The following is a 114,518-nucleotide window of genomic DNA, read 5'->3' as shown; positions in this document are numbered from 1 at the left end:
GCATCGCGATCCCGGCCGCGCTGTGCGCGCTCATCCGGGACCCCCACGACGGAACGGCGGTTCCTTCAATTGTCGCAAGACGTTAGCGCTCGTTATGGTCCGGCATGACACCTCATGTCGCCGGGACCGCACGTTTTGGAGAACCGCCATGCTGAAACGCTCATTCGCTCTGGGCCTTGCCGCCGCATTGGTCGCGCTCGCGCCGCAACCCGGTTTCGCGCAGGACAAAAGCATCACCGTCTTCGCCGCAGCCTCGATGAAGAACGCGCTCGACGACGTAAACGCCGCCTATACCAAGGCGACCGGCGTCAAGGTGGTGGCGAGTTATGCGGCCAGCTCCGCGCTGGCCAAGCAGATCGAGGAAGGCGCGCCTGCGGATGTGTTCGTATCCGCCGATCTCAAATGGATGGACTACCTGATCGACAAGAAGGCGATCAACGCCGGCACCCGTGTCAATCTGCTTGGCAACAAGCTGGTGCTGATCACGTCGAAGGATTCGAAGATCGGCGACGTCAAGCCCGGTCAGGGTTTCGATCTCGCGAGGCTTGCCGGCGACAGCCGTATCGCTATCGGCGAGGTAACCTCAGTTCCGGCCGGTCGCTATGCCAAGGCGGCGATGGAAACGCTCGGCATGTGGGCCACGGCGCAGCCGAAGCTGGCAATGGCCGACAATGTGCGCGCGGCGCTGCTTCTGGTCTCGCGCGGCGAGGCCGCGCTCGGCATCGTCTATGCGACCGACGCCAGGGTCGACCCCGGCGTCAGGATCATCGGTACCTTCCCGGACGGCTCGCATCCGCCGGTCACCTATCCGGTCGCTGCGACCACGAACGCGAAGCCGGAGGTGGCGGGTTATCTCGCGTTCCTGCGCGGGAAGACCGCCAGAGACATGTTCGAGAAATACGGCTTCACAATGCTCGCGGTCAGGCCGTCGACCTGACGCGCACGCACCGTTGCGAGTCGTCGCGTGTTCGAACTGACGCCTGAAGAATGGACGGCGATCCGGCTCTCGCTCCGGATCGCCACGGTTGCGACCATTGTCGCGCTGCCGCTCGGAATTGCGGTGGCATGGGTGCTCGCGCGCAAAAGCTTTCCCGGCAAGGCGCTGCTTGACGGACTGATCGTGCTGCCGCTGGTGCTGCCGCCGGTCGTCACCGGCTATCTGTTGCTGATCTCGTTCGGCAGGCGCGGACCGGTCGGGAGCTTCCTGTACGAGACCTTCGGCATCGTGTTGTCGTTTCGCTGGACTGGCGCCGCCCTGGCCTGCGGCATCATGGCGTTTCCACTGCTGGTGCGGCCGATCCGGATTTCGTTTGAGGCGATCGACCGCAGGCTCGAAGATGCGGCCGCGACGCTCGGCGCCAATGCGTTCTGGTGCATCGCGACGGTGACGCTGCCGCTTGCGATGCCCGGGATCATCGCCGGCACGCTCTTGTGTTTCGCCAAGGCGCTGGGCGAGTTCGGCGCCACCATCACGTTCGTGTCCAATATCCCGGGCGAAACCCAGACGATATCGGCGGCGATCTACACCTACACGCAGATTCCCGGCGGCGACGTGGCCGCTTTCCGCCTGGTGATCGTCTCCATCGTCATCGCCATGGCGGCGCTGCTGGCCTCCGAATTTTTTGCGCAACGCGCGGTGCGCCGGTTGCACGGAGAATGACATTGCTCAGCGTCGATCTCCGGAAGCATATCGGCGACCTCGACTTGCACGTCACCTTCGACAGCGGCGGGCCGGTGACCGGATTGTTCGGCCCGTCCGGTGCCGGCAAGACCACGCTGGTGAGCATGATCGCGGGGCTGATCCGCCCGGATCGGGGGCGGCTGTCCCTGGGCGAAGAGACGCTGTTCGATTTTGACAGACGAATCGACGTCCCGGCGCATCGGCGGCGCATCGGCTATGTGTTTCAGGAAGGGCGCCTGTTTCCGCATATGACCGTCGCCGGGAATCTTGATTACGGGCGCTGGATGGCCGGGCTGGCGCACGACCCGCAGGAATTTGCAAGAATCATCGCGATGCTCGATATCGAGCCGCTGCTTCAGCGGCGTCCCGGCAAGCTGTCCGGTGGCGAGCGTCAGCGAGTCGCCATCGGCCGTGCATTGATGCTGAAACCGCGATTGCTGCTGCTCGACGAACCACTCGCTTCGCTCGATCCCGCCCGCAAGAGCGAGATCATGCCTTACCTGCTGCGGCTTCGCGACGAGGTCGGCATCCCGATGGTCTATGTCAGCCACTATGCCCGTGAGCTGAAGCGCATCGCCAATGTCGTGGTGCGGCTGGAAGCAGGGCGCGTCGTCGCTATGGGCGGTCCGGATATCCTGAGCAGAGCGGACGAGATCGCATTCACATGATACAATTTTGCGATGCATCCGCCCGCCCGCATCGTGTGCCTCACCGAAGAGACCGTTGAGACGCTGTATCTCCTCGGTGAGGAGCGTCGCATCGTCGGCGTGTCCGGCTATGCGGTACGCCCCGCACGGGTGCGCAGGGAGAAGCCGCGGGTCTCGGCGTTCATCAGCGCGGATGTACCGAAAATTCTCGCGCTCCAACCGGATCTGGTGCTGACATTCTCCGACTTGCAGGCGGACATCGTCGCGCAGCTGGTCCGGGCCGGGATCGAAGTGCATGCCTTCAACCAGCGCGACATTGCCGGCATATTCGCGATGATCCGCACCCTCGGCGCGCTTGTCGGCGCGCACGACAAGGCGGAGTCGCTGGCGGCGTCGCTGCAAGCGAAGCTGAGTGCCGCTCAGGCGCAAGCGGAAAAGCTGCCGCGAAAGCCCCGCGTCTATTTCGAGGAATGGGACGAGCCGATGATATCGGGCATCCGCTGGGTATCGGAGCTGGTCGAGATCGCGGGCGGCAGTGACGTGTTTGCCGAATTGTCGCGGATGAAGTCGGCGCGGGAGCGCATCGTCACGGCCGAAGCCGTGATCACAGCCGCACCTGACATCATTGTCGGATCGTGGTGCGGCAAGAAATTCGTGCCGGCCAGGGTCGCGGTGCGGCCGGGCTTCGACATCATTCCGGCGGTGAAGTCCGGCTGGCTGCGCGAAATCAAGTCGCCACTGATCCTGCAACCCGGTCCCGCCGCGCTCACCGACGGACTCGACGCGCTCGCAGCGATCGTGCGTGCCTGGTGCGCCGCTCAGCGCGCGGGCAGCCGTGCCATCTCCGCGGCCATGTAATCGAACGCTGCGACCAGCGCCGGCCCGCCGCACATGGTGTAGCGCGTCGGCAGCGCCACGCGCCGCTCCGGCGGATAGAGGTCGCGCAGCGCCGGATGCACGAGGAACATCGCGCCCTGATCGGTTGCGGCGTTCGGCGGATCCTTCAGAAAAACCAAATCGGGCTGCAGCACCAGAAATTTCTCTAGCGGAATGAACCCGCCATAGCCGGCGGGCGCGCCGGACGGCGGCTTGAGGCCGGCTTGCGCGAGCAAGGTCGCAGCCAGGCTGGCCGGCCCCTGGGTGTAGCCGCCGCGCTCAACCACCAGGGCGGTGCGCTCGCCTTTCGACGCGGTGGATGCGAGACGCAGGCGGGCGCGCTCAAGCTCCGCGATCAGCGTTTCGCCGCGTTCGGGGTGGCCGAGCAGAGCCGCCACCTCACGGATTTGCTTCCGCGCCGACTCAAGATCGCTGACAAAACCGGTCTCGACCACCCGCAGACCCTGCGAGGCCAGCATGCGCCGCGTCACCGAGCGATCGTTCGGCCCGATCAGGACCAGGTCGGGCTCCAGCAGAAGCGTCGATTCCGCCTGCCAGTCGGCCTTGCGGAACCCACGCGCCTTGTCGGCCACCACCGACAACGCCGGATCGGTCGCATAGGGCGACAACCCGGCGATCTGCTCCCGATCGGCGAGCGCAACCACGAGCTGATCGGCACACAGATTGAACGACACCACGCGGCGCGGCGGGTCGGCGGCCTGTGCGCCGGCCGCCCACAGGATCATGCACGCCGCCAGCCGCAGCACTGTTCCGGGAAGGCGTGTCATGCGACGATACGATTCCGGGGCCCCGCCATCCATGCAAGCGTTATCGAAATCCGTCTGGCGGCTCAATGCTGCACTTGCCGTGCTGGTGCTCGCCTTGACGATCGCCTCCCTGGCGGTCGGTCCGGCCGGCCTGTCCGCCCGCACGGCGCTGGAAGCATTATGGAGCGGCGACGGCGTCGCGGGCGTGATCGTGCGAGAAATCCGGCTGCCGCGGACGCTGCTCGCCGCGCTGATCGGAGCCACGCTGGGATTCTCCGGCGCCGCCCTGCAGGGCCTGTTCCGCAATCCGCTGGCCGAACCCGCCCTGTTCGGAGCGCCGCAAGCAGCAGCAGCAGCAGCATCCTTCGTGATCGCCTTCGGCTTCCTGCCGGCGACCTCGCTGTTCGTTCCGATAGCCGGCATTCTCGGCGCACTGGTCTCGGTCGGCGCGCTGGTGCTGATCGCAGGACCGCGCACCAGTCTGACCGTGATCCTGCTCGCCGGACTCGCGCTTGCGAGCTTTGCCGGCGCGATGACCGCCCTCGTGCTCAATCTCGCGCCCAATCCCTTCATCGCGCTGGAAGTCGCGTTCTGGCTGCTCGGCTCGCTGGAAGACCGCTCGCGCGATCATCTGATGATCGCCGCCCCCTTCATGATCGCGGGCTGGATCATGCTGCTCGCCAATGCGCGTGCGTTCCGCGCGCTCACACTGGGCGAGGATGCCGCGATGTCGCTTGGCGTCGACCTGCAGCGCACACGGTTCGCCGTGGTGCTCGGCACCGCCTTCGGGGTGGGTGCCGCGACGGCAGTGGCGGGCGCGATCGGCTTCGTCGGGCTGGTGGCGCCGCATCTGGTGCGCCGCCACGTCAACGCGGACCCGACCCGCATCATGGTGCCGGCCGCGCTCGCAGGCGCTGCATTGCTGCTCGCGGCCGATATCGCGGTGCGGGTCGTGCCCTCCGCGATCGAACTCAAGGTGGGCGTGGTGACGGCCCTGATCGGCGTGCCGTTCTTTCTTTACATGATCTTCAGCGAGCGCCGCTGGCTCGAGGGCGAACCGACATGACCGCGCCACTCCTTTCAGCGAGGGATATCTCGGTCCGGCTTGGCGGACGCACCATCGTCGACAATGCGAGCGTGACGCTGTCAGCGGGCGAGTTCGTGGCCCTGGTTGGCCCGAACGGCGCCGGCAAGACGACGCTTCTCAAGTCGCTGGCCGGGCTTGTTCCCACCTTCGGAACGGTTGAATTCGAAGGTCAGGCAACGGCCAGTTTCAAGCCGCGCGACCGCGCCCGTCACCTCGCCTACCTGCCGCAGGGCCACAGCTTCTCGTGGCCGCTGCCGGCGGCGGAGATCGTGGCGCTCGGTCGCTATCCGCATGCCGATCCGTTCTCGCCGGTGTCGGACAAGGACCGCGCCGCCGTGGCCCATGCGCTGGACGTCACCGGCACAAAAGACTTTGCCGATCGCATCGTCACCACCCTGTCCGGCGGCGAACGCGCGCGAGTGGCGCTGGCGCGGGTGCTGGCGACGCAGGCCAGGGTCGTGCTCGCGGACGAGCCGATCATGTCGCTCGATCCCCGCCATCAATTCGTGGTCATGGATGTGCTGCGGCACGCCGCACGCGCGGGTAATGCGGTGCTCGCGGTCATTCATGACCTGGCGCTGGCGTCACGCTATGCGACCCGCGTGCTGGTACTCGAAAGGGGCCGGATCGTCGCCGACGACGAGCCCGCGACCGCACTCAATGCGGAGCGCATCGCCGAAATCTTCGGAGTCGAAGTGGACATGATCCGGATCGGGGATGCACAGGTCCCGCTGGTGACGAAGCCGTTGTGACGCGCAAATTCGTGCGGATCTATCCGTAGTCCGCTCATTCCCGCGGAAGCGGAATCCCGCGTTCCTGGCTCTGGGTCCGCACCTTCGCGGGGACGAGCGGCCTCAATATGGTGCGCCCCGCCGCGCCTCTTCCTCGCGCAGCTTGTAGCGCTGCACCTTGCCCGTCGCCGTGCGCGGCAGATCGCTGCGCAGTTCGATCCAGCGCGGATATTTCCAGGTGCCGGCACGCGCCTTCACATGCTCTTTCAGAGCGTGCAGCAGGGCCTCGTCATTGGCGTGGCCGTTCTTCAGCACCACGAACGCCTTCGGCTTAATCAGACCGTCGGAATCCTCCTTCGGAATCACCGCGGCTTCCAGCACCGCCTCGTGCGAGGCCAAGGCCGCCTCGACATCGAAAGGCGACACCCACATGCCGGACACCTTGAACATGTCGTCGGTGCGTCCGCAGTAGAAATAATAGCCATCCGCGTCGCGGTAGAATTTGTCGCCGGTGAAAGTCCACTCCCCGGCGAAGGTGATGCGGCTCTTGCGCCGCTGGTTCCAGTAACCTTCCCCGGCCGACGGTCCGCGCACGATCAGTTCGCCGATCTCGCCGGGCGGAACCTCGGCGCCGGTCTCGTCGACGATTTTCAGCTCATAGCCCGGCACTGCCTTGCCGGTGGAACCGTAGCGCACGTCGCCCGGCCGGTTCGACAGAAAGGTCTGCAGCATTTCGGTCGAGCCGATGCCGTCCAGCACGTCGACGCCCGCAACTTCACGCCAGCGCTCCCCGAGATGCGCCGGCAACGCTTCACCCGCCGAAACGCAGAGCCGCAGCCGGTAGGAGCCGGCACCGGAGCCCATCGCGTCATGCGCCAGCATCGCTGCATAGAGAGAGGGCACCGCGTAGAAGATGGTGGGACGGTGCTGCCGCATCAGCGCGAACATCGCCTCCGGCGTCGGACGCTCCGGCCACAGGATGGAGGTCGCGCCGACCGCCATCGGAAATGTCATTGCATTGCCGAGACCGTAGGCGAAGAACAGTTTCGCCGCCGACAGCACGACATCGTCCGGCCCGATGCCGAGAATGCCTTGCCCCATGAGCATGGCCGTCGCCATCAGGCTCGAATGCACATGCTTGACGCCCTTCGGCTCGCCGGTCGAGCCGGATGTATAGAGCCAGAACGCGACTTCATCCGAGAGCGTCGGCGCGACGAATGCCGTTGCGCTCCCCATGCAGCACACCGACTCGAATGCGATCGCGTCGCGGCCCGCAAGCGCGGGTTGCGGATGACCGCCCGTGCCGGCGAGAATGACGGTGCGAACCTGTGCGGCGGCATGGAGCGCCTGCGTCAATTGTGGTGCCAGCGAAACATCCGCGATCACCGCACAGACCCGGCTGTCGGCGAGGATATAGGTATATTGCTCGGCGGCGAGCCAGGTGTTGAGCGGGATCACCACGATGCCGGCGCGGATCGCGCCAAAGAACGCCACCGGATAATCCACAATATCGGGCATCAGCAGCGCGACGCGGTCTTCCGGTCTCAGCCCTAGCGCCAGCAGGCCCGACGCGAAGCGGCAACTCCGTTCCTGCAATTCGCCATAGGTCAGCGCACGCCGCGGATCGATGAAAGCGGGCTTGTCCGCAAGCCCGCGCGCGACATTGGCATCGACGAAATCCGTGGCCGCGTTATACGGCCGCCGTTCCGAGAACACGTCTGACACTGGACGCTCCCTCTGCCGGTTTTTGGTTTCTTCTTGGGCCGCTTCGGGCCTGTATGCCGTTCGGCTTCGAACGGAGTTTCGTTTCGTTCGCTAGTGCAGCGCGTAAGCCTTCGCCTGAAGCGCCGCGAGCAAGTTCATCGAACCCTGCACCGCGAGCCGCTGGTGATAGAGCCGCAGCCCGTGCAGCCCGCCCAGTTCCTCGCCATTGCCGGCGCGCCCCGGACCGCCGTGATGGCATTGCGGCATCACGATGCCATGTCCCGTATGCGCATCGGCGATCGAGGGCTCGACCATGAGCAGGCGTCCATGCGAGGGGCCGAGCGCCGCGACGGCACGCGCGAAGAAGGCATGGTCGTCGCCATAGACCGAGGCGACCAGCGAGCCGCCGCCGCGGGTGATCAGCGCAAAGGCCTCGTCTTCCGACTGGTAAGGTACGATCGTCGCGGCCGGGCCGAACACTTCGGTGTCATGCACCGCATCGGCACCGGCGCCATCCGCAACCCGCATCAGCGTCGGCGCAACGAAGGCGGACTTCGTCGGATCGATACCGTCGATTGACGGCGCGGTCGCGCCGCCGGTCAGCACCTGCGCGTTGTTTGCGATCTTGCCGATGCCATCGAACGCCGCTGCCTGCTGCGCGCGCGTTACCAGCGGGCCCATGCGCACCGACTCGTCACGCGGGTCGCCGAGCGTGGTCTTCTTCAGCCGGGCGAGCAGCGCTTCGGCGACCACACCGGCGCGATCGGCCGGCGCGAACACGCGGCGGATGGCGGTACATTTCTGCCCGGCCTTCACCGTCATCTCGCGGCCGACCTCCTTGACGAAGGCATCGAATGCAGCATCGCTCGCGCCGGGCGCCAGCAAAGCGGCGTTGACGCTGTCGGCCTCGATGTTCACATGGACGCCCCGCGCCAGAATGTTCGGATGCTTCAGGATGCGAGCGGCGGTTTCGGAGGAGCCGGTAAACGCAATCACGTCTTCCGCAGTCACGCCATCGAGCAGATTGCCGGCGCCGCCGCACAACAGACCGATCGCGCCTTCCGGCAGTACCTTGGCGGCGATGACATCGCGCACCATGGCGTGCGTGAGCAGCGCGGTTGAGGAAGCGGGCTTGGCCAGTACCGGCACGCCCGCGAGCAGCGCGACCGCCGCCTTCTCCCACAGGCCCCAGCTCGGGAAATTGAAGGCGTTGATACACACCGCCACGCCGTGCCGCGGCGCCAGCAGATGGATCGCCTGGAAATTTTCCGCCTTGGCGAGCCGCACCGGCTTCTCGTCGAGCAGGAAGGTCGCGCCGCCGAGCGATCCGCCGAGCCGCGCATAGTATTTCAGGGTGCCGATGCCGCCGTCGATATCGATCGCGGCGTCGATTTTGGTGTTACCGGAATTGGCCACCGCAATCGCTTCATACTTGGCGCGGTTGGCGATCAGCACATCGGCCACCGCACCGATCAGCTTTGCGCGTTCCGCGAAAGACAGCGCGCGCAGAGCCGGGCCGCCATGCTTTCGCGCAGAATCGAGCGCGGCTTTCAGATCGAGTCCGCGCGCACTCGCGGTGGCAAGAACGGTGCCGTGCACAGGGTCGACCAGTTCGGTCTCGACACCCTCGCCGCGCCGCCATGCGCCATTCAGATAGCTTTCAAGTATTTCCGGCGCGTCGCTCATGGTCCCGGGCCTCCATCGAGTTCGCAGATGCATGATGCATCTGATGCGTCAGGGTGCCAGACCCCGCTGCGGGATTCGGCTGTCACAAAATTGGGCGCGAGGCGGGCAGCGTGTCGACGCGAACCGCCGTCCCGCTAGGGAATGAGCAGGATCTTGCCGAAATGCCGGTTGGCGCGCATATGCGCGTGGGCCTCCCGCGCCTCAGCGAGCGGAAAGGTGCGGTCGACCGGGACACGAATGTGGCCAGCCGCGACATCCTCCCACAGATCGTTCCGCATCCGGACCAGCACGTCGTGGACTTCCTCGATGCTTCGGGTCCGGAAGGTCACGCCGACATAGTCGATGCGCAGTCGCGCATGCGCATCGAAATCGAACGCCGCCGTCATTCCGGCGAGCCGTCCGATATTGACGATCCGGCCGCGGATCGCAGTGCAGCGCATGGTCTGGTTGACGGTCGGGCCCGACAGCATGTCGACGGTGAGATCGAGCCCCTTGCCGCGCGTGGCGTCCAGCAGTTGTTCCGGCCATGTGGCATCCGCGATATCGAGCGCGAGGTCCGCACCGAATTCGCGCAGCCGTGCGCGACGGCCGGCATCCGTCGAGGTCCCCGCCACGAAGCCGGCACCCAGAAGCCTGGCCATCTGCAGACCGATGATGCCGACCCCGGAACTCGCGCCCTGGATCAGCACGTACTCGCCCGCCGTGAGGCGGCCGGCGGTGACCAGCGCGTTATGCAGCGTGTTGAGCCCGACCGGCAGAGTCGCCGCCGCCTCGAAGCCCATGCCGTCGGGTATCTTCACGGCGCGGCGATAGTCGCACAGCGCAAACTCCGCATGACTGCCCGATGCATGACACATCACGCGGTCGCCTGTGCTGAAGCCGCGGACGTCACTGCCGACGGACAGCACTTCGCCGGCAAACTCGATGCCGATGGGCTTGCCGGCGCCCTTTCCCGGCTCTGCCCTGGCGGCGCCGAGATCGGCGCGATTCAATGCAGCAGCCCGGACCCTGACGAGGAGATCGGCGGGGCCCGGTTTCGGCTCCGGCACCTCCCGGACCACAAGCCCTTCCGGCGACGCGACGCCGGCCTTCATGCAGGCTCCGACGTGGCTCGCTCGCGGGATGCCGCGCGCGCCCCGTCCGGAATTCGTCTGGGCGCCGTGTTCAGCGCGTCGATGGCGAATCCTGCGGCAGCCTTGTAGCCCGCCATGAACCGCGCGCGCTCCTCCGCCGGAATGACGTCGTCGATGTTATCGAAGGTGCCGCCGCAGCGCTCGTCGACCAGGTTCAGCAGCCCGAACGGTCCGGCACCGCGATTGCGCAGGATGAGTTGCGAGATCGGCCCGCACAGCGCTTCATCGTAATGCGCAAGCGCATCCGGCGTGACACCATGTTCGACCATCGCGGCACCGAGCACGCGCGCGTCGACAATCGCCTGGCTCCCGCCATTGGAGCCGGTCGGATACATGGCGTGCGCGGCATCGCCCAGCAGCAGCACTGGCCCGTCCCGCCAGGTATCGACGGGATCGCGATCGATCATCGGATTTTCGAACACGCTGTCCGCATTCCGGATCAGCGCAGGCACGTCGAGCCAATCCCAGATCCAGTCCTCAAAATGGTGAACGAAATCTTCCGTGCCCACCTGCCGGAACCAGCCGAGCTCCTTCCAGCCGTCGCTGTTGTCCATGGTGACTTCCGCGATCCAGTTGATCAGCGCAAGTCCGGTCTGCGGGTCTGTGTGGGAGATCGGATAGAAGACCACACGCTGGCGATGCGTGCCGAGGCCGACGAAGGAGGAGCCGGTCCGGATCGGCTTTGCGAGCGTGGTGCCGCGCCACATCACGGCGCCGCCCCAATGGATCGGAGGCTGAGCCGGGTGCATCTGCGCCCGGATCGACGAGTGGATGCCGTCGCAACCGATGAGCAGCGCGCCGGTCTCCTCGAATGTCGAGCCGTCGGCGCGTTCACCAAGCAGGCTTACGCTGCCATCCGGATTCTTGCGGTAGCCGGTCGCCCGGCTGCCGGGCCTGACCGCCTGCGGACCGATCCGCTCCACCACCTTGTCATGCAGGAGAAGATGGAAATGGCCGCGGTGCACCGCATATTGCGGCCAGTGATAGCCGGCCTGCAGACCGCGCTTCTCGGAATACACGTCGTTGCCGTTGAGGCCGACCAGCGCCCATTCCAGTGCCGGCACGCCAACGCGGTCGAGTTCAGCCGGCGTGATGCCGAGATCGTAGAGTTCGCGCACGGCGTTCGGCTGCAGATTGATGCCGACGCCGAGAGGACGCAAATCGCGAACCGCCTCGAAGACGACACAGGGCACGCCGATCTGATGCAGGGTCAGGGCGGTCGCGAGCCCGCCGATGCCGCCGCCGGCAATTATCACACGATCATGGGTCACGCGCGGGTCCGATCTGCAGTCTGCTGGCTGGCTGGTCTCGATGCGAGACGCATCGAGACGGCGTGGGGCGGGATCAATCTGCCCTGAGATCAGCCGCGGGACAACGCCGTCAATAGGTAATCGTGATGCTGGTATTCCTCATGCCGTGACGGCCGACCAGCCCGAACAGCGCTCTGGCGTTCTGGGGGCTGAGCCGGATGCAGCCATGCGATGCCGGCCGCCCGAGCCTGCGAACCTCCGACGTCCCGTGGATCGCGTAGCCGTGATAGAAGAAGATCGAATGCGGCATCGGCGTCATGTTGTAACGCCTCGAATAATGCATCCGGTTCATCGATTGCGGCCGATAGGTGCCGGCGGGCGTTCCGTATCCCTGCTTGCCGGTCGAGATCGCCCAGGTGGCGTAATGGGAGCCGTCGACATTCACATTCATGCTTTGCCGGGACAGGCTGATCCGCACCTGTACGGACGCCGATGCCGCGCTGACGGCCGCGTCCCCGAGAAGCAGCAGCAAGCCGAAAACACCAATCCATACACGCATCGAACTGTCACCCCTGATTCGAGGCCCGGAGAAAGGCCGGCCGCAACATGAGGCTGAGCATAAGCGGTCGACCCGGCCGCCGAAAGCGACACGTGCGCGCATCGTGAACGCTGCCTTGCGGGACCGCCGGTTTCGGCCGCGGTGTCCTTCCTCAGAGCAGGGTGGCAGCGACCCCTGTCTCCGGCATGAACCATGACACGTGTCCGGGCGGGACACATGTCACCCATGTCTTGGGTACGGTCTGATACCGATGTGTCCGGGCTGGACCCCACGCGAGGATGGTGCCGGCGGAGGGATTTGAACCCCCGACCACCCGCTTACGAAGCGGATGCTCTACCACTGAGCTACGCCGGCTCACTGCAATGCGGTAAGGCGCCTCTGATAGCGGCCCGAACCCTACTTTTCAAGCTGCGGCCGAAACAGGCTAGAAAACGAACAGGCGCTTCCAGCCCGGCGAGGACGACGCGGAGTCCCGAAGCTGCTCGGGCTCGGGATCGGGGCCGGGATCGTCCGGCACATGCGCGATCGGAACGATGGATTCGGGAACCTCGCGCGCGCTGGCGACCACGCGCGGCGCAGTCGCAGGGGCCGCCGCAGGCGGCACCGCAGCGGGCTTGGCCTCGATCACCGGACGCGCCGGTTCTGCCGGCACGGCAGATTCCGCTGGCGCCGGCGCGGATGAAATCGCTGCAACAACCGGCGGCTTCCATTCGAAGGCGTCGATGCGGCCCGAGACCGGCGAGATCGGCAGCCACTGATCCGAGACATATCCGTCGGCGGTCCAGGCCGGATCGGGCGCGGCATGCACCGCGCGCGCGGTCCATTCCCGCGACCGCCCCTCATCGGCGAACTCGGCCTGTTCGAGATCGGCCATCAGCAGCGCCACCCGTTGCGAGGGCCGCGCGAGAAACGGCGTCATCGCCCGGCGCGCCTCGGCAAATTCTCGCGCATCGATCGCCGCGCGCGCCAGCGCCAGCGCACTTTCGACATGGTCGGGGGCGAGCGCGGCCAGCCTGCGCACGCGGGCGAGGCGGTCGCGCGCGGAATCGCCGAAGCGCAGATAGGCATAGGTCTCCGCGAGATCGGGATGCGGCGTGACTTCCCAGGCCCGCTCGATCATCCGGGTCGCCTTGCGCAGATCGCCGCCTTCGGCGAGGTAGCGCGACGCCAGTGCGACCGCCGGGACCAGGTCGGGCGCAAGCTTGACGGCCTCGATGACCAGCGCCTGCGACGTCGCGCGATCACTCTCCTCAAGCGCAAGGCTCTGTGCGGTCAACAGCACGGCGCGCTGTCGTCGATAGCTTCCGCGATCGAGCGCGCCGGACGCACGGTTTTTCTCCAGCATGTCGAGCGCGCCCGCCCAGTCGCCGCCGGCGCAGCGGATCTGCAAGACCGCGCTGCCGGCCCAGGGCAGCGAAGGCGCGATCTTCGCCGCCTCCTCGGCATAGGCGCGCGCGCTTGCGAGATCGTCACGGCGCTGGGCCTCGATGAACAGGCCGCGCAGACCGAGCAGCCTGGTCTGCTGATCGCCAGCCATCCGGCGGAAGGTCTTCTCCGCGCCGCCGCGATCACCGCCAAGCTGGGCAGCCTGCGCCGACAGCAGCAAGGCGAGCGGATCGCCCGGCGCGATCTTGCGCGCCTCGTCGGCATAGCGTTGGGCAGCGCGCGCATCGCCCGCCCCGACCGCGATCAGCCCGCGCATGATGGCGCGCTGGCCCCGCGAATCGCGCCGGTCTCGCAGCGCAGTGGCAACGCGAGCAGGCGACCGCCACAAGCCGCGCAGGATCGACCACACGAACAGACAGGCCGCAACCATCGCAAGGACGGCGGTCAACAGCACCATCAGCGAGGTTTCGATCCGCCAGCCAAGCCAGGTGACCGACACGTCGCCCGGGCGGTCGGCAAGCCACGTCACCGCAAGTGCGATCAGCCCGACAACGGCGAAAAACAGCGCAACCCGGATCATCGGTTCGGCATCCTCATGATCCGGGCTTGACGAGTGCGCCGAGCGCCGTCTGCGAGACACTGCGTGCCGCCGCAATCGCCGCCTGACGGGCCTGCGCCTTCCTGATCCAGGCTTCCGCCGGCGCGCGCGCATCCGGCGGAAGACTGGAGAGCTCGGCAATCGCGCCGCGGATATCTGCGCTGCCGGCACGGGTCTCGATCCGCGCCCTGATGCTCGCCGGATCGTCGCCGACCGCTTCGCCAGCGGGCCGGATGCGAACAATCTTCTCGGCATTGGCCTGCAGCTTTTCGAGGAAGCTGCCCGACTGCGACTCTTGCTTTCGCGCTGTCTTCCAGATGGCGGGCATCAAGCTCGCCAGTTCACGGCCAAGCGCCGCGGCGCTCGGCACGCCCGATGCGGCGAGCGGCTCGAGCGGCGCAAAAGCCGCCGCATCGCCTGACAGCGACTTCACTGCCGCAAGCTCCGCCGTATACGGCATGCCGTTGTCGACCGCGTCGCGCAGCGCAATGGCGGCGATGGCAAACCGGCCCTTCGCGTCGTCGGCGGACATGCGGCGCGCAAGCTCGGCCTGGCTGCTGCGCGCGGATTGCTCCAGCGCGGCGATCCGCGTTGTGAGCGCATCGAGATCGGCCCGCGCTTCGGGAGATGCGGTCTGCGCCTTCTGCGCGGCCTCGGCTGCGGACGCAGCACTCGATGCGCGGTCTCGTGCATCGCGCGCGAGCGCGGCGATATCATCGCTTCTTTTTTCACGCGACGCGGTCACGTCGGCAAAGGTCTTGACTGCGGCCTCGGCGGCGGCGATGCGCGCCAGCAATTGCTGATCGTTGGCGCGCGGCGCGCCAAGTTGTGCCTCCAGTTTGGCAAGGCGTGCCTGGAGTTGCGGGTCCTCCTTCGGCGCCGCGTTCAGCAACGATTCGAGCTTGTCGATGCGCGCCCGCAGCTGCGGGTCCTGTGTCGGGGGTGCTCCGATCTGCGTCTCCAGCCTGTCGAGGCGCGCCAGCAATTCCGGTGACGGGATCGCCGCGACCGGCGCGGGGACAGCGGCCGGCTGCGGCCTCGCGCCGCCTGACAGCCATTGCCCGGCACCCAGGCCGATTGCGAAGAACACGATGGCCGCGGCAGCGCCGATGCCGATCAGCGGCCAGGGCCAGTCCTTCGGTAATCTGTCATAGACCCCGCGCGCGGCGTGCCAAGGACGGCGGGAGGTGTCGCGCGGCGGCACATTGCCCGTGGCGGCTCCGTTATCAGGCGCCGCAGAGCCGGCAGCCTCGGGGCGCGCCGGAGGCGGGGACGAGGCCGCGGCCCCCGCCGGCTGTTCCGCCTTCCTTCCCGGTTCCGGTTTGATTTCGGTTGCCTTCAGGTCAATTGTGTTCGGCCGTTTCGCGCGGGATGCGGCCGCGGCGGCAGACTTTTTCGGGTCGTCTTTTTCATGTGCCATGGCGCGGTCTCCTCGGACGATGGGTGAGAACCGAACTCCTGAATGTCTCGATACTAGGGATGACGCATTGCGGCAACTTGACCCTTTGAGACCAGCGCCAGCATCGCCGCTTCGTCCGGACTTTGCGCGACACGAATGAATCCGGGGTTTATCGCTGACAGCGGTTCCGCCGCCCGCGCGGAGAGGCAGAAATGCGCCAGCCGCGCGGCAGCCGCTTCGGCTTGCGCGGCACGAACACAATCGATGAAAATGGCGGTGCTGCGCCGGGAATAATGCAGGACGCCGTCGAATTGTCCCGCCTTCAATGCAGCCACGATCGACGATTCGAAGTTGCGCGCAGCCCTGGCGCGATACACGACCACAATCTCAAGGCGCAATCCGTGTGGCGCCAGTTCCGCGGCCATGTCGCGGGCACGATCATCGCCGGCCAGATAGAGGAGCGGCGCAGACCTTCCGCGGAGCCGATCGCCGATCAGCCTTGCGAGATCACCGCCATCGCCGTTCGCGGAATACACATTGGCAAAGCCCGCGAGCCGGGCGGTGGCCGCGGTCTGCGAACCGACCGCAAAGCAATCGAGCGCAGCCAGCGCGGAGCGCGCTGGATGTTCGGCGATCGCGCGCGCGGCATTGCCACTTGTCATCAGCAGCGCTGCGAAGGGACCGGAACCGATTACGGCATCCCCGATATTTTCAATCTCGAGCACGGGCGCGAGCACCGGTTCATGCCCCATCGAACGCAGCGCGTCCGCGGTACGTTCCGCCTCGAATCGGGGGCGCGTCAGGAGAAGACGCATCATGCGCTCGCAAAGAAATCCGGTCCGCCCTTCGCCTTCAATTCGCGACCGGCATCATCACCGATCCGGACCGCATCGGTAGTCGCGCCTTCCCGTGTGGTTTCGAACACCTCGCTGCCGTCCGGTCGCAGGATCATGCCGCGAAATCGAAAGGTGCCGCCATCGACCGTGGCGAGGCCGGCAATCGGCGTCCGGCAGGAGCCATCGAGCGCAGCCAGAAACGCGCGCTCGACGTCGAGCGCGATCCCGGTGTCGCGATCGGCAATGGGCGCGAGCAGGTCACGCGTTCGCGTGTCGCTCTGGCGCGCCTCGATTCCGATCGCGCCCTGTCCGATCGCCGGTGGAAATTCATCGAGCGGCAGGATCGCGGTTGCCACCGCTTCCAGGCCAAGCCGCTTCAGGCCGGCCAGCGCAAGCAGGGTTGCATCGACCTCACCCGCATCCAGCTTGCGCAGCCGCGACTGAACGTTGCCGCGGAACACCTCCACGCGAAGATCCGGCCGCAATCGCTTGACCAGTGCCTGACGGCGCAGCGACGCACTTCCGACCGCGGCACCTTGCGGCAAATCGGAGATCGTCGTGGCCCTGGGGCTGATGAAGACGTCACGCACATCCTCGCGTTCCAGATACGCCACGAGCGCGAGTCCGTCAGGCAACGCCGTCGGCATGTCCTTGGAAGAATGCACCGCGATATCGATCTGGTCCGCGAGCAAGGCCTCTTCGATCTCCTTGGTGAACAGGCCTTTGCCGCCGGCTTCCGAGAGCGGCCGGTCGAGAATGCGGTCGCCACTGGTCTTGATGACATGAATGCCGATGTCGTCGGGCGCACAGCCGTGCGCCGAAGCCAGCCGGTCTCGTACGGTATGGGCCTGGGCCAGCGCCAGCGGAGAGCCGCGCGTGCCGATCCGCAACAGGTGCGCGGAAGAACCCGATTGCGTCATCAAACCTCGCAATGCTACCCCGGAATGCCGCCGGGGCCCTTTCGTGACGGCGCCATAGGGCCGCGTCCTGGTGCGGCGGATTTGACGTTCCTATCAGTTTGACCGCGAGTCCATCATAGCAACGTCAAATCCAAAGCCGCACTGGAATCAATTAGTTGCTGGCGTCCTTCGGTTCCGACGCTTGTAAGAGCTTCCGCTGCAAAAAGATACAAGCGTCGGAACCAGGACACTAGCAGGGAATGCAAGCCGATGATCGTACTGGGGATCGAAACGACCTGCGACGAGACCGCGGCCGCAATCGTCGAGCGCGATCACTCGGGCCATGGGCGAATCCTGTCGGACATCGTGCTGTCGCAGACCGACGAGCATGCTGCCTTCGGCGGCGTGGTGCCGGAAATTGCTGCGCGCGCTCACGTCGAGGTGCTGGACCTGCTGATCAGCCAGGCGATGGCCGAAGCGCAATGCGATTTCGCCTCGCTCGACGGGATCGCGGCGGCCGCGGGGCCCGGTCTGATCGGCGGCGTCATCGTGGGACTCACCACCGCCAAGGCAATCGCGCTGGTGCACTGCACCCCGCTGATCGCGGTCAATCACCTCGAGGCGCATGCGCTCACGGCGCGGCTGACCGACGGCGTCGACTTTCCCTATTGCCTGTTTCTCGCCTCGGGCGGCCATACCCAGCTTCTCGCCGTGCGCGGCGTCGGCGATTACGTCCTGCTCGGCAACACCATGGACGACGCGATCGGCGAAGCCTTCGACAAGACCGCGAAGCTGCTTGGCCTCGGCTATCCCGGCGGACCCGAAGTCGAGCGTCTCGCCTTGCGAGGCAATGCACACCGCTTCGCGTTGCCCCGGCCGATGCAGTACCGGCGCGAACCGGATTTCTCGCTGTCCGGGCTGAAGACCGCGCTGCGGCTGGAAGCGGAGCGGATTGCTCCACTCTCAGAGCAGGATATCGCTGACCTGTGCGCGTCGTTTCAGCAGGCCATCGTCGATACCATCCACGACCGTCTGCGCGCGGGCCTGCGCGTCTTCGCCGAACGGCACGGCGTGCCGAATGCGCTGGTCGCCGCGGGCGGCGTCGCCGCCAACCAAAGCATCCGGCAAATCCTGAAGCGGCTGGCGGATGATGCGCGCATCCCGTTGATCGTGCCGCCCCCCGATCTATGCACCGACAACGGCGCGATGATTGCCTGGGCCGGTGCCGAGCGGCTCGCGGCCGGCCTGACTGATACGCTCGATGTCGCCCCCCGCGCGCGCTGGCCGCTGGAAGAGGTGACGCATGCGGCGTCGCGAGACTGACCATGGGATATCAGCGGCTGTCGATCATCGGTGCGGGAAGCTGGGGCCTGGCTCTGGCGGGCGCCGCGCAGCGGGCCGGACGCGATGTGACCGTATGGACGCGCAGCCGCCAGGCCGCTGAGACTCTTCTGCAAACGCGGCAGAGTCCGCGGTTGCCCGGCGCTCGCATCGACGACCGCATCGCAATCACCTCGGCGCTGGAAGAGGCCGCGCGCTGCGATGCATTGCTGCTTGTCGTGCCGGCGCAGGCTCTGCGCGAGGTCGCCGTTGCGCTTGCTCCGCTGATCACCAACGGAATGCCGGTCGTCGCCTGTGCCAAGGGCATCGAGCGCGGTACACGCAAATTCATGACCGAGGTGATCGCGCAAGCCGCGCCCAATGCAGCGCCGGGTGTCCTTTCAGGGCCGAGCTTTGCTTCCGATGTCGTGCGCGGATTGCCGACCGCGGTCACGCTTGCTGCCGCGGAGGAGAAGGTGGCCGCGGACCTGTCGCGTGCACTCGGGTCCTCGACATTCCGGCCCTATCATTCGACCGATCTGCGCGGCGTCGAGATCGGCGGCGCCGCGAAGAATGTACTCGCAATCGCCGCTGGCGTGGTGTCGGGCCGCGGACTGGGCGCCAGCGCCGCGGCGGCCCTGACCACGCGCGGCTTTGCCGAACTGATGCGGTTCGGACGCGCCCTCGGCGCGCGTCCGGAAACGCTGACCGGCCTGTCCGGACTTGGCGATCTGATCCTGAGTTGCTCGACGCCGCAATCGCGCAACTTCTCGCTTGGACTGGCGCTCGGCCAGGGCCTCTCGCCGCTCGAGGCCCTGGATACCAGGAAGCTCGCCGAGGGCGTCTACACGGCCTCGGTCCTCAGCGAAATCGCGCGCGACGCAGAGGTCGAGATGCCGATCGTGGACGCCGTCGCCGACGTGGTCGAGGGCAAGGCGAGCGTGGATGACGCCATTGGACGCCTGCTGGCGCGTCCGGTTCGTTCGGAGGTTTGAGATGCAATACTGGCTCGTCAAAAGCGAACCGGATTCCTGGTCCTGGGACCAGCAGGTCAAGTCCGGCAAGAAGGGCGAGGCGTGGACCGGGGTCCGCAACCACACCGCAAAACAGAATCTCGAGAAGATGAAGAAGGGTGACCTCGCCTTCTTCTATCACTCCAATGTCGGCAAGGAAATCGTCGGTATCGTCGAGGTGGTGCGCGAGGCCTATCCCGATCCGAGCGCCAGGGCCGGCGAGCCGTGGGTGGTCGTCGACTTCGCCGCGCGCGAGCCTTTGAAGACACCGGTAACGCTCGATGCGATCAAGAAGGACGGCAAGCTGAAGGAGATGGCGCTGGTCAAATATTCGCGCCTCTCCGTGCAGCCGGTGACGGCCGCGGAATGGAAGCTGGTCTGCAAGACGGGCGGGATCTGATCTGGTATCGCGGCTCGCCCCAGATTAATGCCGCAGCGCCAGAACGGCCTCTAACGAAAGTGGCAGATGGGAAGCCCTTGTCGCTGCGGGAACGCATGTCGCATAATTGCGACAAATCAAGACAGGCGCTCGGGGAAGCCGATTTAACCTGCAGCGTTGCCGGGAGGAATTCATGTCGGACAAGATCTATGAGGTTGCGCCTGATTGGCAGAAGCGGGCGTTCATCGATCACGCCAAGTACAAGGCGATGTATGCGGCGTCGGTCGCCGACCCGAACACATTCTGGGGCGAGCAGGGCAAGCGCGTCGACTGGATCAAGCCCTATACCAAGGTCAAGAACACTTCCTACGACCCGCATAATGTCTCGATCAAATGGTTCGAGGATGGCACGCTCAACCTCGCCTATAACTGCATCGACCGCCACCTTGCCAAGCGCGGCGACCAGGTTGCGATCATCTGGGAAGGCGACGACCCGAAAGATTCGAAGACCGTCACCTACAGGCAACTGCATGAAGAGGTCTGCAAATTCGCCAATGTCCTGAAGGCGCAGGGCGTCAAGAAAGGCGACCGTGTCACCATCTATCTGCCGATGATCGTGGAGGCCGCTTACGCCATGCTCGCCTGCGCGCGCATCGGCGCCGTGCATTCGATTATCTTCGCAGGCTTCTCGCCCGATTCGATTGCGGGCCGCATCGAAGACTGCAAGTCCACCGTCATCATCACCGCGGATGAAGGTTTGCGCGGCGGCCGCAAGATTCCGTTGAAGAACAATATCGACGCGGCCTGCGACAAGGCCGGCGGCGTGACCTCGGTGATCGTGGTGAAGCGCACCGGCGCACCCGTCAACATGAAGACCGGCCGCGACGTCTATTACGATGAGGCGGCGAAGGGCGTGCTGGCGGATTGCCCCTGCGAGGAGATGAATGCGGAGGACCCGCTGTTCATCCTCTACACCTCGGGCTCGACCGGAAAACCGAAGGGCGTGCTGCACACCACCGGCGGCTATGCCGTCTACACCTCGATGACGCATCAATATGTGTTCGATTATCACGAGGGGGATATCTACTGGTGCACCGCCGACGTCGGCTGGGTGACCGGGCACAGCTACATCGTCTATGGCCCGCTGCAGAACGGCGCGATCACGCTGATGTTCGAGGGCGTGCCGAATTACCCGACCAATTCACGGTTCTGGGAGGTCATCGACAAGCACAAGGTCAACATCTTCTACACCGCGCCGACCGCGATCCGCGCGCTGATGCAGGCCGGTGACGATCCGGTGAAGAAAACCTCGCGCGCATCGCTGCGACTGCTCGGTTCGGTCGGCGAGCCGATCAATCCGGAAGCATGGGAATGGTATTACCGCGTGGTCGGCGACAGCCGCTGCCCGATCGTCGATACCTGGTGGCAGACCGAGACCGGCGGCATTCTCATCACGCCGCTGCCGGGCGCCATCGCGCAGAAGCCGGGATCTGCGACGCTGCCGTTCTTCGGCGTGCAGCCGGAAATCGTCGACGCCGAGGGCAAGGTGCTGACCGGCGCCACCACCGGCAATCTCTGCATCGCCGATTCGTGGCCCGGGCAGATGCGCACGGTCTATGGCGACCACCAGCGCTTCGTCGACACCTACTTCAAGACCTATCCGGGCAAATATTTCACCGGCGACGGCTGCCGGCGCGACGAGGACGGCTATTACTGGATCACCGGTCGGGTGGACGACGTGATCAACGTGTCGGGACACCGCATGGGCACCGCGGAAGTGGAATCGGCATTGGTCGCGCATCCGAAGGTTTCGGAGGCGGCCGTGGTCGGCTATCCGCATCACATCAAGGGGCAGGGCATCTATGCCTATGTCACCCTGATGGCAGGCGAGCAGCCGACCGACGACCTCAAGAAGGAACTGGTCGGCTGGGTCCGCAAGGAGATCGGCGCCATTGCCGCACCGGACCTGCTGCAATTCGCCCCCGGACTGCCCAAGACCCGCTCCGGCAAGATCATGCGCCGCATCCTGCGCAAGATCGCCGAGGACGATTTCTCCAATCTCGGGGATACGACCACCCTGGCCGACCCCGCCGTGGTCGACGACCTCGTCACCAACCGGCAGAACCGCGCAGGGGTTTGACCGGGGTTACGGCACGCGCCGGAACTGCGCCGTGCCACCGCCGTCCGGAAGCGGCAGCGACAGCCTGTCGCCGCTCATGCTTGAGCGCTCGAGCTGCGCCAGCGCGGCGGACAGGTCGAACGGCAGGGTTGGCGCGCCGGGCGCGCATCCCCGCTGCCCTTTCTGTACCCGCCCGAGCTGGTTCATATTGCCGCCAAAGCGGTTGCAGCCGTCGAAGCCGATGATGGTCGGTCCCGTGATCTGGAAATAGACCTCGCCCAAGGCGGACGGCACGGGTTGCCCGTTGATGGTTTCCAGGACCCAGCGGCCGCGCAGGTTGGCCATTTCCATGGGTTGAGCACTCGCGGCGGCCGCGCAGGCGAAGAAGCCGAGCAGCGCAAAGACCTGTCTGCGAATCATGACGCACCGCCGTTCACGCCGGCAAGTAAGGGCACTTGTCGGGATATACAACCTGAGATAGTATTTTATTATCACTACAATCAACGAGCGGGTGCCGCAATGAATATGGTCAAGATGGCTCAAGGGTCTCTTGGAAGTCTGGCAATGATCTGCCTGCTCTCGGACCCGGCATTCTCGAACGAAAACGTTGTCGGCCGGCCGGGGGCCGGTGCCGCCGCAATCACCGCGCAGGATGCCGCCGGCGCCCAGGTGATGACGCAGCGGATGCTCACCAATCCGGCGCAGCTGAGCGAAAAGATCCGGGCGGTGATGAATCTCAGGGTGCCGCCGCCGGGGGTCGGGAGGCTTGCGCTGCCGGCAGAGCCGCTGAATGGCCAGAGCCATCCGTTTACCACCAAGAATGCGAGCGCCGAAGGCGGCATCGGCCCGGTGGATCAGTTTCCCTGGCGGGCCACCGGGAAGATGTTCATGCGCTTCGGTCCGTCCACGTTCGTCTGCACCGGGTCGGTGATCGGCAGGAACCTGCTCGTGACCGCGGCGCATTGCGTGCACAATTACGGCGGCCGGGAGAAGGGCTTTGCCGACGCCGTTACCTTCGAGCCGGCGCGCCATGGCGATGGTCCGGGCTCCCGGCCGTTCGGCACCTGGACCGCAAAGGAATGGTGGATCCCGAAAGCCTATTTCGAAGGAGCCGACATCTGCTCGGTCAATGCCCCCGGCATCGTCTGTGAAAACGACATCGCCGTCGTCGTCCTGGAAAAAAGCGGCGATCGCTTCGTCGCGGACCGCACCGGCAAATTGGGCTTCAGGTCCGACGAATACGGCTATGGAAGCTTCTTCGGCAACAGGGCCGGGCAGATTACGCAGCTCGGCTATCCGTCGGACCGCTATGACGGCTTCCGGATGATCCGGACGGATTCGCTCGGCTATCACGATGCCCCGAACAATGTGATCATCGGCTCGGCACAGACCGGAGGATCGAGCGGCGGTCCGTGGATCATGAATTTCGGGATCAAGACCTCGTATCAGGGCGTGGCGCCGCTGGACGACGACGACAACCAGGTGGTTGCGACCACGAGCTGGGGCTACAATGACAACCGCTTCATGGTCCAGGGCGGGTCGCGGTTCGGCAAGAACTTCACCTATACGGTCAAGTCCAACATCCAGTCGCTGGTGGACACGGCCTGCGCCGCCAATCCCGGCTTCTGCTAGTCTTCTCCGGTCCGGGTTCCGGACAGCGCCGGCGGCGGGCAAGCCCGCTGCCGGGCCGTTTCGGACCGGGCGTTGCCGGATTTCAACACTGTTTAGATTGTTGCGCCGACGCACTTTTTCCCACGCCCCGATTGGTCTAATTTGCGGCCCAAATTGGGCGGAATGCCGCCCAGAGCGCAAACGGGAACTCGGAATCATGCGTCTGGCATTGGCATTTTCGCTCGCTGTTTCGGTCGTTGCCTCGTCCTTCGTGGCCACAAACCCGGCGGAAGCCCGGCAAACCGTGAATTTCCGCGAGGATTATTCGCCCGGAACCGTGGTGATCAAACACAGCCAGCGCCGGCTTTATTTCGTCGTCGGCGGCGGCAAGGCGATCGCCTATCCGGTCGGCGTCGGGCGCGCCGGCAAGTCCTGGTTCGGCACCCGCTACATCGACGGCAAGCGCATCAAGCCGGCCTGGGCGCCGCCGCGCGAGGTCAAGCGCGACAATCCGCGTCTGCCGAACGTCATCCCGGGCGGCGTACCGTCCAACCCGATGGGTGCGGCGGCCTTGACGCTGTCCGGCGGCGAATATGCCATTCACGGCACCAACGTGCCGGGCTCGGTCGGCGGCTTCGTGTCCTACGGCTGCATCCGCATGTACAATTCCGATATTCTCGACCTGTACAATCGCGTCGGCTTCGGCACGCGCGTGGTCGTGACGCGATAACTCCAGGCTCCGCTCATGCCCGCGAAAGCGGGAATCCGGAATTTCTTTACTCTGGGTCCCCGCCCTCGCGGGGACGAGCGGCCAGATTCTCGTTCGCTCCTCACTTCCCCGCCTCGTCCAATATCTCCGTCAGTTCGTCCGGCAGATCGAGCATGATGTCGTGCCCGCAGGGCAGCGCATGCGCGTCCCAGCCATTCGCCTTGGCCGCTTCGTAGAAGCGCTTGAACGGCGACTCGCGCGGCAGCACCGCGCCATGGACATAGACGCGCTTCTTCACACCGCGATACGCGCCGGTCAGCTTCACCTTCTCGATCATGGTGCCGATCGGCTGCGGCGCCGCGAGTTCGTCGACACGGGCGGCATCGCCGTCGTTGACGCCGAAATACGCCTTGGCCGGCGGCGGGGGAATCAGCAGGCCGCCATTGTCCCCGGCGCGCGTCAGAAACATCTGGGTGTTGGCCGGGATGTTGAGATCGAACAGCGACTGCCCGTCCTCCGGCACGAACGCGTCGAGATAGACCAGCGCGGCGATCTTCTCCGCGATCCTGTCCGCAACCTGGGTGATCACCATGCCGCCATAGGAATGGCCGAGCAGCACCACGCCGGACAGGTCCTCGTAGCGGATGACGTTGAGGACGTCGGTGACATGCGTGCTGAGATTGATCGCGCCGGAGAGCAGATGCGAGCGCTCGCCGGCGCCGGTCAGGGTCGGCGCGAATACGGAGTGGCCGCGCTTGCGCAGCAGCGAAGCGACGCGGGCGAATTTCCAGCCGCCGCCCCAGGCGCCGTGAACGAGGACGTAGGTGGTCATGGTGCGGGCGCTTCCTTTCTGATTTTTCGACGTTGCCGCCTTCTTATCTCTTCCCGACACGGTCGGTCTTCACCCTCCCCCTTGTGGGGAGGGTCGATCATCCGAGCATCGCGAGGATGATCGGGGTGGGGTCTTTCATCACGTTTGCGGCGGGTCGCCCTGAGGCAGCAGTCACCCCACCCCACCCCGCTCGCGATCGCTCGCGACCCTCCCCACAAGGGGGAGGGTGAAGAGTCAGTGTACTTGGAGAGAAACGGCAAAGCTCCGCCGTCCCTGATTTTTTAGCCGGCGCGGGCGCGCCCGTATTCCATCTCGCATTCCAGCCCTGAGAAAATCCCAAGGGCGCGCGGAACGCCGGGCTTTCAGCCAAGCCCATGGCCCCATGCGCGAGTGTGAAAGCGCATGAGCAATCGTCACCACGGACCGCCGATTGCGTCGGCGTTCCGCGCGCGGTGTGTGAAGGTCTGCTCCATCGTCCCCGGTGGACGTTCCTCCACCGAAACGTCGGGTGGCTAACCCGCCGGGACGCGGCTTGAACCTGCCGCTGCACGACGCACGTCCTGCGCCTTGCAACCGCCACCGCATCCCGCCCCGCGTCTCATGACGCTGATCAGACGCCCCTTGGACGGGACGGGATAGGCAAAAGTAGATCATGGCAAGATGGCGGAAATATGATTATATTCCTTTTTCAGATCAGATTGTAACGTATGGCGTTATGCGTTATAATCCTTGAATGATCGTCGGTTTTGGCGACGGCGAGACGGAAAAGATCTGGGCCGGCGAACGCAGCCGCAGATTGCCACCCGATATTCAGTCCCCGGCCCTTCGCAAGCTCCGTCTCATCAACGCCGCAAGAAGGGTCGACGATTTGCGCGTTCCTCCCGGCAACCGGCTCGAACGATTGCACGGAGACCGCGCCGGACAATGGAGCATCCGCATCAACGACCAGTGGCGGATCGTCTTCCGATGGAATGAAGGAGGCGCCGAAGATGTCTCGATCATCGACTATCACTGACCGGTTGCCCAATCCGCGTCCCGGCGAAATCCTGATGGAAGAATTCCTGCGGCCGATGGAATTGTCGCAGACCGCGCTGGCGCGCGCGATTGCGGTCCCGCCGCGACGCATCAACGAAATCGTGCTCGGAAAGCGCGCCATCACCGCCGACACGGACCTGCGGCTTGCGCGGTATTTCGGCGTCAGCGACGGCTTCTTCCTGCAATTGCAGACCGACTACGACCTGATGGAGCGGCGGCGCGAACTCGGGCCCAAACTCAAGGCGATCAAGCCGAGGCAGGCGGCGTAGAAGCGTAGCCCGCGTGTGCAAAGCGATATGCGGGGCGGGTGGTCCCGGATTTCGCTTCGCTCCATCCGGGCTACACTTGCTTGATCGAAAGTTGCAGGGTGCGAGCCAACACAGATCATCGTAGAATGGGTTGAGCGCAGCGAAACCCATCTCCTTCATGACCGGCTATCGGCGCAATTTCATTCAGGGCGGCCGTTATTTCTTCACGGTGAACCTGGGACTGGGCCGGCGATGGGGCAACCGGCACGTCCGGTTTCGGCGAAAGGTGATGGGTTTCGCTTCGCTCAACCCATCCTACAAGCTGACCGGTTGCCCAATCCGCGTCCCGGCGAAATCCTGATGGAAGAATTCCTGCGGCCGATGGAATTGTCGCAGACCGCGCTGGCGCGCGCGATTGCGGTCCCGCCGCGCCGCATCAACGAGATCGTGCTCGGAAAGCGCGCCATCACCGCCGACACGGACCTGCGGCTTGCGCGGTATTTCGGCGTCAGCGACGGCTTCTTCCTGCAATTGCAGACCGACTACGACCTGATGGAGCGGCGGCGCGAACTCGGGCCCAAACTCAAGGCGATCAAGCCGAGGCAGGCGGCGTAGAAGCGTAGCCCGCGTGTGCAAAGCGATATGCGGGGCGGGTGGTCCCGGATTTCGCTTCGCTCCATCCGGGCTACGCACCTCACCCCCCGCACCAGCTCTCCCTTCGCCCGCCATCATACGCGCGCACATATCCCGTCTTCAGCAGCGCATCGGAAAAATCCGGCGTCCCGCGCGTCGCGGCATTCGCAACAACCCGGCCGCCATACTTGTCGAAGTCGATGCGCCCGATGGTGACGCCGCCCTCGGCCAGCATCCGCGACAGCGCGTCGCGCGCGGCGGTCGCAAGCCTCGCTTCCTCCGCGCAGTTTGCGCGAAACTCCGCGGCGTCGATGCCGCGCAGGCGGACCTTGGTCGTCACCTGCATGCCCGGCCAGACATGGACCCGCGCCTCGAAGGTGTCGCCGTCATTGACCCGCAGCACCTCGGCCGGGTGCCCGCCGGCGGCGAGCCGCAGGTCCTGGAGCGACGGCGCGTAGGTGTTTTCGGCTGGCGCGGCACGTGCGGTCTGCTCCCTCCCCCTGAAAGGGGGAGAGTTGGGGAGGGGGTTCGTCTGCGACCGAGGATCGACCCCCACCCGGCGCCCTTCGGTCGCCGGCCTCCCCCGTTCAGAGGGAAGCGAGTCCGCAGCCTCCGGCGCCCGCGCCACAACCGCGGGTACACCGGCACGAAGCGCCGCGCCCGCCGCCATGCCGGCGACAAAGGCGAAGCCGATCATCATGATCGCTGGCGATCCGGACAATAATCGCGGCTGAAGGAACATGGTCCTATAGGATCATATGCCGCCACGATTCGCAACTGCAATCTAAGGTTGTGATATGAAATGCCTCCCTGATCGCCGTCCGGCGCCAGCGGCTCAGTGACGCGCGGTCTTGCAGGAACCTGAAGGGGTTCCCATCCTTTGTCGCGGCCGGGACCCGCCATTGCGGGCTTTCCCGGGCTGGAGGGAACGATGAACTATTTCAAGACAGCCATGCTGCTGGCGGGCCTGACGGCCCTGTTCATGGGTGTCGGCTATCTGATCGGCGGGGCCGGCGGCGCGACCATCGCGCTGGTGGTGGCGGCCGGCATGAACGTTTTCGCCTACTGGAATTCGGACCGGATGGTCCTGTCGATGGCCGGCGCGCAGGAAGTCGACGCGCGCACGGCGCCGGACCTCTACAACATGGTCGCCGAACTGGCGGCGCGCGCGCAGCTGCCGATGCCGAAAGTCTATCTGATGGACGAGGCGCAGCCGAACGCATTCGCGACCGGCCGCAACCCGCAAAACGCCGCCGTGGCGGTGACCGTCGGCCTTCTCGAGCGGCTGAACCGGGAGGAAGTCGCGGGCGTGGTGGCGCACGAACTCGCGCATATCAAGAACCACGACACCCTGATCATGACGATCACGGCGACCATCGCCGGCGCGATCGCGATGCTGGCGCAGTTCGGCATGTTCTTCGGCGGCAACCGCGACAGCAATTCCGGCGGCATGGGCATCATCGGCACGCTTGCCATGGTGATCCTGGCGCCGATCGCAGCGATGCTGGTGCAGATGGCGATCAGCCGCACCCGCGAATACTCCGCCGACAAGCTGGGCGCGCAGATTCTCGGAAAGCCGGAGGCGCTGGCCGGCGCGCTGGCCAAGATCGCCAATGCGGCGCATGCGATTCCGAACGAGCGCGCCGAACGCGATCCGGCGCTGGCGCACATGTTCATCATCAACCCGCTGTCGGGCCAGCGGATGGACAACCTGTTCTCCACGCATCCCGCGACCGAGAACCGGATTGCGGCGCTGCAGGAACTGGCGCGCCAGATGGGCCAGGGTGGATTCGGCGGGTTCGGCGGATCGGGCAGCGGCGACCGCTATGCCGGTGCCGAGACCCGCGCACGCGGCAGCGTGCCGGCGTCCGGCCCGTGGGCCGGCGGCGCGAGCCGCGGCGGAGCGCGGCCGGGCGGCCCCTGGGGGCGTTAACGGGCGCATTGCCTCCCTCACGCAGGGCTTCACCCTCCCCCTTGTGGGCAGGGTCGGCGAGCATCGAACAAAGTGAGATGCGAGCCGGGGTGGGGGTCGTAGCTGGGCTTACGCTTCTGCCTTTGCTCACTCACGACCACCCCCACCCCGATCTCCTTCGCTGACGCTCAGTCGAGCGACCCTCCCCACAAGGGGGAGGGTAAAGACCGAGAACAGCCGAAAAGCTCGCATCTTCAAATCGTTAACCAATAAGGCAGCGGCGGGCGCCTCGCGTCCGCCGCTTTTGTCATGCAGAAATGCAAGGCGCGGGGGACGCAAGAATCAGCCGGGTCGGATAGGGTTGCTTCCCGCCCTCATCCTGAGGAGGCTGCGAAGCAGCCGTCTCGAAGGACGAGGGCGGCCACATCCTTCGAGACGCGCCTTCGGCGCTCCTCAGGATGAGGCCGTTCGATATCCGCAGCACATGGTAAGCAGTCCGTTCGGTGCGGCACAAAGAAGGGGAATCGGGTTGGCGATGGCGGGGGTAACGGTCGGGGAGCGGACCAGGCTGTCCTTGATCCTGATGCGCCGCGGGCTGCGGCGCGCGAGCGGACGCGTCAACAATCTGCCGCTGATGCCGTGGCGGCTGATCCCGCGCAAGTCCGACCGCCTCCTTCTTGCGCCACAGGATCTGCGGACCGCCGACGGCACACGCGCGAGCGAAATCTATTCGGGCCGCTTTGCCTTCGCCGGCAAGGTGGTGATCTGCGACGGCCGCTCGGCATTCGAGCTCAATCCGCCGTCCGAGGAATGGGCCGCCGAGGTCTACGGCTTCGGCTGGCTTCGCCACCTGCGCGCCGCGGATTCCGCGATCACGCGCGCCAACGCGCGGGCGCTGGTCGACGAGTGGATCTCGCTGCAGGGCTCCTGGCATGTGCTCGCCTGGCGCTCCGATGTGCTGTCGCGCCGGGTAATATCATGGATCAGCCAGGCGCCGCTGATCTTGCAGGATGTCGATGCCGCCTTCTATCGCCGCTTCATGCGCAGCCTGACCCGTCAGGTCCGGTTTCTGCGCCACAATGCTTCCGAAGCCCGCGAAGGCGCGCCGCACCTTCAGGTCACCATCGCGCTGATGTATGCGACGTTGTGCATGGCGAGCCAGGAGCGGCATGTCCGCGGCGCGGCCAAGCGGCTGAGCGACGAACTCGATGCGCAGGTGCTTCCCGACGGCGGCCATATCAGCCGCAACCCCGGGGTGATCATCGAGCTGCTGCTGGATCTGCTGCCGCTCAAGCAGGCGTTTTCGAGCCGCAACATGCCGCCGCCACCGGCCTTGCTCAACGCCATCGACCGCATGATGCCGATGCTTCGCTTCTTCCGGCATGACGAGGGCAGTTTCGCGCTGTTCAACGGCATGGGGCCGACCGCCACCGACCTGATCGCGACCATCCTCGCCTATGACGATGTCCGCGGCGAACCGGTCTCGAACGCGCCGCATTCGGGCTATCAGCGGCTGCGGCTGAACAATCTGCTGGTGCTGATGGATACCGGCGCGCCGCCGCCGATGGCGGTGAGCCAGGAGGCCCATGCCGGATGCCTCGCCTTCGAATTCTGCGCGGGCGGCCAGCGCATCGTGGTCAATTGCGGGGTGCCGTCGATCAACAAGGAAAGCTGGCGGCAGGTGGCGCGTGCGACGCCCGCGCATTCCACCGTGACGTTCAACAATGCATCGTCCTGCATGTTTCGCGAGGAAGGCGCGTTTCGCGAGCTGATCGGGGTGCCGATCATCGACGGGCCCTCGCGGGTCGCGCTTTCGCGCAACGAGCACGGCGATTCTCTCGTGCTGCGGGCCTCGCATGACGGCTACGGGCGATTCGGCGTGATCCATCAGCGCGCGGTGATGCTGACCGCCGGCGGCAGCAAGCTGGAAGGCGAAGATGTGTTCATGCCGACCCATGGCGAAATGCTGCCGCTCGGCGCACTCGACGAGTTCGCCATCCGCTTCCATCTGCACCCGTCGGTGAAGGCGAGCCGCAGGTCCGACGGTCACGGCGCGATGCTGGTGCTGCCGAACAAGGACGTCTGGACCTTCGACAGCCACGAGGACCGCGTCGAGCTGGAGGAAAGCGTCTATCTCGGCGGCTCGGAAGGCCCGCGCCGGACGGTGCAGCTGGTGATCCACGGCCGCGCCCGTCAGGTGCCCCGGGTACACTGGACCTTCACGCATGCGCCGCGCCAGCCCACGCCGCGCAAGAGCGGCGACGGCGGCGGAAGGAAGAAGCAGAAGGACGAGCCGGAATTGCCGCTGTAAGAGCGCGACCCTGGATCGTCATGGCCGGGAAAAAGCCGTCGAAGACGGCGTCGTTGACGCCTTGTGTCCCGGCCATCCACGCCTTTTTATTCTGCAGGCGAGAAATCCGTGGATGCCCGGCACAAGGCCGGGCATGACGTGGAGAGATATCGTCAGGTAACAACCCATGACCTCTTCCACGCGCCGCATCGAACGCGCGCTGATTTCGGTGTCCGACAAGACCGGCCTGATGGACCTGGCGCGCGCGCTCAGCGCCGCCGGCGCCGAGATCGTCTCCACCGGCGGCACCGCGAAAGCGATCGCGGATGCCGGCATCGCGGTGGTCGACGTGTCGCAGCTCACCGGCTTTCCGGAGATGATGGACGGCCGGGTGAAGACGCTGCATCCCAAGGTGCATGGCGGGCTGCTGGCGATCCGCGATAATTCCGAGCACGCCAACGCGATGGCCGCGCATGGCATCAAGCCGATCGATCTCCTGGTGGTGAGCCTGTACCCGTTCGAGGCCACGGTGGCGAAGGGCGCGAACTTCGAAGACTGTATCGAGAATATCGACATCGGCGGGCCGGCCATGATCCGGGCTGCCGCGAAGAATCACGACGATGTCGCGGTGATCGTCGATGCGGAGGATTACCCGGGACTGCTCGATGCATTGAAGGCCGGCGGCACCACGCTGGATTTCCGGCGCAAACTCGCGGCCAAGGCCTATGCCCGCACCGCCGCCTATGATGCCGCGATCTCGAACTGGTTTGCGGAGCAGCTCGGCGATCCGGCGCCGGCCTGGCGTGCGTTCGGCGGCAAACTGGCGGAAGCACTGCGCTATGGCGAGAACCCGCATCAGAATGCGGCCTTCTACCGCTCGCCCGAACGGCGCTTTGGTGTCGCCACCGCGCGGCAGGTGCAGGGCAAGCAATTGTCCTACAACAACATCAACGACACCGACGCGGCCTATGAATGCGTCGCCGAGTTCGATCCGGCGCGCAGTGCGGCCTGCGTCATCGTCAAGCATGCCAATCCGTGCGGCGTGGCGGAGGGCGCGTCGCTGGAGCAAGCGTATTGCAAGGCGCTGGCCTGCGATTCCACCTCGGCCTTCGGCGGAATCGTCGCGCTGAACCGCACGCTCGACGCCGAGGCCGCGCGCATCATCACCGAAATCTTCACCGAGGTGATCGTGGCGCCGGACGCAACCGACGAAGCGATCGCGATCGTCGGCGCGAAGAAGAACCTGCGGCTGCTGCTGGCCGGCGGCCTGCCCGATCCGCGCGCGCCGGGCTTGCTGGTGAAATCGGTTGCCGGCGGCCTTCTGGTGCAGAGCCGCGACAACGCGGTCGCCGACGACATGACGATTCAACCTGTCACGAAGCGCGCGCCGACCGACGAGGAGATGCGCGATCTCGTCTTCGCCTTCCGGGTGGCCAAGCACGTCAAGTCCAACACCATCGTCTATGCGAAGGATCGTGCCACAATCGGCATCGGCGCCGGCCAGATGAGCCGCATCGATTCCGCGCGCATCGCCGCGCGCAAGGCGCAGGATGCGGCGAAGGAATTGGGGCTCGCCGAGCCGCTGACCAAAGGCTCGGTGGTGGCGTCGGATGCGTTCTTCCCGTTCGCCGACGGGCTGCTGGTCGCGATCGAGGCCGGCGCGACCGCGGTGATCCAGCCGGGCGGCTCGATGCGCGACGACGAGGTGATCAAGGCCGCCGATGACGCCGGCATCGCCATGGTTTTCACCGGCACGCGGCATTTCCGGCATTGAGGGACCTCTCCCCGCCGGAGCGGGGAGAGGAAGGACGCGATCCGCTTGCTATTGCGGCTTGATTCCCGCTTCGCGCATGACCTTCGGCCAGGTGTCGAGGTCGGATTGCAGCCGCTTCTGAAACGCCTGCGGGCCGCCGGCCGTCGGAAGCACGCCCTGGACGGCAAGCTTGGCCCGGACGGAAGGATCGCCCAGAATCTCGACAATCTGCTTGCTCAGCAGATCGACGATCGGCGCGGGCGTGCCGACCGGTGCGAGCAGGCCGAACCAGACATCGACCAGAAAGTCCTTCATGCCCGCTTCGCGACCGGTGCGAACCTCCGGAAGCCCCGCAACGCGCTCCGCGCTGGAGGTGATCAGCGGCACCAGGGTCCCGGCCCGGATATGTTCCAGCGTCGGCGGAACGCCCGTGAACAGCACATCGATCTGACCCGAGAGCAGGTCGGTGAGCGCCGGTGTCGCGCCCTTGTAGGGGATGTGGGTCATCTTGATGCCGTTGAGCTGCATCATCAATTCGGTGGCGAGATGGCCGCCGGTCCCGAAGCCGGCCGAACCGAAATTGATCTTTCCGGGATTCTGCTTGGCCTTGGCGACCAGGTCTTCGTAGCTCGTGATTCCGCTCTTCTTGTTGGTGACCAGGATCACCGGCACCGAGCCGACCAGGGTGACCGGCGTGAAGCTCTTGACCGGGTCGTATGGCAGCGACTTGAACATGCCGACATTCGAGGTGTGGTTGAGGCCGGTCAGCAGCATCGTGTAGCCGTCGGGAGCGGCATTTGCCGCCGCGATGGTGGCGGCGATGCCGGCGCCGCCGGGACGATTGTCGATGACGATGCCCTTGCCGAGCTTTTCGGAAAGGCGGTCGCCGAGCACGCGCGCCAGAACGTCGCCGCTCGAGCCCGCGGGATAGGGCACGATGAACGTCACCGGCCGCGTCGGATAATCCTGCGCGGTGACGACGGTGCTGAACCCAAGGAGAAGTGACGCGGCAACAAGCAGCAATCGTCCAATCATGAGAGCGTTTCCCTTTTTGTGTGTTTGTTCAACCCGCCCGGAATGGTTCACACTCCGCGTCCGGTTCAGGCGGTCTGGTCGGCGAACGGATCGCTGCCGTCGTCGGTCGGAATCTCGAATGCGTTGATCGACATGCAGATCAGCGTGTAATAGCCAAGCACCGCGACGAGATCGACGACGCCGACATCGCCCAGCAGCGTGATGGCCTGATCGTAGGTCGCCTTCGACACGCGATGCGCGGTGATCAGTTCGCGCGAGAAGCGATAGACGACATTCTCCTTGGGATCGGGCAGGTCCGGCTCGCGACCGGTGCGGATCGCCTCGACCGCCGCGGGATCAATACCGGCCTTGATCGCGATCGGCGCGTGGTGAAACCATTCGAAGCCGGCTTTCCAGTAGGCGCCCATCACGATGATCGCGAGTTCGGACAGATTCGGCGACAGGCTGCTCTTGAAGCGGCAGAATTCTCCCAGCGCCTGGGCGCGGTCGGCCATGGCCGGGCTGAGCAGCCAGACGCGATGCGGGCCGATCACCACGCCGCGCGGACTGGCCATGATGTTGTCGTAGACGCGGCGCTGATCCGCGGTCAGCTTCTCGGGGGCCAGTTCCGGCAAACGCATTTCGGTTCCTTCCGGCAAGGTGGTCTGGGCTCGCGGCGCGCCGCTTTGGGTGGGTCAGTGAAGCCTATTTGTTCGAATAAATATTGTCAATCGCGCCTGGATGCACAGCACGATTTCTCATATTTTGTTTGGCTTTTGCATCTCGGGCGCTTTCGCAGGCGTGAGGAATTCCGAGACGCCTGGCAACATCTTGACCGTATTCATTCGAATAAATAAGGTCTGCCTTCGTGCACCGGCATGGATATCCGTCCGCAGTGGTGCGCCACGCAATCACTGGGCTTTCAACGATCGGACGAGCGCATGTATTTTTTCGACAAGCCTGAAATCATTCAGGCCGAGACCTTCTTCAGACTGCCCGCGAGCTTCAGGAAGAAAGGACGCACCAGCTGGTCCGACCCGAATCGCCTCGGCGCGGAACTCGATTCGTTTCTCGAGGGACCGTCCTTCGACCGCGAGGGCAATCTGTTCTTCGTCGACATTCCGTTCGGGCGCATTTTCCGGCTGTCACCGAAGGGCGCCTGCGACCTCGTCGCACAATATGACGGCTGGCCGAATGGCCTGAAAATCCACAAGGACGGACGGCTGTTCGTCTGCTGCTACAAGAAGGGCCTGCTGGTGGTGGACCCCAAAAGCGGCAAGATCGACGTGCTGCTCGGCTCGCGGAACAGCGAAGCGTTCAAGGGTCTCAACGATCTGATCTTCGCCAGCAACGGCGACTGCTATTTCACCGATCAGGGCCAGACCGGCATGCACGATCCGACCGGCCGCGTGTACCGGCTGTCCGGCGATCAGCTCACCATGCTGCTTGGCAACGTGCCGAGCCCGAACGGCATCGTCCTCAACAACGCGGAGAACCGCGTGCTGGTCGCGGTGACCCGGCAGAACGCGGTGTGGCGCGCGCCGATGATGGCCGATGGCAGCGTGTCGAAGGTCGGCACCTTCATCCAGCTCTCCGGCGGACATGCCGGACCCGACGGCATGGCCATGGACGCGGAAGGCGGGCTCTATGTCTGCCACGTCAGCCTCGGCGTCTGGCGGTTCGACGATCACGGCCGCCCGACGCATTTCATCAAGAGCGCCGAGGGTCATCACATCACCAATATCGCCTTCGGAGGCGCCGACAACCGCACCGCCTACCTGACCGAGGCCGATACCGGAACCATCCAGACCGCGCGGGTGCCGTTCCCCGGCAAGGTGCTGTTCTCGCATCAATAGGCGTGAACAACCGGCCTAGTGCCCCGGGCGCTGGCAGGGCCGCACGGTCCGTTTTGCGGACTCGACACGCCAATGGCGAACGCGCATGAAGCTCCTGAGCCTGCCGGTCCGGCGACAGTCGAGGCCGGCAGCGTTCCGCTCTGTGCCGACGCGGTGAGGAATGAGGAACAGGTCGAGCGAGCGATCCGACCCGCAGCGAATCTCGATGGAGTTGCGCGGGCAAATCCTGCAAGGCGTGTTTCCGCTCGGCGCGCGGATGCCGACGGAAGACGAAATGTGCCGGCAGTTCGGCGCCAGCCGCTACTCCGTTCGGGAAGCGATGCGCGTGCTGACCGAAGAGGGGCTGGTCGCGCGACGGCCGCGGATCGGCACCATCGTGGCGGCAACCAAGCCGAGCGAGCATTTCGTGCAATCCGTGCCGTCGATGCAGAAGCTCCTGAACTATCCGGAAGGCACGGTCCGCAAGACCATCGGCACCGGTTATGTTGAAGCAAATGCCGAGCTTGCGGCGCTGCTGAAATGCCCGGTCGGCGAGCGGCGCTTCCGCATCCGGGCGTTGCGCTATGCGGTCGGTTCATCGGTGCCGCTGTGCTACACCGACATCTACATCCTTCCGCAATACGCCACCATCGTGAACCATCCGCATCACGAGTTCACACTGGTCTCCGACCAGATCAGGGAAGTATTCGGAGAGCGCGCGGAGAAGACGGTGATCGAAATCTCGTCGTCGAGCATCAAGCGCAACATCGCCAAGCTGCTCGATGTCAAGCCGGCGACACCGTCCCTGACGGTGACCCGTCGCTACGCGAATGCGAGGGGCGAGGAATTCGAGACCACCGTCGCCGTGCATCCGGCGTCCCGCTACACCTATTCGTTCGAGTTCAAGCGCCAGCCCTGAGCGGCGCCCGGCTCGGCTGCCTCGCGATCACCGCCCCGCGAGATCGCCCAGCAGACTCGCCGCCACCGCAAGCTTCGACAGCGTCAGTCCGGTATCGGCGATCTCGTGCATGGATTTGCGGATCCGTTCGACCTCGCCCGCGCGCGGCCTGACCCATTCGTCGACCGCCTCGGCACCGGCGCCGCCCTTGAGCACCTCGGCGGTGAGCTGGCGCGCCGCGCGGCCCAGAGAATCGCGCGCCCGGTCGAGCGCGAGACGGTCGAAATAATCCGTCGCCTCGATCTGGCGTGCCGCATCGACAACACGCTCCAGCCGGAAATAGCGCACCACCGCAAGGAAGGTGCGTGCCACGTCGGTCACGTCACGGCCGGTCTTGTCGGCGACCAGCACGATGTCGGGCGCCACCGTCAGCGCCGGAAGGCTTGCGATGCGTTTGGCAAGCCGCTCCGGCACGCCCGAGCGGGTCATTTCGTTGGCGCGGCCGTCGCGCGCCAGCGCAGCGTCATCGCCCGGCGCCGCCTCCAGCGCGCGCGCCACCGCCCGGATCCCGGCCTTGTAGTGGTCGACGATTCCCATCAGGCCCTGATCGAGATCGACATTGCGGATGAACCAGACCATGCGGTCGATCATCAGGCGCTTCACTGCCGCATACAGATCGAGCTGCAACGCGCCCGGAATCTTGTTGTCGAGCGCATCGATCTGGCCGTTCAGTTCGGTCATGCCATAGCTGTCCCGCACCGCGGCGAACGCACGGGCGATGCGATCGGCCGAAGCGCCGGTCTCGTCGGTCAGGCGCGCCACCAGCGACGGACCGCCGCGATTGATGATCGAATTGGTCAGCTGCGTGGCGATGATATCGCGCCGCAGGCGGTGGTTTTCGAGCGCGTCCGGATAACGCCGTGACAGCTCGGCCGGGAAATACCGGAACAATTCCTTGCCGAGATACGGATCGTCCGGCACCGAGGTCTCGTCCAGGTCGCTGCTCAGGGTGAGCTTGGCATAGGCCAGCAGCACCGCAAGCTCCGGCCGCGTCAGCGCCTGACCCCTGCGGCGGCGCTCGGCGATTTCGACATCGTCGGGAAGAAACTCGACGCCGCGGTCCAGCAAGCCCCGCGCTTCAAGCGTCTGCATCAGACGCTGGCGCGACGCCAGATCGTCCAGGCCGCTGCGCTCGGCAAGCGAGATCGCAAGGGTCTGCAGATAATTGTTGCGCAGCACCAGCGCCGCGACCTCGTCGGTCATGCCAAACAGCAGCGCATCGCGGTCAGGCAGTTTCAGCGCGCCGGTTTGCACCAGACCGCCAAGCGCGATCTTGATATTCACCTCGACGTCGGATGTGTTGACGCCTGCGGAATTGTCGATCGCATCGGTATTGAGCCGCACGCCGTTATGCGCCGCCTCGATGCGGCCGCGCTGGGTCATGCCGAGATTGGCGCCCTCGCCGATCACCTTGCAATTCAGGTCCGAGCCGACGACGCGGATCGCGTCGTTGGCGCGGTCGCCGACCTGCTCGTCGGTTTCGCCTGATGCGCGCACATAGGTGCCAATGCCGCCGAAGAACAGGAGGTCGGCGTCGGCCTTCAGGATCGCGCTCATCACCTGTGCCGGCGTCGCCTTGTCGGCGGTCAGGTTCAACAGCGTCTTCATTTCGGCGGAGAGCGGAATTTCCTTCAGCGAACGCGGGAACACGCCGCCGCCCTCGGAGACCAGCGCCTTGTCGTAATCCTGCCAGCTCGAACGCGGCAGGTCGAACAGCCGCTGTCGCTCGGCGAAGCTCTTCGCCGGATCGGGCTCGGGATCGATGAAGATATCGCGATGATCGAACGCCGCGACCAGCTTGATCGTGGTTTCGCGCAGCATGCCGTTGCCGAACACGTCGCCCGACATGTCGCCGACGCCGATCACGGTGAACGGCGTCACGCCGATATCGACGTCCATTTCGCGGAAATGCCGCTTCACCGCCTCCCAGGCGCCGCGGGCGGTGATGCCCATCTTCTTGTGGTCGTATCCCGCCGATCCGCCGGAGGCGAAGGCATCGCCCAGCCAGAAATTGCGCGAGATCGAGATGTCGTTGGCGGTGTCGGAGAAGGTGGCGGTGCCCTTGTCGGCGGCGACCACGAGATAGGGGTCGTCGGCATCGTGGCGCACCACATTGTCCGGCGGCACCACCGCTCCATCCGGCGACAGATTGTCGGTGACGTCGAGCAGCGAACCGATGAACAGCTTGTAGGCGGCGATGCCCTCCGCGGCGATGGCTTCGCGCGCGCCGCCGACCGGCAGATGCTTCGGCACGAAGCCGCCCTTGGCGCCGACCGGCACGATCACCGCATTCTTGACCTGCTGTGCCTTGACCAGCCCGAGCACTTCGGTGCGGAAATCCTGCGGCCGGTCGGACCAGCGGATGCCGCCGCGCGCCACCTTGCCGAACCGCAGATGCACGCCCTCGACCCGCGGCGAATAGACGAAGATCTCATAGAGAGGACGCGGCGCCGGCAGCGTGGTCAGCTTGCCGCTCTCGTACTTGATCGCGATCTGCTGTTTCGGACGGCCGTCGTCACCGATCTGGTAGAAATTCGTGCGGATCGCCGACTGCACGGCATTGACGAAATGGCGCAGGATGCGGTCCTCGTCGAGCGAGGGCACGTTTTCGAGCGCGGCCTCGATCTCGGCAACGATTTCGGTCTGCCGCACCTTGCGGGCGATGTCCGCTTCCGCGCGCGGATCGAAGCGCGCATGAAACAGTTCCACGATCTTCGAAGCGATCGCCGGATGAGCGCGCAGGGTCGCCCACATGTAGTCTTGCGAGAACGGCAGCCGCACCTGGCGCAGGAAGCGCGAGACCGAGCGGATCAGAACGATGTCGCGCCATTGCAGTCCGGCCTTCAGAACCAGCGCGTTATAGCCGTCATTCTCGGCGATGCCGCGCATCACCATCAGGAAGCAGCTCTCCAGGGATAATTGCAGCGCGCCGACATCGATCGGGGCGCGGTCCGCGCTTTCGAGCGTCATGTCGTGCATCCAGACATGGGTATCCGACGGCGTGCCCGGCCGGACCTCGTAGGTCCGTTCGGCGACCACCTTGAAGCCCATATTCTCCAGCATCGGCACCCGGCTGGAGAGCGGGATGGCGCCGCCATAGCTCCAGACCTTCAGCCCGATGACATGACTTTCGGTGCCGGGACGCAGATGGAAGTCGACGCTCAGCGGGCGGTCCGCCGACAGCCCTTCGATGGTGCGGATATTGTCGAGCGCGGTTTCCGGCGAAAAGCGGTCGCGGAAGCTGGCGCTGAACGCCTTGCGGTAGCGCTCGAAAAGCTTGCGCGCGCGGTCAGGATCATGGGCCTGTGCGAGCTGCTCACCGAGTGCGTCGACCCAGGTGCGCACGATTTCGGAGACACCGGCTTCCAGCTCGGATCGCTCGGGGTCGTCGATCGGCTCGGCGGAGCGGCCGATGATGAAATGCGCCCGCATCAGCGGTCCTTCCGGAAAGAACAGGCTCAGTCCGCTGACGTGACCCTTGTAGCGCGCGGCGAGCAGCTCTCCGACCGCCTCCACCACATCGTTCGAGGAACGGGCCCGCGGCAGATAGACCAGCACCGACATGAAGCGATCGAAGCGGTCGCGGCGCGCCAGCACGCGCACGCGCGGTCGCTCTCCGAGCTGCAGGATCAGCATCGCGAATTCGAACAGCAGATCGTCGTCGATGCGGAACAGGTCGTCGCGCGGATAGGTTTCGAGCGCGTTGACCAATGCCTTGCCGGAATGACCCGACGGGCTGAAGCGCGCGCGTTTCAGCAGCGCATCCACCTTCCTGCGCAGATACGGGATGGACCGGGTCGAGCGGGTATAGGCGGTGGAGGTGAACAGTCCGACGATGCGGAGTTCGCCGGACACATTGCCGTTGGCATCGAAGCGCTTGACGCTGACCATGTCCATGAACACGCGGCGATGCACGCGCGAGCGCAGGCTCGCCTTGGTGATCATCAGCGCGGTCGGCTCGGCGTAAAACGCGTGCAGGGCGCTGTTGATGACGTCCTGTCCGGCGCGCCCTTTCAGTTCCTGCGCATCCGCGCGGCGCAGTACGCCGAGCCCTGAATCCGGAACCAGGACAGGATCGCGGCCCGGCCCCGTGACCCGATATTCGCGAATGCCGAGAAACGTGAAATTGTCGGCGACCAGCCATTCCATGAACTCGACCGCCTCGGTCCGTTCGGCCTCCGGCAGCGGCGGCGGACTGGCCTTCATGCCGGCGATGAGATCGCCGACATGCGCCAGCATCGGCCGCCAGTCATGCACCGCAGCCGTCACATCCGAGAGAACCTGTTCGAGGCCGAGGATCAGTGTGTTCTGCGCGGCGACGTCATCGATGCGATCGAGATGGACATGCATGAAGCTTTCGCGCCGGACTTCATCGCGCGCGGGCTCCTCCGCCGATACCTGCTCGATGCGCCCGGCAGCGTCCCGGGCAACCGCGAAGATCGGGTGCACGATCAGCCGCACATGGGCGTGACGGGCCGTCAGTTCGCCCATCACCGAATCTACCAGAAACGGCATGTCGTCGTTGACGATTTCAAGCACCGAGACCGAACGGCTTTGCCCGCCCTCGGGCGCATCCTGCGGGACATAGATGCGAATGCTGGGCGCGCCCGGCCGGCGCTGCGCCAGAAAGGCATAGGCCTGCGCGGCAAAGCCCGCGATCTCTTCCGGCGTATAGACCGAGAGGTCTTCGGCCGACGCGTGACCGAACAGCCGCGCGGCAAAACCTTCCGGTACGCCGCTGCCGTCGGTGCGCAGGATCTGCGCGGCTCGCTCGACCAATTGTCCGATCAAGCGCTCAGGTGCGGTGACGGGCGGCTTCTGGATATTCATGGATTTGGCCTCTCGTCGCATGAGTGTCGCCCACCCGCGATCCTGCGTCGAGGTCGCGGACGGGCGGCGACCTGGTCATGCGTGCTGCGCCGCAACATGCAATCCTGGATGACGCCCGGTCGCGACGAACGATACGCTACGGGCTCGATTGCAGGGAGCAGCAGGCGTGGCGAGAACACGGAAAATACCCGACCGAAACAGCCCGCGGGCGGGCAATATACCCGTACGGGCCGCGCAGACCAAACCATCGCGCGATGACAAATCCAAGACGGCGTTCAAGGCGGCCCCGCTTTCCTCGGCCGCCGACGACGACACCGTGTTCGTGGCGCTGTCCCTTCCGCGGCCCCAGCTCAGCGAATCGATGCAGGCTTATTTCGACAAATGCATGGAGAAGCTTGGATTCATCCCGAATGTGCTGAAGGCCTATGCCTTCGACATGACAAAGCTCGAAGCCTTCGTCGCGATGTACAACGATCTGATGCTGGGGCCGTCGGCCCTGAGCAAGCTGGAACGCGAGATGATCGCGGTCGCGGTGTCGTCCCAGAACCGATGCTATTACTGTCTGGTCGCCCATGGCGCAGCCGTCCGCCAGCTCTCCGGCGACCCGCCACTTGGCGAGCTCATGGTCATGAATTACCGCGCCGCACGGCTCTCGAAGCGGCAACGCGCCATGCTCGATTTCGCGGTGAAACTGACCAATGAACCGTGGGCGGTCGAGGATCACGATCGCGAGGGGTTGCGGCGCGCGGGTTTCAGCGACCGGGCCATCTGGGATATTGCCGCAATTGCCGGGTTCTTCAACATGTCGAACCGGGTCGCGACCGCGACCGACATGCGACCGAACCGCATCTATCACGGGACAGCGCGGTAAAGTCTAGACTAGAGGGGCGCGTACAAGCGTGTGTTGACCAAATCACATCTGTTAACTATAGTTCACAGATGATCGAGGTGCGCCAGACGGCGGAGTTCGAAGCCTGGCTGAAATCTCTGGCCGACATTCGTGCGGCCAAGCGCATCGCTCAGAGAATCGTACGAATTCAAGCGGGCCTTCTGGGCGATGTAAGATTCTTTGAGGGCATCGGCGAGTTCCGGATCGACCATGGCCCCGGCTATCGCATCTATTTCGTCCGGCGCGGTGCAACCCTCGTCATTCTGCTTTGCGGCGGCGACAAGTCATCGCAGAAACGGGATATCAGGAAGGCCATCGAGATGGCCAGGGAGCTTTGACATGGCCATCAGGACGAAACCGTTCGATGCGGCGGAATATCTCGACGATGCGCAATCGCAGGCTGAATTGTTGTCCGATGCGTTCGACAGCGGAGATGCGGGATACATCAGGCAAGCGCTTGGTGTGGTCGCGCGCGCCAGAGGAATGACGGCGGTTGCGCGCGAGGCGGGTGTGACGCGTGAAGCGCTCTACAAAGCATTGAGCGAGGATGGCGATCCGAAACTGTCCACGCTGCTTGGGCTTACGAAGGCTCTTGGCGTCAAGCTCAAGGCCGCACCGGCGAAGGCACGCCCCCGTCAGCGGCAAGCTGCCACGCGTTGATCGAGCCAGGCCGACCGCTTTTCCTCTCCGCGACGTTGCGAGCGAAAAAACCATCAGTTCAGTACAATGATCCGAGTTCTTGCTTTCCTCATCGCCCTCTTCGCTTTCCCCGCGCTTGCGCAGGAAGGCCCGGTCCACGACAAGCCGCTGTCGGAAGCTCCGCGCGCACAGGCCGTCACCGCCAGAAACGGCATGGTGGTCGCGCAGGAGGCGGTGGCGGCGCAGATCGGTGTCGACATTCTGAAAGCCGGCGGCAACGCAATCGATGCAGCGGTCGCAACCGGCTTTGCGCTGGCGGTGACCTATCCGCGCGCCGGCAATATCGGCGGTGGCGGATTCATGGTGATCTGGCTCGCCAGGCCACGCAAGGCGATCACCATCGACTACCGCGAGATGGCGCCGGGCGCGATCCGCAAGGACAGCTTTCTCGACGCGGCCGGCAATGCCGATCCGCAGAAATCGCTGGCCTCGGGTCTGGGCATCGGCGTGCCGGGAACGGTGGCGGGACTGGCACTGGCGCACCGAAAATTCGGGTCGGGAAAATTCACGCTCGCGCAACTGCTCGCGCCGTCGATCAGGCTCGCGCGTGAGGGTTTCGTGGTGACGGGCGATCTCGCCGACACCATGGTCGCGGCGAAGCCATTGTTCGCGCGCTGGCCCTCCTCGGTGAAGGTGATGCTCAAGCCCGACGGCTCGTCCTATGGCGAAGGCGACCGGCTGGTGCAGACCGATCTTGCCAACACGCTGGAGATGATCGCGAAGGCCGGGCCGCATGCCTTTTACGACGGAGAAATCGCCGAAAAGATCGCGAGCGCCGTGCGCGAAGCCGGCGGCGTGATGACCGCGGCTGATTTCAGGAAATATCGCGTGAAGGAACGCCGGCCGGTCACCGGCACCTATCGCGGCTACGGCATCGTGTCGATGCCACCGCCCTCCTCCGGCGGCACCCATCTGATCGAGATGCTGAACATCCTCGAGCCCTATGACCTGAAGAACACCGGCCCAACCAGCGTCGAGACCGTGCATCTGATGATCGAGGCGATGCGGCGCGCCTATGCCGACCGGGCCGTCTATCTCGGCGATCCGGATTTCGTGCGCGTGCCGGTGCGCGGACTCACCTCAAAGCGCTATGCGCGCATCGTCAGCAAGAATATCGGCGAGCGCGCCACGCCATCGTCCGAGATCCGCAACGGCGACCCGGTGGCGGCCGAAGGCGACAACACCACGCATTTTTCCGTGGTCGACCGGTTCGGCAATGCGGTCGCCAACACCTACACGCTCAATCTGAGCTACGGCAACGGGCTGATCGCCGAAGGCACCGGCGTGCTGCTCAACAACGAGCTGGACGATTTCGCGGCGAAGCCCGGCGTGCCGAATGCCTTCGGTCTGGTCGGAGCGACCGCCAACGAACCGGCGCCGCGCAAGCGTCCGCTGTCGTCGATGACACCGACCATCGTGTTGAAGGACGGCAAGCCGTATCTGGTCACCGGCTCACCCGGCGGCAGCCGCATCATCACCACCGTGCTGCAGATCATCAGCAACGTGCTGGATCACGGAATGGATGTGGCGGAGGCCGTGTCCGCCCCGCGCATCCATCATCAATGGCTGCCGGACCAGGTGTTCGCCGAGAAGACCTATCCGGAGGAGACGCTGAAGGGACTGGAGGAACGCGGCCACACGATCGCGACGCGGGTGCCGAACACCTCGGCCAACTCGATCCTGATCACCAAGGACGGATTCGCCGGCGCGGCGGATACGCGGACAAGGGGCGCAGTGGCGGTGGGGTATTGAGCCTCTCGAATCGCCGGCACATTCACGCGAAGATCAAATCTCGATCAGCTTGTCGGGCAGTTCGTTGCGGTTGAGCGCACCGGGCGGAAAATGCTGCGCCAGCACCGCGCCGCAGCGTTCGACCGCGGCGACGAAACCGTCGGCGGGACGCCCGTCCGCAATTCCCGCAATCAGGACAGCCACCGCATCGTCCCAGACCTGCTGCGGCACCTTGGCGTCGACGCCTTCGTCGGCGATGACCTCGGCATAATGCTCCGCTTCCGACGCGAAGATCAGCACGCCGGTGCGATTTTCGGTCTTGTGCAGGCCCTGCGCCAGAAACTGCCGCACGGCTTCGGCGTGCGCCTGCTCCTGCATGCGCCGTCGCGGCACGATGTGGAAGCGGATGGCGGGGATCGACAGCAGGAGCGCCGCGACAACGAACAGCGCGAGCTGCGCGATATAGATCCAGTGCGCCGTCATGGTGGTGAGCAGGATCAGCGGAAACGGCAGCAGCAGCGCCGCAAACGCGGCCCATACGATCGGCACCAGCCGATAGTCGCCCGATTGGCGCGCGATCACGCAGAAGATTTCCCCGGCGGTTGTCCGCTCTGCCGCGGCGATGGTCGCCGAAATCCGCTTCTTGTCGTCATCGGAAATCAGCATCACCAGCTCCCCGACGAGCCGCCGCCGCCGAACGAACCGCCACCCCCGGAAAAGCCGCCGCCCCCGCTCCATGAGCCGCCGCCGCTCCAGCCGCCTCCGGACGAACGGCCTCCGCCGATGACCACCGGGCCGGCCCAGTCGCGGGTGCGGCGGACCTGGCCGGGCGCGATGCCGCCGCGCCGACCGCGCATGCTGGCGACCACATTGCTGATGATCATGAACGCGACGAATATCCAGAAAGCGAGAATCAGCAATTCCCCGGTAGTCAGGCCGCGCGCCGCCGCCTGGCGCTGCGCCGCGCGCTCCTGAATCTCCGCGGCATCGCCGGACAGCACCTGCGCGATGTCCTCGGCGCCGCGGCGGACCCCGCCGGCGAAATCGCCGGCGCGAAAGCGCGGCAGGATCGAGCCCTGGATGATGACGCTGGAAATCGCATCGGTCAGTGTGGGTTCGAGCCCGTAGCCCACTTCGATGCGCACGCGGCGATCGTTCGGCGCAACGATCAGCACCACGCCGTTATTCCTGTCCTTCTGCCCGATCTGCCACTTGCGGCCGAGCTGATAGCCGTAATCCTCGATCGAGGCGCCCTGCAAAGACTTCAGCGTGACGACGACAAGCTGGTCCGTCGTCTTGGCTTCGAGATCGGCCGAGAGCTTTTCGAGCTGCTGGCGTGTGGCGGCGTCGAGAATGCCGGCCTCGTCGACGACGCGGCCGGTCAGTTCGGGGAAGGTGAGCGATTGCGCCAGCGCCGCCGTCGCAAGAACGGCGAACGCAAGCGTCGCGAGGATGGCGCGAAGCCGCATCGCGCGGCCGCTCTATCAGAACTTCACGGGCGGCGGCTTGTCCGAGCCCGCGGTGGCGGCGAAGGTCTCCATCGGCTTGTGGCTGCGATAGACCGTGCTGGCCCAGATGATGCCGGGCCAGGTGCGCAGCTCGGTGTTATAGGCGCGCACCGCCTCGATATAGTCGCGCCGCGCGATCGCGATGCGGTTCTCGGTGCCTTCGAGCTGCGATTGCAGCGCGAGGAAATTCTGGTTCGACTTCAGGTCGGGATAATTCTCCACCGTCGCGATCAGCCGGCCGAGCGCGCCGGACAATTGCGCCTGCGCCTCCTGGAATTTCCGGAAGGTTTCGGGGTCGGTCACGGTGTTGGCGTTGACCTGGATCTGGGTGGCGCGGGCGCGCGCATTGATCACCGCTTCCAGCACGTCCTTTTCCTGCTTGGCGTAACCCTTCACGGTCTCGACCAGGTTCGGGATCAGGTCGGCGCGGCGCTGATAATTGTTCTGCACGTCCGCCCATTTCGCCTTGGCCTGCTCTTCCAGCGTGGGGATGTTGTTGATGCCGCAGCCCGACACGAACAGCGCGAGCAGCACCGCAAGGAAAGGCAACGCAAGGCGGGTACGCGACGGGGCAAGGTCGGTGGCAAGGTCAGTGGCATGCGCGGTCATGGCGGCCTCCGGCAAGCGAGAGCGCCCGGGCGGGCGCTCCTGAACGCATATCATGCCGGGAAGTTCCCGTTGCAAGAAGCAAGGTGGCCATTCAATTCGTCAAAAACACGAGCTTCGCCACGAAGGTCGCGGGACCGAGGCCCGTCGGGGTTGCGGAGAGGATCGACAAGGCCACCCGCCACCGCATCGGTTGCGCATATCAGTTTCGCGGGAGGTATCGACTGTCCTTCACGCAAACATCGTACAAGACTGAGCCGCCGACAGCACCGCCCCCGATAGACTTGAATCGGCCGAGACTTGTATAGTTCCGGGAGCGGCAGTTCCGAGACCTTGCCGCGCCCAACTATGCAGGCCTTGGCGTGGCCAGAAGCGGCTGTTGGTGCAGTCCCCCTCCCGCTGCCGGAGGGGTTGGAGCCTTTCACCCATGTCGCCGGTGTCGTGTTGGCTGTCTGCATCTTGGGTGTCTGCGCTGTGGGTGGTTTCGCGCTCGGGACCTACAAAGCCAGACGCGACAGAGAGCACCTTGTCCATCGCCTGGGAGAGCGCGTGAAGGAGCTCGGGCTGCTGCACGCTACGGCGCGCCTTCTGCAGCGTGATCGTCCCTTGAACAGTGAACTGCTGAATCATCTCGTCGGGCTTTTGCCTCCCGCCTGGCAATACCCCGAATGCTGCGAAGCGCGCATCATCTATGGAGATGTCGAGGTATCCACCCCGGGCTGGCGCGATTCACAATGGAAACAATCGGCTACATTCACGACCACCGAAGGCACCGGGCTTGTCGAAGTCGCCTATCTCGCGGAGCGACCCACATTCGCGGAAGGCCCCTTCCTTGCAGAAGAACGCGCATTACTCGAATCTTTTACGGAGATGCTGGTCACCTACCTCGAGGTGCGCAGACACCACGAACATCTCGAGGCCCTCGTCGCAAGCCGTACCGCCGAGCTGCGCACACTGGAACAGTTGCGCGACGATCTTGTCCATATGATCGTCCACGATATGAGGTCGCCGCGATCGGTACTTTTGATGCGCCTCAGCATGTTGCAGCGTCCTGTTGCAATGCTCAGCGACGACAAACCCAAGGAGTATTTGCGAACGGCGATCGTCTCAGTGGGCGTGCTCAATCAGATGATCAATGATTTGCTGGACGTGAGTCGCCTCGAGGCCGGAAAAATGCCCGTCGATCGGGTGCGGTGCGATCTGACCCGGATAGCCGACGAGGTGCGGACAAGCTTGCGAGAAATCGCTCGCGAGCGGGAAATCGATGTCGAAAGCGCCGGGCCGGCGGAAGCAACCTGCGACGGCGCCATCATTCGCAGGATTCTGGAAAACCTGGTCGGCAATGCCATCAAGCACACTCCCGCAGGCAGCCACGTGCGTATTTCGATCTCGAAACGCGATGGCCTTGTCAGGGTTGAAGTGCAGGACGAGGGTGATGGCGTTCCTGAGGAAGCCAGAGAAAAAATCTTCGAGAAGTTTGTGACCATCCAGAATCGCCGGGCACGAGCGTACCGTTCTGCGGGGCTCGGTCTGGCTTTTTGCAAGCTCGCCATTGAGGCTCACGAGGGCGCGATCGGTGTTGATCCTCGCACGCCCCACGGCAGTACGTTTTGGTTCGAGCTGCGGGCCTGAGCCCCGACTGCGAACTTGAAGCGGCGAGCTCGACGACGCCAGCACCAACGTCTCGACCGTGCTGGCCGGTCAGCGCCTCGGAAGCAGGGAGGTCGACGACGGCATCTCCGGCTCGCAGGCTTCATGCGCTACGATTTCGGATATTTCGACCTGAAGCGAAAACCCTGCAACCCATCGACAACCCGTTCGGCACGAGGTTGTCACCCATGTCTTGGGTACGGTCTGTTACCGATGTGTCCGGGCTGGACACTGGTGAGATTGGAGCGGGCGAAGGGATTCGAACCCTCGACCCCGACCTTGGCAAGGTCGTGCTCTACCCCTGAGCTACACCCGCATCCGTTCAGGCGCCCGCGGGTAACGGTCCGGGCGCCGGGGCCTTCGTATGCCAAATGGCCCCCGCCATTGCAACTGCAAGGGCGGAAATATCGCCGGATGGGCCGGATGGGGTTGATTGTGGCGCCCGCTTTGGTCATTTCCGGGGCGCGCCACAAGGCGAGAGGCCGGAATCGCGGACCCGTTGGGGCCGTCCTGCAACGACGAACACAAATGCCCGCCAGTCCCGATGACCTGTTCGCCTTCCTCGACCGCCTCGGAATCCCGCACCCGACCGTCTCCCATGCCCCGCTGTTCACGGTGGAGCAATCACTGTCGCTGCGGGACCGGGTTCCAGGCGGGCACAGCAAGAATCTGTTCCTCAAGGACACCCGCGGCACGCTCTACCTGATCGTGCTTCTGGAGGATTCGCGGGTCGATCTGAAGGCGCTGCCCCGCCTGCTCGGCTGTGGACGGCTATCCTTCGGCTCGGCCGGGCTCTTGCGCGAGGCCCTGGGCGTGGAGCCGGGATCGGTCACCCCGTTCGCGCTGATCAACGACCGGGATCGCCGCGTCACCCCGGTTTTCGACGCCGCGATGATGGAGCGCCCGCTCCTCAACTTCCACCCGCTGGTCAATACCATGACCACCTCGATCGCCCGCGACCACCTGCTGACCTTCGCCGCCGCCACCGGACACGCGCCCATGATCCGGCCGGTCTCGGACGGGGCGGACCCATGAACGCATTGCAATTGGCGGGTTCCGTGCCATGTAATGGGCCTGACAGAACCGGGTCACCGGGCGCCGGGGTTTGAGCCCCGGGCCCCGCGAGGATTGCTGACAATGTTACAGAATTTCGGCGAGGCGCCGGCCGCCGCGCCCGGCGCGGATGTCATCGCAGACACCACCACCCAGTCCTTCGTCAAGGACGTGATCGAGGAGAGCAAGGTCCGTCCGGTGCTGGTGGACTTCTGGGCGCCCTGGTGCGGTCCCTGCAAGCAGCTCACGCCGGTCCTCGAAAAGGTGGTCAAGGCCGCCAAGGGCAAGGCCAAGCTCGTCAAGATGAATATCGACGAGCACCCGCCGATCTTCCAGCAGATCTCCCAGCAGATGGGAATCCAGTCGATTCCCGCGGTGCTCGCCTTCGTCAACGGCCAGCCGATCGACGGATTTCTCGGCGCGCTGCCGGAGAAGCAGATCACCGAATTCGTCGAGCGGCTGATCAAGGATCGCGTCGGCGGCGAAGAGAAGGATGCGCTCGCCGCGGCCGATGCGGCGCTGGCCGAGAAGGATTATGCCGGCGCGGCCGAGCTCTATGCGCACGTGCTGCAACAGGATTCCAACAGCATCGCGGCGATGGCCGGGCTCGCACGCTGCTATGTCGGCACCGGCAATGTCGAGCAGGCCAAGAAGACGCTGGAGATGGTGCCGGAGACCAAGCGTAACGACACCGCCGTCGCCGCCGCGCGCGCGGCGATCGAACTCGCCGAGCAGACCAAGGATATCGGACCGGTCGCCGATCTCGAAGCCAGGGTCGCAGCCGATCCGAAGGATCATCAGGCGCGTTTCGATCTGGCGCTCGCGCTCAACGCCAAGGGCAACCGCGAGGGCGCGGTCGACCAGCTGATCGAGATCGTCAAGCGTGACCGCAAGTGGAACGATGACGGCGCGCGCAAGCAGCTGGTCCAGCTGTTCGATGCCTGGGGTCCGACCGACGAGGCGACACTGGATGGACGAAAGCGGCTGTCATCGGTGCTGTTCGCGTGACGACCTTCGAACGTCCGGGATGCGCCTGAACGATCGAGAATGCTTCATCGCGAAGGGCGGAGTGCGGCGATGCCCATGAATGCGATCTATCACGGACCGGCGGATCTTCCGGCGGTCATACCGGTCTTTCCGCTGCCCGGCGCCCTGCTGCTGCCGCGCGGCCAGATGCCGCTCAACATTTTCGAACCGCGCTATCTCGCCATGATCGACGACGCGCTGGCCTCGCGTCACCGGCTGATCGGCATGATCCAGCCGGACAGCGGCCATCCGGGTCCGGAAGAGCGGCCAAACCTGTTCAAGGTCGGCTGCGTCGGCCGCATCACCCAGATCGCGGAGAGCGGTGACGGCCGCTACCTGCTGCAGCTCACCGGCGTCGCGCGATATCGCGTCGAGGACGAGATTGACGTCGCGACGCCGTATCGCCAATGCCACGTCACCTATGCGCCCTTCATCGACGACTTCACCGCGCGCAAGGGCGAAGACGAGGTCGACCGCAAGTCGCTGCTGCGCGCACTCACCGATTTCCTGAACGCCAACAACCTGAAGGCCGACTGGGACGGGATCGAGAAGGCTCCGAACGAGGCGCTGGTCAATGCACTCGCGATGATGTCGCCCTACGGGCCGGCCGAGAAGCAGGCGCTGCTGGAAGCACCGGACCTGAAGACGCGCGCGGAAATCCTGATCGCCGTCACCGAAATCGAGCTTGCCAAGAACAGCATCGACGGCGATACGCCGTTGCAATAGGTTCGCTTGCACGCGTCTTCGACGCGCAACGGCGGCCCCGGCGGAATGACGAACAGGATAGAGCCATGTCCGACGACAATGCAGCAGGCGAGAAAGCAGCAGGCGACAAAGCCACCGGCGACAAGGTCGATCCCAAGCTACTTGAGATTCTTGTCTGCCCGCTGACCAAGGCGGTGCTGGAATACGATCCAGAGCGGCAGGAGCTGATCTCGCGCAGCGCCAAACTTGCCTATCCGATCCGTGACGGAATTCCGATCATGCTGGCGGAAGAGGCGCGGCGGCTGGACTGATCGTCGGCGATATCGACTCAAGGGGGCTGCATCGCATGCTGAAAATCTACGGCCGCAACACGTCTTCGAATGTGCAGAAGGCGATGTGGGCGATCGGCGAACTCAATCTCAAGCACGAACGCCTCGACGTCGGCGGCGCGTTCGGCAAGAACAACGAGCCGGATTATCTCGCGATGAATCCGAACGGGCTGATCCCGACCCTCGTAGAGGGTGACTTCATCCTGTGGGAATCCAATTCGATCGTGCGCTATCTGGCGCGGGTCTATGGCGCCGGCACGCTGGAGCCGTCGGACCAAAAGCAGATCGCGCGTGCCGGTCAGTGGATGGACTGGCAATTGACGGTGGTCGGTCCCGCCATCTTCCACGCCTTCTGGGGCCTGATCCGCACCCCGGCCGAAAAGCGTGACATGGCCGCGATCACCGAATCGCAGCGCAAGACCATTGCGGCGATGAAAATGCTCGATGCGCAGCTTGCGCGCACGGCCTATGTCGCGGGTGATCGCTTTTCCATGGGCGACATTCCGGTCGGCGTCATGGCCTATCGTTTCCGCCAGCTCTGTCCCGAGCGGCCCGACATGCCGCATCTCGAACGCTGGTATGCCGCGGTCGAGAAGCGGCCGGCGTTTCAGGACCACGTCGGCTCGATCCCGCTGAGCTGAGCCCGACCGGGCAATGACGCGCAGCCATGTTCTGTCCCTTGTCATCACGCTGGTCAGCTTGTGCACCGCGGCTGAAACGCCGGCTCAGATGATCGAAGAACCCTGGTCTGAGGGCGGTCTGCACGGCACCATCGCAAGGCCCGGGAAGCCGGCGCGCGGGCCGGCGGTGCTGATCATCGCCGGGTCCGGCCCAACCGACCGAAACGGCAACGGGCCGCCCAATCCCGACGGCAGCAAACCCTTCCTCAACACCGACAGCTACAGGCTTCTCGCTGCGGGGCTTGCGTCGAACGGAATCGTGTCGCTGCGGTACGACAAGCGCGGCATTGCCGAGAGCCGCGCGCTGGCGTCGCGCGAAGACGATGTGGTGTTTGATCATTTCGTCACCGACGCGATCACGGCGCTGCAGAGCCTGCAGTCACGGCCCGGCGTGGCGTCGGTCGTGATCGCGGGCCACAGCGAAGGCGGGATGATCGCGCTCGCGGCGGCCCAACGTGTTCCCGTCGCGGGGCTGGTGCTGCTCACCACGTCGGGGCGCACCTATCTCGCGCTGCTGCGTGCGCAGCTGAAAGGAAGGCTGCCGCCCGACCTCGAGGCGCGCAGCGATGCGATCATGGACTCGCTTGCCGCCGGCAAACGGGTCGACGATCTGCCGCCGCCGCTTGCGGCGCTTTTTCGTCCGTCGGCGCAACCATTCCTGATCTCGATCGGCAATTTCGATCCGGCGGCGGCGCTTGCGCAGTCGAAAGTCCCGGCGCTGCTCGTGCATGCCGGACGCGATCTGCAGGTTGGTCAGGCCGATTTCGACGCACTTCGCAACGGCCGCAAGGATGCGCAGATCCTGATATTGCCGGAAGCCAATCACACGTTGAAAGTCTCACCCGCCGACCTCGACGGCAATCGCGCGCTTTACAGCAATCCGTCGGCGCCGCTCGATCCGGCTCTGATGCCGCGCATGGTGGAGTTCATCAGCTCGGTGACGCCGTAAGCTTCAGCCGCAATTTCAGGCGCGCGTGCAACGTCGGCTGAAATAGATCGCCCGCGGCTGCCGCGCTACAGCGCCTCGCCCTTGAGGAGCTTCGGCACATCGCCGGTCAGCCCCGCCGCCTCGCGGATGAAAAAATCCTTCAGGTTCGGCATCCGATCGACGAGACCGAGCCCGACATCGCGCACCAGCCGCAGCACGTCGGAATTGTTGGAGAACAGCCGGTTCAGGCTGTCGGTCGCAACCCCCATCGCCATGGTGTCGAAGCGGCGCCAGCGCTGATAGCGCTCCAGCACCGAAACCGCACCGACATCGATTCCGAGCCGCGCGCCGTCGATCACGGATTCGGCCAACGCCGCGGCGTCGCGCAGGCCCATATTGAGGCCCTGCCCTGCGATCGGATGGATCACATGCGCGGCATCGCCGATGAGGGCAATGCGCTCGGCAATGAAACTCCGCGCAACGTGAAGGCCAAGCGGAAAGGCGCGACGCGGGCCGGCAATCGCCAGATCGCCGAGATGCAGGCCGAAGCGCTGTTCGAGTTCGGCGAGAAACTCCGCATCGGGCAACGCCACCAGCCGTGCGGCTTCCGCCTTGCTTTCGGTCCAGACGATGGACGAGCGCTTGCCTTTCAGCGGCAAGATCGCAAACGGACCGGCGGGAAGGAAATGCTCCTCGGCGCGGCCGTTGTGATCGCGTTCATGGGCAATCGTCGTCACGATGCCGGCCTGGTCATAGTCCCAGCCATGAATCGCGATCCCGGCCTGCTCGCGGATGACCGATCGCGCGCCGTCCGCGGCAACAAGAAGGCGCGCCGAAAGCACACCGCCGTCAGAGAGGCGCGCAGTCACGCGTGCGGGTTCGTTGACGAATTGCCCGACTGCCAGCGGCCTCAGGTCCACGCCCTCCTCGCGCGCCTTGTCGAGCAGGGCCGCGATCATCGGACCGTTCTCGATCATGTGCGCGAAGGGTTCACCCGGCGCGATCTCGCCGTCGAAGGTCAGAAAGGTCGGCCTCATGGCGTGATCGAGCCTGGAATCGGTCACCACCATGTCGAGAATCGGCTGCGCGCCCTCGGCGATCGCGGGCCAGACGCCGACGGTCTCGAACAGCCGGCGGGCTGCCGCTGCGATTGCAGAGGCGCGCGGATCGCCGGACGCCCGATCCATCGCCGGATCGGCGAGCGCAACCGAAAGCGCGCCGCCCGAGCCCTGTCGCAATGCGATGGCGAGCGAGAGCCCGGCAAAGCCACCGCCCGCGATCAGGATATCGATTTTGCCGTCCGCCATGGGAACCTGCTACGTCATTCCGGGGCGCGAGCCGTCAGCGCGTTTACGGGCGTCTGCGACACGCGATGAGCGCGTTCGCGCGCGTCTTAGACGCATTGTGGCAAGCGCCCCGGAATGACATCGCCAGTAAAGAGCTTTTTCATGTCCGCCGCCGTATCGGCTCTTCTTGAGGTTCTCGACCTCGAACCGCTGGAGGTCAACCTGTTCCGCGGCCGTTCGCCGCAAACCGGCTGGCCGCGGGTGTTCGGCGGGCAGGTGATCGGGCAGTCCCTGGTCGCCGCCAGCCGCACGGTCGAAGGCATCACCGCGCATTCGATGCACGCCTATTTCGTGCTGCCGGGCGACCCCAAGGTTCCAATCGTCTACGAGGTCGAGCGCACCCGCGATGGCAGGAGCTTCACCACCCGCAGCGTGAAGGCGATCCAGCACGGCCGACCGATCTTCATCATGATCGTGTCCTTTCACAACAATGAGGAGGGACTCGCCAACCAGATGATCATGCCGGACGTGCCGGCCCCGGAATCGCTGCCGGACGAGCAAGTCATCCTGCGCGACATTCTCCCAACGCTGCCGGAACAGGTGCAGCGCTATTACAAGCGCGAGCGGCCGATCGAATTGCGCCTGATCGATTACGGACATTATCTCGGCCGCAAGCCGGCAACCGGAACCTTCAATGTCTGGATCAGAACCACCGGGCCGCTGCCCGACGATCCGGCGATCCACCAATGCGTGCTGGCCTATGCCTCGGACATGACGCTGCTCGATACCGCGCTGGTGCCGCTCGGCCGCACGCTGTTCGAGAAGGATTTCATGGGCGCGAGCCTGGACCATGCCCTGTGGCTGCACCGGCCGTTTCGGGCCGACGAATGGCTGCTTTATTCACAGGATTCGCCGAACCTTCACGGGTCGCGCGGGCTGTCTCGCGGACTGATCTTCCAGCGCGACGGCACGCTGGTGGCATCGGTCGCGCAGGAGGGGCTGGTCCGGCTGCGGCGGCCGGAGCAGCGATAGGACCACGGAGCGCGCATCTGCCCACAAGCCTGGCGAGGAAAGTCCCGGAGCGCCCCATTCTCCGCTTAATCTTTGCACGACTTGCCGATAATCTGCGCAGTTGAGCGGCCGGAGCTCATGCCGGGCGGGCCGCAAAGATGACGGGCACGAGAGCATTGCTCGCGGCCAACAGGGGCTCCTTCCATGAAACTGGTCATTGCGATCATCAAGCCGTTCAAGCTTGAGGACGTGCGCGACGCGCTGACCTCGGTGGGCATCCACGGCATGACCGTGACCGAGGTGAAGGGATATGGCCGCCAGAAGGGCCATACCGAGATTTATCGCGGCGCCGAATACGCGGTGCATTTCCTGCCCAAGGTGCGGCTTGAAATCGCGGTCCCGACCGACCGGGTCGACAAGGTGATCGATGCCGTCACGCAATCCGCCAAGACCGGCCAGATCGGCGACGGGAAGATTTTCGTCACCCCGATCGACCGCGCGCTGCGCATCCGCACCGGCGAGACCGACAACGACGCGCTGTAACGGGCGCGCACGAATACTTCGAAAATCTCGATCCATCCGCTCGTTCCCGCGAAGGCGGGGACCCAGACAATAACAAGACTGGATTCCCGCCTTCGCGGGAATGAGCGGAGCAAACGGTACCGCTTCGAGAAACGGCCGCGCGAGAACGCGCGGATAGACTGGGGGAAACGACCATGACGACGCCTTCGCGGCGGATCGCGGCAGCGATCGCAAGCCTGATGCTTGTCCCTTGCTCAACAACAATCGCCATTGCGCAAACACCGGCAAAGATCGATCCCGGCGACACCGCATGGATCATGACCGCGACCGCACTGGTCCTGATGATGACGCTTCCGGGACTCGCGCTGTTCTATGCAGGCATGGTGCGCAAGAAGAACGTGCTGGCCACCATGGCGCAGAGCCTGGTCGCGGTGATGATCGTGTCGGTGTTGTGGGCGATCGTCGGCTATTCGCTGGTGTTCGGCGGCGACGGGCCGATGATCGGCACCTTCAGCCGGGCCTTTCTGAACGGGATCGGCATGGAGACGACGCATCCGCTGGCAAAGACCATCCCGGAAGCGCTGTTCATGCTCTACCAGATGACCTTCGCGATCATCACCGTCGCGCTGGTCTCCGGGGCGGTCGCCGATCGCATGCGGTTCTCCGCCTTCGTGTGGTTCTGCGTGCTGTGGTTCCTGTTCGTCTATGTGCCGATCGCGCATTGGGTCTGGGGCGGCGGATTCCTCGGCAGCGCCGGCGTTCTGGATTTCGCCGGCGGCCTCGTGGTGCATCTGAATTGCGGTGTCGCCGGTCTCGTCGCCGCGCTGATGCTGGGTACGCGCCGCGGCTATGGTTCGGAAAATCTCGCGCCGTTCAATCTCGCTCTCGCGGTGATCGGAACCGGCATGCTGTGGGTCGGATGGTTCGGCTTCAACGGCGGCTCGGCGCTCTCGGCGGGCGGGCGCGCCGCGATGGCAATCGTGGTAACCCATCTGGCCGCCTGCGCGGGTGCGCTGGCCTGGATGTTTCTGGAATGGTGGACCCGCGGCAAGCCATCGGTGCTCGGCATGATCTCCGGCGCGATCGCCGGCCTCGGCACCATCACGCCGGCGGCGGGCTTCGTGATGCCGATGCAGGGCATTGTCATCGGCGTGATTGCCGGCGCGGTCTGCTTCTGGGCCTGCACCTGGCTCAAGCTGAAACTCGGTTACGACGATTCGCTGGACGTGTTCGGCGTGCACGGCGTCGGCGGTCTGACCGGCACGCTGCTGACCGGCGTGTTCGCGGTGGCGGCCGTCTCCGCGACGGCGGATGCGCCCGGCATTTCCGGATTGCTGGAGGGCAATCCCGGACAGGTCCTGACGCAGCTCTACGGAATTGCCGTCACGCTGATCTGGTGCGGCGTGGTCACTTTCGTCCTGCTCAAGATCATCAGCTTCCTGGTTCCGCTGCGCGTTACCCAGCAGCAGGAAGTCGAGGGGCTCGACATCACCCAGCACGGGGAAGCCCTTCAATAGGTGCGTTGAGCCGATCGCAATACCTCAGCAAAGCCCGGCTTCGGCCGGGCTTTGTATTTCAGGCGACTCGCACAAAGGCACCTGACTGTTTGCTAGGCACTCATGGCGTCCCTTTGTGCGCAGCAACCCAAGGCGCGTTTCGCGGCCATTCCACTCCCAGCAATTTCCTCATCAAATCAGGCTGTTAGGACCCTTGCGGCGAAGTGGCACGGGGTTTGATTCCCTGTCCGCCGGGAACTGGCTTGCGGGGGCACAACCATGCCTGCCGGATCCCGAGTGAGACAGCCTGGAGCGACACGCAAGCTCCGGGACAACGGGGATCGAACCAAATGAAAATCGTCATGGCCGTTATCAAGCCATTCAAGCTCGACGAGGTCCGCGACGCCCTGACCGCGATCGGGGTGCACGGCATGACCGTCACTGAGGTCAAGGGATACGGGCGTCAAAAGGGGCACACTGAAATCTACCGCGGCACCGAATACGCCGTGAGCTTCCTGCCGAAGCTCAAGGTCGAGGTCGCAGTCGCTACTGACCAGGTCGACAAAGTCATCGAGACCATCACCGGCGCGGCCAAGACCGGCCAGATCGGAGACGGCAAGATCTTCGTCCTCAACCTGGAGAGCGCGGTGCGCATCCGCACCGGCGAAACAGACGCCTCCGCCCTCTAAACCGAATGCACTCGGACAGGAGCCTCACTATGTCGTTCAAGTTTCCATCCCGAGCCGGACGGACTGCCGCCCTTGCGGCCGCAGCGTCGCTCGTGGCAACCGCGGCCTTCGCGGAACCGACCGTCAACAAGGGAGACAACGCCTGGGTGATGACCTCGGCGGCGCTCGTCCTGCTGATGACGATCCCCGGCCTCGCATTGTTCTATGGCGGACTCGTGCGCACGAAGAACATGCTGTCGGTGCTGATGCACGTGTTCTATTCGGTCTGCATCGTCGGCATCATCTATGTCGTCTATGGCTACAGTCTTTCATTCACCGGCGGCTCCGAGTGGATCGGCGGCTTCTCGAAAGCGTTCCTCTCGGGCGTGACCACCGACTCGATGGCCGGCACCTTCTCGGTCGGCGCCAGCGTATCGGAATATGCCTATATCGCCTTCCAGATGACCTTCGCCATGATCACGCCGGCGCTGATGGTCGGCGCGTTTGCCGAACGCATGAAGTTCTCGGCGGTGGCGCTGCTGCTGCCGCTTTGGGTGACCTTCATCTACTTCCCGATCGCGCACATGGTATGGTACTGGGCCGGTCCGGACGCCATCGACACCGCCGCCAAGGCCGTCGCTGCTGCAGCGGACGATGCTGCCAAGGCGAAGGCGCAGGCCGCACTCGATGAAGTCCTCGCCGATGCCGGCAAGATTTTCTCCTGGGGCGCGATCGACTTCGCCGGCGGCACCGTGGTGCATATCAATGCCGGCATCGCCGGTCTGGTCGGCGCCATCATGGTCGGCAAGCGCACCGGCTATGGCAAGGAACTGATGCCTCCGCATTCGATGGTCATGACCATGATCGGCGGCTCGCTGCTGTGGGTCGGCTGGTTCGGCTTCAACGTCGGCTCCAACCTCGAAGCCACCGGCACCGCCGCACTGGCGATGGTCAACACCTTCGTCGCAACCTGCGGCGCCGCGCTGTCCTGGATGTTCGCGGAGTGGCTGGTGAAGGGCAAGCCGTCGCTCCTCGGGATCGTGACCGGCGCGGTCGCCGGCCTTGTCGCTGTAACACCGGCGGCGGGCTTCGCCGGCCCGGTCGGCGCGATCGTGCTCGGCCTCGTATCCGGCGTGGTGTGCCTGTTCTTCTGCTCGGCCATCAAGCACATGTTCGGCTACGACGACGCGCTCGATGTGTTCGGCGTTCATGCCGTCGGCGGCATCGTCGGCGCGCTCGGCACCGGCATCCTGGTGAGCCCAGCGCTCGGCGGAACCGGCATCTTCGACTACGTCACCGGCAAGGTCGCGGAATACGACTTCGCGACCCAGATGCTCGCCCAGACCAAGGGCGTGCTGCTGACGATCGTGTGGTCGGGCGTCGGCACCGCAATCATCCTGTTCGTCATCAGCATCATCGTTGGCTTGCGCGCCACCGTCGACAAGGAGCGCGAGGGCCTCGATCTCACCGAACACGGAGAGCGCGCCTACAACATGTAAGCGCTCGAAGAGTCGTGCGGCGGGGCGTATACCCGGCACCGTCCCTTCGCCGAATGGAGGCTCCGGTCGTAAGACCGGGGCCTCTTTCGTTCTGGTGAGTCGTAGTTCGGGTCGCGTCAGCCCGCCGTGGCGGGTTTTTGCGGCGCGTTGAATTCCGCAGGCTTGTCCTGCGACGGCTCCACCCAGCCGGCGTCGGCTGCTGCTTTCTCGCCTTCCTGCACGGCACTGTCGTACACGCGCTCCGCAACCTGCGCGGCCTTGCCGGCCTGCTCCTGCATGGCATCCAGTGCACCGGCCTTGACCTGATCGCTGGCGGCACCCATGACCCGATCCTCCGCGTCGGTACGCGGCAGCGCGGCACCGATCGCAGCGCCGAGCGCCAGGCCGAGAGCGCCAAGCACAAGCGGCTGCTCGCGCATCAATGTCGTGATGCGATCGCCCGCCGCCTTCTGCAACCGCGCAGCACGCTGCATCGTCGCATCGGTGGCGTGCCGAACCTGATCGGAGGCATCCGCCGCTGCGTCGGCTGCCGCATCGTAAGCCTCGCCGGCGCGTGCTTGCGCCGCGTGCATTCCACCAGTCATCCGGGCAGCGGCGCGGGACGCGCCATCGGCAAACGCCTCGGTCGTGGACGGACCCCCGTCGCGCGACCGGTCATTGTGTTCGTATTCGATTTCATGGACCGGCCGCTCGCGCCGGGCGAGCATCAGCCAGGCGAGGCCCGCACCCACCAAGGCGATCGGCAGCGGATTGGCCTTGGCCTGCCGCCCGAGATTGCGGCCGAACTGCGCGACACCGCCGTCGCGGACCAGGCTCAGCCCTTCGTCCAGCATGCTTCCCGGCGTCAGCCGTGAACGAAGACGGTCCAGCGAGCCTTCGAGATTTGCGCGCGCGTGCTCCGCATCGCGCTCGGCCTGAGCCGCCTGGCCTTTCGTCATGTCCGCACCTGTTGTTTCGCGAGGGACGCGTCATTCTGCAATTGCTGGATGGTGGCGCGCGGAACCAGATTCTCCGACCTGAAGCTGCGCATCCCGACAAGCATGAGCACCATGCCCAGGACCAGTGCGACGCCTCCGACGATCGCGGCGGCCAGCGTGGGCTCGGTTCCCTGCTCGACCAGCGCGGCAACGAGTGCAGTCATCAATACGACCAGCGCCGGGATCAGAAGCACAGCACCAATCACCAGCATGGTGAGACCGCGCGTCAGCTGGTTGATCTTGTCACTGACTTCCGCGCGCGCCAGCCGCACTTCGCTGCGAAACAGCGCCGTTCCGTCCGCGACCACGTCGCCGAACAGATCGGGCAAGCGCCGCCGCATCGTGGTATCCCGTGTCATATCGTCCATGAAAAGTCCCCTACAGGCTGGGCGAGCGGTGATAGGGCGGCTCCGCGCGGCGGGCCTGCTCGTCAGAGGTCTTCAGAAATCGTGCGAGGAACAATCCGGCGGCGAAGCTGCCCACCATAAAGGTCAGCGGCTGGCGCCGGGCGAAAGCGTGGAGCGAACCGTAAATTTCGTCGACGTCGCGATCCCGAAAGCTCTGCGACATCCGGTCGAGGCCGTCGGCGGCCTCATGCAACAACCCGGCAATCCCGGTATTCTTGCCATCAAGGGATTCTGCCGCCTTGTGCGTAGCCTCCGCGAGGCTCTCGACCTGATCGAGGCCGGCATCCTTCTGAGCGTTGGCAAAGCCCTTGAGCTTTTCCCTGGTGCCGCCGAATGAATTCCTGCCGCCATTGGAAGAGCGGTTCCTGCCGGCATCGGCGGCTTCGTAGCTCCTGCCGGAATCCGACCCCGAATTGCGGTTGGCGCCGCGCTGATAGGCTTCGCTCATGGTTGTGACCTCTGCGCGGCGCGTGGGTCGCCGCCGTTTCGCCGGTTTTCGAAGGCTTGTGCGAGTCCAACGGCAGGAACGCGTACCGGTTCCGGCGTGGCGCAGAAATTCGGCCGCTCCGCGCACCGCCCTCCGACAGCTTCAAGAGCGATACAAGCCGCGGCCTCACGACCGATGGTTAATTGGACCTTAACCAGCGCGGCCTAGGCTCGCTCAGCATCAAGTAATCCGGCCGAAATGCGCGTGATGTTCATGAATGCCGCCGAACGCGAACAGCCCCCGTCGTCCGCGCGGACGGCCGATCCGCGCACGCAAGATCGGTCGGCTTTCGCGCGCCTGAACGACCTGCTCGCGCCCATTGCGCCCGGCAAAACGCCCATCAACTGCGCAGTGGGCGAGCCCCAGCACCCGGTGCCGGCCTTTGCCGGACCGGTTTTCGCGAAGCACATCGCCGATCTCGGCCGCTATCCGGCCAACAAGGGCACCGAACTGTTCCGCAAGTCTGTGGCAGGCTGGCTCGGTCGCCGGTTCGACCTGCCGCGCCCCATCGATCCGGAGACCGAAGTACTGGTGCTGAACGGCACCCGCGAAGGCCTGTTCCTTGCTGCGCTCGCTGCCGCCCGCAATGCCGCGCCGCGTGCCGGAAAGCCCGCCATCCTCGTGCCCAATCCCTGCTACGGCGCCTATTCGGCCGGCACCTCCGCCGCGCATGGCGAGACGGTGTACATGCCGGCAACCGCCGCGAGCGGATTCCTCCCCGATCTCGGTTCGCTCGACGATTCGCTGCTCGCGCGCACCATCGCGTTCTACATCGCCTCCCCCGCCAATCCCCAGGGCTCGGTAGCCAGCCGCGATTATCTCGCGCGCCTGATCGGGCTCGCGCGCAAGCATGATTTCATGGTGTTCTCGGACGAATGCTATTCGGAAATCTATTTCGGCGAAAAGCCGGCCGGCATTCTCGAAGTCGCCGGACCGGACTATGCCAATGCCATTGCCTTCAATTCGCTGTCCAAGCGCTCCAACCTGCCCGGCCTGCGCGTCGGCTTCACCGCCGGTGACAGGGCGTTTCTCGCGCGCTTTCTCGAATATCGCAACAATTCGGCGCCGCAGGTGCCAATGCCGGCGCAGGCCGTCGCCGCTGCGGCGCTCGACGACGAGTCCCACGTGATCGAGAACCGAAATGCCTATGAGCGCAAATTCGATCTCGCCGACCAGATCGTCGGCGACCGATACGGCTACAAGCGTCCGCCCGGCGGCTTTTTCCTTTGGCTCGACGTGTCGGCGCAAGGCGGCAGCGTGAAGGCAGCCGAGCGGCTCTGGCGCGAAGCCGGCGTGCGCGTGCTTCCGGGCGAATACGCATCCTTCACGGAGAGCGACGGCAGCAATCCGGGCCGCGACTATATTCGCGTCGCCATGGTGCATGACAACGCAACCACCGCCGAGGCGCTGCATCGCCTCGTGGCCGTTCTCGGATAGCGCCAATGCCAGCCATCAGTCAGCGCGGTCTCGACCGGTTCGATTTTCTTTCCGACGATCTGCGCGGTGCGATCCGCCGGCGCATCGGCGAGATGTTCGGCATGGCCCTGCTGGCCATCGCATTGCTGATGACAATCGCTCTCGCCACCTGGTCGGTGCAGGATCCGAGTCTCAGTCACGCCACCGACGCAGGCGTCCGCAATTGGCTCGGGAGAAGCGGCGCAGTGTTCGCCGATCTGTCGATCCAGCTTTTCGGTCTTGCATCGATCATGCTGGTGCTGCCGGTCGCGATGTGGGGATGGCGGCTTTTGACCCATCGCGCACCCGGCCGCCGATGGACGCGACTCGTCTTCTGGATTGCGGGAATGCTGCTCGCATCGGCTTTCGCATCCTGCCTGCCGCGCACCATCGGCTGGCCACTTCCTGCCGGAATGGGCGGCGTAACCGGCGACGCCATCCTGAAGGCGCCGCTGCTGGTGCTGGGTGGAGCGCTGTCGGGCACGAGCCGCGCCGTGCTGGCCAGCGTCATCGGGATTGCGGCGCTGGTGGCGATTGCGATCGTGCTGGGATTTGGCCTTCGCCGAAGCGGCGATCTGGTGAACGACATTCATCGGGAGGCCGAGGAATTCGAGGACGAAGAAGAGCGCGCCTCGATCTCGATCGGATGGCTCGTCCACACCTTGCTCAGCGCCAAGGCACGGCTATCGCTGTTCATCCGACGTCGGCTGTCCGGCGACGAGGAGATTGCGCTGCGTCCCGCGCGGCCGGGCCCCGGACCAAGGCATGCGGAACCGCGCATGCAACGTCCCGAGTCCGAACCGGACGAGGATGACGCAATCGGAGACGAGGAACCGTTCGAGGACGAGCCCGTAGCGCCGGCGCCCAAGAAGGCCCGCGTGCAGCCCCAGCCGAAGACGCGCCGTTCGGGAGCTTTCGTGCTGCCGCCCCTCAATCTGCTGGCCCAGCCCAAGGCGAGCGATCGGGCGACGCAGAGCACCGAGGAGATCGAGGAACAGGCCGAGGCGCTGGAAAGCGTGCTGGAAGATTTCGGCGTCAAGGGCGAGATCATCAACGCGCGCCCGGGCCCGGTGGTGACGCTGTACGAACTCGAGCCCGCGCCCGGCATCAAGTCGTCGCGCGTGATCGGCCTGGCCGACGACATCGCCCGCTCGATGAGCGCGGTGTCCGCGCGCGTCGCGGTGGTGCCCGGCCGCAACGCCATCGGCATCGAACTGCCGAACGAGTTTCGCGAGAAGGTCTATTTCCGCGAGATGCTGGCGGCGTCGGAATACAACAATACGCCGGCCAAGCTGCCGCTCTGCCTCGGCAAGACCATCGGCGGCGAGCCGGTGGTGGTCGATCTCGCGCGCATGCCGCATCTCCTGATCGCGGGCACCACCGGCTCCGGCAAGTCGGTCGCGATCAACACCATGCTGCTGTCGCTTCTGTACAAGCTGCGGCCCGATCAATGCCGCCTGATCATGATCGATCCGAAGATGCTCGAACTCTCCGTCTATGACGGCATCCCGCATCTGCTGACGCCGGTCGTCACCGATCCGAAGAAGGCCGTCGTCGCGCTGAAATGGGCCGTGCGCGAGATGGAAGAACGCTACAAGAAAATGTCGAAGCTCGGCGTGCGAAACATCGACGGCTACAACACGCGCGTCAACGAGGCCAAGGCCAAGGGCGAGGTGCTGTCGCGCACCGTGCATACCGGATACGACAAGGAAACCGGCGAGGCCATTTACGAGAAGGAGGATCTCGAATTCGAGGAGCTTCCGTATCTCGTGGTGATTGTCGACGAGATGGCCGACCTGATGATGGTCGCCGGCAAGGACATCGAAGGCGCGATCCAGCGTCTGGCGCAAATGGCGCGCGCTGCGGGCATCCATGTAGTGCTGGCGACGCAGCGACCCTCGGTCGACGTCATCACCGGTACCATCAAGGCGAATTTCCCGACCCGCATCTCTTTCCAGGTGACGTCGAAGATCGACAGCCGCACCATTCTCGGCGAGCAGGGCGCCGAGCAGCTGCTCGGCCAGGGCGACATGCTCTACATGGCGGGCGGGGGCCGCATCAGCCGCGTGCACGGACCGTTCGTGGCGGACGACGAGGTCGAGAAAGTCGTGCGGCACCTCAAATCGCAGGGCGTCCCGCAATATCTCGAAGAGGTCACGCGCGACGAAGCCGAGGATGAGGATGGCGCGGTGTTCGATGCGACCGGCATGGGCGCGGAAAAGGACCTCTACCAGCAGGCGGTCGACGTGGTGCTGCGCGACCGCAAAGCCTCCACCAGCTACATTCAGCGAAGGCTCCAGATCGGCTATAATCGCGCCGCCTCGCTGATGGAGCGGATGGAGCAGGAAGGCGTGGTCGGACAGCCCAATCACGCCGGAAAACGTGAAATCTTGATCGAGGAAGGTGCCAGCCGCTTCGGCTAGACTGCCGGTTCAGGCCAATCCGGAACCGCGGGAACCGGAATGGCAACACGCTCTATTGAGAATCGGCCCTGTGCCGATTAACTCGGAAGGGGCCGCAACGAGCGCCGGGGAAACGCGCCGCTTGCAACGGAGTGACGTATGACGCGAACGCTGCCCAAACTCTGCGCTTTCATGCTGGCCGGCCTGATCGCAGGCCTCGCAAGCGGGTCCGGCGCACGGGCGCAGGCCGTTCCGTTGCCGCGGCCGGCACCGCTCGCGAAATCCGAGCTGATGACGATCGCCCAGGCGCAGCGCCCGACCCCGCCGGGCATGCTGGCACCGGCGCCGGCACCGGTGCGTCCAAATGCCCCGGCCGGCAAGCCGGGCGAGACCACGGCATTCGACGGCAGCCAGCGCGCGCTGGTCGACCGCATCTCGAATTACCTTTCCGGAATGCGCCAAGTGGTCGGCAAATTCGTGCAGGTCGGGCCGGACGGCCGCAAGACCCAGGGGGAACTCTACCTGCAGAAGCCCGGCAAGCTCCGCTTCGAATACGAGGACCCGAGCCCGATCCAGCTGATTGCCGACGGCACCTCGCTCGTGGTGCGCGACCGCCGGCTTGCAACCCAGGACCTCTACCCGCTCGGCCAGACGCCGCTGCGTTTCCTGCTGGCCGACAAGGTGGACCTGCTGCGCGACACCAATGTCGTCAGCGTGTATTCCGACGACATTTTCTCGACCGTCGTGATCGAGGAAAAGCAGACGCTCGGCGGCAAGCACAAACTGATGCTGATGTTCGACGCCAAGGATCTGACGCTGAAGCAATGGACCGTCACCGACCCGCAGGGCTTCGATACCACGGTCGCGATCTACAATCTCGACATGACCAAGAAACCGGATCCGGCGCTGTTCAAGATCAATTACGAACGGATGCTGCAATAGCGGTCATTCCTCGTCCGCCGAGATCAGCCTTGCGCCGCGGCGGAAGGTCAGCCAGCTCCATAGCCAGGTGATCGCGACCACGAATCGGTTGCGCAGCCCGATCAGAAAATAGATGTGGGCGACGCCCCAGAACATCCAGCCGAGAAAGCCGGTGAGCTCGAAACGTCCGATCTTCACCACCGCCGCACGCCGGCCGATCGCGGCGAGGTCGCCGGCATGGTAATAGTGGAACGGCTTCGGCGCGTCCTGCCCTTTCGCGCGTGAAGCGATCAGCCGCCCGATATATCTGCCCATCTGCTTTGCGGCCGGCGCGATGCCGGGAACGTTCGGCACCGAAGCGAGATCGCCGGCGGCAAACACATTCGGATGGCCCGGCACCGACAGGTCCGCATTCACGGTGATGCGGCCGGCACGGTCATGCGCGGCGCCGATCCATTGCGCGGCGGGTGACGCAACCACGCCCGCGGCCCAGACGATGGTGGAAGCTTCGATCGGCGCACCGGCATCGACCGCCACGCCGTTGCGCGTGCAATCGGTCACGCGCGTATGGGTCATCACTTCCACGCCCATGCGTTCCAGCGCGGACTTCGCGTAATTCGACAGATTGTCCGGCAGCGCCGGCAGGATGCGCGGGCCGGCCTCGATCAGCACGATGCGCGACCTCCTGGGATCGATGCGGCGGAAATCCGCGCGCAGCGTCTCATGGGCGACCTCGGCCATGGCGCCCGCCATCTCGACGCCGGTCGGGCCGCCGCCAACCACGACGAAGGTCAGGTGCCTGCGTTGCGCCGCCTCGTCCTCCGCGACTTCAGCGCGTTCAAAGGCAAGCAGGAAGCGCGCGCGGATTTCCCGGGCATCTTCGAGCTGCTTCAGGCCCGGCGCCGCTCCCTCCCATTCGTCATGGCCGAAATAGGCATGGGTCACGCCGCTGGCGAGAACGAGATAATCGTATGGCAGGGTCAGCGCATCGGCCTGCACCGTCTGCGCTTCGGTATCGACTGCGGTGACCCTCGCCATCACCACGCGGAGGTTCTCCTGCCGGCTCAGGATGGCGCGGATCGGCCAGGCGATATCGGCCGGTGATAAAGCCGCGGTCGCGACCTGATAGAGCAGCGGCTGGAAACAGTGATGATTCTGCCGGTCGACCAGAACGATATCCACAGGCGCGCGGGCCAGCGCGTTGGCCGTCGCGAGCCCGGCAAAGCCGCCGCCGACGATGATCACGCGGGGTCGTGATGTTTCGCTGCCCACAGCCATTCCCGCCTGTCTGGAATTTCCGTGCGGAGGCACTTAAGACTTGGGCATGACGTTGAAGATCACGACCTGGAATGTCAATTCGGTGCGGTTTCGCATCGATCTTGTGGCGAAATTCATCAAGGCGGTGCGGCCGGACATCCTGTGCCTGCAGGAAACCAAGTGCCCGGACGACAAGTTTCCGCTCAAGCGGTTCAAGCGTCTGGGTTACGAGCATGTCGCGATGAATGGCCAGAAGGGCTATCACGGCGTGGTCGTGCTCTCGCGCCTGCCCTTCGACGAGACCAGCAAGCGCGGCTTCTGCGGCGTCAATGACTCGCGGCACATCTCCGTCACGCTGGGCGAAAGGGCCGGGCTGAAAGATCCGGTGATCGTGCACAATCTCTACGTGCCCGCCGGCGGCGACCTGCCGGATCCCGCGCTCAATCCGAAATTCAGGCACAAGCTGTCCTTTCTCGACGAGATGCGCGAATGCAGGGACGTGCATGTCAACGGCCATGCGCGCGCGATCCTGGTCGGCGATCTCAATGTGGCGCCGCGCGAGCATGACGTATGGAGCCACCGCCAGCTCCTCGACGTGGTGTCGCATACGCCGATCGAGACCGAGAAGCTCAACGCCGCACAGACCGCCGGCGGCTGGGTCGATGCGATGCGCGAATTCGTGCCGGAACCGACGAAGCTTTACACGTGGTGGAGCTATCGCTCGCCGGACTGGAAGGCCGCGGACAAGGGCCGCAGGCTCGATCACATGTGGATCTCCCCCGCCCTGATGGATCGCGTGTCGGAGATTCGCATCGCCAAGGAGGCGCGCGGCTGGGCGCAGCCGTCCGATCACGTCCCGGTGACGGCGACCATGGCGCTGTGACCGGCACCGCATGCGCGAGGCAGGGCCTGGCGCCCGGCAGACGAGCTACTGATCGTTGGGATCGAGCGCGTAGCGGACTTCCAGAAGCTCGGCGATCGATTGCCGCGCGCGCTGCGCCACATAATCGCGCAGCCGCATCGCGACGGACGGATCGTCTTCCAGAATTTTCAGAAACATGCTGCGCGAAACGCGGATCACCCTGGCTTGATCCTGCGCGACGGCCGTGAGCGGCTGCGCTCCCTCTGCGAGCAAGGCGAATTCACCCAGCAACGTACCGGGCCCGGCCTCGATGCCGTTGCCCGCCAGGTCCGGATCGGCGCTGAGCCGGAACACGCCGGCCTGTACGACATAGGCGCAGTCGATCCGATCGCCCGGCCGGAACAGGACTTCGCCCGGCCGCACCTCGCGTGTCTCCGCACCAAGCGCGATCAACCGGAGCGCGGCGCGCCCGAGCGCCCGGAGCATCGGCACCTGTTCCAGGATCGCGATGTCGTTGTCGATGCTCACGAGCGGCGGGCCTGAATGCCGCCTAGGGGACTAGCTTGTAGCCGCCGGCGTCGGTCACAAGGATCGCCGGATTTGCGGCATCCTTCTCGACCTTCTGGCGAAGACGATAGACGTGGGTTTCGAGCGTATGCGTGGTCACACCGGAATTGTATCCCCAGACCTCCTGCAGCAGCGTCTCGCGCGACACCGGGCGCTGGCCGGCACGGTACAGATAGCGAAGGATTGCGGTTTCTTTCTCGGTGAGGCGGACCTTGTTGCCCTTCTGGCCGGTCAGAAGCTTGGAGCTTGGGCGGAAACTGTAAGGCCCGATGGTGAAGACCGCGTCCTCGCTCGCCTCATGCTGGCGCAATTGTGCGCGGATGCGTGCAAGCAGGACCGCGAAGCGGAACGGCTTGGTCACATAATCGTTGGCGCCGGATTCCAGCCCAAGGATGGTGTCGGAATCGGTATCGTGGCCGGTGAGCATGATGATCGGCGCCTTGAAACCGGATTTTCGCAGCACCCGGACCGCCTCTCGTCCATCCATGTCGGGCAGCCCGACATCCATGATGATGAGGTCGACCTGACTCTCTTTGGCGAACTGAATGCCCCTGGCGGCGCTGTCTTCGGCCTTGGCCTCGAATTCCTCATGCAGTGCGAGCTGCTCGACCAGGGTCTCTCGCAGCTCGACGTCGTCGTCGACAATCAGGATCTTACGAACATTCGACATATGATGGCCCCCCAAGGGCCCTGAGATTACCGATTTATGGCGAAATAGGGCATTGGAGATTGTAAGGGCAAGCGGGACTTGCCTTGTTGGTATGCGCGATTTAGCCCCCCCTTGTGAACAATGCCGTTCCGGCCCCTCGTCCATATCCACGTCCAAAGCCGATCTGGAAGCAAAACCCGCGGCATTTTGAGGGCCGGGGCGACCGTTTATCCGGTCGCACTGGGCCGCTCGGGGATTCTCGCCAACAAGCGGGAAGGCGACGGTGGAACCCCGCGGGGCCGGTTCCGCCTGAAGCGCCTCTGGTGGCGGGCAGATCGAATCACCCGGCCCCGGACCGGGCTTCCCGCGCGGCCTATCGGCCCGGACGACGCCTGGAGCGAAGATCCCGCGGACCGGCGGTATAATCGTCCCGTCGAACGCAAGCCCGGGGAACCCGGGGACCGGCTGATGCGAGCCGACGCGCTTTACGACCTGATTGTCGAGATCGACCATAACGACCGCCCCCGCATTGCCGGGCGCGGCAGCGCCGTCTTCATCCATGTGGCCCGCGATGGCTTCCGGCCAACTGCCGGCTGCGTCGCGCTCCGGCGCAACGATCTGATGCGGCTGCTGGAGCGGCTGTCACCGCGGACATGGATTCACATTGGTTAAACGCCGGACCCCCGCAGGCACTTTCGATTAACAATGCCGGAACACTGATTTTACAACTCCTCGCTTGTTAATCGAATTGCACGTCCGCGCTGTTAGGGTTTCGGCACCTTTCCTCCATCCGCGACCTTGCATGTATACGACACAGACGCCGAACGAGCCTGCGCCGGCCCAGTACGAACGCGACATCATTGGCCATGTCCGCTCGGTCGGCGGATCAAGCGCTGCGATCGAACTGGCCGGAAACATGGTTCGCGATGCGGCATGCGCGACCGTCGGGAAGTTTCTCGGAATTGTCAGCGGCGACGGCGTGATCATCGGCATGGTCACGGAAGTCTCGGAACAGGCCGGCGCACGCGGCGTCAGCATCGCGCATATCGATCTGTTCGGAGAAATGAAGGAACGTAACGGCGTCCCGGCATTCTCGCGGGGCATCACCGATTACCCGACCATCGGTGAGCCGGCACTGCTGATGACCAATGACGAATTGCGTCTGATCTACGGTAACAAGCGGGCAACCGCGCATGTCGGCATGCTGCGCCAGGACAGCACCATCAAGGCGCTGGTCGACGTCGACGAGTTGCTCAACAAGCATTTCGCCATTCTCGGCACCACCGGCGTCGGCAAGTCGAGCGGCGTAGCGATCATTCTGCAGCAGGTTCTGGCGGCGCGCCCGGACCTGCGCATTTTCCTGGTCGATCCGCACAACGAATATGGCCGCTGCTTCGGCGACAAGGCGCAGGTGCTCAATCCGCGCAATCTGCGGCTGCCCTTCTGGCTGTTCAATTTCGAGGAAACCGTCGATGCGTTCTTCGGCGGGCGGCCGGGGGTGGACGAGGAAGTCGAGATTCTCGCCGACGTAATTCCGATCGCCAAGGGCGCCTATCTGCAATACCGCAACGCCAATGAGCGCATGCTCTCCAAGCGGCGCGATCCGAAGAGCGCGGGCTTCACCGCCGATACGCCGGCACCCTATCGCATCGAGGATCTGATCGGCCTGATCGACGAGCGCATGGGCAAGCTTGAGAATCGCTCCTCGCGCTCGCATCACTACAAGCTGCTGCAGCGGATCCAGACCTTTCGCAACAACCCGCGCTACGCCTTCATGTTCGAGAACGCCAATGTCGGCGGCGACACCATGGCGGAGATCATCTCCAACCTGTTTCGTCTGCCTGCCAATGGCAAGCCGGTTACGGTGATGCAGCTTGCCGGTTTCCCGGCCGAGGTTGTGGATTCGGTCGTGTCCGTGCTCTGCCGCATGGCATTCGATTTCGGCCTGTGGAGCGACGGCGTTGCGCCGCTGCTGTTCATCTGCGAGGAGGCGCATCGTTATGCCTCGTCCGCGGAATCCAAGACCGGCTTCGGACCGACCCGGCGCGCCTTGTCGCGCATCGCCAAGGAGGGCCGCAAATACGGCGTCTATCTCGGCCTCGTGACGCAGCGGCCCTGCGAGATCGATCCCAACATCATCTCGCAATGCAACACGCTGTTCGTGATGCGACTCGCCAACGACCGCGACCAGGCGCTTATCCGGTCGGCAATCTCCGACGCGGCATCGAGCCTGTTGACCTTCGTTCCGTCATTGAGCACCGGCGAGGCGTTCGTGTTCGGCGCGGGCGTCGCGTTGCCGATGCAGATGAAGTTCAACAACATGCCGGAGCAGTTCCGGCCTTCCAGCGAAGTCGGCAAAAGCGCGCATGCCAGTGCCGATGCAGGCCTCGACCTGATCACCTCGGTCATCGATCGCTGGCGCAGCGCGACCATGAGTCAGAAGCTGTATGAGGACGATGGCAGCTACGATACCGGCTTTGTGCGCGAGGACGCGCCGCCGATGCAGCCCGCTCCGCTCACCGGCGGACTTGACCCGCAGCGCTCGCGCTTGCTGAAGCAGCCGCTCAGCGCTGCGCTTGGATCGGCCGACCTGCCGAAGACCTGGCGATAGCCGGCGCGCGACGCGGGAGCTTTCCTTTTGGCGTCGACGGCTGATCGACGCAGGGACGATCGCGCGCAAGTGAGCGAAGCTTTCACACACGACGGGAACTTTTCTTCGGGGCTTCAGGGCTTCGATCGAACGCCGAAGATCGCGCTGCCCACGCGCACGTGTGTGGCGCCGAATTGAATCGCCGCCGGAAAATCCGCGCTCATGCCCATCGAGAGAAGTTTCACACCGTTGCGCGCGGCTATCTTCGCAGTCAGCGCGAAATGCGGCGCCGGCGCCTCGTCGAAGGGCGGGATGCACATCAGCCCGGAAATCGTCAGCCCGTAACGGTCCCGGCATCCGCGCAGGAAGTCGTCGGCATCCTCGGGCAGGATGCCGGCTTTCTGAGACTCAGCGCCGGTGTTGATTTCCACGAAAAGCTGCGGCGCCCGGCCCTGCCGGCCGATTTCCTTCGCCAGCGCCTCGCACAGGCTCGGCCGGTCGACCGAATGGATGGCGTCGAACAATGCGACGGCCTCCTTCGCCTTGTTGGATTGCAGCGGACCGATCAAATGCAGGTCGAGACCGGCATGCACCTCCCGCAACGCCGGCCATTTCGCCTTCGCCTCCTGCACCCGGTTTTCGCCGAACACGCGCTGGCCGGCAGCGATCGCCTCCGCGATGGCGTCGGCTCCGAAGGTCTTGGAGACGGCGATCAGCGTCACCGAGTCGCGGTTCGCCTCGCGGCAGGCGCGGGCGATCTCGGCGCGCACCGCCGCCAGCGCGGATGCGATGTCGTGCGGTTTGGCGCCGCTCGCCTGAACGGATTCGGCCATGCCGGTGGCACTAGCCTCGCCACATGCCGCCCGCAAGCAATAAAGCCCGGCCGTACTGGGCCGGGCTCTGAATACCTAAAGTCATCCTCAAACAGGGAATGCCGGTACACCGCTTGCACGGCAGGTCCGCCTCCGGCCGTCCGCGGAGAAACTCCGCGCGCGGCAACACAGTCATGGCTGCATGGTTCCGGGCAACGAGGTCGATAACGGCGTTGTGACGGAGGGAAGACGGCTCCCCGCACCGTTGACCCCAAAGACAGATTCATGTCACGTCCGGCGCGATTTTCTGAGCTTTTGAGCCCTCAATGACCGCCTCGCGCTACAACGCCCGCGACGCCGAGCCGCGCTGGCAGAAGACCTGGGACCAGCAGGCCATCTTCGCCACGAAGAACGAGGACCCGCGCCCGAAATACTACGTGCTGGAGATGTTCCCCTATCCGTCCGGGCGCATCCATATGGGCCACGTCCGCAACTACACCATGGGCGACGTGGTGGCCCGCTACAAGCGCGCCCGCGGCTTCTCGGTGCTGCATCCGATGGGCTGGGACGCCTTCGGCATGCCGGCCGAGAATGCCGCGATGGAGCGCAAGGTCCATCCGCGCGCCTGGACCTACCAGAACATCGCGCAGATGAAAGGCCAGCTCCAGTCGATGGGCCTGTCGCTCGACTGGGCGCGCGAGATCGCGACCTGCGACCCGGATTACTACAGGCATCAGCAGGCGATGTTCCTCGACTTTCTCGCAGCCGGCCTGGTCGAACGCAAGCAGTCGAAGGTGAACTGGGACCCGGTCGACCAGACCGTGCTCGCCAACGAGCAGGTGATCGACGGCCGCGGCTGGCGAAGCGGCGCGCTGGTCGAGCAGCGCGAGCTGACCCAGTGGTTCTTCACCATCAGCAAATACGCGCAGGAGCTGCTCGACGCGATCGACACCCTCGACCGCTGGCCGGAGAAGGTGCGCGTCATGCAGCGCAACTGGATCGGCCGTTCGGAGGGATTGCACATCCGCTTCGCACTCGATTCGGCGACGACGCCATCAGGCGAGAGCGAACTGGACGTGTTCACCACGCGGCCGGACACCCTGTTCGGCGCCAAGTTCATGGCGATCGCACCCGATCATCCGCTCGCCAAAGCCGCGGCGGCGAAGAATGCCGAACTCGCGAGCTTCATCGACGAGTGCAAACGGCGCGGCACCTCGCAGGCCGAGATCGACACCGCGGAGAAGATGGGCTTCGACACCGGCATCAAGGCGATCCATCCGCTCGATCCGACATGGCAATTGCCGGTCTATGTCGCGAACTTCATCCTGATGGATTACGGCACCGGCGCGATCTTCGGCTGCCCCGCGCACGACCAGCGCGACCTCGATTTCGTCAACAAATACGGGCTCGGCAACGTGCCCGTGGTGTGTCCGCCGGGCCAGGATCCGAAGACCTTCGTCATCACCGACGTGGCCTATGACGGCGATGGCACGCTGATCAATTCGCATTTTCTCAATGGCCTCTCGATTGCCGACGCAAAGGAAAAGGTTGCGCGCCGGCTCGAAAGCGAATTGCGCAACGGCAAGGCGGTCGCGCAGCGTCAGGTGAATTTCCGTCTGCGCGACTGGGGCATCTCGCGCCAGCGCTACTGGGGCTGTCCGATCCCGATCATCCATTGCGAGGCCTGCGGCGTTGTGCCGGTGCCAAAGGCCGACCTGCCGGTGAAGCTGCCGGAGGACGTGACCTTCGACCGGCCCGGCAATCCGCTCGACCGTCATCCGACATGGAAGCACGTGCCGTGTCCGAGCTGCGGAAGAGCGGCGCGGCGCGAAACCGACACCATGGACACCTTCGTTGATTCATCCTGGTATTTCGCGCGTTTCACCGATCCGTGGATCACCACCGCGCCGACCGATCGCAACGCGGTCGATCGCTGGCTGCCGGTCGATCAATATATCGGCGGCATCGAGCACGCGATCCTGCACCTGCTCTACAGCCGCTTCTTCACCCGCGCGATGAAGAAGACCGGCCATGCCGGCGTGGACGAGCCGTTCGCCGGCCTGTTCACCCAGGGCATGGTGGTGCACGAGACCTTCCGCAAAGCCGACGGCGAATACGTGATGCCGTCCGAGGTCGCGATCGTGGCGCAGGGTGACGCGCGCAAAGCCACGCTGAAGACCACCGGCGAGCCGATCGAGATCGGCTCGATCGAGAAGATGTCGAAGTCGAAGAAGAACACCGTCGACCCCGACGACATCATCGGCGCCTATGGCGCCGACACCGCGCGCTGGTTCGTACTGTCGGACTCGCCGCCCGAGCGCGACGTGATCTGGACCGAGGAAGGCGTGCAGGGCTCCTGGCGATTCGTGCAGCGGCTGTGGCGCCTCGTCGGCGAGGCCGCAGAGATCGCGGCGAAGGCGCCGGAGGCGCGTCCTGCAGCGTTCGGCGAGCGCGCGACCGCCGTCCGCAAGGCGGCGCATGGTGCGCTGGCGAAGGTGTCGGAGGATATCGAGAAGCTCCGCTTCAACCGGTGCGTTGCCCATATCTACGAATGCGCCAACGCGCTTTCCGCGGCGATCGGCGATGTATCCTCGCCGGCTGACATGACCCCGGATTTCGCCTGGGCAGTCCGCGAGGCCGCCGATATCCTGGTCCAGCTGTTCGCCCCGATGATGCCCCACCTCGCCGAGGAATGCTGGGCGGCGCTTGGCCACAAATCGCTGGTTTCGATGCAGGCCTGGCCCGAGGTGGAGCCCGCCTTGCTGGTGGAAAACAGCGTGACCCTGCCGGTCCAGGTCAACGGCAAGAAGCGGGCTGATGTAACCGTGCCACGGGATGCGGGAAATGCTGATATCGAGGCTGCCGTATTAACGCTGGATGCGGTAAGAAAGGCGCTGGATGGCAAGGCTCCCAAAAAGGTCATTGTTGTCCCGCACAGGATTGTGAATGTCGTCGCCTAGGGGATATCGGGGGGCAGGACTCGCGGGAATCCGGCGCTTTCTGGCGCTGGGGCTCGTTTTTGCCTGCGCCGGTCTCACCGCCGGCTGCTTCCAGCCCCTCTACGGCACCATCGGCATGGACACGGTGCCGGGGGCTCCGCCTTCAGTCCGCGCCGCGATGGCGGGCGTCGAAGTGGCTGAAATCGACGCCCCCAACGGCACCCCGGAGGCGCGCCTCGGGGTTGAAGTGCGCAACGCGCTGATTTTCGGACTGACCGGCGGCGCAGGCCAGATGCCGCCGACCCACATGCTGAAGATCAACCTCAAGGGCAACCGGCAGCACGTCATCGTCGACATCACCACGGCGCGCCCGGACATGGAAATCTACGGAATCGACGCGACCTACAGCCTGACCGACCTTGCGAACAAGAAGGTGGTACTGACCGGCCGGGCGTTCTCCCGGGCCTCCTACGACATCCCGGGTCAGCAGCAGCGCTTCGCGCGCCAACGTGGCGAGCGCGATGCACAGAACCGCGCCTCGGATATCATCGCCGACCAGATCAAGTCCCGGCTGGCGTCTTATTTCGTTACCGGCGGGTAAGGCGACCTCCGGACAGTCTTCGGTCGTCCCGCAAAGGCGGTGACCAATATTCCAGAGCGGTGGTTATGGGTCCCCGCTTGCGCGGGGACGACTGCAATGGTTGCCGTCAAGACCAACGAAGCCGAATCCTTCATCGCCCGGCCCGATCCGGCACGTCCGATTGTGCTGATCTATGGCCCCGATGCCGGGCTGGTGCATGAGCGCGCGGAGGCGCTGATCCGCGTCTCCGTCGACGATCCGAAGGACGTATTCTCGCTGATCCGGATCGACGGAGAGGAATTGTCCGGCAACCCCTATCGTCTGGTCGAGGAGGCCAACACGGTTCCGATGTTCGGGGGGCGGCGCGCCATCTGGGTGAAGGCCGGCGGCCGCAACATCGCTCCCGCGGTCGAGGCCGTGATCAACGCGTCCGCGCCGGATTGCCGGGTCGTGATCGAAGCCGGCGACCTGCGCAAGTCCGCGCCGCTGCGGGCCATCTGCGAGAAGGCGAAGAATGCCGCGGCCATTGCCTGCTACGCCGATGACGCGCGCGACGTCGCAAGGGTGGTCGACGACGAGCTGAAGAAGGCCGGACTGGCCATCGCTCCGGACGCGCGGTCCGCGCTGATGCCGTTTCTCGGCGGCGACCGCCAGGCTACGCGGAACGAACTGCAGAAACTTGCGCTCTACGTCCATGGCCGTGAGCGCATCACGCTCGAAGACGTGATGGCGGCGGTCGCCGACGCGTCGGCGGTCGCGCTGGACAATGTCATCGACGCAACCTTTGCCGGCAGGCCGGCCGATGTCGAATCGCATTTCGCCAAGGCGCGGGGCGAAGGCACTGCGCCTGGCGCAATCGTCGGAGCGGCGTTGCGCCATCTGTCGAATCTGCACCGGATGCGGATTGCAGTGGAAGAGGGCCAGTCAGTCACGGGCGCCGTGGAAGGCGCGCGACCGCCGATCCATTTCAGGCGCAAGGGCGCCATCGAGGCGGCGTTGCGCGCATGGACTGCAGCAAAGCTTCTGGATGCGATGAATACGCTCGGGGATGCGCTGCTTCAGACGCGGCTGCAGGCGAACCTGGCGGAGACGATTGCACATCGGTCGCTGATGACGCTGGCGGCCGCGGCAAGGAGAAAGACGCAATCTCCCTAGTCTAGCGGTCGCCCCCGCGGAAACGGGGGCCCATACGCGCCAATCTCGAATATGGGTCCCCGCCTTCGCGGGGACGACAGAAACTACTTCCGCTGCAGCCGCCGCACCACTTCGTCGAGTTGCTCCAGCGTGCGGTAGCGAACGCCGAGCGTGCCCCCGGCACGGCCGCGATCGTTGATCTCGACCACTAACCCCAGTGCATCGGAAAGCTGCCGCTCCAGCGCAGCGATGTTCGCGTCCTTCATCGCCTTGGCGCTTGATTTCTTCGTCTTCCTGGCATTCGCCCTGGCGTTGTCCTGACGCAGCTTCTCGGCCTCGCGGACATTGAGCCCCTTCTCGACGATGTCGCGCGCGACGCCTTCCGGATCGGTCTGGTTGATCAGCGCGCGCGCATGGCCCGCGGTCAGCTTGCCCTGATTGATATACGCCTTCACCGCATCCGGCAGCTTGAGCAGCCGCAGCGTGTTGGCGACATGGCTGCGGCTCTTGCCGACGATATGGGCGATGTCGTCCTGGCTGTGGCTGTATTGTGAAGCGAGCGCCTGATAGCCAGCCGCTTCTTCCAGCGGGTTGAGATCGGCACGCTGGATGTTCTCGATGATCGCAAGCTCGAGCGCCTCGGCGTCGGTGACTTCGAGCACGACGATCGGCACCTCGTGCAGGCCGGCACGCTGCGAGGCGCGCCAGCGCCGTTCGCCGGCGATGATCTCGAAGGTCTTGCCGCCGTCCGGCGCGGCTCGCACCACGATCGGCTGAATGATGCCGCGCTCGCGGATCGACTGCGACAGTTCGTCAAGCTCGGTATCGGCGAAGATGCGCCGCGGGTTGCGCGGATTCGGTGTGAGATGTTCGATCGGGATTTTGCGTGGCGGCAGCTTCTGGGCGCGGTCCGTCACAGGAGATTCGGCTGCGACATCTCCCATCAGCGCGGCAAGGCCGCGCCCCAATCGCGATCGCGAATCCTCTGCCATGTCGGCCGCTCCTGACGTTCGCGCCACCCTTGCCTCCGATTTCATTTCGATGCCGCCCGGTTACCGCTCAAGGCGCGCCCTGCTCGCGCTCGCGCTGGATCACTTCGGTCGCGAGCCGGAGATAGGCGTCGCTGCCGGCGCATTTCAGGTCGTAGACCAGCACCGGCTTGCCGTAGGACGGCGCCTCCGAAATCCTGACATTGCGCGGGATCACGGTGTCATAGACTTTCGAACCCATGAACTCGCGCACGTCGGCGACCACCTGGTTCGACAGATTGTTGCGCGCATCGAACATCGTCAGCACGATGCCGTGGATGGTCAGCCGCGGGTTCAGCAATTCCTTGACCTGATCGACGGTCTTCAGAAGCTGCGACAGGCCTTCGAGCGCGAAGAATTCGCATTGCAGCGGCACCAGCACCGCGTCGGACGCGGCCATTGCGTTGACCGTGAGCAGGTTGAGCGAGGGCGGGCAATCGACCAGGACATAGGTGTAATCCTCACCTTGTGGCTGGCCTTCGTTGAGCCGGCCGAGGGCGTTGCGCAGGCGAATGGCGCGGTCGCGGGCGCTGGAAATCTCCAGCTCGAGGCCGGCAAGGTCGAGGGTCGAGGCCGCAATATGCAGGCGCGGCACCGACGTGGTGAGGATCGAGTCGCGCAAGCTGGCTTCGCCCGTCAGCACATCGTAGGTCGAACGGTTGCGGCTCTTGCGGTCGATGCCGAGGCCGGTCGAGGCGTTGCCCTGCGGATCGAGGTCGATGATCAGGACCCGCTCGCCGATCGCCGCCAGCGCGGTCCCCAGATTGATGGCGGTCGTGGTTTTTCCCACGCCGCCTTTCTGGTTCGCGACCGCCAGCACCCGCATCGCCTTTGGCGCAGGGACGGAAAGGTCGGGTGCGCCAGCGGAGTCGCTCGGTGCAATCGTGGGTGCGTCGGTCATCTCTCAGGCCTCGTGATAGGAATAAAGTCGCAATCATTCCCGCATTGGACGCTGGCGTTCCACCGAGCGGACCCGGACGATGCGGCCACCGCGATCGGTGACGCTCTGGATCAACGCAGCATCAATGGTCCAACATTTAGATGCTGCGGTCAATTCAGCCTCTACATCTTGGCCCTTGTGGAACAGCGCCTGTGCGCCCCTTTTCAACAAGGGATAGGCGCTTTCGATGAGATTATCGAGGCTTGCGAGGGCCCGCGCGGTCACGATCTCCACCGGGTCGGCGAAGTGATCCACAAAGTCTTTGATCCGCACCGTATGAACCGTCACCGGCGCGCCGGTGATTCGGGCCGCTTCGCGCAGGAATGCCGCCTTCTTCATGTTGCTTTCGACGAGGTGGACCATGGCGCCTGGGGTGTCTGCGAGGGCGCAGGCGATCACAGCCCCTGGAAAGCCAGCCCCGGAGCCGAGGTCGACCCAATGCTTGGCGTCCGGCGCCAGTGGCAGAAGCTGCAGCGAGTCGGCGATGTGGCGGGTCCAGAGCTCTGGCAGCGTGGAAGGCGCGACCAGGTTGGTGGTGGCCTGCCATTGCTGGAGCAGCGCCGCAAACCGGTCGAGTCGCGCCAGGGTTTGCGGCGCGATTTCACGTGAATCGTTGAGGAGTGCGAGCGCGACCTTCCGATCCGCAGCCAGACGGGCGTCGAGGTCGCTGGGCGCGCCGCCGGAGCGCCCGCGGCTCCTCACCGGACCTCGGCGCGTGCGCCGCCTCGCCGCAGATGCGCGACCAGGAGGGTGAGCGCCGCCGGGGTCACTCCCTCGATCCTGCCGGCGTGACCGATGGTGCGGGGCCGGTGCGTGCTCAGCTTGTGGCGGGACTCGTTGGAAAGGCCGACGATCGCCGCATAATCCAGATCGTCTGGCAGAATGAGTGCCTCGTCGCGCCGATAAGCGGCGATATCGGCGGTCTGGCGGGACAGGTAGACGTCGTATTTGGCGTCGATTTCGAGCTGTTCCGCGACTTTCGGTGCCAGTGCGCCGAGTTGCGGCCAGATCCGTGAAACATCCGAAAGCGTGACATCCGGATAGGAGAGAAGCTCGAAGGCGGTGCGTCGATGGCCGTCTTTCTTGAGATTCAAGCCGTGGCGCTCGGCCTCGCTGGGTGAAACCGAGACCGAGCGCGCGAAATCGCGGGCGTCCGCAAGCGCCCCGGCCTTGGTCCGGTAGGCGTCCCGGCGCTCCGCGCCCACGCAGCCGAGCGCGATGCCCCTGTCCGTCAGCCGTTGGTCCGCATTATCGGCTCTGAGCGCCAGCCGGTACTCGGCCCGCGACGTGAACATGCGGTAGGGCTCTGTGATTCCACGTGAAACAAGGTCGTCGATCATCACCCCGATATAGGCCGTCGCGCGGTCAAAAGTGATTCCCTGTCCGCCACTTGCGCGGGACGCCGCATTCAGGCCGGCGAGCAATCCCTGCGCTCCAGCCTCCTCGTATCCGGTCGTGCCGTTGATTTGGCCGGCCAGGTAGAGCCCCCGGATGCGGCGGGTTTCGAGCGTTGGTTCCAGTTCGCGCGGATCGACGTGATCATACTCGATCGCGTAACCCGGACGCACGAATTCCGCCTTTTCCAGCCCTGGAATGGTCGCGACCAGCGCGTGCTGAACGTCTTCCGGCAGCGAAGTCGAAATCCCGTTGGGATAGACGGTGTGATCGTCGAGCCCTTCCGGCTCCAGGAAGATCTGATGCCCGTCCCGCTCGCCGAAACGGACGATCTTGTCCTCAATCGAGGGGCAATAACGCGGCCCGCGGCTGTCGATCTGACCGGAATACATCGGCGAGCGATGCACATTGGCCCGGATCACCGCATGCGTGGCCGCGGTCGTGCGCGTGATCCCGCATTGGATCTGCGGATTGTCGATCCGGGCGGTCAGGGTGGAGAAGGGCTCCGGCGGTTCGTCGCCGGGCTGCATCTCAAGAGCGGCCCAGTTGATGGTCCGGCCATCCAGACGAGGTGGAGTCCCGGTTTTTAGCCGGCCGAGCGCGAACCCGGCGCGCTCGAGCGCAGCGGACAAGCCCAGGGCAGCCGCCTCCCCGACCCGGCCAGCCGGAATTTTGGTCTCGCCGATATGGATTAGACCCCGCAGAAACGTGCCGGTGGTCAAGACCACCGCCGCAGCCGCCAGTATCCGGCGATCAGCGAGCCGAATGCCCGTAACGCGACCATCCTGGATGAGCAGATCGTCGGCTTCGCCTTCGATTACCGTCAGGTTGGCGGTATCCTGGATCGCCTCCTGCATCGCCGTCGCGTAGAGCTTCCGGTCGGCCTGGGCGCGCGGCCCGCGCACCGCGGGGCCCTTCCGGCGGTTCAGAACCTTAAACTGGATGCCGCCTTTGTCGGCAACCCGGCCCATCAGCCCATCCAACGCGTCGATTTCGCGGACCAGATGTCCCTTTCCGAGTCCGCCGATGGCTGGATTGCAGGACATCGCACCGATGGTCGAGAACCGATGCGTCACAAGGGCTGTGGCCGCACCCAGGCGCGCGGATGCAGCTGCGGCCTCGCAGCCGGCATGCCCGCCGCCAATCACGATGACATCGAAGCTCTGAGCCATATGCCTGGTATGTAGTCGCGGTCGCCGGCCGCGTCAAAAGAGCCGCAACGTCCGGACGCTGTTTCATGTGAAACACAGGAGTCTCAGTCCCTTGGACGAAGAGTCTGGACTCGAATCAGAAAAGGTAAACGCGCTATTTACCAATGCAGAAATCGCGGAAAATCACGTCCAGGATATCCTCGACATCCACCCGCCCCGTCAGGCGGCCAAGTGCCTGAGCCGCAAGGCGCAATTCCTCTGCAAAGAGGTCCTCACGGCCGCGCTCGCCCTCCGGAATTGCGCGCTTCAGAGCAGCATTCGCCTGTTCCAGCAGGTGGCGTTGGCGTTCCCGGCTCACAAGCGCCGGCTCCCGCGATTCCAAGGCCGATTTCGCGAAAGTCGCCAGGTCGGCCAAAAGCCGATCGATCCCCTCCCCCGATACCGCAGACAGCTCGTAGAAGTGCGAATCCTCGCCTCTGAGCTGCGCGCGAGCATCGGTCTCGGCCAATGAACCCGTGCGCAGATCAATCTTCGAACGAATCAGCCATGTTTCCGGGCCGGAACCATGCGCAGAATCCAGATTCGTAATTTCGTCAGGTGCCGAACCCGGATTCACAGCTTCATCCTCCGTTAACCATAAGACGAGATCGGCCGCCGCCGCCCGGGCTCTGGCACGGGTTACGCCTTCCTGCTCCACCGGGTCCTCGGTCTCCCGAATGCCGGCCGTGTCCAGCAGGGTCACCGGGTAGCCCTCCAGATCGAGATGGACCTCGATCACATCCCGGGTGGTGCCGGCGTGGGGGGAAACAATCGCGACGTCCCGCCGGGCGATGCGGTTCAGCAGCGTCGACTTGCCCGCGTTGGGCGGACCGGTAATCGCGACCACCAGACCATCCCGCAAACGTTCGCCCCGCCGCCCATCAGCAAGCAATGCTGCGATCTCCTGCTGCAGCAAACGCGCAGCATGCAGTGCACGCGCCGCAACATCGGCTGCAACATCCGCCTCATCGGAAAAATCGATTCCGGCTTCGGCCAGCGCCATCGCCTCGATCAATCGCAGCCGCCAGTTTTCGGCCCGGTCACCCAGCATCCCCTGAAGCTGCCGCACGGCTTGCCGCCGCTGCGCCTCGGTGTCGGCGTAGATCAAATCTGCCAGGCCCTCGACCGCGGTGAGATCGAGCTTGCCGTTCTCGAAGCCTCGTCGCGTGAACTCTCCCGGCTCGGCCGGCCGCAAACCGGGCAAGGCTGCCAGCGCCGCAAAAGTCGCCGCGATCACCGCCCTGCCGCCATGCAGTTGAAGTTCGACAACGTCCTCGCCGGTCTCGCTGTTCGGTCCCGCGAAGAAAAGCACCAGTGCCTGGTCGATGGTTTCCCTGGAGCCCGGATCGCGGATCGTGGCGAGCATCGCGCGGCGCGCTTCGGGAACCCGGCCGACCAGCGCCTCCAGCGCCGCCTGCGCTTTCGGTCCGGAGATCCGGACGACGCCGATCGCCGCCGGTACCGCTCCGGAGGACAGCGCGTAGATGGTGTCTGCGGACACTGTCATGTGCATTCTTGAGAATGCCCTTGATCATAAGGCGGTATAGAACATACTAAGAACACCTTGCCCACCGAGTAGTGTGACCTATCCACGGAGCACAACATGTCGGACAAGCCTAACAATACCTCCGCACGGTTGGCCAAGGTGGCATTTGAAGAAGCCCTAACCAAAATAACGACTGCAGAGAACCGCCAGGCTGCTGTCGAAACGAATGCTGCGCTAAACGACAACGCGATCGAACGCCTTCTTGCAGCGTTTGAGGCCGCGGCAAGAACCGACGGCGATAGCGGTCAATATTGGGATGCGCGCGATCTCGCTAGGCTGCTCGAATATTCCGATTATCGAAACTTCCTCAACACAGTCGATAAGGCCAAAGACGCCTGCAAAAATACCCGGGTGCCGGTCACGGATCATTTCGTTGACGCCACCGATATGATCGACATCGGTAAAGGAGCTAGCCGCGAGGTCGAGACCATCAGACTTACTCGCTATGCTTGCTACCTAATTGCTCAAAATGGTGATCCGAAAAAGCAACCAGTCGCTTTTGCTCAGACATATTTCGCAATCCAAACGCGGCGTCAGGAAATTCAGGATGAAGAGGCGAGCCAATATGTTCCTTTGCCGGAAGACGAGAAGCGATTGCTTCTTCGCCACGAAATTAAAGAGCACAACAAGAAACTAGCAAGCGCGGCCAAGCAGGCCGGCGTCGTGCTCCCACTCGACTTCGCCATATTTCAGAATGCAGGCCACAGGGTCTCTATGGAGGACTCGATCGGCTTGGTATCCAGCATCGAAAACGTATCGGTGCGAAACAAAACATTCTCGATTACATGGGCAGCACCGAGCTTGCCGCAAATTTGTTTCGCGCAACTCAAACTGAAGAAAAGCTAACTCGCGATAAGATCAAAGGTAAGGAAGCGGCCAATCGTACGCACCATGACGTCGCACGTGAGGTTCGCCAAGCAATCAAGAACATTGGCGGCACGATGCCAGAGGATTTGCCAACCGCTGAAGACATTGTGAAGGTCGGGAGACGCATCAAGAAAGCAATCGCCAGCAGCGGAAAATCTGGGGACTAGCCCGCCTAGATCAAATTCCGTCCGACCAGCAGGCCACCAAGCGCAAGCAGTCCGACATAAAGATAAACGCGAAACGTCTCGGGGCTGATCCGCTTGCGCAGGCGCTGTCCCGCATACATGCCGAGAACAGCCGGCACGATGGCAAACAGGGACAGCGTTCCGAGCGACAGATTGAAGGCGCCGCCGTCCCACAGCACCAGCGCCAGCGCAACGGTCGACACCGTGAAATGCAGGCCGAGCGCCTGCACCAGTTCGTCCTTCTCAAGACCGATGGCTTGCAGATAGGGCAGGGCGGGAATGACGAACACGCCAGTCGCCGCCATCACAAGCCCGGTCCCGACGCCGACCGACGGTCCGAGCCAGACTTCGCTCGCACGCGACACCGAGAATTTCACCTTCGACAGGCCGATGAGCGCATAGACGATCAATACGATGCCGAGCCCGATCGCGGCGGGCTTCGCATTCGACCCGGTGATAATGCCATTTCCGAGCCAGGCACCGACGAACATGCCCAGCAGCATGCCGCCAAGCCTCCTGATCAGGCCTAAAAAATAGGGGCCCGCGACCATCTGCCAGACATTGGTGGCGAGCGACGGGGCGATCAGGATCGCGGCCGCCTGTGCCGGCGTGATCACGGCCGCAAGGATGCCCATCGCAACCGTCGGCAATCCCATGCCGATCACGCCCTTGACGAAGCCCGCGAGCAGATAGGCGAAGACGACAAGCGCGATGATGGCGACGGATGATTCCATGCGCCGCACTTGAAACAAGCCGGAGCGCGCCACAATGCCTAAACCGCGAAGGCTGCCTTCGCAAAAACGGAATGGCTGCGCCGGCTATCGTCGCCGCACGCGCATTGACCTCGTCAGAGATCGGCGTATATACGTTTCTATTCGCAGCTATCCTGTGGAGCCAGCCATGCCGTTTCACGTCCGCAACCGTGAGACCGAAAGACTCGCGCGTGAGCTGGCCCGCTCGGCAAAGCTCGGGCTCACCGAGGCCGTCCATCTCGCACTGTCAAACGAGCTGGGCCGGCGCAAGCGCGCTGTCCCGCTGTGGGATCGCATCGCCGGACTGCGCAAACGCGTTCGGGCGCGCGTCAAAGAACCTGAAACGGTTACCAAGAAATTCCGAGACGACCTTTACGAGGCGAAAGGCTGACCGTGTTCGTCGATGCGTCCGCGATCGTCGCCATTCTCACCGAAGAGGAAGAGGGTCCGTCACTTGCCGAAAGTCTGGACGCCGCCCGGGCTCCGATAACGTCACCGATCGCAGTATGGGAAGCCGCCGCCTCGATCTCGCGAAAAACCGGACGATCTGCCGAATCGGAGTTACCCGACATTCTTGCCTTTCTCGAGGCCGCTGCGGTTGTCATCGTTCCGATCGACATGAGCGTCACCTTGGGAGCCCTGACCGCTTTCGACCGCTACGGTCGCCGCAGCGGCCATCCCGCCGATCTCAATATGGGCGACTGCTTTGCATATGCCTTTGCGACGCTGAGAAAGATGGAACTGCTTCATAAGGGCAAGGATTTCGGTGTTACCGATCTTCGCCGCGACTGATCCTGTCGCGCAACCCGTGTCATCGGCGCTGCGTTAGGATCGCATCACACAGACGGGATACGTCATGTCGAACGAGCCAAACACAGCCCAAAACCGGCTCGCGCACGAGACCTCGCCCTATCTGCTGCAGCACAAGCACAATCCGGTGGACTGGCGGCCCTGGGGGCCAGAGGCGCTGAACGAAGCCAAAGCCAACAACAAGCCGATCCTGCTTTCGGTCGGCTATGCCGCCTGCCACTGGTGCCATGTCATGGCCCATGAAAGCTTCGAGGACGAGGCGACCGCGCGGGTAATGAACGAGCTGTTCGTCAACATCAAGGTCGATCGCGAGGAGCGGCCGGACATCGACCAGATCTACATGCAGGCGCTGCATCACCTGGGCGAGCAGGGCGGCTGGCCGCTGACCATGTTTCTGACTCCCGCCGGCGAGCCGGTCTGGGGTGGCACCTATTTCCCCAAAACCTCTCGTTACGGCCGGCCGGCATTCGTGGACGTGATGCAGGAAGTGGCGCGGCTGTTTCGGGAAGAGCCGGCCAAGATCGAGCAGAACCGCGCGGCCCTGATGGCGCGCCTGGCGCAGGCCGCCCGGCATCCGCAACGAATCACCATCGGGCGGCAGGAACTCGACCAGGTCGGCCAGCAGCTCGGCGCCGCCATGGACCCCGTGAACGGCGGCCTGCGCGGCGCACCGAAATTCCCGCAATGCGCCATGTTCGAAAACCTGTGGCGCGCCGGCTTGCGGACGGGGGAGGGCCGGTTTTTCCACATCGTCGACCTGACCCTGACCAGGATCAGCGAGGGCGGCATCTACGACCATCTCGGCGGCGGCTATTCCCGCTATTCGGTCGACGACAGGTGGCTGGTCCCGCATTTCGAGAAGATGCTCTACGACAACGCCCAGCTCCTGGACCTGCTGGCGCTGGCCTGGGGTCGCACCGGCAAGATGATGTACCGGGAACGCGCCGAGGAGACCGTGGGTTGGCTTGCGCGGGAGATGACCAGCGGTGAGGGCGCCTTCTACTCCTCGCTGGACGCCGATTCCGAGGGCGAAGAGGGAAAGTTCTACGTCTGGTCACTGGCTGAGGTCGAGGCGGTTCTGGGACCGGAAAATGCTGCGCTTTTCGCGCAGCATTACGACGTAACCTCCGGCGGCAATTTCGAGGGTCATAATATCCTCAATCGTCTCAAAGACTTACCGCGCAGCACAGAAATCGATGCTGCGCTTCCCATGCTGCGCTCCATGCTGCACAAGGAACGGGAAAAGCGGATACGGCCGGGTCTCGACGACAAGGTTCTGGCTGACTGGAACGGCCTGATGGTTGCGGCTCTGGTCAACGCCGGTAACGCATTCTGGCGGCCGGACTGGATCGACATGGCGGCACGGGCCTTCGAATTTGTGCAGCGCAATATGACGCGTGGCGACCGGCTCGGCCATTCCTGGCGGGAGGGGCGCCTGCTTTATCCGGGCCTCGCGTCGGATTTCGCCTTCATGATCCGGGCGGCACTGTCACTCCACGAGGCAACCGGCGAGCGCTCCTATCTCGATCAGGCCATCGCCTGGCAGCAGGCCCTGGACCGGCATTACGCCAGTCCGGACACCGGCACCTATTATCTGACCGCCGACGACGCCGAGGGTCTGGTGATCCGGCCGGCCTCGACCACGGACGACGCGACCCCGAATCCGAACGGCATCGCGGCGCAGAACCTGATCCGGCTGGCCGCATTCACCGGCGACCACGGGTTTCGCGACAGGGCTGACCGCCTGATCGAGGGCGTGCTGGCGCTTGGCGGCGACAATCTGTTCATGCATGTCTCGCTCCTGAACGCGATCGACATGCGACTGAATCTGGCCGAGATCGTCGTGACCGGGGAGGGCGCAGCCGCCGCCGACCTGACCGCTGCCGCCCTCGCCTTGCCTTACGTCAACCGCGCCGTGATCCGTGCCCCATCTGCCAGCGCGCTATCGGCATCGCATCCCGCGCAGGAGAAGCTCAAGGCCGCGAGCGGAGCCGCCGCCTTCATCTGCATCGGCGAGAACTGCTCGCTGCCGGTGACCGATCCGGACGATATTGCCGAGCGATACGGCGCCCCCCGCGCGGCTTGACGCGAACCGCGAATCGACCTGCTTGATTCCTCAAGGCTGTGCCGGCGCAAGTCGGTGTGCGGCCTGCTGCGCGCGATGGGCACGCCAATGACCGGAACCGATTTCAAGCGCCTGCCGCTCGCCGTCGCGGCGACCATGCTTTGCGCCATGCCCGCACAAGGCGCTGGCGGTCCGGTCGCTGCCAGGGCGGTGGACTACGTGCGCGCCTGCAGCCTCTATGGCGTCGGCTATTACTACCTTCCCGGCACCGAGACCTGCATCAAACTCGGCGGCTATGTCCGTTACGAAGCCTATCACAACGCCGCCGGCGGAACCTATCCGACCACGACCGCACAAGGTGTGATGAACCGCAACACCGCGACCTTCGCCGCGCAGGCCCGGTTTCGTCTGAGCACCGATATTCGCACCCAAACCGAGTACGGCACGCTGCGCTCCTATGTCTCCTTTGGCGTGAACTGGCTCAACAATCCGGGCGGGGCGTTTGAAAGCGCGAGCCATGTGACCATCGCGCTGGAGCGTGCCTTCGTCCAGTTCGCCGGCTTTACCGTGGGGCGCGCTGACACTTTCTTCGCGTTCTACAGTTCTCCGCCCTACACCTTTCTCACCTTTTCCTTCGACGGTTCGACCGGCAATACCGGCATGAACGTGTTCGCTTTCACCCACGAATTCGGCAACGGCCTGAGCGCCACGATCTCGCTCGAGGATCAGATCGCGCACGGCGCGCCGGTGATCGACCTCGGCCGCGCGAATGCCGTGACCAGCACCGCAGGGGTGATGGGCGCGGGCCTGTTCGCCCAGCCGGGGGCGCCGTTCAGCGACATGAGGGGCCAATGGGTCCCCGACATCGTCGCCAATGTGCGTCTGCATCAGAGCTGGGGCGGGGTACAGATCAAGGCAGCGCTGCACCGGGTCGGCGCCGGCTATAACTTCTCGGGACCCGCCGGTGCCGGCTGCAGCGCGCCCAATACCACGGTCTGCGCCCACCCCGACGATGTCTGGGGCTTCGCTGCCGGTGCCGGCATCAGACTGAACCTGCCGTGGACATCGAACGACACCCTGTCGGGCGTAATCGCCTATTCGCAGGGCGCGTCCCGCTACGTGGCGTTCAGCCAGAATGCCAACGCGCTTCAGGGCGCGAGCGGCCTCGCCCTCGGCCCGTTCACCGATGCGGTGTTCGGCGGTGCCGGAGCGGATGGCGGCGCGCAGAGCGACCTGCTGCTGACCCGTGCGGTCGGCGGCTCGGCGGCATTGGAGCATTACTGGACGCCGAATCTGCGCACCGCCTTCGTGTTCGGCTATCTCAGCATGAGTTACAGCGAGGCGGCAAAGGTCCAGATCGCGAATCTCGGACAGCGCTGCGCGCTCGGAGGCGCGGCAACGACCGCGTTCAACGTCCGCAACTGCGATCCCGACTGGTCGGCATGGCGCGTTGCGGCCCGTACGATGTGGACACCGGTCGCCAACTTCGATGTCGGCCTGGAGGTCGGCTATTCGCGGATCGACACGGCCTTCGCAGGCGAGGCCAGCATTCCTGCCGGCGCCGGCAATCCGAACGGGACCGGCCTGTCGCATGGCCGCTACGCCATTGCGGATCAGGGCGTGTGGACCGCGACGGTCCGCGTCCAGCGCAGTTTCTGGCCGTAGCGAAGGCTGTTCGTTCGGTGATCGAGGCGCCACGCCATGCGCCAACGTCCGGCTTGACAGCGGACCCGGCTGCATCTCCAATCCTTTAAGCTTAAAGCAAAGCGGATGGGGCGCGACGTGCCAGCACGCATTCTGTACGAACTCGGCGGCCGCGATGGCGTGCATTACAGCCAGTTCTCATGGCGCACCCGCATGGCGCTGGCGCACAAGCAGCTCGATTTCGAGAGCGTGCCTGTGCGGGTCAGCGACAAGGCCGCCATCGCCTTCAGCGGACAGGACAAGGTGCCGATCCTGAAGGATGGCGATCATATGGTCTTCGATTCGTGGAAGATCGCGGACTATCTCGAGAGCGCGTATCCGGATCGTCCCTCGCTGTTCGGCTGCGCCGCGGGTCATGGGCTCGCCCGTTTCGTGAATGCCGTCGTCGACCGGCAGATGATCCCGAAGCTGGCGCCGCTCCTGATGCGCGATGTGCTGGACATCGTCGATGATGCAGACGCGGCGCATCTGCGCAACGGCATCGAGAAGGCGTTTCGCAAGACATTGGAGGACCTGGCGTCGCAACGCGACAGCGGCATCGTGGAGTTTCGCCGCATGCTCGATCCGGTCCGCGCGACGTTGCGCACGCAACCATTCCTGTCGGGCGCGCAGGCGGCGTATGGCGACTACATCCTGTTCAGCCTCTTTCAATGGGCACGGATCGTCAGCGCGGTTCAGGTGCTGGAGCCGGACGACGCGATCGCCGCCTGGCGCGAACGCATGCTCGACCTGTTCGACGGTTTTGCGCGACGCGAGCAATCCCGGCTCGAAGCCGTGGAGGCCGCCTCGTGACCACGGCGCATCCGTTCGAAAAATACTGGCGCGACGAAACGCTGCGCGACTGGCTGGACCACCATGCCGGACACGCGCCCGATCAAGTCGCGATCCTCGGCCCGAACACGCGCTGGAGCTATGGCGAGCTGCATGCACGCGCAATCGGTCTCGCGGCCCGGCTTCGCTCGCTGGGTATCGGGCGGGGCGATGTGGTCGCGATCCAGCTTCCGAACCTGCCGGAATTCGTGCTGACCTATCTCGCCACCGGCTATGCGGGCGCCATCCTGCAGACGCTGCACATGCCCTATCGCGGTGCCGAGATCGAATTCCTGCTGCAGCATAGTGGAGCCAAGGCGATCGTCTGCATGGGGCAGGGCAAGGACTTCAACCCGGCGGAAGCCGTGCTCGCGATGAAACCGCGGCTGCCCGCGCTGGCCCATGTCATCGCGCTGGGGTCCAATCCACCGCCGGGCGCCCTGCCGTTCGAGGCCAGGCCCGCGACCGCATCGCTCGAATCACGGCCGCAGGCCGATGACGATTTCGTGCTGCTCTACACCTCCGGAACCGTGGCCGCGCCGAAGGGCGTGCCGACGCCGTATCGCAAATTCCTCGCCAATGCCCGCATGAGCGCGCCGGAGCACGAGATCGGACCGCGATCGATCCTGCTCACCGCGGCGTCGCTGTCGCATCTCTACGGGTTGTTCGCTGTCAATCTCACCTTCGCCGCGGGCGCGACCATGGCACTGCTGCCGGCGTTCACCCCGCCAGCACTCGCGGAGGCGCTCGACACCTATCGGCCGACACAGCTTTTCACAGCGCCGGCGCACATGACCGCCTGCCTGCAGGCTGGATTGCTCACGCCGGAGCGGCTGGGATCGCTCGCCATGCTGCAGATTTCCGGCAGCGCCTGTCCGCCGGAACTGGCGCGCCGCATCCAGGACATGATGCCGAACGGCAAGGTGACCCAGCTCTGGGGCATGAGCGAATTGCAGGCCGGCGCCTTCAATCGCCCGTCCGATCCGCTCGAGGCGCGCATGACCAGTGCCGGCCGCGCCAGCCCGGGCACCGAACTTCGCATCACGCTCGACGGCGCGCCGGTCGGAGCGGGCGAGGAAGGCGAATTGCAGGTGCGCGGCTGCTCGGTGTTCGACGGCTATCTCGGCAATGCCGACGCGACCGCCGATGCGTTCACCGCCGATGGCTGGTTCTGCACCGGCGATCTCGCGCGCATGACCGCGGACGGCAACATCCGCATTACCGGCCGGCTGAAGGACGTGATCAATCGAGGCGGCGTCAAGTTCAATCCGGCCGATATCGAGGCGCTGATCGACCGGCACCCGGCGGTGCTGCAATGCGCGATCGCGCCGTTGCCCGATCCGGCGATGGGTGAGCGCGCCTGCTGCTTCGCGGTGCTGAAATCCGGCGCCACGCTTTCGCTCGACGACATCCGCGCGTTCCTGACGCAGCATGACATTGCCAAGACCAAATGGCCGGAGCGCGTCGAAATCGTCGATGAAATGCCGTTGACGCCGACCCGCAAGATCAAGAAGGCGGAACTGGTGAAGGCGCTTCTCGCCAAGCCGTAGCGCCGTCATCTCCGTTCGGAGAGCGGCGCAAGTCGAGATTGAAATCCCGCTGGTCGTACGCTGGTGGCTACGACGCCTTGCGCGCTGCGCCGTCCGTCCGCTTCAGCCACGGGCTCCATGGTTCAGGCGGCACCAGTCCCGCGCTCGACCAGACCGGCACAATGGCACCCGAACCGTTGAAGCGGCCCACGAAGGCAGGCTTGTGCAGATGCTGGGTCTGCGCGTCCATCCGCACCGCAAACCCGCTCGGCGCGTCGCAGGTCATGTCCGCCATGGCGGCGCGCACCGCGGCAACTGCTGTGGTCCCAGCCTTTTCCACCGCCGCGACCCACATCCGGAACCCGATCAGCGTCGCTTCCATAGCATCGTTCGGCATCGCCGGCGCGCCGTCGCAATAGGCACGCCATCGCCGAAGAAACGCGTGGTTCGCGGGATGATCGACCGATCCGAAATAGCTCCAGCTCGCAAGATGGCCGTCCATCGGCACGTCGGCGAGCGAGGCAAGCTCTCGCTCGCCGATCGACAACGTCATGACCGGGAGCGTCGCCGGCGACAGTCCCTGTCGCGCATATTCGCGGAAAAAATGCACATTCGAGTCGCCTGAGATCGTCGACACGATCGCGGCGCTGCCGCGCCCGCCGAACAGCGCCATGTGCTCGATGGTCTCGCGCCAGATGCGTTCGCCGAACGGGACATACAGCTCCATCACCTGTGCGGCCGGAATTCCACGGGATGCAAGATAACCCTTCAGGATCGCATTGGTGGTGCGCGGATAGACGTGGTCGGTGCCGACAAGGATGAGATGACGGCGGCCCTGGTCGAGCAGGTATTCCAGAGCCGGCAGCGCCTGCTGGCGCGGTGTCGCACCGGTATAGAAGACGTGCGGTGATTGCTCCTCGCCTTCATACTGGCTCGGATAGAACAGCAGCCCATCGTGCCGTTCCATCACGGGCAACACCCGCTTGCGCGAGGCCGAGCTCCAGCACCCGAACACCACCGCGACGCCATCATCGCTCAGCATCGCCTCCGCGTGCGTCGCATAGCGATCCGGCTCGGAGCCCGGATCGGCGATCACGGCCTCGACCGGACGGCGCAGCAGCCCGCCGGCTTCGTTCAGTTCCTCGATGAGCATGACCAGCAATTGCTGGAGCGGACGTTCCGCGGCGGTCAGCGTGCCCGACAGCGAATGCAGGATTCCGATCCGGATCGCGCCGTGGTCCAGTTCTCTGAAATAGCCCCCGATCGACTCCACCAGGGTCTGCGAGCGGCTGGCGAGATCGTCAGCGGTACCGAGCACCGATTCCCCGGCCTGCGCCACCTCCGCAATCGCCGACTGGATGTCCGGCAGCGCCTGCGCCACCGTCACCGCCACCCGGTTGGCCTCGTCCCCGATGTGATCGAGTCCGGTCAGCTGGCGCTCCAGGATCGCGTTGAGGTCGCGGTTGACCGCGCTGGTCGATTCGACACTGCTGGCCACCGCGCCTATCGCGGCGGCGGTTTGTTTCACTGCGCCCTGAATGCCGGCGATCAGCGCGCGGATTTCCCGGGTCGCGCCCGCGGTCTGATTGGCAAGCTCCTTCACCTCGCCTGCAACCACCGCGAAGCCGCGACCGGCCTCGCCGGCGCGGGCCGCCTCGATGGTGGCGTTCAGCGCCAGCAGCGAGGTCTGGCCGGCAATCGACTGAATGAGCTTGATCACGATATCGATCTGCTGGGCGGCATCGAACAGGCTGTGGACGGTCTGGTCGGCATGGCGCAATTCGCGCGTGGTGCGCTCGGTGGCGTCACGCGCCGCGGCAACATGATCTCCCGAGCGCAATACGATCTCCCGCACCTCGTGGGCTGCATCTGCGACCTTGGCCGCATCGATCGCTGCCGCCTCCGCCGATTGTGCGGCACAGGCGACGCGATCGGACATGTCGCGGTTTCGCGCCGCCAGATCGGCGGCGGTGACACGGATGCGTTCGCCAGCTCCGGTGAAGGCTTCCGTCACGTCGTCGATGGCCGCCCGGAATCGCCGTGTGATGAACAGTCGGCCAGCCTGACGGAGTCGCGACTCGGTGAGATGACGGTCGCGATCGATCGCAACATTGTCGGCCTGGCTGAGCGCAGACCGCATCGCCTCGGCCGCCTCTCCGAAGCGCTGCACGCTGCCGTCGCCGATCGCATCAGGCAGCTCTGCGAAGCGGTCCCCGCGGGCGATCCGCACAAGACTGCTCACCAGACGGGACAGACGATTCTCCGCGAACCATCCCACGATCAGCGCACCGATCAGGGCCGCGCTCATCCCGGCGATCCAGCCGAACACGGCCTGCAGGCCGAGCGCGACAAGCGTCGTCGTGAAGGCCGGCACCGCAAGCCAGAATGCCGGACGTTGTATTCTCTGTGTCATGTGCAATTCCGAATCGATGCCCGGCCTTCATCGAATAACGCCGACATCGCATGTTTCGCGTTGCGAAAGCGTTAGTGGTAACGCATTCGATGCGCATCAATTTGAGTCAGTGCCGCATATATTTTGGGCGGAGATTGCACGATATACGACGGTGAAAATCAACGGCCTTAGCAACGGCCGCGACCCACATCACTTCGCAAGCACGTAGGGATCGAACAGCGAGATCGCGATTTCCGGCCGCTGCGTGCCACGAGTCTCTTCGATCACTTCGCGGGCCGTGCGAAATAGCGCATCCTTAATATCGAGACCTGGCGTCACGATATGCTTCGCGAGCGCCCGCGTGAACGGACTGTTAGTGGTGTCCACTCCATCCTCGGCCGTGGTCAGATGCTGCGTCGAATAGACGACGATGAGACCGTCGGCGCTTCTGAGTCGCCCGACTCCGCGCGACGCCGCTTCGCTCGCCACAGCGCCGCCACCACTACCGCTGCCAACCGCCGGGGTCGTCAGCTGCTCGCGCCGGAGCTCCAACTCGCGCTCGTTGTCGCGGCAGGCATCGAGAATCACAAGCCGCACACCTTTCGTGCGTCGTAACGCGCCGACCATCGATTCGACCTGAATCAGCTCCGAGGGGATCGACGACAGCTTTTCGTATTTCGAATCGACCGGGACAACATACGGAATGTCGGCGAAGGTGGAACCGTGTCCCGCGAAATAAGCGACGGACACCTGCGCAAACTCCGCGAGCACTCCGAACTGGCGGATATGATCCGCCATCGCCCGCTTGTCCAATTCCTCGCCATAGATCACATGGAAGCCGAGCTTGGTCAGCGTGTCGCGCATGATGCGTGCGTCGTTGACAGTGTTTGCCAGCCTGGGCACATGCCGGTAGGCGCCGTTTCCGATCACAAGCGCCACCCGCTCGCGCTGCGCGACCCCGGCTTTGGCGCGTTCAGCACCGTCCCTGGCTTCGGTCAAGTTGGGAGCGATACGGAAGGCTGTTTCGTAATCCTCCAGCGCCCGCCTGTAATCCTTGATTTCGAAATGCGCCTTCGCGCGATTGTTCAGCGCATGCTCATAGTCGGGGTCGCGGAGAATGGCTTCATTGAAATCGGCTATCGCGCGCCGGTAGTCGCGCTTGTCGACGAAGGCCTCGCCGCGCCAGTTGAAGCTGTCGGCCGGCTTCGAATTCAGACGGATGGATTCGCTGAAATCGGCGATCGCCTTGTCCGGGTCGCCGCTGGCCCGATGCGCCAAGCCGCGATTGCGCCAGATCAGGTAATTCCTCGGCGCGATTCGGATGGCTTCGTTGAAGTCCGCTATCGCCCGGTCGTAGTTCTGAATGCCGCTAAAGATATTGCCGCGCGCATTGAAGGCATTGGCATTGTTCGGGTCGGCCTTGATGGCTTCGGTGTAGTCCGCGAAGGCCGCGCCCTCCTGTCTCGGCCTCCTCTCGTGCAGGAAGCCGCGGCGCATATAAATTTTGGCGAGCTCAGCGCCCCGAAACGTCCCCGACTGAACCAGACGCGTACAAGCTTCGATCCGCACGACGTCCGGCCCACCGACGCCATTGCACAATTCGCGGTCGTCGGCGACAGACGCCGACGTCCAGAATCCGGCGGCAACGATCACGGCAATCCGCAGAATCCGGCGCATGGCGTTTCCCCGAAGGTGCAGTGCAATCCGTCCAGTATGATTGGTGCATTATCGCAGCGCCGAGGTTCACTTGAACACCGCAGAAAATCACATCGGCGCGAGGGCCAGGCCAGCAAAAAGGCCAGGCTTTCGGCCCGGCCTTGATTTCGCGAGACAACTATCCCTTACGTATTCATGCTCTCGAAGAATTTCGCGTTGTTCTTGGTGTTGCGGAGCTTGTCGAGCAGGACGTCGATCGCATCCATGGTGCCCATATGCGCCATGCGCCAGCCCGCGATTGCCATAGAAAACGGCACTTTCCGGACCGCGCTCAGCGCCGCTCCAGCGCAGCCTTCGCGACATCGCGGCCCTGCACCGCGCTGGCCAGTTGCGGATCGATCCGCAACGCCGCCTCGAAGTCGGACAGCGCACGATCGAAATTCCTGTTCTGGTAATGGATCGAGCCGCGGTTGGAATAGGCGATGGCATAATCCGGATCGAGGCGGATCGCCTCGTCATAATCCACGATCGCGCGTTCCATGTCGCCTTGTGCGCGATAGACATTGCCGCGGTTGTTATGGGCGATTGCGTTGTTCGGGTCCCGGCGGATTGCCTCGCTATAGTCCAGGATCGCGCGGGAATGGTCATCACGGTCGCGATGGGCATTGCCGCGGTTGATCAGAGCCGCGGTATTGTCCGGATCAAGACGGATCACTGCATCATAATCGCCGATGGCCCGCCCGGTATCCCCCTGCGCCAGATAGGCGTTGCCGCGATTGCCGTAGGCCGTCACAAGATCGGGGTCCAGACGGATGGCCTCGCCATAGTCTGCGATCGCCCGCTCGATATCGCCCGTGATCTGATAAAGGCTGCCTCGGTTGCTGTACATGACGGCGTCCTTCGGATTGAGCCGGATGGCTTCGCCATAGTCCGAAATCGCCCGCGCATAATCCTTGCGGTCACGATACGCATTGCCCCGGCTGATCAGGGCCGCGGTCTGCTTCGGATCGAGACGGATCACCGCGTCGTAATCGGCAATGGCGCGCTCGGTGTCCCCCTTCGCCAGATAGGCGTTGCCGCGGTTGCTGTAGGCGGCCTGATAGTCCGGTTTGAGACGGATCGCCTCGCTATAATCCGTGATGGCCCGCTCGATGTCGCCGCTGGCGCGGTAGGAAATGCCGCGATTCAGAAACGCCGCGGCATAGTTCGGATCGTTGCGGATCGCATCGCTGTAATCTGAAATCGCGCGGTCGTAATCCTCCCGCCTGAAATGCGCATTGCCGCGGTTCATCAGGGCCGCATTGTTTTTCGGATCGAGCCGGATCACCGCATCATAATCGGCAATCGCGTCATCCATCTCACCCTTCACCAGATGGAGGTTGCCGCGGATATTGTAGGCCACGACGAATTTCGGATCGAGCGTCACCGCCTCGGTGAGGTCGGACAGCGCCTGGTCGTAGGTCTTAGCCCGGTAGTGGAGATCGCCGCGGTAGTAATAAAGCCGCGCATTTTTCGGATCCAGCCGGATGGCTTCGCTGTAATCGGAGATCGCCTGTCCGGTGTCGCCCCTCAACCGGTGCGCGGTGCCGCGATTGCTATAGGCGGCCGCGGATTTCGGATCGCGCTGAAGCGCTTCGCTGAAATCGGAGATCGCACGGTGATAGGCCTTGGTCGCGAGATATGAATTGCCGCGATACACCAGGGGCGTCGCACTGTTCGGGTCGAGGGTGATCGCGCGGCTGTAATCGGAGATCGCGCGTTCATGGTCGCGCCTGGCCGCATGATCGAGCCCGCGGTTCTGCAGGGCCTGTGCGAGCCCGGCACCGGTCACGCTTCCGGATTCGATGAGCCGACTGCACGCCGCGATGCGCTCGTCTGCGGTCCCGCCATTTCCGGAGCACAATGCAGCGTCATCGCCGAGCGACGCCGAGGACCAGAACAAGGCGCCGGCAACCGCACCGGCCAGAACCCGCAACCCTTCACGCATGCCGCCACCTCCGCATGTCCGTCGGAGCAAGGGTTTAGCGCGTGGGATACAGGGCGTGGAAGCGCCATGACCGCGCGGCGGCCTACCATGGAATTATTACAGTGAAGATGAAGCGCACGCGGTCATTGCGCGAGAACGAACGGCTCGAACAACGAGATCGCGATCTCGGGACGCTGCATGTTGCCCGTCTTGTTGACGACCTCATTCGCGGTCCGGAACAGAGCGTCCTTGATGTCGATACCGGGTGTCACGAGGTGACGGGCGAGAGCACCGGTAAACGGGCTGTTTCCCCCAGGAGCGCCATCGGAGGCGGTCGTCATGTGCTGGGTCGAATAAACCACGATCAGACCGTCCGGATTCTTCAATCGTGCCAGCCCGCCTGCGACAGCGCCGCCGCGTGTGGCTTCGCCGCGGAGGGCGGCATCCTGCCGCTTCAGCACGATCTCGCGCTCGTTGTCGCGGCACGCATCGAGAATGACAAGCCTCACACCTTTCGCGCGTCGCAACTCGCCGACCAGCGTTTCCACCTGGATCAGTTCCGACGGGATGTCGCCCAGCTTCTCATATTTCGAATCGACCGGCACAACATACGGAATGTCGGCAAAGGTCGAACCGTGGCCGGCAAAGTATACGATCGCCGCCTCCGCATCGCGTACCATGATCCCGAACTCGCCGATGTGACGCCCCATCGCCCGCCGGTCGAGATTTTCGCCGTAGATCACTTCAAACCCGAGCCTAGCCAGTACCTCGCGCATGGTGCGGGCATCCGTGATCGTATTGTCCAGCGTCGGAACGTGCCGGTACGCGGCATTGCCGATCACAAGCGCGACCCGCTTCCCCGCAGGTTTGTCAACCTTCGGAACGGCCTGCTCGGCGGCCGGCGGCGTCCTTGCCGCGAACAGGGCGGACGCGGGACCCTCGTCCTTCGCGACGGCGTCGCGCTCGGCGGCCTGCTGGATCGGCTTGTTCGCATCGTCGACTGTCTTCGCGGCTACGATCGCGGACTCCGGCTGCTGTTCCTTGGGCTCGGCTTCGGCTGCAGGCGCCGGAACTACGCCCTCCGCCGCCTGGGGCGTTGCGGCAGCGGGTTCTGATCCGCGTTCCAGTCCCGCCCTCGCCGCGTCGCGGAGCGCGCGAACTTCATCCTCCGGCAGGGTCAACTTCGGCATCAGTCGAAGCAGAAGCTCGTCATTGAAGTCGGAACCCGGCTCAGACTTCAACCTCAAAACCTCATCGAGGTCCGACATCGCCTCGCGATACTGCCCTGCCCCCAGATAGGCACGTCCACGCATCAGCCGAAGCGCTATTTCGTGCGGCTCAGCCTCGACCCTTTCATTCAGATCGGGGATCGCCGCTGTGAAATCCCGCTTTTCGACGAACGCGTAAGCTCTCATGACCTTCAGAAATGCCATCCCAACGGGATCAGGATTGAGCTTGAGGCCCTCATTCACCTCGGAAATCGCACGGTCGGCATCACCCCTGGCGAGATTGAGAACCGCGAAGGCGATCGCATGCCACACCTCGTTTGGATCGAGCGCCTTGCTCACGCCGATGTCGGCGATCGCACGGTCGTATTCGCTTTTCTGCACGAACTCACCCGAGCGTTCCTTGAGTATCCCGAGCAGTTCAGCCTTATCGACTTTGCTCTCGCTCACGGCACGCTCGCATTCACGAATCCGCTCGTCCAAGCTCGCGTCGACTGAAAGACAGGCCGCCAGCTTCGCTGCAATCAGCGTCTGCTTGCCTTGGGCATATTCCTTGGCGGCCTCGGGCGTTAGTGCGTTTGCCCCACCCCCGCGCGCGATCGCCCGTTCGAAATCCGCGACAGCGCGTTCGTGATTTTGCTTCGCCGCATGGGCTCGCCCGCGCAGCATGTAGCTCTTTGGCTCCATGTAATTCGGTGCCAGCAGCTCCACCCTGTCGAGATCCGCGATGGCTCCGTCATAATCCTTCTTTTCAAAGTAGCTTGCGCCGCGGTCGGCGAACGCGCTGTTATCCGCCGGATTCATGCGGATCGCTTCCGTGAGATCGGCGATCGCACGATCATGGTCAAGCATCCGCTGAAACGCCGCAGCGCGCGTCTTCAGACTGGTATCGCTCCTAGGATCGAGTCGTATTGCTTCGCCGAGATCGGCAATGGCCGCCGCATCATCGCCTTTGAGGATAAGAACCTCGGCACGTTGAATGAAGGCTCGTGCGGACGACGGCTGCAGGCGGATTACCTGGCTGAAGCTTGCGATCGCAAGATCGTAGCTGCGCCGGTTCCGAAGCAAATTGCCTCTGGCTTGCAGCGCCGCCACGTGATCCGGGTTCAGCGCGATGCAGGCATTCAGGTCGCTCAGGGCCGCCGTCGAATCGCTTCGGTGGGAGAGAGAGATATCGGCGCGGTTGAAGAACGCCTGCGCCAGTTTCGGATGGAGCCTGATCGCCTGATTGAAGTCGGAAAAAGCCTGGTCGAATTTTCGTTGCGCAGCGAGCGCTTCTCCGCGCGCATTGAGCACCCGGGCCAGTTCCACACCTTTGAGCCGCTTGGCCCTTATCAAGCGGTCACAGGATGCAAGCCTTGCAACTGGTTCGAGCGAAAGGCAATCGGAGCGGTCGTCCGCCTGCGCCGATCCCGACGACGCGATCGCCAGCACCACTGCTGCAACAAGGAACCCGGGCACGCGCATGGCACTCCCCTCACGAAAGGCACCCGCCAGTATATTTGTGCCACAAGATCGCGACGAGATCACCAAAGGTCACCTCACATCGTAGTTATTAGGCGCTTCCTCCATACCGTCGTCCAGGATCAGACACGAAAAACAAAAAGGCCGGGCGAACCCGGCCTTTCCATTACGACAAGGTGAATCTCTGCGCGCCTTACGTATTCATGCTCTCGAAGAATTCCGCATTGTTCTTGGTGTTGCGGAGCTTGTCCAGCAGGAAGTCGATCGCATCCATCGTCCCCATCGGGTTGAGAATGCGGCGCAGCACATACATCTTCTTGAGCTGCTGCGGATCGGTGAGCAGTTCTTCCTTGCGGGTGCCGGAGCGGGTGATGTCGATCGCCGGGAAGGTGCGCTTGTCGGCCACCTTGCGGTCGAGGATGAGTTCGGAATTGCCGGTGCCCTTGAACTCTTCGAAGATCACTTCGTCCATGCGCGAGCCGGTATCGATCAGCGCGGTCGCGATGATGGTCAGCGAGCCGCCTTCCTCGATATTGCGGGCCGCGCCGAAGAAGCGCTTCGGCCGCTGCAGCGCGTTGGCGTCGACACCGCCGGTCAGCACCTTGCCGGATGACGGCACCACGGTGTTGTAGGCGCGGCCGAGGCGGGTGATCGAATCCAGCAGGATCACGACGTCGCGGCCGTGCTCGACCAGGCGCTTGGCCTTCTCGATCACCATCTCGGCGACGGCGACGTGGCGCGAGGCCGGCTCGTCGAAGGTCGACGACACCACCTCGCCCCGCACCGAGCGCTGCATGTCGGTGACTTCTTCCGGGCGCTCGTCAATCAAGAGCACGATCAGATAGCATTCCGGGTGGTTGGCGGTGATCGCATGCGCGATATTCTGCAGCAGCACGGTCTTGCCGGTGCGCGGCGGCGACACGATCAGCGCGCGCTGGCCCTTGCCGATCGGCGCCACGATATCGATGACGCGGGCCGACAGATCCTTCTTGGTCGGATCGTCATGCTCCATCCTGAGCCGCTCGTCGGGATAGAGCGGCGTCAGGTTGTCGAAATTGATCTTGTGACGCGCCTTGTCGGGGTCCTCGAAATTGATGGTGTTGACCTTGAGCAGCGCGAAATAGCGCTCGCCTTCCTTGGGCGAGCGGATATGGCCTTCGACGGTGTCGCCGGTCCGCAGCCCGAACCGGCGAATCTGCGAGGGCGAGACGTAGATGTCGTCGGGGCCCGGCAGATAATTCGCCTCCGGCGAGCGAAGGAATCCGAAGCCGTCGGAGAGCACTTCGACGACGCCTTCGCCGACGATGTCGATCTCCTTCTGCGCGAGCTGCTTGAGGATCGCGAACATCAGCTCCTGCTTGCGCAGGGTGCTGGCGTTTTCGATCTCCTGCTCTTCGGCGAAGGAGAGAAGCTCAACGGGGGTCTTGGTCTTGAGGTCTTGAAGCTTTACTTCCCGCATAGGGGGCAGTCCTTGGAATGAGGATCACCGGCGCCAGACGAAAAACTCGAAACAGCGGCGGCGATTCAGGAGAGGATTCCGCAGGTCTTGGCCGGAGGGTCGTGCCGAAAGTCTTTAAGTCGAGAGACCTGGCTGACGGGCATTACGTCCCGGCCGATGCTTGCACCTTTACGGATACACCGGTGGCGCTGTCTGGCATCCGCCTGCGTTCGGAGGGATGATCAAAGATACGGACCGGCGTCCGATTCCGCAAGTGGCTTTCCCGTGACAGTCTCCGGAGGTGTTGACATCAGAACGGCTTGAGCACCACCAGCAGAACGATCAGGATCATCAGGACAGTAGGTACCTCATTGAGATATCGATAGAATTTTTGTGAATGGCGGTTCCGGTCATGGGCGAAATCGCGGGTCAGGCGGACATACCAGCCGTGGACACCCGACATCACCAGCACCAGCGCCAGCTTGGCATGCAGCCAGCCCGACCGGAAGAATCCGCCCTCCCAGGCGAGCCACAGACCGAAAATCCAGGTGGCGATCATCGCCGGATTGATGATCGCCTTGAGGAGCCGGCGCTCCATCACCTTGAAGGTTTCGGACTGCTTCGAGCCCGGTTCCGCATCGCAATGATAGACGAACAGCCGCGGCAGATAGAGCATGCCGGCCATCCAGGCGATCATCGCGATGATGTGCAGGGACTTGAGCCAGAGGTAGAGCATTGCTCGCCTTATCCCTCCGCCGCAGAGGCCTTTGCGGGAGGGATCACCCCCGCACCCGCCGCAGCATCTGCTCGACATGCGCGATCGGCGCGTCCGGCGTGATGCCGTGGCCGAGATTGAAGATGAAAGGGCCGTCCGAGAACGCGCGCATCACATCATCAACCGAACGATCAAGCGCATCGCCGCCGGCGATCAGCACCAGCGGATCGAGATTGCCCTGCACCGGCCGCACTTTCTGAATGCGCTCGCGCGCAAATTTCTTGTCGATCATCCAGTCAAGCCCAACAGCATTGACCGGCACCTCGGTCACATAAGGCTCAAGCGCCGCACCGGCGCCGCGCGGAAAGCCGATGATCTTCGCATCGGGGATCACGTCCCGCACCGCAAGAACGATGCGCCGGGTGGGCGCAATCGACCAGCGTGCGAATTCCTCAGGCGGCAACACGCCCGCCCAGGTGTCGAAAATCTGCACCGCATCGACACCGGCCTGCAGCTGGCGGATCAGATATTCGGCTGACGCCTTCACCAGCAGGTTGATCAGTTCGTCGAAGGCATCCGGATGACGATAGGCAAACAGCCGTGCCGGAGCCTGGTCGGGCGTACCATGCCCGGCAATCATGTAGGTCGCGACCGTCCAGGGAGCGCCGCAAAAGCCGAGAAAGGTCACCCGATCCGGCAGCTCGGGCTTTACCCGGCGGATCGTCTGGTAGATCGGCTCAAGCAACCCGTGGTCGACCTCACGGCGGATCTGCCGGACCGTTTGCGGCTCCGTGATCGGCTCGAGCGTCGGACCTTCGCCGGCGACGAAATCGACCTTCCGGCCGAGCGCATAGGGGATCACGAGAATGTCCGAAAACAAAATGGCTCCGTCGAACCCGAATCTGCGGATCGGCTGCAGGGTGACTTCGGCGGCCAGTTCCGGATTGAAGCACAGGTCGAGGAACGAACCAGCCTTCTCACGCGTTGCGCGGTATTCGGGAAGATAGCGGCCCGCCTGCCGCATCATCCAGACCGGCGGAATGTTTTCACGATGCCCGTCGAGAACGTTGAGGAGGGGTTTGTTCACAAGCGCACTCACCGGAGGCATCCTTCCCTTAAAGAATTCTAGAATCTTCTATTCAGTTTCTTTTAGGCGGTTGATTGGACTCACAACTCACTTCCGCAATCTTGCAAATCGCTTTCCCACACATCCCCGCTGTTCGGGAGACATTGCCCACATTCATCAACAGGGCCCAAACCATTGAAGGAAAAGGGGCTGACAGGCGTGGCTTCATGATGATTGCCGAGGGTCCCGCGGTTATCACCATTACCATCGGCAATTTCGCCAAATCTGTCCAACCGCTCGACAATGTGGGGCCCTTGTCCTCGCCGGTCTCTGGCCACCTTGCGCTTTGGGCTTCGACATGGCCTTCTCCCCAGCGCTGCACATCTCGTTCCGCGAACATACCCGGTCTGAACCCATGTCCCGGGCTCACGTCCCGGGCTGAAGCCCCGAGCATAAGTCCCGAGCCCCGCTTTGCCGCATCGCAACCCAAGCTATTTCCATCTGCACCTGGTCTCCGATTCCACCGGTGAGACACTCACCACCGTGGCTCACGCGGCGGCCGCGCAATACGCTCACATTTCGCCGATCGAGCATGTCTACCCGCTGATCCGGACCCAGAAACAGCTTGACCGGGTGCTGACCGAAATCGAGGAAGCGCCGGGCATCGTGCTATACACCCTGCTGGACGAGGAACTGACCGGCCGGCTGGAGCAGAAATGCGAGGAGCTCAGTCTGCCCTGCCGCTCGATTCTGGGGCCGGTGCTGCGTGTGTTCCAGTCTTATCTCGGCGCCACCACCACTCCGCGGGTCGGTGCCCAGCACACCCTGAACGCGGAATATTTCAAGCGCATCGATGCCCTGAACTACACGATGCTGCATGACGACGGTCAGCACGTCGATGATCTGGAACAGGCCGATGTGGTGCTGGTCGGTGTCTCGCGCACCTCGAAAACCCCGACCTCGATCTATCTCGCCAATCGCGGGGTGAAGACCGGCAATTATCCGCTGGTGCCCGGCGTACCGGTGCCCCCCCAGGTTGAAGCCTTGACGAAGCCGCTGGTGGTGGGGTTATTCGCAAGCCCGGAGCGCATCGTGCAGATCCGGCAGAACAGGCTTCTGGGTTTGAAGGCGCATCACAACGAGGCGGCCTATATCGACCGGCAGGCGGTGGCGGACGAGATCAATTTCTCCCGCAAGCTGTGCGCGCGCCATGGCTGGCCGCTAATCGACGTGTCGCGCCGCTCGATCGAGGAGACTGCCGCGGCGGTGCTCCAGCTTCTTGCGGAAAAACGGCGCGCGCCGTCGCTTTAGATGCAGTTCTGGTCCGCTCCGGCACCTCTGATCCTGGCCTCCAAGAGTCTGGCCCGACGCACCATGCTGAGTGCGGTCGGCATACCGATCGAGATTGTGCACGCACAGATCGACGAGCGGGCGATCGAACGCACGCTTGGCGAAAAGCGCGATCCGGACGAACTGGCGCTGCTGCTGTCCTGGGAGAAAGCCAGTGCGGTGTCGTTCAAGCTGCCGTCGCGGATCGTGGTCGGCGCGGATCAGACGCTTGCCATGGGTTCGGTCCGGTTCAACAAGCCCGCCGACCGCGACGAGGCCCGCGAGCAATTGCGGCGGTTGCGCGGCAACAGTCACACGCTGCACTCCGCAGTGTCGCTGGTGCAGGACGGCTCGGTGCTGTTCAAGGTGGTCGATACGGCGCGGCTGCGGATGCGGAATTTCTCCGACAAGTTCCTGGAGGAATATCTCGAGGCCGCCGGACCGTCGGTGACCCAGAGCGTCGGCGGCTATCAGCTCGAGAAGCTCGGAATCCATTTGTTCGAGCGTGTGGAGGGCGATTATTTCACCATCCTCGGCATGCCATTGCTGCCGCTGCTCGCGTTCCTGCGTCAGCAGGCATACTTGAAGGACTAGATGTCGTCTGAGGAGTTTGCCGCGAGTCGGCAATGACCAGGGACCGATCATGATCATTCTCGGTCTTACCGGCTCGATCGGCATGGGAAAATCGACCACTGCGCGGCTGTTCGCGGAGGAGGGCGTGCCGGTCCATGACGCCGACGCGGTGGTGCACGCGCTCTATGAGGGCGAGGCGGCGCCGCTTGTCGAGGCGGCGTTTCCCGGAACGACCCGGGATGGCAAGGTCGATCGCGCATTGTTGGCGCAGGCGGTGGTCGGCAATCCCGACGCGATGAAGCGGCTCGAAACGATCGTGCATCCGCTGGTCGCGCAGGCTCGCGACCGGTTTCTCGCCAGAGCGCGCGCGGACGGAGCGCCGGTGGTCGTGCTCGACATTCCGTTGCTGTTCGAGACCGGCGGCGAGAAACGCGTGGATGCAGTGGTCGTGGTGTCGGCAGCGCCCGAGATCCAGCGCCAGCGCGTCATGGAGCGTCCCGGCATGACCGCGGAAAAGTTCGAGGCATTGCTGGCCAAGCAGACCCCCGACGCGGAGAAGCGACGGCGCGCCGACTACATCGTGGATAGCGGGCACGGCATCGAGCCGGCGCGCAGGCAGGTACGGGACATCCTGGCGAAGGTTGCTAGACTGTCGTCAACACATTGATTCGGATTCCGGCGGGCCATCTTGCGCGAGATCGTTTTCGATACCGAAACCACGGGCCTCGATCCGGTGCAGGGGCACCGGCTGGTCGAGATCGGCTGCATCGAATTGTTCAACCGGTTTCCGACCGGCAGGACATTCCACAAATACGTCAATCCCGAACGCGACATGCCGGTCGAGGCCTTCAACGTGCACGGGCTGTCGGTCGAGTTCCTGCGGCAACATCGGGTGTTTCACGAGATTGCCGACGAGTTTCTCGAGTTCGTCGCCGACGCACCGCTGGTCGCGCATAACGGCTATTTCGATCTTGCATTCATCAACTCCGAGCTTGATCTCGCGAGGCGTCCGCCTTTCGCGCGCGACCGCATTGTCGACACGCTGATGCTGGCGCGCCGCAAGCATCCGGGCGTATCGAACAAGCTCGACGATCTCTGCGTCCGCTACAAGATCGACAATTCCAGGCGCACCAAGCATGGCGCGCTGCTGGATGCCGAATTGCTGGCCGAAGTGTATATCGAACTGACCGATGCGCGGCAGACGTCCCTCGGGCTGGTCGCGAGCAGCACGCGCACAATTTTTGTCGGCAGTAACGGTGCAAGGAGCCGCACCCGGCCCGTGCCGCTGCCAGCCCGCATCAGCGAGGACGAGCGCCTCGCCCATGCGGCCTTCATAGCGACCCTGGGCGAGAATGCGGTCTGGCGGAGCTATTCCGGATCGATCTGATCCCTTTCTCGCTGGCGTGCAATCGCATAGGGTAACGGTCACCTGAATTCGGGAATTGAGGCAACGACCGCTTCTGCAAGCGGGCCAAGCCGAGGGTCATCCGATGAAGGCGATCAATTGTCGACTTGCAGCCATGTGGCTTGCTTTCATGTGGCTTGTTTTCCTCGCAAGCCTTCTCATTCTGCCGGGTTCGCTTCAAGCCCAGAAGGCCGTGTTCCGGATCGGATGGCTTGAAGTTTGCGATGCCGGCCCGCGTCGTCCGCACTTTGACTTCTTTCGTGCTCGCTTGCAGGACCGCGGCTATGTCGAGGGGAAGAATCTCATCATCGAACAGCGCTTCGCGTCCTGTCATTACGACCGGATGCCTGGCCTGGCCGAGGAGCTTGTCAGGATACCCGTAGACGTGCTGTTCACGATCGGCACCCGGGCAACACGCATTGTCGCCCAGCATGTAAAGAAGACGCCGATCGTCGCCTATTCATGCGACCCCTTCGAACACGTCGCGCGCCTGGCCCATCCCGGCGGAAATCTGACCGGCGTGACCTGCATGACGACCGAACTCATGCCAAAGCGGGTTGAGCTTCTCAAGGAGCTTGTACCAAGCGTCTCGCGCGTGACCTTGCTGCAGGATCCCGAGGCGGCAACCAACGCATTCGAATTGTCGAAGGCGGCAGGCAGGCGCGTCGGCGTGGAGGTTCAGGCTACTCAGGTGTCGGCCGACGATGATCTCGGGCGGGAGCTTGCCGCGGTTGCAAAACAGCGTCCGGATGCGTTGCTGGTCTACCCGGACATGGTATTGAGCGCGCATCCGCGACCGCAGCAGCTCGGCGATTTCGCGATCAGCGCCCGCTTGCCGACCATGCATGCATTCCGCTTCTATGTGGATGCCGGTGGTCTCATGTCGTATGGCGCGACATTGGCGGAGGTCTATGCGGCCGCTGCGGAGCAGGTCGCGAAAATTCTGGGCGGCGCGCAGCCGGGCGATTTGCCGTTGCGGCAGGCGACGCGGTTTGAGCTCGTGATCAACAACAGGACCGCGAAAATTCTGGGGATCAAGATACCGCAGTCGCTGCTCGCGAGAGCCGACGACGTCATCGAATGATCGCGCGAACGATGCTCGGGCGGCCGGCCGCCGGAGGAAGTTCTCGGTTCTGGCGCTGACGGATCTGTCGCGAGCGGCTCTGCAACAGCCCCTGAATCAGCTCGCCGGCTGCTGCTGCGCCTGCTCGGCCATCTTCTGGCGGTAGAGGCTCACGAAGTCGACCGGATCGATATAGAGCGGCGGGAAACCGCCATTGCGGACGGCGGTCGCGATGATCTCGCGCGAGAACGGAAACAGCAGCCGCGGGCATTCGATCATCAGCACCGGATGAATGCTTTCGTCCGGAACGTTCTGGATCCGGAAAACGCCGCCATAGACGAGGTCAAAGGCAAACAGCAGCGTGGTTCCGATCTCTGCCTTGCCTTCGATCTTCAATTCGATCTCGAAATCGGATTGCAGCGGTGCAGCATTTACATTGATCTGAATATTGATCTGCGGCTGCTGGTTGGAAGGCTGCAGCGAGCGCGGCGCGTTCGGGTTCTCGAACGAGAAGTCCTTCACATATTGCGCCAGTACGTTCAGCTGCGGAGGCGCGGCCTGCTGGTCATCGGTGGGCGCGGGCTGCGGGCCGCCATTGGTCGGGTTCGCCATCATCAATCCTGTTTCCGCGCCGCGACCCGGCGCTTGCGGCGGAGTGGCTAACATACGCCTTCGGGTGGAACAAGGATGGCTGGCTCAACGGCGCCGGGACCGTCTGGGCGGCACTCGGCGCCGCTCGCCGGCGCCGTCCGCGATATGCCGGTCCGGCAAGTCCCGCCATTGGCTGCGGTCGAGATCCAGCACTCGGCTGGCATCGGGGCGCGGCCGGCCGGTGGGGGCGCGCGCGATCAGTCTGCGCTGCACTGCGGGGATCAGCAGTAGCAATCCGACACAGTCCGTGATGAACCCGGGCAGTACCAGCAACAGGCCACCGAGTGTGGTCAGAAATCCGCCGGACCGGGTACCCGGTGCGCCGAAGTCGCGTTGGGACAAAATGTCCACGAGGCGGCCTGCCAGCCGCCGGCCCATCTGTGCAAGCACCAGCATCCCCAGCAGAGAGGTCGCAATCAATCCGGCCACGGCCGCGAACGACCCAAACATCCAGGCGACGGTGAGAAAAACCGTGGCTTCGGCCACAACCAGGCCTAAAATTCCGAACAGGATCAGCTTTCCGACCGGCATCGGCGCGTTCCAATCGCGGTCTCGTGTTGGCCTTTGCGGCCGGGATCGTCTAAAATCTGCTTGAAGCTGAGTTTTTGGCTCAAGGGGACCTATGGCTAAGACCGACCGCGTGCTTAGATTATAGCGCTGGACGGCTCCTGTAGCGCTCTCGGGCTGACGCGGCGGCCCCGTCTGACCCGGGCCGCAAAGGCATTCGCGACGTGTTCGACATCTACACCATCATCTTTCTCGCGCTGGCGATATTCATCTTCATTCGCCTTCGCAGCGTGCTCGGGCAGCGCACCGGACGCGAGCGCCCTCCCTATGACCCCTATTCCGCGCGCGACGCCCGCGCCCCCGCAAGCGACAAGGTCGTCAACCTGCCGACCCGTAACGCCGAAACCATGGCACGCCCGGCGGAACCGGCTCCGGATCGCTGGAAAGGCATCGCCGACGAAGGCAGCGCGGTCGCGACCGGGCTCGACGCGATCGTCGCTCAGGACCGCAGTTTCGACGCCAGGCACTTTGTCGCCGGCGCACGGGCGGCCTATGAGATGATTGTGGGCGCATTCGCCGCAGGCGACCGCAAGAGCCTGAAGGGTCTGTTGTCGCGCGAAGTCTATGATGGCTTTGAAGCCGCCATCCGCGACCGGGAAGCCAAGGGCGAGACCATCGAGAACAAATTCGTGTCGCTCGACACCGCCGACATCATCGGTGCCGAGTTGCGCGGCAATGTTGCGCAGGTGACGGTGCGGTTCATCTCGCAACTGATCTCGGCGACCCGCGACAAGTCAGGCAATGTCATCGACGGCAGTCCGGACAAGGTCACCGAGGTCACCGACGTCTGGACCTTCGCGCGCGACGTGACGGCGCGCGATCCGAACTGGAAGCTGGTCGCGACCGAAGCGGGACAGTGATTTGATCGAGCCGAGGTTGCGGTCATTGCGGGGAATGAACGCGCGCCGGCCATGGTGCGCCGGATCGACCCTTGCCATGGCCACTCTTGCCACGGCCACTCTTGTCGCAGCCATCGTCGTGGCACCGCTGCTGGCGTTGCCGGCCTCGAACGCCGCCTTCGCAGAGACCACGGCCGGCACCATCACGGTTGCCGCCAAGAAGAAATCGGCGCGCGCCAAGGTTGCGAAGAAGCGCGTTACCAAGGCGCATCCGCTGAAGATTCCAAAGAGTGCCTTCGAGGCCCTGGCCTGGCACGAGATCAAGGGCTGGATCGAGGACGATCACGCCGAAGCATTCTCGGCATTCCTGGCGAGCTGCAAGCCGATCCTGCGCAGTTCCGAAAAGGCGCGCGCGCAGCGCGGCGAGACCTATCGCGCGCTGTTCGAAGTGTGTGGACGCGCGGTCGCGGCGGTTCCGCTCGATCAGACCGGCGCGCGGCATTTCTTCGAGCAGAATTTCCGGCCGGTGAAGCTTGCGGCGCAGGGCGAAGCGGACGGGTTCTTCACCGGCTATTACGAGCCGGTAGCGGAGGGCGCGCGCTTTCCGAGCGATATCTACACCACGCCCCTGTACCGGCGCCCACCGAACCTCACGACGATGCGGCTGCGCCGCTCCGCGGGCAAGGGCAAGGCCGGCAAACGAACCGTGAAGCGCGCGACCGCGCCATTCTATGATCGCACCCAGATCGAGGAGGGCGCGCTCGCGGGCCGCGACCTGGAAATCGTCTGGCTGAAGGATCCGATCGACGCCTTTTTCGCCGAAATCCAGGGCTCCGTCCGGGTGCGGCTGGAAGACGGCAAGGTGATCCGCCTGAACTACGCCGACAAGAACGGCCATCCCTATTTCGCCGTGGGCGCCGTGCTGATCCAGCGCGGTATCGTGTCGAGAGAAGAGATCTCGATGCAGAAGATCCGCGAATTCATGGAGAAGAATCCGGAGGAAGGCAAAGCGCTGCGGCGGATGAACAAGTCCTATGTGTTTTTCCGCGAGACCGATCTCGGGGAGCATGATGAAGCCATCGGCGCGCAGGGCATCTCGCTGACCGCCGCGCGCTCGATCGCGGTCGACCGCAAGATTCACACCTACGGGATGCCGGTTTTCGTCAACGCCCTGTTGCCGATCGTCAGCGAGAAGCCCGATACGTGGTTCCGGCGGCTGATGGTGGCGCAGGATACCGGCGGCGCGATCGTCGGCCCTGCACGCGCGGATATCTACCTTGGCGCGGGCGAGGAAGCGGCGCGCGCGGCGGGTCGGTTCAAGCATAACGGCCAGTTCGTGATGCTGGTCCCCAACGAACTCGATGGCGAAAATCTGGCGCTCGGCATGCCGCTGCCGCAGCCGCGGCCGTCGGGCATCGCGGTCGCGAGCGTCGGCCGCCCGCAGGCCAGGTCCGAAGAAAAGCCGTCATCCGCCGCGGCACCCGCGGCTGCGGCGACGCCGGTCCCGAAACCCGATCCAAGGCCGCGGCCGCAATCGACCGCCAGGAATGAACCGGCGCAGCCGCCGCTTCCGGCGCGCAAGCCCTCGGCGAAAGCCGATGCCGTACCGAAACCGCCGGTCAGGCCGGAGAATGCCACTGCGGTCCGCTCCCGGACCGATGCGCCGGCAAAGCCGCGCCCGGCGCAAAAGAGCGCCAATCCGTTTCCCAAGCCGGTCAAGCCGGTCGTGACGACGCCTGCCGGAACGGCGTCGCCAGCCGCGGCGAAGCCCGCGCCGAAACCAGCGAATTCCAAACCGGCTTCCAAGCCATCGGGCAAGCCTGCGTCATGACCGCCGGCGGAAGCCGCATGGGCCGGCGGCTTTCACCGGAAGATCTGGCGCTTTGGGACGGGGTGACCCGATCCGTACGGCCTCTGCGCAAGCGTGTTCGTGCGAGCGAAACCAGAGCCGAGACCGCCGATCCGTCGGCGGCCCCCCTGAAAGCGCCGAAGCGTTCCACGCCCGTACCGAAGGCCCCGGCACCGGTGCGCAAGCCGGCGCCACCGCTGGCTCCGCTGGACCGCAAGACCAAGCAGAAGCTCGCACGCGGGCGCGATGCGATCGACGCGCGGCTCGACCTGCATGGTCACACGCAGGCGGAAGCGCATGATGCGCTGTTGCGCTTCCTGCAAAAGACACAGGCACGTGGCGACCGCATGGTGCTCGTCATCACCGGGAAGGGCTCGCGAAATCCCGGTGTGCGGGGCGAGACCGCTGGAGGCGCGCTCAAACGCGCAGTGCCGCTATGGCTTGCGCTGCCTGAATTTCGCCGGTTGGTGGCAGGCTTCGATTCCGCCGCAATTCCTCACGGCGGAGAAGGCGCGCTGTATGTGCGATTGCGGAAATCTCGACCGGCCTCATCCTGAGATGCGGGCAAAGCCCGCATCTCGACGCAGGACGCCAGGGAGACCGAACGTCAGAATTTCACGGTCGCAAACACCTTCACGGTGCGGCCCGGCTGCAGCACCTCGTCCTTCTTGAACGATTGTGCGAACCGCACGTCGTCGTTCAGCAGATTGTCGCCGACCACCCCGAACTTGACCTCGGCGATTCCATCCGGGTCGCCCCGCAGCTTCGACGAATAGCTGAGTTCGGCCTTCAGAAGATCGTAACCGCCGGTCTGGGTTTCATAGGCGGCGATGTCATTCTGCGGATAGGCATGCAGCAGTCCGACGCGCGCAAACCATTGTGCGTCCCGGTAATAGACGCCACCGCCGAGCCGCTGCGGCGGGATGCGAGGCACGTTGCTGCCATCGGAAAAGGTGGCCCGCACGATGTCGTATTGGCCGTCGACGCCCCATACGCCCGCACCCAGCGGCGCGACGTCCAGCTGGGCCTGAATCTCGGCGCCGCGGAACGTCGCATCACGCTGCGCGTAGACGGCCTGCAGAAGCTCGCCCGCGGTGCCGGGTGCGCAACTGTCGAAGTCCTCGTCGCAGGTCTGTCCGGTGAGGTTGCGATAGATGAAGCCCTTGAAGCGCGTGTAGAAGGCGGTCGCCTCGAAGCGAAACGGACCGGTCTTGCGCCGGATGCCGGCCTCGACCGAATTTGCAACCTCGGTGACCAGGTTCGGATCACCGATATCGAACGTACCGGTGGCCTCGTGCACGCCGCGCGACAGCAATTCCGGGGCGCGCGGGGCGCGCTCGACATGCTGCGCGGTGACGCTGGCGACCAGGTCGCCGGGCAGGTCCTGCAGGAAACCGATCGCGCCGCTGACCGGCGTGAATGAAAGATCGCGCCAGATGCTGA

At 64.5% G+C, this 114,518-nt stretch carries 103 protein-coding genes and 2 tRNA genes; 60 read left to right on the top strand and 45 right to left on the bottom strand.

The features are described from left to right. Positions 1-148 precede the first annotated feature (148 nt). From modA to AB7F49_RS03615, 4 genes are read left to right on the top strand one after another with little or no spacing between them, the layout of a single operon-like run. On the top strand, positions 149-937 hold the full coding sequence (modA, locus tag AB7F49_RS03630) for a molybdate ABC transporter substrate-binding protein (RefSeq protein ID WP_428520411.1): 789 nt from the start codon (positions 149-151) through the stop codon (positions 935-937). Between the two features lie 27 nt (positions 938-964). Beyond that, complete coding sequence (gene modB, locus AB7F49_RS03625) at positions 965-1,660, top strand: molybdate ABC transporter permease subunit (protein ID WP_428520409.1); 696 nt, start codon at positions 965-967, stop codon at positions 1,658-1,660. Between the two features lie 2 nt (positions 1,661-1,662). Continuing rightward, positions 1,663-2,349: a molybdenum ABC transporter ATP-binding protein gene (gene modC / locus AB7F49_RS03620; protein ID WP_428520407.1), complete on the top strand. Its 687-nt coding sequence runs from the start codon at positions 1,663-1,665 to the stop codon at positions 2,347-2,349. Between the two features lie 12 nt (positions 2,350-2,361). After that, positions 2,362-3,186 (top strand): cobalamin-binding protein, encoded by an 825-nt coding sequence (locus AB7F49_RS03615; RefSeq protein ID WP_428520406.1) that lies wholly within the window; start codon positions 2,362-2,364, stop codon positions 3,184-3,186. On the opposite strand, the gene AB7F49_RS03610 is transcribed toward AB7F49_RS03615, so the two are convergent. Beyond that, positions 3,147-3,992: an ABC transporter substrate-binding protein gene (locus AB7F49_RS03610; protein WP_428520404.1), complete on the bottom strand. Its 846-nt coding sequence runs from the start codon at positions 3,990-3,992 to the stop codon at positions 3,147-3,149. The genes AB7F49_RS03615 and AB7F49_RS03610 overlap by 40 nt on opposite strands. Positions 3,993-4,023: 31 nt before the next feature. Here AB7F49_RS03610 and AB7F49_RS03605 point away from each other — a divergent pair, with 31 nt between their 5' ends. Both AB7F49_RS03605 and AB7F49_RS03600 read left to right on the top strand, forming a co-directional pair. Further along, the gene (locus AB7F49_RS03605) at positions 4,024-5,037 is read left to right on the top strand and encodes a FecCD family ABC transporter permease (RefSeq protein ID WP_428520473.1); all 1,014 of its coding nucleotides are present in this window, start codon (positions 4,024-4,026) and stop codon (positions 5,035-5,037) included. Then, the gene (locus AB7F49_RS03600) at positions 5,034-5,810 is read left to right on the top strand and encodes an ABC transporter ATP-binding protein (protein ID WP_428520402.1); all 777 of its coding nucleotides are present in this window, start codon (positions 5,034-5,036) and stop codon (positions 5,808-5,810) included. The genes AB7F49_RS03605 and AB7F49_RS03600 overlap by 4 nt, the downstream gene beginning before the upstream one ends. A gap of 102 nt (positions 5,811-5,912) precedes the next feature. Here AB7F49_RS03600 and AB7F49_RS03595 read toward each other — a convergent pair whose 3' ends face one another. From AB7F49_RS03595 to hemC, 10 genes are all read right to left on the bottom strand, one after another. Continuing rightward, a complete protein-coding gene (locus AB7F49_RS03595; RefSeq protein ID WP_428520400.1) occupies positions 5,913-7,514 on the bottom strand; it encodes a benzoate-CoA ligase family protein in 1,602 nt (533 codons plus the stop codon). 90 nt (positions 7,515-7,604) lie between these two features. Further along, on the bottom strand, positions 7,605-9,179 hold the full coding sequence (locus tag AB7F49_RS03590; RefSeq protein WP_428520398.1) for a 3,4-dehydroadipyl-CoA semialdehyde dehydrogenase: 1,575 nt from the start codon (positions 9,177-9,179) through the stop codon (positions 7,605-7,607). A gap of 134 nt (positions 9,180-9,313) precedes the next feature. Then, the gene (locus AB7F49_RS03585; protein ID WP_428520396.1) at positions 9,314-10,273 is read right to left on the bottom strand and encodes a quinone oxidoreductase family protein; all 960 of its coding nucleotides are present in this window, start codon (positions 10,271-10,273) and stop codon (positions 9,314-9,316) included. After that, a complete protein-coding gene (locus AB7F49_RS03580) occupies positions 10,270-11,583 on the bottom strand; it encodes a flavin-dependent oxidoreductase (RefSeq protein ID WP_428520394.1) in 1,314 nt (437 codons plus the stop codon). Before AB7F49_RS03580 ends, AB7F49_RS03585 begins: the two co-directional genes overlap by 4 nt. Before the next feature lie 109 nt (positions 11,584-11,692). Next, positions 11,693-12,121, bottom strand: coding sequence for a L,D-transpeptidase (locus tag AB7F49_RS03575; protein ID WP_428520392.1), 429 nt, complete (start codon positions 12,119-12,121; stop codon positions 11,693-11,695). Between the two features lie 279 nt (positions 12,122-12,400). Further along, positions 12,401-12,475, bottom strand: a tRNA-Thr gene (locus AB7F49_RS03570). A 70-nt stretch (positions 12,476-12,545) separates the two neighbouring features. After that, on the bottom strand, positions 12,546-14,087 hold the full coding sequence (locus AB7F49_RS03565; RefSeq protein ID WP_428520390.1) for a heme biosynthesis protein HemY: 1,542 nt from the start codon (positions 14,085-14,087) through the stop codon (positions 12,546-12,548). A gap of 13 nt (positions 14,088-14,100) precedes the next feature. Continuing rightward, positions 14,101-15,525: a COG4223 family protein gene (locus AB7F49_RS03560; protein WP_428520388.1), complete on the bottom strand. Its 1,425-nt coding sequence runs from the start codon at positions 15,523-15,525 to the stop codon at positions 14,101-14,103. A 53-nt stretch (positions 15,526-15,578) separates the two neighbouring features. Beyond that, positions 15,579-16,322 (bottom strand): uroporphyrinogen-III synthase, encoded by a 744-nt coding sequence (locus tag AB7F49_RS03555; protein ID WP_428520386.1) that lies wholly within the window; start codon positions 16,320-16,322, stop codon positions 15,579-15,581. Beyond that, positions 16,319-17,260, bottom strand: a complete 942-nt coding sequence (hemC, locus tag AB7F49_RS03550; protein WP_428520384.1) for a hydroxymethylbilane synthase — start codon at positions 17,258-17,260, stop codon at positions 16,319-16,321. Before hemC ends, AB7F49_RS03555 begins: the two co-directional genes overlap by 4 nt. A 249-nt stretch (positions 17,261-17,509) precedes the next feature. Between hemC and tsaD the strand changes: the two genes are divergently transcribed. From tsaD to acs, 4 genes are all read left to right on the top strand, one after another. Then, positions 17,510-18,562 carry a tRNA (adenosine(37)-N6)-threonylcarbamoyltransferase complex transferase subunit TsaD gene (gene tsaD, locus AB7F49_RS03545; protein WP_428520382.1) on the top strand — a complete coding sequence of 351 codons (1,053 nt, stop codon included), beginning with the start codon at positions 17,510-17,512 and terminating at the stop codon, positions 18,560-18,562. Positions 18,563-18,564: 2 nt separating this feature from the next. Further along, a complete protein-coding gene (locus AB7F49_RS03540) occupies positions 18,565-19,554 on the top strand; it encodes an NAD(P)H-dependent glycerol-3-phosphate dehydrogenase (protein ID WP_428520380.1) in 990 nt (329 codons plus the stop codon). Between the two features lies 1 nt (position 19,555). After that, positions 19,556-19,972, top strand: a complete 417-nt coding sequence (locus AB7F49_RS03535) for an EVE domain-containing protein (protein ID WP_428520378.1) — start codon at positions 19,556-19,558, stop codon at positions 19,970-19,972. A gap of 172 nt (positions 19,973-20,144) precedes the next feature. Further along, positions 20,145-22,091, top strand: coding sequence for an acetate--CoA ligase (gene acs, locus AB7F49_RS03530; protein ID WP_428520376.1), 1,947 nt, complete (start codon positions 20,145-20,147; stop codon positions 22,089-22,091). 6 nt (positions 22,092-22,097) lie between these two features. Here acs and AB7F49_RS03525 read toward each other — a convergent pair whose 3' ends face one another. Beyond that, on the bottom strand, positions 22,098-22,613 hold the full coding sequence (locus AB7F49_RS03525) for an META domain-containing protein (RefSeq protein WP_428520374.1): 516 nt from the start codon (positions 22,611-22,613) through the stop codon (positions 22,098-22,100). Between the two features lie 21 nt (positions 22,614-22,634). Between AB7F49_RS03525 and AB7F49_RS03520 the strand changes: the two genes are divergently transcribed. Both AB7F49_RS03520 and AB7F49_RS03515 read left to right on the top strand, forming a co-directional pair. Then, a complete protein-coding gene (locus AB7F49_RS03520) occupies positions 22,635-23,702 on the top strand; it encodes a trypsin-like serine peptidase (protein ID WP_428520372.1) in 1,068 nt (355 codons plus the stop codon). A 196-nt stretch (positions 23,703-23,898) separates the two neighbouring features. Continuing rightward, on the top strand, positions 23,899-24,411 hold the full coding sequence (locus tag AB7F49_RS03515) for a L,D-transpeptidase (RefSeq protein WP_428520370.1): 513 nt from the start codon (positions 23,899-23,901) through the stop codon (positions 24,409-24,411). A 100-nt stretch (positions 24,412-24,511) separates the two neighbouring features. Here the strand turns inward: AB7F49_RS03515 and AB7F49_RS03510 are convergent, their stop codons facing one another. Continuing rightward, positions 24,512-25,222 carry an alpha/beta fold hydrolase gene (locus tag AB7F49_RS03510; RefSeq protein WP_428520368.1) on the bottom strand — a complete coding sequence of 237 codons (711 nt, stop codon included), beginning with the start codon at positions 25,220-25,222 and terminating at the stop codon, positions 24,512-24,514. 733 nt (positions 25,223-25,955) lie between these two features. Between AB7F49_RS03510 and AB7F49_RS03505 the strand changes: the two genes are divergently transcribed. From AB7F49_RS03505 to AB7F49_RS03495, 3 genes are all read left to right on the top strand, one after another. Continuing rightward, positions 25,956-26,237 carry a type II toxin-antitoxin system RelE/ParE family toxin gene (locus tag AB7F49_RS03505; protein WP_428520366.1) on the top strand — a complete coding sequence of 94 codons (282 nt, stop codon included), beginning with the start codon at positions 25,956-25,958 and terminating at the stop codon, positions 26,235-26,237. Further along, positions 26,212-26,526, top strand: coding sequence for a HigA family addiction module antitoxin (locus AB7F49_RS03500; protein WP_428520364.1), 315 nt, complete (start codon positions 26,212-26,214; stop codon positions 26,524-26,526). The genes AB7F49_RS03505 and AB7F49_RS03500 overlap by 26 nt, the downstream gene beginning before the upstream one ends. A gap of 309 nt (positions 26,527-26,835) precedes the next feature. Further along, a complete protein-coding gene (locus AB7F49_RS03495) occupies positions 26,836-27,120 on the top strand; it encodes a HigA family addiction module antitoxin (RefSeq protein WP_428520471.1) in 285 nt (94 codons plus the stop codon). Between the two features lie 79 nt (positions 27,121-27,199). On the opposite strand, the gene AB7F49_RS03490 is transcribed toward AB7F49_RS03495, so the two are convergent. Beyond that, positions 27,200-27,838: a thermonuclease family protein gene (locus AB7F49_RS03490; RefSeq protein WP_428520362.1), complete on the bottom strand. Its 639-nt coding sequence runs from the start codon at positions 27,836-27,838 to the stop codon at positions 27,200-27,202. Between the two features lie 231 nt (positions 27,839-28,069). On the opposite strand from AB7F49_RS03490, the gene htpX reads away from it, so the two are divergent. From htpX to purH, 3 genes are all read left to right on the top strand, one after another. After that, positions 28,070-29,071, top strand: a complete 1,002-nt coding sequence (gene htpX, locus AB7F49_RS03485; RefSeq protein WP_428520360.1) for a zinc metalloprotease HtpX — start codon at positions 28,070-28,072, stop codon at positions 29,069-29,071. A 514-nt stretch (positions 29,072-29,585) separates the two neighbouring features. Beyond that, complete coding sequence (locus tag AB7F49_RS03480; protein WP_428520358.1) at positions 29,586-31,361, top strand: heparinase II/III family protein; 1,776 nt, start codon at positions 29,586-29,588, stop codon at positions 31,359-31,361. Positions 31,362-31,527: 166 nt separating this feature from the next. Then, positions 31,528-33,114 carry a bifunctional phosphoribosylaminoimidazolecarboxamide formyltransferase/IMP cyclohydrolase gene (gene purH, locus AB7F49_RS03475; protein WP_428520356.1) on the top strand — a complete coding sequence of 529 codons (1,587 nt, stop codon included), beginning with the start codon at positions 31,528-31,530 and terminating at the stop codon, positions 33,112-33,114. A gap of 48 nt (positions 33,115-33,162) precedes the next feature. Here the strand turns inward: purH and AB7F49_RS03470 are convergent, their stop codons facing one another. Further along, positions 33,163-34,128: a Bug family tripartite tricarboxylate transporter substrate binding protein gene (locus AB7F49_RS03470; protein ID WP_428520354.1), complete on the bottom strand. Its 966-nt coding sequence runs from the start codon at positions 34,126-34,128 to the stop codon at positions 33,163-33,165. A 65-nt stretch (positions 34,129-34,193) separates the two neighbouring features. Then, entirely contained in the window at positions 34,194-34,748 is a 555-nt protein-coding gene (locus tag AB7F49_RS03465) for a carboxymuconolactone decarboxylase family protein (RefSeq protein WP_428520352.1), read from the bottom strand. A 300-nt stretch (positions 34,749-35,048) separates the two neighbouring features. On the opposite strand from AB7F49_RS03465, the gene AB7F49_RS03460 reads away from it, so the two are divergent. Both AB7F49_RS03460 and AB7F49_RS03455 read left to right on the top strand, forming a co-directional pair. Then, on the top strand, positions 35,049-35,963 hold the full coding sequence (locus tag AB7F49_RS03460) for an SMP-30/gluconolactonase/LRE family protein (protein ID WP_428520350.1): 915 nt from the start codon (positions 35,049-35,051) through the stop codon (positions 35,961-35,963). A 160-nt stretch (positions 35,964-36,123) separates the two neighbouring features. Next, the gene (locus tag AB7F49_RS03455; RefSeq protein WP_428520348.1) at positions 36,124-36,861 is read left to right on the top strand and encodes a GntR family transcriptional regulator; all 738 of its coding nucleotides are present in this window, start codon (positions 36,124-36,126) and stop codon (positions 36,859-36,861) included. Between the two features lie 27 nt (positions 36,862-36,888). Here the strand turns inward: AB7F49_RS03455 and AB7F49_RS03450 are convergent, their stop codons facing one another. After that, entirely contained in the window at positions 36,889-41,730 is a 4,842-nt protein-coding gene (locus AB7F49_RS03450) for an NAD-glutamate dehydrogenase (protein WP_428520346.1), read from the bottom strand. A gap of 316 nt (positions 41,731-42,046) precedes the next feature. Here AB7F49_RS03450 and AB7F49_RS03445 point away from each other — a divergent pair, with 316 nt between their 5' ends. The 4 genes from AB7F49_RS03445 to ggt all read left to right on the top strand — a co-directional run bounded on the left by AB7F49_RS03445 (position 42,047) and on the right by ggt (position 45,070). After that, positions 42,047-42,601, top strand: a complete 555-nt coding sequence (locus AB7F49_RS03445) for a peroxidase-related enzyme (RefSeq protein ID WP_428520469.1) — start codon at positions 42,047-42,049, stop codon at positions 42,599-42,601. A 68-nt stretch (positions 42,602-42,669) separates the two neighbouring features. After that, positions 42,670-42,957, top strand: a complete 288-nt coding sequence (locus AB7F49_RS03440) for a type II toxin-antitoxin system RelE/ParE family toxin (protein ID WP_428520344.1) — start codon at positions 42,670-42,672, stop codon at positions 42,955-42,957. 1 nt (position 42,958) lies between these two features. Further along, positions 42,959-43,279 (top strand): addiction module antidote protein, encoded by a 321-nt coding sequence (locus AB7F49_RS03435; protein WP_428520342.1) that lies wholly within the window; start codon positions 42,959-42,961, stop codon positions 43,277-43,279. Between the two features lie 66 nt (positions 43,280-43,345). Then, a complete protein-coding gene (ggt, locus tag AB7F49_RS03430) occupies positions 43,346-45,070 on the top strand; it encodes a gamma-glutamyltransferase (RefSeq protein ID WP_428520340.1) in 1,725 nt (574 codons plus the stop codon). A 33-nt stretch (positions 45,071-45,103) separates the two neighbouring features. Here ggt and AB7F49_RS03425 read toward each other — a convergent pair whose 3' ends face one another. Genes AB7F49_RS03425 through AB7F49_RS03415 form a run of 3 tightly spaced genes read right to left on the bottom strand, consistent with a single transcriptional unit; the run spans position 45,104 to position 47,166 of the window. Then, positions 45,104-45,715: a TPM domain-containing protein gene (locus AB7F49_RS03425; protein ID WP_428520338.1), complete on the bottom strand. Its 612-nt coding sequence runs from the start codon at positions 45,713-45,715 to the stop codon at positions 45,104-45,106. Next, positions 45,715-46,518 carry a TPM domain-containing protein gene (locus AB7F49_RS03420; RefSeq protein WP_428520336.1) on the bottom strand — a complete coding sequence of 268 codons (804 nt, stop codon included), beginning with the start codon at positions 46,516-46,518 and terminating at the stop codon, positions 45,715-45,717. The genes AB7F49_RS03425 and AB7F49_RS03420 overlap by 1 nt, the downstream gene beginning before the upstream one ends. 15 nt (positions 46,519-46,533) lie before the next feature. After that, on the bottom strand, positions 46,534-47,166 hold the full coding sequence (locus tag AB7F49_RS03415) for a LemA family protein (RefSeq protein ID WP_428520334.1): 633 nt from the start codon (positions 47,164-47,166) through the stop codon (positions 46,534-46,536). A 408-nt stretch (positions 47,167-47,574) separates the two neighbouring features. On the opposite strand from AB7F49_RS03415, the gene AB7F49_RS03410 reads away from it, so the two are divergent. Then, positions 47,575-48,795, top strand: a complete 1,221-nt coding sequence (locus tag AB7F49_RS03410) for a sensor histidine kinase (protein ID WP_428520332.1) — start codon at positions 47,575-47,577, stop codon at positions 48,793-48,795. Positions 48,796-49,054: 259 nt separating this feature from the next. Here the strand turns inward: AB7F49_RS03410 and AB7F49_RS03405 are convergent. Beyond that, a tRNA-Gly gene (locus AB7F49_RS03405) sits at positions 49,055-49,129 on the bottom strand. 212 nt (positions 49,130-49,341) lie between these two features. On the opposite strand from AB7F49_RS03405, the gene AB7F49_RS03400 reads away from it, so the two are divergent. The 6 genes from AB7F49_RS03400 (at position 49,342) to AB7F49_RS03375 (ending at position 53,555) form a co-directional block, all read left to right on the top strand. Continuing rightward, on the top strand, positions 49,342-49,848 hold the full coding sequence (locus tag AB7F49_RS03400) for a prolyl-tRNA synthetase associated domain-containing protein (protein ID WP_428520330.1): 507 nt from the start codon (positions 49,342-49,344) through the stop codon (positions 49,846-49,848). A gap of 102 nt (positions 49,849-49,950) precedes the next feature. Then, positions 49,951-50,874: a tetratricopeptide repeat protein gene (locus AB7F49_RS03395; protein WP_428520328.1), complete on the top strand. Its 924-nt coding sequence runs from the start codon at positions 49,951-49,953 to the stop codon at positions 50,872-50,874. Between the two features lie 69 nt (positions 50,875-50,943). Further along, positions 50,944-51,618, top strand: coding sequence for an LON peptidase substrate-binding domain-containing protein (locus AB7F49_RS03390; protein ID WP_428520326.1), 675 nt, complete (start codon positions 50,944-50,946; stop codon positions 51,616-51,618). 65 nt (positions 51,619-51,683) lie between these two features. After that, positions 51,684-51,908 carry a Trm112 family protein gene (locus AB7F49_RS03385; protein WP_428520324.1) on the top strand — a complete coding sequence of 75 codons (225 nt, stop codon included), beginning with the start codon at positions 51,684-51,686 and terminating at the stop codon, positions 51,906-51,908. A gap of 35 nt (positions 51,909-51,943) precedes the next feature. After that, positions 51,944-52,567, top strand: a complete 624-nt coding sequence (locus tag AB7F49_RS03380; RefSeq protein WP_428520322.1) for a glutathione S-transferase family protein — start codon at positions 51,944-51,946, stop codon at positions 52,565-52,567. Between the two features lie 13 nt (positions 52,568-52,580). After that, entirely contained in the window at positions 52,581-53,555 is a 975-nt protein-coding gene (locus tag AB7F49_RS03375) for an alpha/beta hydrolase family protein (protein ID WP_428520320.1), read from the top strand. A 65-nt stretch (positions 53,556-53,620) separates the two neighbouring features. Here the strand turns inward: AB7F49_RS03375 and AB7F49_RS03370 are convergent, their stop codons facing one another. Continuing rightward, positions 53,621-54,841 carry a ubiquinone biosynthesis hydroxylase gene (locus AB7F49_RS03370; protein WP_428520318.1) on the bottom strand — a complete coding sequence of 407 codons (1,221 nt, stop codon included), beginning with the start codon at positions 54,839-54,841 and terminating at the stop codon, positions 53,621-53,623. Between the two features lie 141 nt (positions 54,842-54,982). On the opposite strand from AB7F49_RS03370, the gene tesB reads away from it, so the two are divergent. The 5 genes from tesB (at position 54,983) to AB7F49_RS03345 (ending at position 60,016) form a co-directional block, all read left to right on the top strand. After that, a complete protein-coding gene (gene tesB, locus AB7F49_RS03365) occupies positions 54,983-55,852 on the top strand; it encodes an acyl-CoA thioesterase II (RefSeq protein WP_428520316.1) in 870 nt (289 codons plus the stop codon). 183 nt (positions 55,853-56,035) lie between these two features. Then, positions 56,036-56,374 carry a P-II family nitrogen regulator gene (locus AB7F49_RS03360; RefSeq protein WP_428520314.1) on the top strand — a complete coding sequence of 113 codons (339 nt, stop codon included), beginning with the start codon at positions 56,036-56,038 and terminating at the stop codon, positions 56,372-56,374. A gap of 173 nt (positions 56,375-56,547) precedes the next feature. Continuing rightward, positions 56,548-57,870 carry an ammonium transporter gene (locus AB7F49_RS03355; RefSeq protein WP_428520312.1) on the top strand — a complete coding sequence of 441 codons (1,323 nt, stop codon included), beginning with the start codon at positions 56,548-56,550 and terminating at the stop codon, positions 57,868-57,870. Between the two features lie 329 nt (positions 57,871-58,199). Then, entirely contained in the window at positions 58,200-58,538 is a 339-nt protein-coding gene (locus tag AB7F49_RS03350) for a P-II family nitrogen regulator (RefSeq protein WP_428520310.1), read from the top strand. A 29-nt stretch (positions 58,539-58,567) separates the two neighbouring features. Then, positions 58,568-60,016, top strand: a complete 1,449-nt coding sequence (locus tag AB7F49_RS03345) for an ammonium transporter (protein ID WP_428520308.1) — start codon at positions 58,568-58,570, stop codon at positions 60,014-60,016. 116 nt (positions 60,017-60,132) lie between these two features. On the opposite strand, the gene AB7F49_RS03340 is transcribed toward AB7F49_RS03345, so the two are convergent. Genes AB7F49_RS03340 through AB7F49_RS03330 form a run of 3 tightly spaced genes read right to left on the bottom strand, consistent with a single transcriptional unit; the run spans position 60,133 to position 61,848 of the window. Beyond that, on the bottom strand, positions 60,133-60,954 hold the full coding sequence (locus AB7F49_RS03340) for a hypothetical protein (protein WP_428520306.1): 822 nt from the start codon (positions 60,952-60,954) through the stop codon (positions 60,133-60,135). Next, a complete protein-coding gene (locus tag AB7F49_RS03335; RefSeq protein ID WP_428520304.1) occupies positions 60,951-61,361 on the bottom strand; it encodes a phage holin family protein in 411 nt (136 codons plus the stop codon). Before AB7F49_RS03335 ends, AB7F49_RS03340 begins: the two co-directional genes overlap by 4 nt. A 10-nt stretch (positions 61,362-61,371) precedes the next feature. Beyond that, a complete protein-coding gene (locus AB7F49_RS03330; RefSeq protein ID WP_428520302.1) occupies positions 61,372-61,848 on the bottom strand; it encodes a hypothetical protein in 477 nt (158 codons plus the stop codon). 246 nt (positions 61,849-62,094) lie between these two features. On the opposite strand from AB7F49_RS03330, the gene AB7F49_RS03325 reads away from it, so the two are divergent. The 3 genes from AB7F49_RS03325 (at position 62,095) to AB7F49_RS03315 (ending at position 66,686) form a co-directional block, all read left to right on the top strand. Further along, positions 62,095-63,324 carry an aminotransferase class I/II-fold pyridoxal phosphate-dependent enzyme gene (locus AB7F49_RS03325; protein ID WP_428520299.1) on the top strand — a complete coding sequence of 410 codons (1,230 nt, stop codon included), beginning with the start codon at positions 62,095-62,097 and terminating at the stop codon, positions 63,322-63,324. A gap of 5 nt (positions 63,325-63,329) precedes the next feature. Beyond that, entirely contained in the window at positions 63,330-65,765 is a 2,436-nt protein-coding gene (locus AB7F49_RS03320; protein ID WP_428520297.1) for a DNA translocase FtsK, read from the top strand. 138 nt (positions 65,766-65,903) lie between these two features. Next, the gene (locus tag AB7F49_RS03315) at positions 65,904-66,686 is read left to right on the top strand and encodes an outer-membrane lipoprotein carrier protein LolA (protein ID WP_428520296.1); all 783 of its coding nucleotides are present in this window, start codon (positions 65,904-65,906) and stop codon (positions 66,684-66,686) included. A gap of 3 nt (positions 66,687-66,689) precedes the next feature. On the opposite strand, the gene AB7F49_RS03310 is transcribed toward AB7F49_RS03315, so the two are convergent. After that, a complete protein-coding gene (locus AB7F49_RS03310; RefSeq protein ID WP_428520294.1) occupies positions 66,690-67,943 on the bottom strand; it encodes an NAD(P)/FAD-dependent oxidoreductase in 1,254 nt (417 codons plus the stop codon). A gap of 46 nt (positions 67,944-67,989) precedes the next feature. On the opposite strand from AB7F49_RS03310, the gene AB7F49_RS03305 reads away from it, so the two are divergent. Continuing rightward, positions 67,990-68,805 (top strand): exodeoxyribonuclease III, encoded by an 816-nt coding sequence (locus tag AB7F49_RS03305; protein WP_428520292.1) that lies wholly within the window; start codon positions 67,990-67,992, stop codon positions 68,803-68,805. A 45-nt stretch (positions 68,806-68,850) separates the two neighbouring features. On the opposite strand, the gene AB7F49_RS03300 is transcribed toward AB7F49_RS03305, so the two are convergent. Next, positions 68,851-69,312: a Crp/Fnr family transcriptional regulator gene (locus tag AB7F49_RS03300; protein WP_428520290.1), complete on the bottom strand. Its 462-nt coding sequence runs from the start codon at positions 69,310-69,312 to the stop codon at positions 68,851-68,853. A 22-nt stretch (positions 69,313-69,334) separates the two neighbouring features. Then, positions 69,335-70,021: a response regulator transcription factor gene (locus AB7F49_RS03295; protein ID WP_428520288.1), complete on the bottom strand. Its 687-nt coding sequence runs from the start codon at positions 70,019-70,021 to the stop codon at positions 69,335-69,337. Positions 70,022-70,141: 120 nt separating this feature from the next. Between AB7F49_RS03295 and AB7F49_RS03290 the strand changes: the two genes are divergently transcribed. Continuing rightward, on the top strand, positions 70,142-70,672 hold the full coding sequence (locus tag AB7F49_RS03290) for a L,D-transpeptidase family protein (RefSeq protein ID WP_428520286.1): 531 nt from the start codon (positions 70,142-70,144) through the stop codon (positions 70,670-70,672). A 130-nt stretch (positions 70,673-70,802) separates the two neighbouring features. Further along, positions 70,803-72,611 (top strand): ATP-binding protein, encoded by a 1,809-nt coding sequence (locus AB7F49_RS03285; protein ID WP_428520284.1) that lies wholly within the window; start codon positions 70,803-70,805, stop codon positions 72,609-72,611. 113 nt (positions 72,612-72,724) lie between these two features. Here AB7F49_RS03285 and AB7F49_RS03280 read toward each other — a convergent pair whose 3' ends face one another. After that, positions 72,725-73,423: a YggS family pyridoxal phosphate-dependent enzyme gene (locus AB7F49_RS03280; RefSeq protein ID WP_428520282.1), complete on the bottom strand. Its 699-nt coding sequence runs from the start codon at positions 73,421-73,423 to the stop codon at positions 72,725-72,727. A 305-nt stretch (positions 73,424-73,728) separates the two neighbouring features. On the opposite strand from AB7F49_RS03280, the gene leuS reads away from it, so the two are divergent. The 3 genes from leuS (at position 73,729) to holA (ending at position 78,076) form a co-directional block, all read left to right on the top strand. After that, a complete protein-coding gene (gene leuS, locus AB7F49_RS03275) occupies positions 73,729-76,362 on the top strand; it encodes a leucine--tRNA ligase (RefSeq protein WP_428520280.1) in 2,634 nt (877 codons plus the stop codon). Continuing rightward, a complete protein-coding gene (gene lptE / locus AB7F49_RS03270; RefSeq protein WP_428520278.1) occupies positions 76,349-76,942 on the top strand; it encodes an LPS assembly lipoprotein LptE in 594 nt (197 codons plus the stop codon). The genes leuS and lptE overlap by 14 nt, the downstream gene beginning before the upstream one ends. A gap of 96 nt (positions 76,943-77,038) precedes the next feature. Next, positions 77,039-78,076 (top strand): DNA polymerase III subunit delta, encoded by a 1,038-nt coding sequence (gene holA / locus AB7F49_RS03265; protein WP_428520276.1) that lies wholly within the window; start codon positions 77,039-77,041, stop codon positions 78,074-78,076. Positions 78,077-78,159: 83 nt separating this feature from the next. On the opposite strand, the gene AB7F49_RS03260 is transcribed toward holA, so the two are convergent. From AB7F49_RS03260 to mnmE, 5 genes are all read right to left on the bottom strand, one after another. After that, entirely contained in the window at positions 78,160-79,047 is an 888-nt protein-coding gene (locus tag AB7F49_RS03260; RefSeq protein ID WP_428520274.1) for a ParB/RepB/Spo0J family partition protein, read from the bottom strand. A gap of 67 nt (positions 79,048-79,114) precedes the next feature. Beyond that, a complete protein-coding gene (locus tag AB7F49_RS03255) occupies positions 79,115-79,984 on the bottom strand; it encodes a ParA family protein (RefSeq protein ID WP_428520272.1) in 870 nt (289 codons plus the stop codon). 33 nt (positions 79,985-80,017) lie between these two features. Further along, positions 80,018-80,725 (bottom strand): 16S rRNA (guanine(527)-N(7))-methyltransferase RsmG, encoded by a 708-nt coding sequence (rsmG, locus tag AB7F49_RS03250; RefSeq protein WP_428520270.1) that lies wholly within the window; start codon positions 80,723-80,725, stop codon positions 80,018-80,020. Further along, positions 80,722-82,590: a tRNA uridine-5-carboxymethylaminomethyl(34) synthesis enzyme MnmG gene (gene mnmG, locus AB7F49_RS03245; RefSeq protein ID WP_428520268.1), complete on the bottom strand. Its 1,869-nt coding sequence runs from the start codon at positions 82,588-82,590 to the stop codon at positions 80,722-80,724. Before mnmG ends, rsmG begins: the two co-directional genes overlap by 4 nt. A 133-nt stretch (positions 82,591-82,723) precedes the next feature. After that, complete coding sequence (mnmE, locus tag AB7F49_RS03240; protein WP_428520266.1) at positions 82,724-84,115, bottom strand: tRNA uridine-5-carboxymethylaminomethyl(34) synthesis GTPase MnmE; 1,392 nt, start codon at positions 84,113-84,115, stop codon at positions 82,724-82,726. Positions 84,116-84,211: 96 nt separating this feature from the next. On the opposite strand from mnmE, the gene AB7F49_RS03235 reads away from it, so the two are divergent. Continuing rightward, complete coding sequence (locus tag AB7F49_RS03235) at positions 84,212-85,000, top strand: BRO family protein (protein ID WP_428520264.1); 789 nt, start codon at positions 84,212-84,214, stop codon at positions 84,998-85,000. Positions 85,001-85,193: 193 nt separating this feature from the next. On the opposite strand, the gene AB7F49_RS03230 is transcribed toward AB7F49_RS03235, so the two are convergent. Beyond that, positions 85,194-85,940: a sulfite exporter TauE/SafE family protein gene (locus AB7F49_RS03230; protein ID WP_428520262.1), complete on the bottom strand. Its 747-nt coding sequence runs from the start codon at positions 85,938-85,940 to the stop codon at positions 85,194-85,196. Between the two features lie 34 nt (positions 85,941-85,974). Between AB7F49_RS03230 and AB7F49_RS03225 the strand changes: the two genes are divergently transcribed. The 6 genes from AB7F49_RS03225 to AB7F49_RS03200 all read left to right on the top strand — a co-directional run bounded on the left by AB7F49_RS03225 (position 85,975) and on the right by AB7F49_RS03200 (position 92,897). Further along, positions 85,975-86,349, top strand: coding sequence for a type II toxin-antitoxin system VapB family antitoxin (locus AB7F49_RS03225; RefSeq protein ID WP_428520260.1), 375 nt, complete (start codon positions 85,975-85,977; stop codon positions 86,347-86,349). A gap of 2 nt (positions 86,350-86,351) precedes the next feature. After that, a complete protein-coding gene (locus AB7F49_RS03220) occupies positions 86,352-86,750 on the top strand; it encodes a type II toxin-antitoxin system VapC family toxin (protein WP_428520258.1) in 399 nt (132 codons plus the stop codon). Between the two features lie 64 nt (positions 86,751-86,814). Further along, complete coding sequence (locus AB7F49_RS03215) at positions 86,815-88,854, top strand: thioredoxin domain-containing protein (protein ID WP_428520256.1); 2,040 nt, start codon at positions 86,815-86,817, stop codon at positions 88,852-88,854. A gap of 87 nt (positions 88,855-88,941) precedes the next feature. After that, positions 88,942-90,498, top strand: a complete 1,557-nt coding sequence (locus AB7F49_RS03210; RefSeq protein WP_428520254.1) for a porin — start codon at positions 88,942-88,944, stop codon at positions 90,496-90,498. A gap of 192 nt (positions 90,499-90,690) precedes the next feature. Beyond that, positions 90,691-91,329: a glutathione S-transferase N-terminal domain-containing protein gene (locus AB7F49_RS03205; RefSeq protein ID WP_428520252.1), complete on the top strand. Its 639-nt coding sequence runs from the start codon at positions 90,691-90,693 to the stop codon at positions 91,327-91,329. Then, positions 91,326-92,897: a class I adenylate-forming enzyme family protein gene (locus AB7F49_RS03200; protein WP_428520249.1), complete on the top strand. Its 1,572-nt coding sequence runs from the start codon at positions 91,326-91,328 to the stop codon at positions 92,895-92,897. The genes AB7F49_RS03205 and AB7F49_RS03200 overlap by 4 nt, the downstream gene beginning before the upstream one ends. Positions 92,898-92,964: 67 nt before the next feature. Here AB7F49_RS03200 and AB7F49_RS03195 read toward each other — a convergent pair whose 3' ends face one another. The 7 genes from AB7F49_RS03195 to hemE form a co-directional block, all read right to left on the bottom strand. After that, a complete protein-coding gene (locus AB7F49_RS03195) occupies positions 92,965-95,289 on the bottom strand; it encodes a transporter substrate-binding protein (protein WP_428520247.1) in 2,325 nt (774 codons plus the stop codon). A gap of 189 nt (positions 95,290-95,478) precedes the next feature. Continuing rightward, complete coding sequence (locus AB7F49_RS03190) at positions 95,479-96,945, bottom strand: caspase family protein (RefSeq protein ID WP_428520245.1); 1,467 nt, start codon at positions 96,943-96,945, stop codon at positions 95,479-95,481. A 310-nt stretch (positions 96,946-97,255) separates the two neighbouring features. Next, entirely contained in the window at positions 97,256-98,911 is a 1,656-nt protein-coding gene (locus AB7F49_RS03185) for a tetratricopeptide repeat protein (RefSeq protein WP_428520243.1), read from the bottom strand. 122 nt (positions 98,912-99,033) lie between these two features. Continuing rightward, positions 99,034-101,583 (bottom strand): caspase family protein, encoded by a 2,550-nt coding sequence (locus AB7F49_RS03180; protein WP_428520241.1) that lies wholly within the window; start codon positions 101,581-101,583, stop codon positions 99,034-99,036. Positions 101,584-101,773: 190 nt separating this feature from the next. After that, complete coding sequence (rho, locus tag AB7F49_RS03175; RefSeq protein ID WP_428520239.1) at positions 101,774-103,039, bottom strand: transcription termination factor Rho; 1,266 nt, start codon at positions 103,037-103,039, stop codon at positions 101,774-101,776. 289 nt (positions 103,040-103,328) lie between these two features. Beyond that, positions 103,329-103,754: a protoporphyrinogen oxidase HemJ gene (gene hemJ, locus AB7F49_RS03170; RefSeq protein ID WP_428520237.1), complete on the bottom strand. Its 426-nt coding sequence runs from the start codon at positions 103,752-103,754 to the stop codon at positions 103,329-103,331. Between the two features lie 43 nt (positions 103,755-103,797). Continuing rightward, complete coding sequence (gene hemE / locus AB7F49_RS03165; protein WP_428520235.1) at positions 103,798-104,832, bottom strand: uroporphyrinogen decarboxylase; 1,035 nt, start codon at positions 104,830-104,832, stop codon at positions 103,798-103,800. Between the two features lie 438 nt (positions 104,833-105,270). Between hemE and AB7F49_RS03160 the strand changes: the two genes are divergently transcribed. The 5 genes from AB7F49_RS03160 (at position 105,271) to AB7F49_RS03140 (ending at position 109,190) form a co-directional block, all read left to right on the top strand. Next, positions 105,271-106,110 carry a pyruvate, water dikinase regulatory protein gene (locus AB7F49_RS03160; RefSeq protein ID WP_428520233.1) on the top strand — a complete coding sequence of 280 codons (840 nt, stop codon included), beginning with the start codon at positions 105,271-105,273 and terminating at the stop codon, positions 106,108-106,110. After that, positions 106,111-106,722, top strand: a complete 612-nt coding sequence (locus AB7F49_RS03155) for a Maf family protein (protein WP_428520231.1) — start codon at positions 106,111-106,113, stop codon at positions 106,720-106,722. A gap of 49 nt (positions 106,723-106,771) precedes the next feature. Next, the gene (coaE, locus tag AB7F49_RS03150; RefSeq protein ID WP_428520229.1) at positions 106,772-107,368 is read left to right on the top strand and encodes a dephospho-CoA kinase; all 597 of its coding nucleotides are present in this window, start codon (positions 106,772-106,774) and stop codon (positions 107,366-107,368) included. A 21-nt stretch (positions 107,369-107,389) separates the two neighbouring features. Next, positions 107,390-108,088, top strand: coding sequence for a DNA polymerase III subunit epsilon (gene dnaQ, locus AB7F49_RS03145; RefSeq protein ID WP_428520227.1), 699 nt, complete (start codon positions 107,390-107,392; stop codon positions 108,086-108,088). 103 nt (positions 108,089-108,191) lie between these two features. Beyond that, positions 108,192-109,190, top strand: a complete 999-nt coding sequence (locus AB7F49_RS03140) for an ABC transporter substrate-binding protein (protein ID WP_428520225.1) — start codon at positions 108,192-108,194, stop codon at positions 109,188-109,190. A 96-nt stretch (positions 109,191-109,286) separates the two neighbouring features. Here the strand turns inward: AB7F49_RS03140 and secB are convergent, their stop codons facing one another. Together secB and AB7F49_RS03130 are read right to left on the bottom strand one after the other, a co-directional pair. Then, complete coding sequence (gene secB / locus AB7F49_RS03135; RefSeq protein ID WP_428520467.1) at positions 109,287-109,781, bottom strand: protein-export chaperone SecB; 495 nt, start codon at positions 109,779-109,781, stop codon at positions 109,287-109,289. An 84-nt stretch (positions 109,782-109,865) separates the two neighbouring features. Beyond that, on the bottom strand, positions 109,866-110,351 hold the full coding sequence (locus AB7F49_RS03130) for an FxsA family protein (protein ID WP_428520223.1): 486 nt from the start codon (positions 110,349-110,351) through the stop codon (positions 109,866-109,868). 200 nt (positions 110,352-110,551) lie between these two features. Here AB7F49_RS03130 and AB7F49_RS03125 point away from each other — a divergent pair, with 200 nt between their 5' ends. The 3 genes from AB7F49_RS03125 (at position 110,552) to AB7F49_RS03115 (ending at position 113,632) form a co-directional block, all read left to right on the top strand. Further along, positions 110,552-111,247, top strand: coding sequence for a Tim44/TimA family putative adaptor protein (locus AB7F49_RS03125; protein ID WP_428520221.1), 696 nt, complete (start codon positions 110,552-110,554; stop codon positions 111,245-111,247). Between the two features lie 76 nt (positions 111,248-111,323). Continuing rightward, positions 111,324-113,057, top strand: a complete 1,734-nt coding sequence (locus AB7F49_RS03120) for an MltA domain-containing protein (RefSeq protein ID WP_428520219.1) — start codon at positions 111,324-111,326, stop codon at positions 113,055-113,057. Beyond that, on the top strand, positions 113,054-113,632 hold the full coding sequence (locus AB7F49_RS03115) for a Smr/MutS family protein (RefSeq protein ID WP_428520217.1): 579 nt from the start codon (positions 113,054-113,056) through the stop codon (positions 113,630-113,632). The genes AB7F49_RS03120 and AB7F49_RS03115 overlap by 4 nt, the downstream gene beginning before the upstream one ends. A gap of 50 nt (positions 113,633-113,682) precedes the next feature. Here AB7F49_RS03115 and AB7F49_RS03110 read toward each other — a convergent pair. Then, positions 113,683-114,518: TonB-dependent receptor (locus tag AB7F49_RS03110; protein WP_428520215.1), on the bottom strand; the 836-nt coding region annotated here is incomplete at its 5' end.

The sequence above is a fragment of the Pseudorhodoplanes sp. genome, from assembly GCF_050250235.1.
Classification (GTDB): domain Bacteria; phylum Pseudomonadota; class Alphaproteobacteria; order Rhizobiales; family Xanthobacteraceae; genus Pseudorhodoplanes.
The sequence above is the reverse complement of the archived record's forward strand: the minus strand, read 5'-3'. Positions and strand labels throughout refer to the sequence as shown.

Coding starts and splice junctions, on each gene's coding strand:
- AB7F49_RS03505 (WP_428520366.1), top strand. CDS start 25,956: ATGATCGTCGGTTTTGGCGACGGCGAGACGGAAAAGATCTGGGCCGGC.
- AB7F49_RS03585 (WP_428520396.1), bottom strand. CDS start 10,273: ATGAAGGCCGGCGTCGCGTCGCCGGAAGGGCTTGTGGTCCGGGAGGTG.
- AB7F49_RS03480 (WP_428520358.1), top strand. CDS start 29,586: ATGGCGGGGGTAACGGTCGGGGAGCGGACCAGGCTGTCCTTGATCCTG.
- coaE (WP_428520229.1), top strand. CDS start 106,772: ATGATCATTCTCGGTCTTACCGGCTCGATCGGCATGGGAAAATCGACC.
- AB7F49_RS03425 (WP_428520338.1), bottom strand. CDS start 45,715: ATGCTGATTTCCGATGACGACAAGAAGCGGATTTCGGCGACCATCGCC.
- AB7F49_RS03180 (WP_428520241.1), bottom strand. CDS start 101,583: ATGCGCGTGCCCGGGTTCCTTGTTGCAGCAGTGGTGCTGGCGATCGCG.
- AB7F49_RS03290 (WP_428520286.1), top strand. CDS start 70,142: ATGCCGTTCCGGCCCCTCGTCCATATCCACGTCCAAAGCCGATCTGGA.
- AB7F49_RS03390 (WP_428520326.1), top strand. CDS start 50,944: ATGCCCATGAATGCGATCTATCACGGACCGGCGGATCTTCCGGCGGTC.
- AB7F49_RS03225 (WP_428520260.1), top strand. CDS start 85,975: ATGCCTAAACCGCGAAGGCTGCCTTCGCAAAAACGGAATGGCTGCGCC.
- AB7F49_RS03140 (WP_428520225.1), top strand. CDS start 108,192: ATGAAGGCGATCAATTGTCGACTTGCAGCCATGTGGCTTGCTTTCATG.
- AB7F49_RS03305 (WP_428520292.1), top strand. CDS start 67,990: ATGACGTTGAAGATCACGACCTGGAATGTCAATTCGGTGCGGTTTCGC.
- lptE (WP_428520278.1), top strand. CDS start 76,349: ATGTCGTCGCCTAGGGGATATCGGGGGGCAGGACTCGCGGGAATCCGG.
- AB7F49_RS03235 (WP_428520264.1), top strand. CDS start 84,212: ATGTCGGACAAGCCTAACAATACCTCCGCACGGTTGGCCAAGGTGGCA.
- rho (WP_428520239.1), bottom strand. CDS start 103,039: ATGCGGGAAGTAAAGCTTCAAGACCTCAAGACCAAGACCCCCGTTGAG.
- AB7F49_RS03230 (WP_428520262.1), bottom strand. CDS start 85,940: ATGGAATCATCCGTCGCCATCATCGCGCTTGTCGTCTTCGCCTATCTG.
- AB7F49_RS03470 (WP_428520354.1), bottom strand. CDS start 34,128: ATGATTGGACGATTGCTGCTTGTTGCCGCGTCACTTCTCCTTGGGTTC.
- AB7F49_RS03520 (WP_428520372.1), top strand. CDS start 22,635: ATGATCTGCCTGCTCTCGGACCCGGCATTCTCGAACGAAAACGTTGTC.
- AB7F49_RS03295 (WP_428520288.1), bottom strand. CDS start 70,021: ATGTCGAATGTTCGTAAGATCCTGATTGTCGACGACGACGTCGAGCTG.
- AB7F49_RS03565 (WP_428520390.1), bottom strand. CDS start 14,087: ATGATCCGGGTTGCGCTGTTTTTCGCCGTTGTCGGGCTGATCGCACTT.
- AB7F49_RS03355 (WP_428520312.1), top strand. CDS start 56,548: ATGACGACGCCTTCGCGGCGGATCGCGGCAGCGATCGCAAGCCTGATG.
- AB7F49_RS03320 (WP_428520297.1), top strand. CDS start 63,330: ATGCCAGCCATCAGTCAGCGCGGTCTCGACCGGTTCGATTTTCTTTCC.
- AB7F49_RS03440 (WP_428520344.1), top strand. CDS start 42,670: ATGATCGAGGTGCGCCAGACGGCGGAGTTCGAAGCCTGGCTGAAATCT.
- mnmG (WP_428520268.1), bottom strand. CDS start 82,590: ATGGCTCAGAGCTTCGATGTCATCGTGATTGGCGGCGGGCATGCCGGC.
- AB7F49_RS03205 (WP_428520252.1), top strand. CDS start 90,691: ATGGCGCTGGCGCACAAGCAGCTCGATTTCGAGAGCGTGCCTGTGCGG.
- AB7F49_RS03185 (WP_428520243.1), bottom strand. CDS start 98,911: ATGCGTGAAGGGTTGCGGGTTCTGGCCGGTGCGGTTGCCGGCGCCTTG.
- modA (WP_428520411.1), top strand. CDS start 149: ATGCTGAAACGCTCATTCGCTCTGGGCCTTGCCGCCGCATTGGTCGCG.
- AB7F49_RS03385 (WP_428520324.1), top strand. CDS start 51,684: ATGTCCGACGACAATGCAGCAGGCGAGAAAGCAGCAGGCGACAAAGCC.
- tsaD (WP_428520382.1), top strand. CDS start 17,510: ATGATCGTACTGGGGATCGAAACGACCTGCGACGAGACCGCGGCCGCA.
- leuS (WP_428520280.1), top strand. CDS start 73,729: ATGACCGCCTCGCGCTACAACGCCCGCGACGCCGAGCCGCGCTGGCAG.
- AB7F49_RS03605 (WP_428520473.1), top strand. CDS start 4,024: ATGCAAGCGTTATCGAAATCCGTCTGGCGGCTCAATGCTGCACTTGCC.
- AB7F49_RS03415 (WP_428520334.1), bottom strand. CDS start 47,166: ATGACCGCGCATGCCACTGACCTTGCCACCGACCTTGCCCCGTCGCGT.
- AB7F49_RS03340 (WP_428520306.1), bottom strand. CDS start 60,954: ATGACGAAAGGCCAGGCGGCTCAGGCCGAGCGCGATGCGGAGCACGCG.
- AB7F49_RS03575 (WP_428520392.1), bottom strand. CDS start 12,121: ATGCGTGTATGGATTGGTGTTTTCGGCTTGCTGCTGCTTCTCGGGGAC.
- AB7F49_RS03610 (WP_428520404.1), bottom strand. CDS start 3,992: ATGACACGCCTTCCCGGAACAGTGCTGCGGCTGGCGGCGTGCATGATC.
- AB7F49_RS03540 (WP_428520380.1), top strand. CDS start 18,565: ATGGGATATCAGCGGCTGTCGATCATCGGTGCGGGAAGCTGGGGCCTG.
- AB7F49_RS03395 (WP_428520328.1), top strand. CDS start 49,951: ATGTTACAGAATTTCGGCGAGGCGCCGGCCGCCGCGCCCGGCGCGGAT.
- AB7F49_RS03510 (WP_428520368.1), bottom strand. CDS start 25,222: ATGACCACCTACGTCCTCGTTCACGGCGCCTGGGGCGGCGGCTGGAAA.
- AB7F49_RS03465 (WP_428520352.1), bottom strand. CDS start 34,748: ATGCGTTTGCCGGAACTGGCCCCCGAGAAGCTGACCGCGGATCAGCGC.
- hemC (WP_428520384.1), bottom strand. CDS start 17,260: ATGACGCAATCGGGTTCTTCCGCGCACCTGTTGCGGATCGGCACGCGC.
- AB7F49_RS03400 (WP_428520330.1), top strand. CDS start 49,342: ATGCCCGCCAGTCCCGATGACCTGTTCGCCTTCCTCGACCGCCTCGGA.
- hemJ (WP_428520237.1), bottom strand. CDS start 103,754: ATGCTCTACCTCTGGCTCAAGTCCCTGCACATCATCGCGATGATCGCC.
- AB7F49_RS03315 (WP_428520296.1), top strand. CDS start 65,904: ATGACGCGAACGCTGCCCAAACTCTGCGCTTTCATGCTGGCCGGCCTG.
- AB7F49_RS03460 (WP_428520350.1), top strand. CDS start 35,049: ATGTATTTTTTCGACAAGCCTGAAATCATTCAGGCCGAGACCTTCTTC.
- secB (WP_428520467.1), bottom strand. CDS start 109,781: ATGGCGAACCCGACCAATGGCGGCCCGCAGCCCGCGCCCACCGATGAC.
- AB7F49_RS03260 (WP_428520274.1), bottom strand. CDS start 79,047: ATGGCAGAGGATTCGCGATCGCGATTGGGGCGCGGCCTTGCCGCGCTG.
- AB7F49_RS03120 (WP_428520219.1), top strand. CDS start 111,324: ATGGCCACTCTTGCCACGGCCACTCTTGTCGCAGCCATCGTCGTGGCA.
- AB7F49_RS03255 (WP_428520272.1), bottom strand. CDS start 79,984: ATGACCGACGCACCCACGATTGCACCGAGCGACTCCGCTGGCGCACCC.
- AB7F49_RS03370 (WP_428520318.1), bottom strand. CDS start 54,841: ATGGCGGACGGCAAAATCGATATCCTGATCGCGGGCGGTGGCTTTGCC.
- mnmE (WP_428520266.1), bottom strand. CDS start 84,115: ATGACAGTGTCCGCAGACACCATCTACGCGCTGTCCTCCGGAGCGGTA.
- AB7F49_RS03420 (WP_428520336.1), bottom strand. CDS start 46,518: ATGCGGCTTCGCGCCATCCTCGCGACGCTTGCGTTCGCCGTTCTTGCG.
- AB7F49_RS03535 (WP_428520378.1), top strand. CDS start 19,556: ATGCAATACTGGCTCGTCAAAAGCGAACCGGATTCCTGGTCCTGGGAC.
- AB7F49_RS03600 (WP_428520402.1), top strand. CDS start 5,034: ATGACCGCGCCACTCCTTTCAGCGAGGGATATCTCGGTCCGGCTTGGC.
- htpX (WP_428520360.1), top strand. CDS start 28,070: ATGAACTATTTCAAGACAGCCATGCTGCTGGCGGGCCTGACGGCCCTG.
- AB7F49_RS03555 (WP_428520386.1), bottom strand. CDS start 16,322: ATGATGCGTCTTCTCCTGACGCGCCCCCGATTCGAGGCGGAACGTACC.
- AB7F49_RS03325 (WP_428520299.1), top strand. CDS start 62,095: ATGTTCATGAATGCCGCCGAACGCGAACAGCCCCCGTCGTCCGCGCGG.
- AB7F49_RS03435 (WP_428520342.1), top strand. CDS start 42,959: ATGGCCATCAGGACGAAACCGTTCGATGCGGCGGAATATCTCGACGAT.
- ggt (WP_428520340.1), top strand. CDS start 43,346: ATGATCCGAGTTCTTGCTTTCCTCATCGCCCTCTTCGCTTTCCCCGCG.
- AB7F49_RS03115 (WP_428520217.1), top strand. CDS start 113,054: ATGACCGCCGGCGGAAGCCGCATGGGCCGGCGGCTTTCACCGGAAGAT.
- AB7F49_RS03190 (WP_428520245.1), bottom strand. CDS start 96,945: ATGCGCCGGATTCTGCGGATTGCCGTGATCGTTGCCGCCGGATTCTGG.
- tesB (WP_428520316.1), top strand. CDS start 54,983: ATGTCCGCCGCCGTATCGGCTCTTCTTGAGGTTCTCGACCTCGAACCG.
- AB7F49_RS03515 (WP_428520370.1), top strand. CDS start 23,899: ATGCGTCTGGCATTGGCATTTTCGCTCGCTGTTTCGGTCGTTGCCTCG.
- AB7F49_RS03285 (WP_428520284.1), top strand. CDS start 70,803: ATGTATACGACACAGACGCCGAACGAGCCTGCGCCGGCCCAGTACGAA.
- AB7F49_RS03350 (WP_428520310.1), top strand. CDS start 58,200: ATGAAAATCGTCATGGCCGTTATCAAGCCATTCAAGCTCGACGAGGTC.
- AB7F49_RS03330 (WP_428520302.1), bottom strand. CDS start 61,848: ATGAGCGAAGCCTATCAGCGCGGCGCCAACCGCAATTCGGGGTCGGAT.
- AB7F49_RS03130 (WP_428520223.1), bottom strand. CDS start 110,351: ATGCCGGTCGGAAAGCTGATCCTGTTCGGAATTTTAGGCCTGGTTGTG.
- AB7F49_RS03215 (WP_428520256.1), top strand. CDS start 86,815: ATGTCGAACGAGCCAAACACAGCCCAAAACCGGCTCGCGCACGAGACC.
- AB7F49_RS03360 (WP_428520314.1), top strand. CDS start 56,036: ATGAAACTGGTCATTGCGATCATCAAGCCGTTCAAGCTTGAGGACGTG.
- holA (WP_428520276.1), top strand. CDS start 77,039: ATGGTTGCCGTCAAGACCAACGAAGCCGAATCCTTCATCGCCCGGCCC.
- AB7F49_RS03490 (WP_428520362.1), bottom strand. CDS start 27,838: ATGATGATCGGCTTCGCCTTTGTCGCCGGCATGGCGGCGGGCGCGGCG.
- AB7F49_RS03280 (WP_428520282.1), bottom strand. CDS start 73,423: ATGGCCGAATCCGTTCAGGCGAGCGGCGCCAAACCGCACGACATCGCA.
- AB7F49_RS03560 (WP_428520388.1), bottom strand. CDS start 15,525: ATGGCACATGAAAAAGACGACCCGAAAAAGTCTGCCGCCGCGGCCGCA.
- AB7F49_RS03450 (WP_428520346.1), bottom strand. CDS start 41,730: ATGAATATCCAGAAGCCGCCCGTCACCGCACCTGAGCGCTTGATCGGA.
- AB7F49_RS03345 (WP_428520308.1), top strand. CDS start 58,568: ATGTCGTTCAAGTTTCCATCCCGAGCCGGACGGACTGCCGCCCTTGCG.
- AB7F49_RS03590 (WP_428520398.1), bottom strand. CDS start 9,179: ATGAGCGACGCGCCGGAAATACTTGAAAGCTATCTGAATGGCGCATGG.
- AB7F49_RS03335 (WP_428520304.1), bottom strand. CDS start 61,361: ATGGACGATATGACACGGGATACCACGATGCGGCGGCGCTTGCCCGAT.
- AB7F49_RS03380 (WP_428520322.1), top strand. CDS start 51,944: ATGCTGAAAATCTACGGCCGCAACACGTCTTCGAATGTGCAGAAGGCG.
- acs (WP_428520376.1), top strand. CDS start 20,145: ATGTCGGACAAGATCTATGAGGTTGCGCCTGATTGGCAGAAGCGGGCG.
- AB7F49_RS03375 (WP_428520320.1), top strand. CDS start 52,581: ATGACGCGCAGCCATGTTCTGTCCCTTGTCATCACGCTGGTCAGCTTG.
- AB7F49_RS03500 (WP_428520364.1), top strand. CDS start 26,212: ATGTCTCGATCATCGACTATCACTGACCGGTTGCCCAATCCGCGTCCC.
- AB7F49_RS03455 (WP_428520348.1), top strand. CDS start 36,124: ATGAGGAACAGGTCGAGCGAGCGATCCGACCCGCAGCGAATCTCGATG.
- AB7F49_RS03310 (WP_428520294.1), bottom strand. CDS start 67,943: ATGGCTGTGGGCAGCGAAACATCACGACCCCGCGTGATCATCGTCGGC.
- AB7F49_RS03210 (WP_428520254.1), top strand. CDS start 88,942: ATGACCGGAACCGATTTCAAGCGCCTGCCGCTCGCCGTCGCGGCGACC.
- AB7F49_RS03195 (WP_428520247.1), bottom strand. CDS start 95,289: ATGACACAGAGAATACAACGTCCGGCATTCTGGCTTGCGGTGCCGGCC.
- AB7F49_RS03615 (WP_428520406.1), top strand. CDS start 2,362: ATGCATCCGCCCGCCCGCATCGTGTGCCTCACCGAAGAGACCGTTGAG.
- purH (WP_428520356.1), top strand. CDS start 31,528: ATGACCTCTTCCACGCGCCGCATCGAACGCGCGCTGATTTCGGTGTCC.
- AB7F49_RS03155 (WP_428520231.1), top strand. CDS start 106,111: ATGCAGTTCTGGTCCGCTCCGGCACCTCTGATCCTGGCCTCCAAGAGT.